The sequence below is a fragment of the Buttiauxella gaviniae ATCC 51604 genome (genome assembly GCF_001654835.1).
Classification (GTDB): Bacteria; Pseudomonadota; Gammaproteobacteria; order Enterobacterales; family Enterobacteriaceae; genus Buttiauxella; species Buttiauxella gaviniae.
In genome coordinates this window covers 1-83,995 of sequence record NZ_LXEP01000045.1, presented here as the reverse complement: position 1 = coordinate 83,995, position 83,995 = coordinate 1, and the positions used below count along the sequence as shown (strand labels likewise).

At 49.2% G+C, this 83,995-nt stretch carries 88 protein-coding genes and 2 pseudogenes; 67 read left to right on the top strand and 23 right to left on the bottom strand.

The genetic code is table 11. The features are described from left to right. A pseudogene (locus M977_RS25560) lies at positions 1–205 on the top strand (hypothetical protein); the annotation flags it as partial. A gap of 944 nt (positions 206–1,149) precedes the next feature. On the opposite strand, the gene M977_RS22530 reads toward M977_RS25560, so the two are convergent. Further along, entirely contained in the window at positions 1,150–1,581 is a 432-nt protein-coding gene (locus tag M977_RS22530) for a type II toxin-antitoxin system HicB family antitoxin (RefSeq protein WP_064519037.1), read from the bottom strand. Positions 1,582–1,858: 277 nt separating this feature from the next. Between M977_RS22530 and M977_RS24690 the strand changes: the two genes are divergently transcribed. The 3 genes from M977_RS24690 (at position 1,859) to M977_RS22515 (ending at position 4,646) form a co-directional block, all read left to right on the top strand. After that, positions 1,859–2,563, top strand: coding sequence for an alpha/beta hydrolase (locus tag M977_RS24690; RefSeq protein WP_074392096.1), 705 nt, complete (start codon positions 1,859–1,861; stop codon positions 2,561–2,563). Between the two features lie 137 nt (positions 2,564–2,700). Beyond that, positions 2,701–4,113: an aminotransferase-like domain-containing protein gene (locus M977_RS22520; protein ID WP_064519033.1), complete on the top strand. Its 1,413-nt coding sequence runs from the start codon at positions 2,701–2,703 to the stop codon at positions 4,111–4,113. Positions 4,114–4,115: 2 nt separating this feature from the next. Continuing rightward, a complete protein-coding gene (locus M977_RS22515; protein WP_064519031.1) occupies positions 4,116–4,646 on the top strand; it encodes a GNAT family N-acetyltransferase in 531 nt (176 codons plus the stop codon). Here the strand turns inward: M977_RS22515 and M977_RS22510 are convergent. After that, positions 4,638–5,429, bottom strand: coding sequence for an IclR family transcriptional regulator domain-containing protein (locus M977_RS22510; RefSeq protein ID WP_064519054.1), 792 nt, complete (start codon positions 5,427–5,429; stop codon positions 4,638–4,640). The genes M977_RS22515 and M977_RS22510 overlap by 9 nt on opposite strands. Before the next feature lie 313 nt (positions 5,430–5,742). Here M977_RS22510 and M977_RS22505 point away from each other — a divergent pair, with 313 nt between their 5' ends. The 7 genes from M977_RS22505 to benD all read left to right on the top strand — a co-directional run bounded on the left by M977_RS22505 (position 5,743) and on the right by benD (position 11,951). Further along, on the top strand, positions 5,743–6,861 hold the full coding sequence (locus M977_RS22505) for a muconate cycloisomerase family protein (RefSeq protein ID WP_064519029.1): 1,119 nt from the start codon (positions 5,743–5,745) through the stop codon (positions 6,859–6,861). 10 nt (positions 6,862–6,871) lie between these two features. Further along, a complete protein-coding gene (gene catC, locus M977_RS22500; protein WP_064519027.1) occupies positions 6,872–7,162 on the top strand; it encodes a muconolactone Delta-isomerase in 291 nt (96 codons plus the stop codon). A 77-nt stretch (positions 7,163–7,239) separates the two neighbouring features. After that, positions 7,240–8,166 (top strand): catechol 1,2-dioxygenase, encoded by a 927-nt coding sequence (gene catA, locus M977_RS22495; protein WP_064519025.1) that lies wholly within the window; start codon positions 7,240–7,242, stop codon positions 8,164–8,166. An 88-nt stretch (positions 8,167–8,254) separates the two neighbouring features. After that, on the top strand, positions 8,255–9,640 hold the full coding sequence (locus M977_RS22490; RefSeq protein ID WP_064519023.1) for a Rieske 2Fe-2S domain-containing protein: 1,386 nt from the start codon (positions 8,255–8,257) through the stop codon (positions 9,638–9,640). Further along, positions 9,637–10,125: a benzoate 1,2-dioxygenase small subunit gene (gene benB, locus M977_RS22485; protein WP_064519021.1), complete on the top strand. Its 489-nt coding sequence runs from the start codon at positions 9,637–9,639 to the stop codon at positions 10,123–10,125. Before M977_RS22490 ends, benB begins: the two co-directional genes overlap by 4 nt. A gap of 14 nt (positions 10,126–10,139) precedes the next feature. Then, positions 10,140–11,168 carry a benzoate 1,2-dioxygenase electron transfer component BenC gene (benC, locus tag M977_RS22480; protein ID WP_064519019.1) on the top strand — a complete coding sequence of 343 codons (1,029 nt, stop codon included), beginning with the start codon at positions 10,140–10,142 and terminating at the stop codon, positions 11,166–11,168. A gap of 9 nt (positions 11,169–11,177) precedes the next feature. Continuing rightward, positions 11,178–11,951 carry a benzoate diol dehydrogenase BenD gene (benD, locus tag M977_RS22475; RefSeq protein ID WP_064519017.1) on the top strand — a complete coding sequence of 258 codons (774 nt, stop codon included), beginning with the start codon at positions 11,178–11,180 and terminating at the stop codon, positions 11,949–11,951. A 38-nt stretch (positions 11,952–11,989) separates the two neighbouring features. Here benD and M977_RS22470 read toward each other — a convergent pair whose 3' ends face one another. Continuing rightward, positions 11,990–12,442, bottom strand: coding sequence for a TOBE domain-containing protein (locus M977_RS22470; RefSeq protein WP_064519015.1), 453 nt, complete (start codon positions 12,440–12,442; stop codon positions 11,990–11,992). A 435-nt stretch (positions 12,443–12,877) separates the two neighbouring features. Between M977_RS22470 and ydcS the strand changes: the two genes are divergently transcribed. Genes ydcS through patD form a run of 5 tightly spaced genes read left to right on the top strand, consistent with a single transcriptional unit; the run spans position 12,878 to position 18,248 of the window. Next, the gene (gene ydcS / locus M977_RS22465) at positions 12,878–14,023 is read left to right on the top strand and encodes a putative ABC transporter substrate-binding protein YdcS (protein ID WP_064519013.1); all 1,146 of its coding nucleotides are present in this window, start codon (positions 12,878–12,880) and stop codon (positions 14,021–14,023) included. A 13-nt stretch (positions 14,024–14,036) separates the two neighbouring features. Next, entirely contained in the window at positions 14,037–15,062 is a 1,026-nt protein-coding gene (locus M977_RS22460) for an ABC transporter ATP-binding protein (protein ID WP_064519011.1), read from the top strand. A gap of 7 nt (positions 15,063–15,069) precedes the next feature. Beyond that, on the top strand, positions 15,070–16,008 hold the full coding sequence (locus tag M977_RS22455; protein WP_422568534.1) for an ABC transporter permease: 939 nt from the start codon (positions 15,070–15,072) through the stop codon (positions 16,006–16,008). After that, positions 15,998–16,804 carry an ABC transporter permease gene (locus tag M977_RS22450; protein WP_064519008.1) on the top strand — a complete coding sequence of 269 codons (807 nt, stop codon included), beginning with the start codon at positions 15,998–16,000 and terminating at the stop codon, positions 16,802–16,804. The genes M977_RS22455 and M977_RS22450 overlap by 11 nt, the downstream gene beginning before the upstream one ends. A 19-nt stretch (positions 16,805–16,823) precedes the next feature. Then, on the top strand, positions 16,824–18,248 hold the full coding sequence (gene patD, locus M977_RS22445; RefSeq protein ID WP_064519006.1) for an aminobutyraldehyde dehydrogenase: 1,425 nt from the start codon (positions 16,824–16,826) through the stop codon (positions 18,246–18,248). A gap of 44 nt (positions 18,249–18,292) precedes the next feature. Here patD and M977_RS22440 read toward each other — a convergent pair whose 3' ends face one another. The 3 genes from M977_RS22440 to M977_RS22430 form a co-directional block, all read right to left on the bottom strand. Further along, positions 18,293–19,429: an HlyD family secretion protein gene (locus tag M977_RS22440; protein ID WP_064519004.1), complete on the bottom strand. Its 1,137-nt coding sequence runs from the start codon at positions 19,427–19,429 to the stop codon at positions 18,293–18,295. A 4-nt stretch (positions 19,430–19,433) separates the two neighbouring features. Beyond that, on the bottom strand, positions 19,434–19,760 hold the full coding sequence (locus tag M977_RS22435) for a DUF3302 domain-containing protein (RefSeq protein WP_064519002.1): 327 nt from the start codon (positions 19,758–19,760) through the stop codon (positions 19,434–19,436). A 188-nt stretch (positions 19,761–19,948) separates the two neighbouring features. Further along, positions 19,949–20,137, bottom strand: a complete 189-nt coding sequence (locus tag M977_RS22430; protein WP_064519000.1) for a YegP family protein — start codon at positions 20,135–20,137, stop codon at positions 19,949–19,951. A gap of 166 nt (positions 20,138–20,303) precedes the next feature. Between M977_RS22430 and M977_RS22425 the strand changes: the two genes are divergently transcribed. Both M977_RS22425 and yqfB read left to right on the top strand, forming a co-directional pair. After that, entirely contained in the window at positions 20,304–20,477 is a 174-nt protein-coding gene (locus tag M977_RS22425) for a GhoT/OrtT family toxin (protein ID WP_064518998.1), read from the top strand. A 68-nt stretch (positions 20,478–20,545) separates the two neighbouring features. Next, positions 20,546–20,860, top strand: coding sequence for a N(4)-acetylcytidine aminohydrolase (gene yqfB, locus M977_RS22420; RefSeq protein WP_064518996.1), 315 nt, complete (start codon positions 20,546–20,548; stop codon positions 20,858–20,860). 222 nt (positions 20,861–21,082) lie between these two features. On the opposite strand, the gene M977_RS22415 is transcribed toward yqfB, so the two are convergent. Then, a complete protein-coding gene (locus M977_RS22415) occupies positions 21,083–21,298 on the bottom strand; it encodes an HP1242/YdcH family protein (protein ID WP_064518993.1) in 216 nt (71 codons plus the stop codon). 303 nt (positions 21,299–21,601) lie between these two features. On the opposite strand from M977_RS22415, the gene M977_RS22410 reads away from it, so the two are divergent. The 3 genes from M977_RS22410 to tsr all read left to right on the top strand — a co-directional run bounded on the left by M977_RS22410 (position 21,602) and on the right by tsr (position 24,712). Then, positions 21,602–22,363 (top strand): siderophore-interacting protein, encoded by a 762-nt coding sequence (locus M977_RS22410; RefSeq protein ID WP_074392095.1) that lies wholly within the window; start codon positions 21,602–21,604, stop codon positions 22,361–22,363. 10 nt (positions 22,364–22,373) lie between these two features. Beyond that, positions 22,374–22,961 (top strand): PadR family transcriptional regulator, encoded by a 588-nt coding sequence (locus M977_RS22405; protein WP_083962993.1) that lies wholly within the window; start codon positions 22,374–22,376, stop codon positions 22,959–22,961. Between the two features lie 86 nt (positions 22,962–23,047). Further along, positions 23,048–24,712 (top strand): methyl-accepting chemotaxis protein, encoded by a 1,665-nt coding sequence (gene tsr / locus M977_RS22400; RefSeq protein WP_064518991.1) that lies wholly within the window; start codon positions 23,048–23,050, stop codon positions 24,710–24,712. Between the two features lie 86 nt (positions 24,713–24,798). Here the strand turns inward: tsr and M977_RS22395 are convergent, their stop codons facing one another. The 4 genes from M977_RS22395 to M977_RS22380 form a co-directional block, all read right to left on the bottom strand. Further along, complete coding sequence (locus M977_RS22395) at positions 24,799–26,406, bottom strand: carboxylesterase/lipase family protein (protein WP_083962992.1); 1,608 nt, start codon at positions 26,404–26,406, stop codon at positions 24,799–24,801. Positions 26,407–26,577: 171 nt separating this feature from the next. Next, entirely contained in the window at positions 26,578–27,615 is a 1,038-nt protein-coding gene (locus tag M977_RS22390) for a type II toxin-antitoxin system HipA family toxin (protein WP_064518989.1), read from the bottom strand. A 2-nt stretch (positions 27,616–27,617) separates the two neighbouring features. Then, complete coding sequence (locus M977_RS22385; protein WP_064518987.1) at positions 27,618–27,932, bottom strand: HipA N-terminal domain-containing protein; 315 nt, start codon at positions 27,930–27,932, stop codon at positions 27,618–27,620. Beyond that, complete coding sequence (locus tag M977_RS22380; protein WP_064518985.1) at positions 27,917–28,240, bottom strand: helix-turn-helix domain-containing protein; 324 nt, start codon at positions 28,238–28,240, stop codon at positions 27,917–27,919. Before M977_RS22380 ends, M977_RS22385 begins: the two co-directional genes overlap by 16 nt. A gap of 310 nt (positions 28,241–28,550) precedes the next feature. Here M977_RS22380 and M977_RS22375 point away from each other — a divergent pair, with 310 nt between their 5' ends. From M977_RS22375 to M977_RS22340, 7 genes and pseudogenes are all read left to right on the top strand, one after another. Further along, a complete protein-coding gene (locus tag M977_RS22375) occupies positions 28,551–29,585 on the top strand; it encodes an LLM class flavin-dependent oxidoreductase (protein ID WP_083962991.1) in 1,035 nt (344 codons plus the stop codon). A 10-nt stretch (positions 29,586–29,595) separates the two neighbouring features. Further along, positions 29,596–30,732, top strand: a complete 1,137-nt coding sequence (locus tag M977_RS22370) for an amidohydrolase (protein ID WP_064518983.1) — start codon at positions 29,596–29,598, stop codon at positions 30,730–30,732. 63 nt (positions 30,733–30,795) lie between these two features. Then, a pseudogene (locus M977_RS25910) lies at positions 30,796–33,068 on the top strand (NtaA/DmoA family FMN-dependent monooxygenase). Positions 33,069–33,078: 10 nt separating this feature from the next. Beyond that, positions 33,079–33,582: a GNAT family N-acetyltransferase gene (locus M977_RS22355; protein ID WP_064518977.1), complete on the top strand. Its 504-nt coding sequence runs from the start codon at positions 33,079–33,081 to the stop codon at positions 33,580–33,582. Between the two features lie 9 nt (positions 33,583–33,591). Then, positions 33,592–34,518 (top strand): amino acid ABC transporter permease, encoded by a 927-nt coding sequence (locus M977_RS22350; protein WP_064518975.1) that lies wholly within the window; start codon positions 33,592–33,594, stop codon positions 34,516–34,518. After that, positions 34,502–35,281, top strand: coding sequence for an amino acid ABC transporter ATP-binding protein (locus tag M977_RS22345; protein ID WP_064518973.1), 780 nt, complete (start codon positions 34,502–34,504; stop codon positions 35,279–35,281). Before M977_RS22350 ends, M977_RS22345 begins: the two co-directional genes overlap by 17 nt. A gap of 9 nt (positions 35,282–35,290) precedes the next feature. Then, positions 35,291–36,187: a transporter substrate-binding domain-containing protein gene (locus M977_RS22340; protein ID WP_064518971.1), complete on the top strand. Its 897-nt coding sequence runs from the start codon at positions 35,291–35,293 to the stop codon at positions 36,185–36,187. Here M977_RS22340 and M977_RS22335 read toward each other — a convergent pair. Further along, positions 36,174–36,758, bottom strand: coding sequence for a TetR/AcrR family transcriptional regulator (locus M977_RS22335; RefSeq protein WP_064519046.1), 585 nt, complete (start codon positions 36,756–36,758; stop codon positions 36,174–36,176). The two genes, M977_RS22340 and M977_RS22335, sit on opposite strands and share 14 nt — an antisense overlap. 94 nt (positions 36,759–36,852) lie before the next feature. Between M977_RS22335 and M977_RS22330 the strand changes: the two genes are divergently transcribed. After that, positions 36,853–37,743, top strand: coding sequence for an ABC transporter six-transmembrane domain-containing protein (locus M977_RS22330; RefSeq protein ID WP_064518969.1), 891 nt, complete (start codon positions 36,853–36,855; stop codon positions 37,741–37,743). On the opposite strand, the gene tyrP is transcribed toward M977_RS22330, so the two are convergent. Continuing rightward, complete coding sequence (gene tyrP, locus M977_RS22325) at positions 37,744–38,955, bottom strand: tyrosine transporter TyrP (RefSeq protein ID WP_064518967.1); 1,212 nt, start codon at positions 38,953–38,955, stop codon at positions 37,744–37,746. It lies immediately after the preceding gene. 387 nt (positions 38,956–39,342) lie between these two features. Between tyrP and M977_RS22320 the strand changes: the two genes are divergently transcribed. Beyond that, a complete protein-coding gene (locus M977_RS22320) occupies positions 39,343–39,816 on the top strand; it encodes a DUF2846 domain-containing protein (RefSeq protein ID WP_064518965.1) in 474 nt (157 codons plus the stop codon). Between the two features lie 128 nt (positions 39,817–39,944). On the opposite strand, the gene M977_RS22315 is transcribed toward M977_RS22320, so the two are convergent. Then, complete coding sequence (locus tag M977_RS22315) at positions 39,945–40,865, bottom strand: DMT family transporter (protein ID WP_064518963.1); 921 nt, start codon at positions 40,863–40,865, stop codon at positions 39,945–39,947. A gap of 204 nt (positions 40,866–41,069) precedes the next feature. On the opposite strand from M977_RS22315, the gene M977_RS22310 reads away from it, so the two are divergent. Further along, positions 41,070–41,984, top strand: coding sequence for a LysR substrate-binding domain-containing protein (locus M977_RS22310; protein ID WP_064518961.1), 915 nt, complete (start codon positions 41,070–41,072; stop codon positions 41,982–41,984). A 174-nt stretch (positions 41,985–42,158) separates the two neighbouring features. After that, a complete protein-coding gene (locus M977_RS22305; RefSeq protein WP_064518959.1) occupies positions 42,159–42,794 on the top strand; it encodes a carbonic anhydrase in 636 nt (211 codons plus the stop codon). 62 nt (positions 42,795–42,856) lie between these two features. On the opposite strand, the gene paaZ is transcribed toward M977_RS22305, so the two are convergent. Then, positions 42,857–44,887, bottom strand: coding sequence for a phenylacetic acid degradation bifunctional protein PaaZ (paaZ, locus tag M977_RS22300; protein WP_064518957.1), 2,031 nt, complete (start codon positions 44,885–44,887; stop codon positions 42,857–42,859). 285 nt (positions 44,888–45,172) lie between these two features. Between paaZ and paaA the strand changes: the two genes are divergently transcribed. The 13 genes from paaA to paaY all read left to right on the top strand — a co-directional run bounded on the left by paaA (position 45,173) and on the right by paaY (position 56,485). Then, positions 45,173–46,090 carry a 1,2-phenylacetyl-CoA epoxidase subunit PaaA gene (paaA, locus tag M977_RS22295; RefSeq protein ID WP_064518955.1) on the top strand — a complete coding sequence of 306 codons (918 nt, stop codon included), beginning with the start codon at positions 45,173–45,175 and terminating at the stop codon, positions 46,088–46,090. A 55-nt stretch (positions 46,091–46,145) separates the two neighbouring features. Continuing rightward, complete coding sequence (paaB, locus tag M977_RS22290) at positions 46,146–46,433, top strand: 1,2-phenylacetyl-CoA epoxidase subunit PaaB (protein WP_064518953.1); 288 nt, start codon at positions 46,146–46,148, stop codon at positions 46,431–46,433. A gap of 8 nt (positions 46,434–46,441) precedes the next feature. Further along, positions 46,442–47,197, top strand: a complete 756-nt coding sequence (paaC, locus tag M977_RS22285; protein ID WP_064518951.1) for a 1,2-phenylacetyl-CoA epoxidase subunit PaaC — start codon at positions 46,442–46,444, stop codon at positions 47,195–47,197. 10 nt (positions 47,198–47,207) lie between these two features. Next, positions 47,208–47,708, top strand: coding sequence for a 1,2-phenylacetyl-CoA epoxidase subunit PaaD (gene paaD / locus M977_RS22280; RefSeq protein ID WP_064518949.1), 501 nt, complete (start codon positions 47,208–47,210; stop codon positions 47,706–47,708). Positions 47,709–47,715: 7 nt separating this feature from the next. Then, positions 47,716–48,783 (top strand): 1,2-phenylacetyl-CoA epoxidase subunit PaaE, encoded by a 1,068-nt coding sequence (gene paaE, locus M977_RS22275; RefSeq protein WP_064518947.1) that lies wholly within the window; start codon positions 47,716–47,718, stop codon positions 48,781–48,783. Next, entirely contained in the window at positions 48,783–49,550 is a 768-nt protein-coding gene (paaF, locus tag M977_RS22270; RefSeq protein ID WP_064518945.1) for a 2,3-dehydroadipyl-CoA hydratase PaaF, read from the top strand. The genes paaE and paaF overlap by 1 nt, the downstream gene beginning before the upstream one ends. 2 nt (positions 49,551–49,552) lie before the next feature. After that, the gene (gene paaG / locus M977_RS22265; RefSeq protein WP_064518943.1) at positions 49,553–50,338 is read left to right on the top strand and encodes a 2-(1,2-epoxy-1,2-dihydrophenyl)acetyl-CoA isomerase PaaG; all 786 of its coding nucleotides are present in this window, start codon (positions 49,553–49,555) and stop codon (positions 50,336–50,338) included. Positions 50,339–50,340: 2 nt separating this feature from the next. After that, complete coding sequence (paaH, locus tag M977_RS22260; RefSeq protein WP_425339055.1) at positions 50,341–51,822, top strand: 3-hydroxyacyl-CoA dehydrogenase PaaH; 1,482 nt, start codon at positions 50,341–50,343, stop codon at positions 51,820–51,822. Further along, positions 51,812–52,237, top strand: coding sequence for a hydroxyphenylacetyl-CoA thioesterase PaaI (gene paaI / locus M977_RS22255; RefSeq protein ID WP_064518938.1), 426 nt, complete (start codon positions 51,812–51,814; stop codon positions 52,235–52,237). The genes paaH and paaI overlap by 11 nt, the downstream gene beginning before the upstream one ends. Next, entirely contained in the window at positions 52,234–53,442 is a 1,209-nt protein-coding gene (pcaF, locus tag M977_RS22250; RefSeq protein WP_064518936.1) for a 3-oxoadipyl-CoA thiolase, read from the top strand. Before paaI ends, pcaF begins: the two co-directional genes overlap by 4 nt. Positions 53,443–53,464: 22 nt before the next feature. Further along, a complete protein-coding gene (gene paaK, locus M977_RS22245; RefSeq protein WP_157092114.1) occupies positions 53,465–54,781 on the top strand; it encodes a phenylacetate--CoA ligase PaaK in 1,317 nt (438 codons plus the stop codon). A gap of 168 nt (positions 54,782–54,949) precedes the next feature. After that, positions 54,950–55,882: a phenylacetic acid degradation operon negative regulatory protein PaaX gene (gene paaX, locus M977_RS22240; protein ID WP_064519042.1), complete on the top strand. Its 933-nt coding sequence runs from the start codon at positions 54,950–54,952 to the stop codon at positions 55,880–55,882. Positions 55,883–55,891: 9 nt separating this feature from the next. Next, on the top strand, positions 55,892–56,485 hold the full coding sequence (paaY, locus tag M977_RS22235) for a phenylacetic acid degradation protein PaaY (protein ID WP_064518933.1): 594 nt from the start codon (positions 55,892–55,894) through the stop codon (positions 56,483–56,485). 592 nt (positions 56,486–57,077) lie between these two features. Here the strand turns inward: paaY and M977_RS22230 are convergent. The 7 genes from M977_RS22230 to ycgZ form a co-directional block, all read right to left on the bottom strand. Continuing rightward, entirely contained in the window at positions 57,078–58,376 is a 1,299-nt protein-coding gene (locus tag M977_RS22230) for a glycoside hydrolase family 10-like protein (RefSeq protein ID WP_064518931.1), read from the bottom strand. A 189-nt stretch (positions 58,377–58,565) separates the two neighbouring features. After that, positions 58,566–59,900 carry an HlyD family type I secretion periplasmic adaptor subunit gene (locus M977_RS22225; protein WP_064518928.1) on the bottom strand — a complete coding sequence of 445 codons (1,335 nt, stop codon included), beginning with the start codon at positions 59,898–59,900 and terminating at the stop codon, positions 58,566–58,568. A 2-nt stretch (positions 59,901–59,902) separates the two neighbouring features. Continuing rightward, complete coding sequence (locus M977_RS22220) at positions 59,903–61,642, bottom strand: type I secretion system permease/ATPase (RefSeq protein ID WP_064518927.1); 1,740 nt, start codon at positions 61,640–61,642, stop codon at positions 59,903–59,905. A 10-nt stretch (positions 61,643–61,652) separates the two neighbouring features. Further along, positions 61,653–66,977, bottom strand: a complete 5,325-nt coding sequence (locus M977_RS22215; protein WP_064518924.1) for a peroxidase family protein — start codon at positions 66,975–66,977, stop codon at positions 61,653–61,655. 1,078 nt (positions 66,978–68,055) lie between these two features. Further along, positions 68,056–68,334, bottom strand: coding sequence for a biofilm development regulator YmgB/AriR family protein (locus M977_RS22210; RefSeq protein WP_034455564.1), 279 nt, complete (start codon positions 68,332–68,334; stop codon positions 68,056–68,058). Positions 68,335–68,371: 37 nt separating this feature from the next. Further along, positions 68,372–68,695: a hypothetical protein gene (locus M977_RS22205; protein ID WP_064518923.1), complete on the bottom strand. Its 324-nt coding sequence runs from the start codon at positions 68,693–68,695 to the stop codon at positions 68,372–68,374. Positions 68,696–68,864: 169 nt separating this feature from the next. Beyond that, positions 68,865–69,104: a regulatory protein YcgZ gene (gene ycgZ / locus M977_RS22200; RefSeq protein WP_064518920.1), complete on the bottom strand. Its 240-nt coding sequence runs from the start codon at positions 69,102–69,104 to the stop codon at positions 68,865–68,867. 345 nt (positions 69,105–69,449) lie between these two features. On the opposite strand from ycgZ, the gene M977_RS22195 reads away from it, so the two are divergent. From M977_RS22195 to M977_RS22085, 22 genes are all read left to right on the top strand, one after another. Then, positions 69,450–70,670: a diguanylate phosphodiesterase gene (locus M977_RS22195; RefSeq protein ID WP_064519041.1), complete on the top strand. Its 1,221-nt coding sequence runs from the start codon at positions 69,450–69,452 to the stop codon at positions 70,668–70,670. Between the two features lie 89 nt (positions 70,671–70,759). Then, on the top strand, positions 70,760–71,500 hold the full coding sequence (locus tag M977_RS22190) for a MerR family transcriptional regulator (protein WP_064518919.1): 741 nt from the start codon (positions 70,760–70,762) through the stop codon (positions 71,498–71,500). Between the two features lie 91 nt (positions 71,501–71,591). Next, positions 71,592–71,819 (top strand): hypothetical protein, encoded by a 228-nt coding sequence (locus M977_RS22185; protein ID WP_064518918.1) that lies wholly within the window; start codon positions 71,592–71,594, stop codon positions 71,817–71,819. A gap of 523 nt (positions 71,820–72,342) precedes the next feature. Continuing rightward, complete coding sequence (locus M977_RS22175) at positions 72,343–72,864, top strand: hypothetical protein (RefSeq protein WP_064518916.1); 522 nt, start codon at positions 72,343–72,345, stop codon at positions 72,862–72,864. Positions 72,865–72,871: 7 nt separating this feature from the next. Next, positions 72,872–73,594 carry a polysaccharide deacetylase family protein gene (locus M977_RS22170; RefSeq protein WP_064518915.1) on the top strand — a complete coding sequence of 241 codons (723 nt, stop codon included), beginning with the start codon at positions 72,872–72,874 and terminating at the stop codon, positions 73,592–73,594. A gap of 11 nt (positions 73,595–73,605) precedes the next feature. After that, on the top strand, positions 73,606–73,863 hold the full coding sequence (locus M977_RS22165) for a helix-turn-helix domain-containing protein (RefSeq protein WP_064518914.1): 258 nt from the start codon (positions 73,606–73,608) through the stop codon (positions 73,861–73,863). Positions 73,864–73,930: 67 nt separating this feature from the next. After that, positions 73,931–74,194: a hypothetical protein gene (locus M977_RS22160; RefSeq protein ID WP_064518913.1), complete on the top strand. Its 264-nt coding sequence runs from the start codon at positions 73,931–73,933 to the stop codon at positions 74,192–74,194. After that, positions 74,181–74,540 carry a hypothetical protein gene (locus tag M977_RS22155; protein ID WP_064518912.1) on the top strand — a complete coding sequence of 120 codons (360 nt, stop codon included), beginning with the start codon at positions 74,181–74,183 and terminating at the stop codon, positions 74,538–74,540. Before M977_RS22160 ends, M977_RS22155 begins: the two co-directional genes overlap by 14 nt. A gap of 133 nt (positions 74,541–74,673) precedes the next feature. After that, positions 74,674–75,339 (top strand): hypothetical protein, encoded by a 666-nt coding sequence (locus tag M977_RS22150; RefSeq protein WP_157092112.1) that lies wholly within the window; start codon positions 74,674–74,676, stop codon positions 75,337–75,339. Continuing rightward, positions 75,329–76,204, top strand: coding sequence for a site-specific integrase (locus tag M977_RS22145; protein WP_064518910.1), 876 nt, complete (start codon positions 75,329–75,331; stop codon positions 76,202–76,204). The genes M977_RS22150 and M977_RS22145 overlap by 11 nt, the downstream gene beginning before the upstream one ends. After that, entirely contained in the window at positions 76,204–76,461 is a 258-nt protein-coding gene (locus M977_RS22140; RefSeq protein WP_064518909.1) for a hypothetical protein, read from the top strand. Before M977_RS22145 ends, M977_RS22140 begins: the two co-directional genes overlap by 1 nt. Positions 76,462–77,538: 1,077 nt before the next feature. Then, the gene (locus M977_RS22135; protein ID WP_064518908.1) at positions 77,539–78,492 is read left to right on the top strand and encodes a hypothetical protein; all 954 of its coding nucleotides are present in this window, start codon (positions 77,539–77,541) and stop codon (positions 78,490–78,492) included. Next, positions 78,489–79,199: a hypothetical protein gene (locus M977_RS22130; protein ID WP_064518907.1), complete on the top strand. Its 711-nt coding sequence runs from the start codon at positions 78,489–78,491 to the stop codon at positions 79,197–79,199. Before M977_RS22135 ends, M977_RS22130 begins: the two co-directional genes overlap by 4 nt. A gap of 10 nt (positions 79,200–79,209) precedes the next feature. Then, a complete protein-coding gene (locus tag M977_RS22125) occupies positions 79,210–79,587 on the top strand; it encodes a hypothetical protein (RefSeq protein WP_064518906.1) in 378 nt (125 codons plus the stop codon). Next, complete coding sequence (locus M977_RS22120) at positions 79,584–79,802, top strand: hypothetical protein (RefSeq protein WP_064518905.1); 219 nt, start codon at positions 79,584–79,586, stop codon at positions 79,800–79,802. Before M977_RS22125 ends, M977_RS22120 begins: the two co-directional genes overlap by 4 nt. Further along, positions 79,802–80,149: a contractile injection system sheath initiator gene (locus M977_RS22115; protein ID WP_064518904.1), complete on the top strand. Its 348-nt coding sequence runs from the start codon at positions 79,802–79,804 to the stop codon at positions 80,147–80,149. Before M977_RS22120 ends, M977_RS22115 begins: the two co-directional genes overlap by 1 nt. Further along, complete coding sequence (locus tag M977_RS22110) at positions 80,136–81,545, top strand: baseplate J/gp47 family protein (RefSeq protein WP_064518903.1); 1,410 nt, start codon at positions 80,136–80,138, stop codon at positions 81,543–81,545. The genes M977_RS22115 and M977_RS22110 overlap by 14 nt, the downstream gene beginning before the upstream one ends. Continuing rightward, positions 81,542–82,300 (top strand): hypothetical protein, encoded by a 759-nt coding sequence (locus M977_RS22105; RefSeq protein WP_245163532.1) that lies wholly within the window; start codon positions 81,542–81,544, stop codon positions 82,298–82,300. The genes M977_RS22110 and M977_RS22105 overlap by 4 nt, the downstream gene beginning before the upstream one ends. Continuing rightward, on the top strand, positions 82,293–82,526 hold the full coding sequence (locus M977_RS22100) for a hypothetical protein (RefSeq protein WP_064518901.1): 234 nt from the start codon (positions 82,293–82,295) through the stop codon (positions 82,524–82,526). The genes M977_RS22105 and M977_RS22100 overlap by 8 nt, the downstream gene beginning before the upstream one ends. Continuing rightward, the gene (locus tag M977_RS22095) at positions 82,523–82,759 is read left to right on the top strand and encodes a hypothetical protein (protein WP_064518900.1); all 237 of its coding nucleotides are present in this window, start codon (positions 82,523–82,525) and stop codon (positions 82,757–82,759) included. The genes M977_RS22100 and M977_RS22095 overlap by 4 nt, the downstream gene beginning before the upstream one ends. Further along, on the top strand, positions 82,759–83,391 hold the full coding sequence (locus M977_RS22090; RefSeq protein ID WP_064518899.1) for a hypothetical protein: 633 nt from the start codon (positions 82,759–82,761) through the stop codon (positions 83,389–83,391). Before M977_RS22095 ends, M977_RS22090 begins: the two co-directional genes overlap by 1 nt. An 84-nt stretch (positions 83,392–83,475) precedes the next feature. Continuing rightward, on the top strand, positions 83,476–83,745 hold the full coding sequence (locus tag M977_RS22085; protein ID WP_064518898.1) for a hypothetical protein: 270 nt from the start codon (positions 83,476–83,478) through the stop codon (positions 83,743–83,745). Between the two features lie 48 nt (positions 83,746–83,793). On the opposite strand, the gene M977_RS22080 is transcribed toward M977_RS22085, so the two are convergent. Beyond that, the coding region (locus M977_RS22080; RefSeq protein ID WP_167351115.1) for a tail fiber assembly protein at positions 83,794–83,995 on the bottom strand (202 nt) is incomplete at its 5' end.

Here is an 83,995-nt window from a genome sequence, read left to right as displayed (position 1 = left end):
AACTGTGATGAATGGTGCGCCTATTGATATCCCTGCTGACCAGTTCGTCTCTGTGCGTGTCGAAATGCCCGAAGGAAGTATTTATAACCAGAAGAGGAGTGCAGCTGAAAAAGAGAGGAAGGAGGTCGAGCGACTTGCTGCGGAAGAAGCAGCCCGCAAAGCGACGGAGGAAGCACAAACTTACCCGGTCCAACCTCATATCTGAAAATTTACACAACGCGTAATCCCTTCATCCTTAAAGCCCTTTAATCCCGTTAGTTCAAAACTCAACGAGCCCGCATTGCTGGGGCGGGTGACAATTCACATCAATCAATCAATCGAGCGAGCGAGGATGACGCTCCTGTTATCTGGCTCGCCCTTGGCTATCAATTGATTGGATTTGAGTAAAGCGGCCGCACATGGTCACCTCCAGTAAAACTGAAAATATAGACGCACGTGGAAATGGAATTGTAAATAACTCTGGTCTCTGGGGAAAAGGTTTCCCCAAAACTATTTCTATCTGATTGAGAAATAAAGAAATAATTCATACTACACAGAAGCGTGATTTAACAGTTGCTCATAAGGTAAGGTATTGAAAAATATTAATTAACTTGCCTTGCGTTACTTCTGAATTCTTGCCAGATGAAAAGCGTCTAAACCGAACATGCAGTACTCCGCATAAAAATTGATTCGATTCGATTGTAAGGCGCGTCACATTTTGGTTGTAGAAACAGACTTTCAGCATAAAGCTATAACAGTTTTCCTTCTTAGGCCTTTTCAGCAGAATTCCTTCCAAACTGTATACCAATCACACCGTAATAAATGCCCATCCTTCATCGTGCGGTCTAAAAGATTAACGATAAAAAAATCCCGGCCATGCGACTCCGCAATTACCGGGATGAATTCAAACACAGCAATATATATCTTTTTTATGTACACACCATTTATGTGTAATTCAGAAACTGAAAATCCACAATTGAATACACCTTAATTGTTAAGTTTATTTAATATTTATGCGCGCAGTAACACTGTTCAATTGGCTTGTAAATAATAAGGGTATTGGTGAGAGGTTAATCATGCAAGGACACTGCTAATGGCCCATAAGAATATGATTTGAAATTGAAACATTAGCCACAAACAAATTGTAGCGGCTAATGGTTTCTATTTCTTTTATGCGACTTTTGAGACAGACACTGAAACTTCATACCCTATTAGATATAAGGCCTGTTCCAGAGTTTCTACTTTCGATGCGTGGCTGACATCCAAAAGCCTGTCAATCTGCGGGCCTTTCTGATTAAGTTTTCTTGCAAGGTCAGCCTTTCTTGTACCGGTATTAATCATCGCGTTGTGAAGAGTTGCCTTCAGGCATGTAAGCACAGGAAGGTGAATGACTAATTCGCCTTCCATCGTTGCGGATGGCGTTGGCACCGGTATGCGTGAATCAATTAACTCGCCAATCATCATGGTGATAGCATCTCTGGCCTCCAGCTCAATATCATCCTCACTAAAAGCGACTGAGTGCAAACTATCAAAGTCACGAGAACGTATTTCGTACTCATCAGTATCTTCATTTAAAGCTGCTGTTACCGAAAATTTAAACATTTACCTGGCCTTGTTTCTGGTGATGCATGCACAGTAACATATAAGATTTTAAACATAACAAAAATGTTGTCTTTTATTTTTTCAAAACAACGATAATCCAGAACGACCTCTTTATGTATCGATGTTTTTTGTCATCACTCGAAGATTTTCGTTACCAATAATACTTGAATTGATCCTATATAGCTCGGAGCTATATATGGTTGATTGTTTTGTTGAATAAACCACTGCATCACAGTAAAAATGAATAACTGACCTTATATAACAATATGGTAACGCAATGACCGACGGAGCTTTGAACGACTCTTTCCATGTGCCATTTCACGGTAAAACAATAATCGCTGAGACGACACCAGGTTGTAACGGGCATATTTTAATGCTTCATGGAGGAGGTAAAGATCGTAAGGTCTTCTCTAAATATCGCCTTCTTTTACAAGAGTTAGGCTATGGAACGACTGTTTTTGACTTCATCGGTCACGGAGAGACTGGAGGGGATTTATATGAATCTTCTCTTTTCAGTCGTACCAGACAAGCAGAAGCTGTCATTGCCCATCTGAATCATCCTTTGTCAGGATGTATGGGTGTAAGCATGGGGGCCTATAATGCACTGCATTTGAGCACTGTTGTTCAACTGCGATCCTTGATTCTCATGGTTCCAGGTGTTTACGCAAAGTCCGCTTACAAGGTCAAATTTGGTCCTGATTTTTCACAAATCATTCGCAAACATCGAAGCTGGGAAGCCACAGATGCATGGGATATTGCAGCTGGATTCACGGGTAACTTGCTTGTTGTTGCGGCACAGAATGACGCGATCATTCCTTCTGAAATACCCCAAAAGCTGGCGGATTCAGCATCGAATGCTGCCAAAAAAGATCTTCTGATTATTCCGGGGGCAGGTCATAACAGCATATGGGACAGCTTAATGCTTTCACCTGATTTATATGAAAAAACCCGTTCTGCTTTTGAAACCTGTTTATCTAAATAAATATAAAAAGCTGCCAGTCAAAAAATGACAATCCGTTGCTCATGAACCGTTGCAGATGAAAAGCTTTATTTGACTATAACAGTTGTTTAAATTGGCGTATTTTTAGTTAACTGATATAGAAACGGTACTGCCAAAAAATGAAAAAATACCAGCAACTTGCGCAGCAGATTATCGATCAAATTGCTCTTGGTGCATGGTTACCAGGGGATAAGTTGCCGTCGCTGCGCGAGCAAGTCGCACTAAGCGGCATGAGTTTTATGACAGTTAGCCATGCCTATCAGACGCTTGAAAGTCAGGGGGTAATTGTCGCTCGGCCGCAATCTGGCTATTACGTGGCCTCTCGCCCGGCAACACGGAGTGCGATAGCTCCTGTAAAAGTGACGCGTGATGAAGCGGTAGATATTAATACCTACATTTTTGATGTGTTGCAGGCCAGTGGCGACTCAACCATAGTGCCATTCGGATCCGCGTTCCCCGACCCACGTTTATTCCCGCTGCAACAACTTAACCGCTCGCTTGCTACCGTCAGTAAAACGGCAACAGCGATGAGCGTTATTGAAAATCTGCCCCCGGGTAACGAAGCGCTGCGCCACGCAATTGCGCGACGTTATGCCCAACAGGGAATGCAGGTTTCGCCGGATGAAATTGTCATCACCGCTGGCGCGCTAGAAGCGCTAAATCTCAGCCTGCAAGCGGTGACCGAACCGGGCGATTGGGTGATTGTGGAAAACCCCTGTTTTTACGGTGCGCTACAGGCGCTGGAACGCTTGCGTTTAAAGGCACTGTCTGTGGCGACCGATCCGCAAAACGGTATCGATCTAGTGGCACTGAAACAGGCGCTCAACGATTATCCAGTAAAAGCCTGTTGGTTAATGACCAACGCCCAGAACCCACTTGGCGTGACGTTGTCACCAAAAAAGAAGCAGCAACTAATTGAATTGTTGCAACAACACAATGTGACGCTCATCGAAGATGACGTATATAGCGAGCTCTATTACGGACGCGAACGTCCATTACCGGCACGTGCATACGATGCGCAGGGTATTACGCTGCATTGTTCGTCATTTTCAAAATGCCTGGTGGCGGGTTTTCGTATTGGTTGGGTGGCGGCAGGAAAACATGCGCGTCGTATTCAGCAACTTCAGTTAATGAGCACACTTTCTACAAGCTCGCCGATGCAGTTGGCTCTGGTCGATTATCTGGCGACCAAGCGTTACGACACGCACTTACGAAAGCTGCGGCGCGTTCTGGCTGAGCGTAAACAGCAAACCTTGCAGGCGCTACATCAGCTTTTCCCGGCGGAAATAAAAATCCATCACACTGAAAGTGGCTATTTCGTCTGGGTTGAGCTGCCGGAATACATGGATGCCAGCGTGCTCAGTGAGCAGGCAATTGCCCATAAAATCAGTATCGCACCGGGCAAAATGTTTACCACCGGGGGCGCGTGGCATAACTATTTTCGCCTGAATGCTTCATGGGCTTTAGGTGAGCGCGAACAACACGCAGTGCAGACATTAGCGAATCTCATCAAAAATCAAATTAAGGAGTAGCCATGGAATACCACACCGAACGCCTGATTCTACGGCAATGGAAACAGAGCGACCGCGAGCCGTTTGCCGCGTTAAACGCTAATCCTGAAGTGATGCGCCACTTTCCGAAGACGCTTACGCGTGAAGAAAGTGACAATATGGCCAAGACTATCGAACAACGAATGGCGGAGAACGTCTGGGGTTTTTGGGCTGTAGAGGAGAAAAGTAGCGGGGTATTTATAGGTTTTGTGGGGCTAAATGTTCCCGGCTATGAGCTGCCTTTTTCACCGGTTATTGAAATTGGCTGGCGGCTTGATAACGCGTTCTGGGGCAAGGGATATGCACCAGAAGCGGCGCGTAAAGCATTGGAAATCGGCTTTGAGCAGTATGGGATGAAAGAAATTGTGGCATTTACCGCGCTGGATAATATCCCTTCGCAGCGCGTGATGGAAAAGATCGGTATGCAGCGCGGTGAGGAGTTTGATCATCCTCTTCTGGATGAAGGACATCCCTTACGGCGACATGTTGTTTACCGGATTGCCAACCTAAAGTGACATCGATAACTCTGCTGCAGCACGACGTAACGGCGGCAATATTTGCGCACGAAGATCGGCCACTGTAAGTTCTGCAGCAGGAACACCTACATTCATCGCCGCCACGACTTTCCCACCGAGTGCCAGCATGGGTACCGCCACAGACCGCAGGCCAATTTCAAGTTGTTGGTCGTTAATGGCGTACCCCTGGCGGCGCACTAACGCAATTTCTTCGCGTAATTGTGCAATTGTCGTAATCGAGTATTGGGTATAGCGGATAAGCTTTGCCCGTCCCAGCCATGCTTCAAGTTCAGCCTCCGGCAATGCGCTTAACAGTACGCGGCCCATTGATGTGGCCCATGCAGGCAGGCGACTTCCTCGGCCAATATCGATGCTAACCAGGTTATTGACTGCCGTGCGTGCGATATACAGCACGTCATCCCCATCAAGTGTGGCGACCGAGCAAGATTGGCTCAGACTTTTACTCAGATTATCCAGCGATATTTGCGCAGCTTTTGCCAGCGGCGTACCCGCCAGATAAGCATGCCCAACGGTCAGTACTCGCGGCAGTAATTCATAGCTGCGCCCATCAGGGCTATGCACCATACCCAGTGTCGCAAGGGTATACAGGCAACGGCGTACAGCAGCGCGTGAAATATGGGTTTTCTGACTCAGTTGCGAAATAGTCAAACGCTGGCGCTGGGGGGTAAAAGCGTTAAGCACTTCCAGGCCACGAGCCAGAGAGAGCATAAAATTAGGGTCGCGTTTTGCAACAGATTGAATTTCTTCATTTTCGCTCGCCATAACTTCAATGTTATCAGGATTGCTGCCTGCCATTTAAATGTCCCACGGTCGCGTCAGAATGTTCTTCAGAATGCGCTAACTGCTGCTTAGCGACAATCGTGAATCAATCAATATGAAGAATATTCCACTGGGATCACAAATTAACGGTGAATAACCGAAACGCGTCGATAATCGCACATAAATTCGATTACCGCCGTTGACGCCAGGTCGAGTGAACTCCTATTGTCAGAAAACACCGTTAAGTTTGCAGGGGCTATTCAACCGCAACCGATGGGTGATAACTATCTGATTAAAAGTGCCCAAGGGAAGAGATATGAGCGCCACTATCGAACAACTCGACACCGTGATTGTTGACCTGCCGACCATCCGGCCACACAAACTCTCCATGACCACCATGGGATGCCAGACTTTGGTTATCCTTCGTCTGACTCGCTCAGACGGTATTGTCGGTATTGGCGAAGCGACAACCATTGGTGGCCTGAGTTACGGCGTAGAAAGCCCGGAAGCTATTAAATCGGCAATTGATACCTACCTTGCGCCACTGATCATCGGGCAGGCAGCAGATAATGTGAATGCCCTTGTGGCGCTGATGAACAAGTGCGTACGTGGCAATACCTTCGCTAAATCAGCTATTGAAACCGCACTGCTGGATGCGCAGGGAAAAGCGCTTGGTCTGCCGGTAAGTTCGCTGTTGGGTGGCGCACTCACCACGAAACTTCCGGTGTTATGGACGCTGGCCAGTGGCGACACCAGCAAAGACATTGCTGAAGGTGAAAAACTGCTGGAAGAAGGGCGGCATAACGCCTTCAAACTTAAAATTGGTGCACGAGATTTTCGCACTGATATGCAACACACCCGCGCCATTGTGGTCGCACTTGGCGATCGTGCCAGCATTCGTGTTGATGTGAACCAGGCGTGGGATACCAGCACCGCCGTGCGCGGTTGCGCTGAGCTTGATGCAATGGGCATTGATCTGATTGAACAGCCGGTGGCTGCACAAAACCGTGAAGCACTGGTGCATCTTAGCCAGCATTGCCGGGCTGCTATCCTTGCCGACGAAGCGGTTGCCAGCCGCGAGGACGGTTTTGATATTGCTCGTCGTGGTTTTATTGGCGCGTACGCGTTGAAAATTGCTAAATCAGGTGGCCCGGCAAGTGTTTTGCAACTGGCCCATGTGGCTCAGGCTGCTGGAATCGGTTTGTACGGCGGGACGATGCTGGAAGGTACTATCGGAACAGTTGCCTCCTTACATGCCTGGTCAACGCTGCCATTGCAGTGGGGGACTGAAATGTTCGGCCCATTATTACTGAAAGATGACATCGTTGAGAACCCGCTGCATTTTGCCAATAGTTCCGTCGAATTGCCTCAGACTCCAGGGCTTGGTGTGACAATTGATGAAGATAAGCTCAACTATTATCGCCGCAAGGATTGAGGAGAATGACATGTTATTTAAAGTTGAAATGACGGTAAATATTCCGCTAGATATGCCGGTAGCAACAGCTACAGAAATTAAAGCTAAAGAAAAGGCCTATTCACAAGCCTTACAGCAAGAAGGTAAGTGGCGACATATTTGGCGCGTTGCCGGGCTGTATTCAAATATCAGTATTTTTGATGTCAAAGATGCTGATGAACTGCATGAAATATTAATGGGGTTACCGCTATACCCTTACATGGATATTCAAGTAGACGCTTTGTGTCGCCATCCATCATCAATTCGTAACGACGATAAGTAAACAACAATAATAATCTATCTTAGCCATGCTCTTTTTCAGGGTATGGCTCCCTACAAATAAGCAATGAGACAATTATTATGACAAAGAACTTCATTAACCAACCAGAAGTACAAGCATTATTAAGAGAGAGCGCCGGTTTAAATAGTACGGAGGGCGATGAGCGTTTTAAGAATATTATTCATCGCATGTTAGAAAATATTTGTGCATTGATTGATGATTTTAATGTCACCGAAGAAGAGTTCTGGCACGCAGTTAATTACCTGCACGAACTGGGTGGCAGCAAAGAGGCGGCATTATTAGCCGCAGGCCTTGGCATTGAGCACTACCTGGATTTACGCCAGGATGCTCTGGATGCAGCAGCCGAGATTGAAACCGGCACACCACGTACTATTGAAGGCCCGCTGTATGTTGCTAATGCGCCACTTTCTCAGGGCCATGATCGCATGGATGACGGGAAGGACGATGGTAAAACCATGTGGCTTTTCGGAACTGTGCGAGACACGAAAGGCAACCCGGTGGCAAATGCCGTTGTTGATATCTGGCACGCCAATACGCTGGGTAACTACTCCTTCTTCGACTCAAGTCAGAGCGAATACAACCTGCGCCGCCGCATTAAAACCGATAGTGATGGGCGTTACAGCGTGCAAAGTATTGTGCCGTCAGGCTACGGTTGCCCACCGAACGGCCCGACACAACATCTATTGAATGGGTTAGGTCGTCACGGAAATCGCCCAGCGCATATTCATTTCTTTGTTTCCGCGCCAGGCCATAAACATCTCACCAGCCAGATTAATCTCAGTGGTGATAAATATCTGTGGGACGATTTTGCCTTTGCAACCCGTGACGGATTAATTGCCGATCCGGTAGAAGTGACCGATGCGCAGACCATTAAAACGCGTGGCTTAAATGGCCCGCATACCGAAGTGAATTTTGATTTCACACTTTGCGTTTCTCATTCACCGGAAGAAGAGTCCCGTATCGCTCGCCTGCGCGCCAAAGAATAATAAGAGTGCCAGCGCAAGCTGGCACCGCTTTCACCTCAGGCCATACATTACATCGCGAAATAAAAGATCCCCAACGGGAGATTAAGCTATGCAAAATAAACTGAATTTATTAAAGAAAAAGATCGGTAACGCGTTAATTGTTGATCGTGAAAATGACATTTATCGCTACAACAGAAATATCTTTATTGACGAGCAGCTATTTGAACTCGAAATGAAGCATATATTTGAAGGGAGTTGGGTCTATCTGGCACACGAAAGCCAAATTCCTGAGCCAGGCGATTATTTCACGTTAACCCTTGGTAGACAGCCAATAATTATTACACGTGATAAAAAGAATGAATTGCACGGTTTAATTAATAGCTGTGCTCATCGTGGTGCCATGTTATGCCGCCGTAAAGCGGGTAATAAAAGCTCGTTCACCTGCCCATTCCACGGCTGGACGTTTAGCAATAACGGTAAATTACTAAAAGCTAAAGACGAAAGTGTGGGCGGCTACCCAGAAAACTTTAAGCAACACGGCTCCCACGATCTTAAAAAGTTACCGCGCTTTGAGTCATATCGCGGCTTCCTGTTTGGCAGCCTTTCAGACGATGTGATGCCGCTTAATGATTATCTCGGTGAAACTCTAAAAATCATCGATCTGATAGTGGATCAAGCACCTGATGGCCTCGAAGTTCTACAAGGTGCATCGAGTTACATTTACGAGGGTAATTGGAAACTGGGTGCTGAGAATGGGGCCGATGGCTATCACGTCAGTGTCGTCCACTGGAATTACGCCTCGACCATGTCGCGCCGTAATTATGAAGAAGAGGGGACTCAGGCGGTGGACGCCAATGGCTGGTCGAAAAGCATTGGTGGTGGCTATGGTTTTGAACATGGGCACATGCTGCTCTGGACGCGCGCACTTAACCCGCAGGTACGCCCGGTATTTGCCGAGCGTGAACGTTTGACTGCCCAGTTCGGTGAGTTGCGAGCCGATCAAATGGTGAATGAAACGCGCAATCTATGCCTGTACCCGAATGTTTATCTGATGGATCAGTTCTCCACTCAAATCCGTGTAATCCGCCCTCTGGCGGTGGATAAAACCGAAGTCACAATCTATTGCTTCGCACCTAAAGGCGAAGCCCCTGAAACACGAGCCACACGCATTCGCCAGTACGAAGATTTCTTCAATGTCAGCGGTATGGGCACGCCGGATGATTTGGAAGAGTTCCGTGCCTGCCAGAATGGATATTTGGGGCAAAATCTTGAATGGAGCGACCTGAGCCGTGGAGCACAGCATTGGGTTTATGGGCCAGATGAACATGCCCAAAAAGCAGGGTTTGTACCGCAAATGAGTGGCGTACGTTCCGAAGACGAAGCGTTGTACATCGCGCACCACCATCACTGGCAGCAAACCATGCTGGCGGCGATTGAAAAAGAGCAGCGCAGTTACGATGCCTCCATTACCCAACGTGTGGAGGTGACGCCATGAGTCTGGATATCAACGCTATCAGCCAGTTTCTCTATTATGAAGCGAGTCTGTTAGACGATCGTCAATGGGATGAATGGATCAGTTGCTACAGCCCGAAAGTGGTGTACTGGATGCCAGCCTGGGGTGATGACGATCAACTCACCACCGATCCCTATAGCCAAATTTCACTGATTTTTTACCCAAACCGCCAGGGTCTGGAAGACCGCGTATATCGCATTAAAACGGAGCGTTCCGGTGCCAGTACACCCGAGCCACGGACGACGCATATGCTGTCAAATATCGCTGTTGTCGGCCAAAGCGGTAACAGCGTTGATGTGCGCTACAACTGGGTGACCCATAGCCACCGCTATCAGCAGAGTGGTTATTTCTTTGGCACCACATATTGCACCCTGGATTTGAGCGAAAGTCGCCCGCAAATCACCCGCAAAACTATTCATCTGAATAACGATTACATCCGTCAAGTGATCGACATCTATCACGTCTGAGAAGAGGTAATGCCATGAGCTTTAACATCGCCCTCAACTTTGAAGATGGGGTCACACGTTTTATTTCCTGCAATGTGGGTGAAAAGGTGCTGGATGCGGCCTATCGCCAGAAAGTGAATTTACCGATGGATTGCTCTGATGGCGTATGCGGCACCTGTAAGTGCCACTGTGCGAGCGGAGAGTACAACCTCGGTGAAGATTTTCTTGAGGACGCGCTCAGTGAAGATGAAGCACAACAACGCCTGGTACTAACTTGCCAGATGGTGCCCGACTCTGATTGTGTGATTGATGTGCCTGTCCCCGCGGCGGCCTGCAAAACAGGCATCGGCAGTTTCGAAGGCACGGTAATGCGCAGTGAGGCACTGACGCCCAGCGCTATAGAATTGGTCATTGCCCTGGACAAGGGAGTCGACTTCCTGCCTGGGCAGTACGTCAATATCCAGATCCCTGGTGGGACGCAGGTACGCGCCTATTCGTTTAGTTCGCTACCTGGTGATACGCAGGCAAGCTTTCTGATTCGCAATGTTCCCGGCGGCATGATGAGCACCTGGCTTGGGCAGCATGCGAAAGCAGGGGATGTATTAACGCTAACGGGCCCTATGGGTAGTTTTTATCTGCGCCCGGTGTTACGTCCGATTTTGATGTTGGCCGGTGGTACGGGGCTAGCACCGTTTCTTGCGATGCTCAGGCAGTTGTCGAAAACTCCAGCCGAACAGCCGATTACGCTGCTTTATGGTGTGACGAAAGATACCGATCTGGTGATGGTCGAGGTACTTAACGAACTGGCGGCTCGCTTGCCAAATTTGACCTGGCTGCCGGTAGTTACCGATGAGGCATCCGCCTGCCCACAAAAAGGCTATGTCACCGATCACTTCAGTGAAGAGTTGCTTAACCAGGGTGAGGTGGATGTGTATCTGTGCGGGCCACCACCGATGGTTGATGCGGTTTTACGCAGTTTCCGCGAGCGCCAAATAACCCCGGCGAATTTTCATTACGAAAAATTCACTCCCAGCCAGAATGCAACGGACAGCGCGGCTGCCTAAGGAGCCATAATGCGATTTCATAACAAAGTAATGGTGATTACCGGGGCGGCCCAGGGCATTGGTCGCCAGGTTGCTGAACAAGCCGCTAAAGAGGGCGCGCGACTGGTTTTGATTGACCGTGCTCGCTACGTTCACGAACTTGCGCAAAACTTGCGTCAACAAGGTCGCGAAGTGCAGGCCATTGAGGCTGACCTTGAACAATGGCAGAGCACTGAAAAGGCTATGAGTGAAGCGCATCTGCACTTCGGCGTAATTGACGTGCTGGTTAATAACGTTGGCGGGACTATTTGGGCTCGCCCTTTTGCTGAGTATCAGGCTGAGCAAATTGAAGCTGAAATCCGACGCTCGTTATTTCCTACGCTGTGGGGATGTCGCGCCGTCTTACCTTTCATGCTCACCCAACAACGCGGTGCGATTGTGAATGTTTCTTCTGTGGCAACCCGTGGAGTTAACCGCGTGCCATATTCCGCCGCCAAAGGTGGGGTCAATGCGTTAACGCAATCGTTGGCGATGGAATATTCCGGAAGCGGCATCCGTATTAATGCCACGGCACCAGGTGGTACAGAGGCTCCCGCGCGCCTGACTCCACGTAACCAGGAGCAGCCAAGTCTACAGGAGCAAGAATGGTATCAGCAGGTAGTAGACCAAACCAAAGAGAGCAGCCTTATGCATCGTTATGGTTCGCTTGCTGAGCAGGCCAATGCAATTTTATTTCTGGCAAGTGACGAGGCAAGCTACATCACGGGAACTATCTTGCCAGTCGGCGGTGGTGATTTAGGTTAGCGTTTAAAAGAAAAGAGGCCGGTTAGCCGGCCCTGGTTTTATTTCTTCACGGCCAATAGCACGGAAGAGGCTTTGATCAGCGCAATTAAACGGCTGCCATTTTTCAGCGCCATTTCATCTGCGGCTTCGTTGGTTACCACCGCTGTTAACTCTGTACCACCATCGGTTGCAATATTTACCGTGGTATTTACTGCGCCACGCAGCAGGGAAAGTACAGAACCTGGGAACTGATTACGCGCAGAAAACTGGAAACCGCAGTCTTCTGTAGCCAACATCACCCATGGTGCTTTGATCAGTGCTACGGCCTCTTTACCTGGATTTAATCCTAATGCTTCCCGGCTGGTGCGAGTCACAACTGCCACCAGCTTGCCACCGCTATTTAGCGTAAGTTCTACTTCGTCATTAATCGCGCCATCCGCGATATGGCTAACCGTGCCATCCGCGATATGGCTAACCGTGCCAGTGAGTTGGTTACGTGCGGAAATAGTCATTTTATCTCCTTTTAATGATTAACAGTTATTCTAAGCGTAGAGCATTAGGAAGTTATCGCAATCAGCTGGATATTCAGGGTTGCAATTACAGTCTTGTAAATCCGTCACCAGCCCATCGAGCGTCGTGAACCTGAGCAACCTGCATTTTTCACCGCCATCCATATGAAATTTCAATAATTGCGAAAATTGATAGCGCAGATTAGTAGCCTCGCTTACACCTTATCTACACTTTAAAAATCATCCAGTTATCTTACCGCAGGAAAAATTTCAGGTACGCGCTTTACTGCGCTGTCTATCACATCCTGGTGAAATTTCCTTGCCGCCCTGTGCTTGCCATATTTACGCAGACTATTGTTTTTGTACGGGGATTTTTTTGGACTTCGGCACTGATTGTTTGAGCGTGCCGCCTTTACCTTTCAGACAGGAGTAGCAGCAATGCGTACAAAACAGGCTATATGGTCTCTTTCCACCCTCTGTTTGACCGTGCTTTCTGCACAGGCGGCGGGGCTTCCAGACAAAATAGGTGCCGGTGAAGGGCAGCTCGATATTATCGCCTGGCCGGGTTATATCGAACGCGGTGATACCGACAAAGCGTACAACTGGGTTACTGATTTTGAAAAAGAGACCGGTTGTAAGGTGAATGTGAAAACCGCCGCGACCTCTGACGAAATGGTCAGTTTAATGGCGAAAGGTGGTTATGACCTCGTCACCGCTTCGGGCGATGCATCCTTGCGCCTGATTATGGGCAAGCGCGTGCAGCCAATTAACACTGCGCTGATCCCAAACTGGAAAAACGTCGATCCACGGCTGGTGAAAGGCTCCTGGTTTAACGTGGGCGATAAAGTTTACGGCACGCCGTATCAGTGGGGGCCGAACCTGCTGATGTACAACACTAAAACTTTCCCAACACCGCCTGACAGCTGGAGCGTGGTGTTCGTCAAACAAGATTTGCCGGATGGTAAAACTAACCAGGGCCGTGTGCAGGCCTACGATGGGCCAATTTACATCGCCGATGCCGCGTTATTTGTGAAAGCCACACAGCCACAACTGGGCATTACCGACCCGTACCAGCTCACCGAAGAACAATATGCCGCAGTGCTAAAAGTGCTGCGTGACCAACACGGTCTGATTCACCGTTACTGGCATGACACTACCGTTCAGATGAGCGACTTCAAAAATGAAGGCGTGGTCGCTTCCAGCGCCTGGCCATATCAGGCGAATGCCCTAAAAGGCGAAGGCCAGCCGATTGCCACCGTATTCCCGAAAGAGGGCGTCACCGGTTGGGCAGATACCACCATGCTGCATGCTGATGCGAAACATATGAACTGCGCCTACAAATGGATGGACCACTCGCTAAAAGCGAAAGTCCAGGGGGACGTGGCTGCGTGGTTTGGCTCACTGCCAGCGGTAGCGGAAGGCTGTAAAGCCAGTACGCTTCTGGGTGACAAAGGCTGTGAAACCAATGGCTACAACTACTTCGATAAGATTGTGTTCTGGAAAACTCCGGTCGCCGAAGGCGGTAAATTCGTGCCGTACAGTCGCTGGACCCAGGATTATATCGCCATTATGGGTGGCCGCTAAGCCTGGAGGAGTTATGTCGTACGCTGTGCAGTTCAGAAACGTCTCGCGCCTTTATGGTGATGTTCGCGCCGTAGATAACGTTTCAATTGATATTGATGACGGGGAGTTTTTCTCCATGCTCGGGCCTTCTGGCTCGGGCAAAACCACCTGTTTAAGGCTGATTGCCGGTTTTGAACAGGTGACTTCCGGCGAGATAGCTATTTTTGGCAAACCGGCACAAGACGTGCCGCCTTATCAACGTGATGTGAATACCGTCTTCCAGGATTACGCCTTATTCCCCCATATGACCGTGCTGGAAAACGTCGCATATGGCTTGATGGTAAAGGGGATTGATAAAAAAACACGGCTAGCCAAAGCGCAGGAAGCGCTCGAGCGAGTCGCCCTGGGTTTTGTTCACGCCCGTAAACCTTCGCAACTTTCCGGCGGCCAGCGCCAGCGTGTGGCACTGGCTCGCGCGCTGGTGAATCGCCCACGTGTGTTGTTACTGGATGAGCCGCTGGGGGCACTGGATCTTAAACTGCGCGAGCAGATGCAGGGCGAGCTGAAAAAACTCCAGCGCGAGCTGGGCATCACCTTTATTTTCGTCACCCACGACCAAAGTGAGGCGCTGTCGATGTCTGACCGCGTTGCGGTGTTCAATAACGGGCGTATCGAGCAAGTGGATACGCCGCGCCAGTTATATATGCAGCCACGTACCGCATTTGTGGCCAGTTTTGTCGGTACTTCAAACGTGTTACAACCGGCTCTTGCCGGGAAAGTGTGCGGTGAGGAGGGGCTATTTTCTCTACGCCCTGAGCATATTGTTCTCAACGATCATTCTGGCCAAAGCGGCGGAATCAGTGTTAGCGGCATGATTCAGGAGATCCATTATCAAGGGGCGGCGACACGACTTGAACTGCGCCTTGCCGACGGCGAAAAACTACTGGTCAGTGAAGCGAACCCGCAGCGTATTATCAGCGAAGAGCGCTATCAAATTGGCCAGCAGGTCACCGCAGTCTGGCCTCGCGCGGCGATGGTTCCGCTGTTGGGGGAAGGATGAAATGGATATGAGCCTCCCCACATCGCATCCTGACAACCGCCTGATGCGGCGCATTGCCACATTTTTGTGGCAGCGCCCTGGATTCTGGTTGGCCTTATTGCTCCTGCCACCGCTGTTATGGTTCGGTGTTGTCTATCTTGGTTCGTTACTCACGCTACTGTGGCAGGGGTTTTACACCTTCGATGATTTCACCATGTCGGTCACGCCTGACCTGACATTTGCCAATATTGCGGCCCTGTTTAACCCGGCTAACTACGACATTATTCTGCGCACCCTGACGATGGCAATTGCGGTGACGCTCGGCAGCGCAGTGCTGGCGTTTCCGATGGCGTACTTTATGGCGCGCTACACCACCGGCAAGTTGAAGGCGTTTTTCTATATCGCTGTGATGCTGCCAATGTGGGCCAGTTACATCGTTAAGGCTTACGCCTGGACGCTGTTACTTTCCCGTGATGGCGTAGCGCAATGGTTCCTTAACCATATGGGGCTGGAACCGCTATTAAACCTGATGCTCACCATTCCAGCGGTGGGTGGCAATACGCTCTCCACATCCGGTTTTGGGCGCTTCCTGGTGTTTCTCTACATCTGGCTGCCGTTCATGATTTTGCCGATTCAGGCGGCACTTGAGCGCCTGCCTCCGTCGTTATTACAGGCATCTGCTGATTTGGGCGCGCGCCCATCGCAAACCTTCCGCCATGTGATTTTGCCTCTGGCCATTCCTGGTGTAGCGGCGGGATCGGTGTTCACGTTTTCGCTTACGCTGGGTGATTTTATTGTGCCGCAGTTGGTGGGGCCGCCGGGGTATTTCATCGGCAATATGGTCTATTCCCAGCAAGGCGCGATAGGCAATATGCCGATGGCGGCTGCGTTTACCCTGGTGCCGATTGTACTGATCGCCATTTATCTTTCACTGGTGAAACGACTGGGGGCCTTCGATGCACTCTGAACGCGCACCATTACTGCTAAAAATTGCCGCCTGGGGTGGGGTCATCTTCCTGCATTTCCCGCTGCTGATAATCGCTCTTTACGCGTTTAACACCGAAGAGGCGGCATTTAGCTTCCCGCCAAAAGGGCTGACGCTGCACTGGTTCAGCGTGGCGGCATCGCGCAGTGACATTCTGGATGCTGTGACGTTGTCACTTAAAGTTGCCTCACTGGCAACTATACTTGCTTTGATCCTTGGCACACTGGCGGCTGCAGCACTGTGGCGGAGGGAATTCTTCGGCAAAAATGCCATCTCGTTATTGCTGCTGTTACCGATTGCTTTGCCGGGAATTATCACGGGCCTTGCGCTGTTAACCGCCTTCAAAATGATGAATTTTGAACCGGGCTTTTTCACCATTGTGGTGGGGCATGCAACGTTTTGCGTCGTTATTGTGTTTAACAACGTCATCGCTCGTTTTCGTCGCACCTCTTACAGCTTGATTGAGGCGTCGATGGATCTTGGCGCCGACGGCTGGCAGACCTTCCGCTATGTGATTTTGCCTAATTTGGGGTCTGCATTACTCGCCGGAGGCATGTTGGCGTTTGCGCTGTCGTTTGATGAAATTATCGTCACAACCTTTACCGCCGGACATGAACGCACATTACCGCTGTGGCTGCTCAATCAATTAGGGCGCCCACGCGAAGTTCCGGTCACGAATGTGGTGGCACTAATGGTGATGTTGATGACAACCATTCCGATTTTAGGGGCGTACTGGCTGAGCCGTGGTGGAGATGAAGTCGCGGGCAGCGGTAAATAATGTTGAAAAGGGTATCACTATGCAAAGCCAGCTATTAATAAACGGCCAGTTAGTGCAAGGCCTTGGGGAAAAGTTGCCGGTGTATAACCCGGCAACCGGTGAGGTTCTGCTGGAGGTAGCGGAAGCCACTGCGGATCAGGTAAACGATGCGGTACTGGCTGCAGATATTGCTTTTGCTACCTGGGGGCAAACCACGCCAAAAGAGCGCGCGGAACATCTCTTAAAACTGGCAGAGGTTATCGAGCAAAATGGCGAAGTGTTTGCCCGTCTGGAATCGCAAAACTGCGGCAAACCTTATCACTGTGTGTTGAATGATGAGATCCCGGCGGTGGTGGATGTGTTCCGCTTCTTTGCCGGTGCAAGCCGCTGTTTGAATGGTTTGGCGGCGGGGGAATATCTCAGCGGCCATACATCGATGATTCGCCGTGACCCTGTGGGCGTGGTGGCATCTATCGCACCGTGGAATTACCCGTTAATGATGGCGGCCTGGAAACTCGGCCCGGCACTCGCCGCGGGTAACTGCGTGGTGATCAAACCATCCGAAATCACACCGCTTACCGCTTTTAAACTCGCTGAATTGGCAAAAGATATTTTCCCGGCTGGCGTATTGAATGTGCTGTTCGGACGCGGGCAAACGGTGGGTGATGTGCTGACCGGTCACCCGAAAGTACGCATGGTTTCCTTAACCGGCTCAATTGCCACTGGCGAACACATCATCAGCCACACCGCACCTTCAATTAAGCGCACCCATATGGAACTGGGCGGCAAAGCGCCGGTAATTGTCTTTGATGATGCGGATTTAGACGCTGTGGTTGAAGGTGTGCGTACCTTCGGCTATTACAACGCCGGGCAAGACTGTACGGCCGCGTGCCGTATTTACGCCCAGAAGGGCATTTACGACAAACTGGTGGAAAAACTGGGGGAAGCGGTCAGCAGCCTGAAATATGGTGCGCCAGACGATGAATCCACCGAGCTTGGGCCGCTAAGTTCTGCCGCTCATCTCGAGCGCGTAAGTCTTGCGGTGAATGCCGCCAAAGCGCTGGCACACGTAAAAGTGGTGACGGGCGGCGCGAAAGTAGAAGGGCCGGGATATTACTTCCAGCCAACGCTACTTGCTGGTGCGAAGCAGGAAGATGATATCGTGCAAAAAGAGGTGTTCGGCCCGGTGGTCAGCATCACGAGCTTTGATGATGAGGAGCAGGTGCTTGGCTGGGCGAACGATTCGAGCTACGGGCTGGCGTCTTCAGTCTGGACAAAAGATGTCGGTCGCGCACATCGCCTGAGTGCTCGTTTACAGTACGGTTGTACCTGGGTGAACACTCATTTCATGCTGGTTAGCGAAATGCCACACGGTGGGCAAAAACTTTCGGGTTACGGCAAGGATATGTCGTTATTCGGGCTTGAGGATTACACCGTTATTCGGCATGTAATGATTAAGCACTAGCGTTATCTCACCACCTCAGGGAGAGGTGGTGATTATTTTGCAACTTAATGATCCAGATACAAATAGTGCATCCAACTGGTCATACGCAGCAAAACCTTACGCATAACAGACACATGGGTAAAGTGGTCGGAATAGACGGCAACTTGTGCAAAAATACCGTCGGGTAAGGCATCCACTTGTGCATCAGGCGCGAGCTCAATCACCGCCAGTACGCCGTCACTCCCCGGGGTTAACGTCAGAGACTGCAAAGTCCCCTGAGCCTGATAAGAACCCCCAGGAACCACGGGCAAAACCGTTGTCAGCTTACCCTGGAAAACCTGCCCCGGTAGCGCATTGAACACCACTTCGGCTTCATCACCCGCTTCCAGACGTAACAGAGAGTTCTGCCTGAACTGGGCAATAATCTGGCGTTTTTGTTGCGGGATAAACACCATCACCGGACGTAACGGCAGGGCGGCTGCATAGGTTCCTGGACGAATCAGAACTTGCGTGACATAACCATCGCTGGGGGCACGAATAACGGTTTGGTTGAGGTTATATTTGGCTTCGGCAAGTTGGGCGCGCAGGCTGACAATTTGTGATTGTTCGCCATTCACCATGCTGTCTAACTGGCTTCTGATTTGTGACTGTTCAGCAACTGAGCCTTTTACCAGCGCATCTTGTGCGAGGTAGTTTTGCCGCGCGTTATCAATATCGCTTTCAGAGAAGGGATTCACACGGGCTTTACTGCCCTGAAGATAACGTTGGTAGTCCTTATATAGTCTGTCGCGTTCGGCGGTGACACGGGTCGTGTTGGCCACGGCGGCGTCAAGTTGTGATTTGAGTGACTGAGTACTGTGAATTGCCGTCATTAAATCAGCTTGCAACCTGTCGACTCGAGCTTGATAGCGCGTAGGGTCTATTTTAAATAGCACTTCACCTTTTTTAATCATCATGTTTTGTTTATCGGTCACTTCACTGACAATTCCCGTTACTTGTGGAGTAAGTGGAATAGAAATAACCGCTTTTTGCGCTAAGTAAGTATATGGATGGTTGTAGTTCATTAATAAAATAAGTGCGCCAATTAAAAACACCCCACCTAAGGCAGCGGTTGGCACGGTCCATTTATTTACCGGTATTTTAAAAATCTTAAATACGGCCCACGCAAATGCCACATACGTCAGGATAATGAGCAGATCCATGATATTACTCCGATGGAGTTATTTTGTTGTTATCCAGTTTCTGTTCCAGTTCGCTTACGCGTTGCTGTAACGAAGCCAGTGTTGCGTCGGCATCTTGTTGCATGCCCCAGCCCCGTTCAGGGCGGTAGAGCGTTGCCCAAATCCATAAGAATGGCCATATAACATGAAGGGTAAATAAACTGACCCACCCAGCGACGTGAATCGCATCGGCGTGAGGGTGGTTACGGGCTTTGGCTATCAGGTAAGGAATGTCGTGAAGAATAATAATCCCATAAAAAATAATGAGAAAGACAACGATCAGAACACCCAGCGCGAAATAGTTGAGGAACATAGTGACCTCGTTTGAGAAACGGCCGTTTTTACTAAAGATAGTCGTTATCTAACTCAGGGTTTATGAATCAATAAAAATTTACCCGGAATAATTAATTACCACCCTAATGAGCAGGATAACGCCGGCATTTTCTTTCCTGAAAAAGTCGTAATAATGAAACCAGACGTTATCCTTTTTTCTTTTGTTAATTACTCTGTCTCGTCACGTATATCCGTCGATGAGGCATTTTTTTGAACGGATTCAATCCCTTTATGGGCTGCTGCTTTTGATGAGTACATTTCGCTTTGTGCAATAACTTGCCCGTTTGACGCTTTTAGCACGAAATAAAATGGCTCAGCTGTCGCTTTCGTTGATTTCTTTAAAACATAGTGCCCCATAGAAAATCTCCGCAGATACCCAAGACCCAATGCCTGTGGGATAACTTAAATATAGTGCAATCAACAAGCGAGACGGTCAGGGGAGTTTAATGGGGGCAAAAACTTGATCTGAGTCATAAAAAAGAGCATATTTTGCGGGAAATTTTTTAAACTACCCATTATAAAAATGACTTTTTATCAATATATGCTGGTTTTTTACGCTGCAATGTCGTTAATCGCTGCTTTTGTCACCTGGTTTTTGGCTCGCGATACCAAACGAATTAAACTATTAAGCTCTGTGTTGGTGGGAGCAACCTGGCCGATGAGCTTTCCGGTGGCTTTGATGTTTTCTTTGTTCTAAAACCCGTCATAATTCAAACCGAATCACTACAACTCGAATGATGTTGGGTTTAGCCAAATAGGTATTCCATGAATGACATAACTTTTTTCCAGCGTTTCGAGAACGATATCGTCGCCGGGCGCAAAACAATTACATTGCGTGATGCCTCTGAATCGCACTTCACCGCAGGCCAACAACTGCGCGTTGGTCGTTATGAAGATGATGTTTATTTTTGCACTATTGAAGTGGTCAGTGTGACGCCAGTGGCTCTTGACCAACTGACCGATGAGCATGCAAGGCAGGAAAATATGACGCTGCCTGAGCTCAAGGAAGTGATTGCTGAAATTTATCCGGGCCTGAATGAGCTTTACGCGATTGTATTTAGCTTGGTATACCCTAAATAATTCGAGTTGCAGGAAGGCGGCGACGCAGTGAGTTCCCAGGAGCTTACTTGAGTAAGTGACTGGGGTGAGCGAGGACAAATCTGCCTGGAGCAGATTTGAACGCAGCTTGCTGCGGCCCCAGAGGGGCGAGGCCCATGGATGGGCCGAGTATTGCCAACGCACATGCAACTTGAAGTATGACGGGTATAAAGGAAGGGGAGCGCCCCCTTCCTGACAACGAACCTAATGACTGGCTTTCTTCAACATCTGATACAACTCATCTTTTAGCCGCAGCTTCTCTTTTTTCATCTGCACGACCTTTTCGTTGTATCCCGTCCCTTTTGGTCCCCCCTGGCGTAAAATCTCATCGTCGAGTTGATTGTGCTTGTCAAACAAGCTGAGGAAACGTGGGTTAGCGGATTTTAGTTCGTTGATCAATTCACGGTACTCAGGAAACATTGCGAACCTCCTGGACTGTTCTACCCGTCATGCTTCAATTGCGAATTATTTGGGTAGAGGGTGGGTGAATGGAATTTGCTGGCAGTCACTGCCAACCCCAGTGTATGCACCACTTAAAGCAAATTGAAAGCGCCGCTTGGTAAGGGTTTGTCAATTTGCGACCCGTGAGACGAGTCAGTTAAATTGATTAAACTTTCAGCGGAATGCAGCTTGTATAATCGCAAAAATTGATAACGACAATCTCATGTTCATGTGCTAAAACATATCTATGATATATCTTACACAATGAATAATGAGAAACCGATGACCATACAAACCAAACCTAAACTTCCTATGCGCGTAAAAAACGAGCTCAAATTCCGTGAATTAACCGTTAAAAGCAAACAAACGGTCGCCGGCTGCTTCCACCGTATTGTTTTTACCAGCCCCGACCTGGTTGGCTTTTCTTCACAGGGTTTTGATGACCATGTAAAAGTCTTTTTCCCACCTGAAAACGGCGACTTTGCGCGCCCATCAGTTACCGACGATGGCATTGTCTGGGGCGAAGGGCTGCGACCAATTTCACGCGATTACACGCCTTTGTCTTTTGATGCCGCACGTAACGAATTGACGTTGGATTTCTATATTCACGACGGCGGTGTGGCGAGTTCGTGGGCTGATAACGCCGCAGTGGGCGATACATTGCTTATCGGCGGGCCAAGAGGGTCGCTCGTGATCCCAACCGATTACGCATTCCAACTCTATATTTGCGATGAAAGTGGTTTACCCGCAGTCCGTCGCCGCTTGCTCTCCTTACCCGAACACATTTCACCTGTCGTGCTGGTCAATAGTCACCATGCACAAACTCACGAATATCTCAGCGAGTTTGAACATGCGCGCGTTGAGTGGCTTGATACCCCATCCATCGCAAGCAACCTCCGTACCCTTGAATTCCCGGAGACTGACTATTTCGTCTGGATTACCGGCGAAGGGCACGATGTGAAACAACTGAGCGATGAACTGCTGGAAAACCGCGGGCTGGACGGAGATTACGTCCGCGCTGTCGCTTACTGGCATAACAAATAAGGAAACGAACATGAGAATCCAACATATTCATCATCGTTTTTGCGCCAAACATGAACGCCATGAACAGCATGGTTTACACGGTGGCCATCATGGTCATCACGAACACGGGGGAATGGAAGGTAAAGCGCGGATGCGCCGTGAACGCTTGTTTGATGCCAACGACATCCGTCTGCTGATCCTGCACTTCCTCTCAGCCAACACAGCCCACGGTTATGAGCTGATTAAATCCATCGAGGCCACGGCAAAAGGTGAATATGTGCCAAGCCCTGGCATTATTTACCCGAACCTCTCATTGCTTGAGGAGATGGGGTTTATCAGTGCAGTGCAGAGCGAAAGTAACAAAAAAGCGTGGATGCTAACCGAAGAGGGACATGCCGAACTTGCTCAGCAACATGAGCACCTCGGCCATATTATCTCGAGGCTTGAATCGTTAGGAGTATTAGGCGATAACCGCCGGCTTCCTGAAATACAGCGTGCCATCCATAACTTCAAAATGGCGCTCAATACCAAACTTGGCCAGAGCGATTTGCCGAAAGAGACGCTGTATAAAATCATCGATACCCTTGATCAGGCCGCGAAGGATATCGAACGCAGTTAATTTCGCCAGTTCTCGACAATGAAGCATAAAGATTCGCCCAAATCTGCCGAAACTATATGCTTCTGTTGCCATGAGAACAAATTAGCATGTTAAATCGCATAAAAGTTGTAACCAGCCTTCTGTTTGTGCTGGGTTTATTCGGCATTTTACAAATGACGTCTGGCGGGTTGTTCTTCAACGCGCTGAAAAACGACAAAGAAAACTTCACCGTGCTGCAAACTATTCGCCAGCAGCAGTCCACACTCAACGGCAGCTGGGTTGCGTTATTGCAGACTCGTAACACGCTAAACCGTGCCGGTATCCGCCATATGATGGATACCAACAATATCGGTAGCGGTGCGACGGTAAATGAGCTGATGCTGATTGCCAGCCAGTCGTTAAAGCAGGCCGAAAAAGAGTGGGCGGCATATGAATCCTTGCCACGCGACCCGCGTCAGAGCGAAGAGTCAATCAATGAAATCAAACGCAACTATGTGATTTACCACGGTGCGTTGGCCGAGCTCATTCAACTGCTTGGCGCAGGCAAAATTAATGAGTTCTTCGACCAGCCAACCCAGAAATATCAGGATGGTTTTGAGCAGCAGTACGTCACCTACCTGCAACAAAATGACCGCCTGTATCAACAAGCGGTAGACGATAATAACCAGTCTTACTCGCAGGCCATCTGGATCCTGGTTGTAATTCTGGCGCTGGTTGTTGCGGCGATTATTACCGTTTGGCTGGGTATCAAGAAAACCCTTATCGAACCTTTGCATCGCTTGATTGATAACATCCGTCATATTGCGGACGGTGACCTGATGCATTCTATTGATGTGCAAGGGACCAATGAAATGGGCCAACTGGCAGCAAGCCTGCGTCATATGCAGTCGGAGCTGGTGAGCACAGTGAACGAAGTTCGTAATGGCGCACATGCGATTTATAGCGGTGCCAGCGAAATTTCTATCGGTAATAACGACCTTTCTTCCCGTACTGAACAACAAGCCGCTTCGCTTGAAGAGACTGCTGCCAGCATGGAACAGTTAACCGCGACCGTGAAACAGAATGCGGAAAACGCCCGTCAGGCAAGCCAGCTGGCCTTAAGCGCATCAGAAACCGCGCAGAGGGGCGGCAAAGTGGTGGATAACGTGGTGCGTACCATGAATGACATCGCCGGTAGCTCGAAGAAAATTGCTGACATCACCAGCGTGATTGACGGTATCGCTTTCCAGACCAATATTCTGGCGCTGAACGCCGCCGTTGAAGCTGCGCGTGCCGGTGAGCAAGGACGTGGTTTTGCGGTTGTTGCCGGTGAAGTGCGTAACCTGGCGCAGCGTAGTGCACAGGCGGCGAAAGAGATTAAAGGGCTGATTGAAGATTCCGTCAATAAAGTGGATACCGGTTCAACCCTGGTTGAAAGTGCGGGTGAAACCATGGGCGAAATCGTCAATGCGGTCACGCGTGTGACGGATATTATGGGTGAGATTGCCTCGGCGTCTGATGAGCAAAGCCGTGGTATCGACCAGGTCGGGCTGGCGGTTTCTGAAATGGACCGTGTAACGCAGCAAAACGCCGCTTTGGTTGAGGAATCTGCCGCTGCTGCTTCGGCTCTTGAAGATCAGGCAAGCCGTCTGACTCAGGCTGTAGCCGTGTTCCGTATTGGCCAGGAAACCAAAAAAGAACCCCGTAGCGTTGAGCCGAAGCTGACTCTCACTCCTGTACAAAATCGCAAAGCCCCGGTGAGCGATTCAAACGAGAATTGGGAAACGTTCTGATTTTCGTGATGTGAGTCTTGAATACGGGCAACAACATAAATGCTGTTGCCCGATATTTTGACTTCGCGAACTGTTGCGGATAGCCGTTATTGCACGTCTGTGCGCCAGCGCATCGGGAATACCCCATCGACCCGGAAACTTGAAAGAAAACGGAAACGCTCAAGTTGAGCAACGCCTTTAGGTTCTGTCGTTTTACCCAAAACCTGGATCAAACCCTTTTCATCATAAACCGGCCAGTGCGGTAATCCTGGGCCATTCGGATCCGATTTCTTCGCAAAATTGGTCCAGTAATTCATTAAAAGGTCAGAGAATGCATAATCGGGTGCTGCCGCAGGAACCCTGCTTCCGATAACGTGTTGAGGTGTTAGGGTGCCGAACACAAACGGGACATCGGTTATATGAGAGGCGATGGCGACATAAGGTGAGGTGTAAGTAAATTCGTAGCCATACACCGGCTCACCAGACTTGCTCTGCAACTCAAGCCACTGCCAGGTTTGCTCGCTGATGGTAAAGTCAGAGGTCAGGTTCTCTGCCGACGTATTGGCCTCGGCATCTGTTGACGCCGGGTAGAGTTTAAGAAACTCGGCAAGTCGTTCCTTCCCGAACATACGCTGCGCTGCATCTCTGAACTCCTGGGCATTGGCATGGGGCAAAGAAAATGCCTTGAAAGGATAATATTCAGCTTCCTGCCATCCGGCCAGAAGAGGGATTTTCATCTGTTCGCCACGGGCGAATACCGCTGCTGGAAACTCTGGTACGACAAAATGATCGACGTTCGGCGAGAATGCCGTGACGATCGGATTCTTGTCAAAATTCCATAGCGCGGCATTATTTAACGCATCCGCAGGCATGGATCTGAGCTCAGAAATAGATTTCGCGCCCATTTTTTGCATATACGCCTGGCCCCTTAAGCGAGATTCCTCAAAGCTCTCCAGCGGGCCATATTTACCGTCCCAGAATGCGCCACTCTGGCCGATAGCTTTATGAAACAGTCCCTTCGCAGGCGGCGACATCATCAATATCCCCACGGACATTGCACCAGCCGACTCACCAAATAACGTGACGTTGTCGGGGTCACCACCAAACGATGCAATATTATCTTTCACCCAGCGTAACGCAGCGATTTGATCCTGCAGGCCGTAATTACCTGATGCGCCTTCGGCATCCAGTTCAGGATGGGCCATAAAGCCCAATACCCCAAGGCGATAATTTAAGGTGACCAGCACGACACCTTTTTCCGCCAGTTTGGTTCCATCGATGGTTGGGTCGCTGCCTGAACCGAACTGAAAACCACCGCCGTGCAACCAGACCATGACGGGCTGTTTATCAGACGTTTTTTTACTGGTGGTCCAGATGTTTAATGTCAGACAGTCTTCATTTCGGGGGGCACCGGGGACCGGATCTTTTTCCAGTGCCGACAAACAACGGTTTCCTGGCAGATGCGCATCCCGCACACCATCCCATGCTTTATGCGGCACAGGCGCATGCCAGCGAAGCTCACCTACTGGGGGTTCTGCATAGGGAACACCTTTAAAAGCCAGCACGCCATGTTCATCACGATCGACACCCCGGATGACACCTGAGCGAGTGCGCACTTCTTCGCGTACTTCTTCAGTATCCGTATCCGCAGTGGCAAAGCGAACCGGTACAAAGGCGGCGCAGGCAATTAACCCAGACAATAGTAAAAGTTTCATAAAATTCCTTTTTAATCTAACCGTTAGAGATTTAGCTCTCAGTGACTCGATGCAGTCTGATGGCAAAAGAAGATAATATGAAATAGATAATTTTGACCAATCAATCATTTTTAATGATTGATTGGTGATTGAGATAGTGATTGATGGAATTACGCCGCCTGTCTGTGCGTTCTACAACTCGACCTCATTCAGCCGCATTAAACGATCTAACCGCTGATGATAACAACGCAGCGTGGCATCAATCGCCTCGGCTGGCATAAATGAATCACGATATACGGACTCAACAACCCGGCTCTCTTTTTGCAAATCGTTAAGCAGTTTCACAATCAGCTTCTCGGTTAAGCCCATGCCTAACCCAAGCTCCCGGAAATCCATTCCCAGATATTCTCCATATGCCGTTTTAAAACCTGGGGCCAACTCTCGGTCGCCTTCTTCACAGATAAGCAGGGGCAGCGCCATAAATCCGGAACTAAAAATAGCCGGATAGGGTGCAACAGAGACAAAGTCATAAACTGGGGATAGCGTGGGTTCGCCGACTCTCGGGTGCATCAACCCGAAATTGCGCAGATGCATATCGTTATTACCCAGCAAATACGCATAGGCGATACGGCGGAACAAGTCGATTTTAAAGGCGAGGTTGCTGTTTACATGCTGGGTCAGGAACGCAGCCAGTTGCTGATAACTGACATATTGTTTTCCGTCACTGCCGATTTTGCCGTACTTTTCACCGACATTCATCGCCGCATCAAGTTGTTCCTGGTGAATAGCCACCCCGTTTATCATATCCCGGTCAAAGCGGCGGATAACAAAGGCCAACTCACGCTCGGTATCATTTCCTTCGGGCGCAAAACTCACTAATCCATGCGGCGGTACGTCAAACCCCAGTCGCGCCATGAGTGTCATTGTGGCGTGTTCGTTTTCCGCCAGATGAGGAAATTCGGCCGGAGAGGGTTTGAGTATGTATTCACCCTGATGCTCTACCACCGCAAATTCGCCATCGCGTACCACCATTTGCAGTTTCGGCTGATACCCGGAAATACTCATTCCGCGCTGGGCTTTTGGCAATTCGTGAATAAATTCACTGCGCGTAAAACTCAGCTGCGGGTTGACCTTACCGGAGCTGGTCAGATGCTTGAGGCCTTTGTTCGAATAACCTGACTCGCGCTCTTTGGTCTGCACCAGCGGAGTCAAAAGAATGTGGCAGCGCATTGTTAATCCTCCTGAATGTTGACCAGTTGTACTGCGCCAATCAGGTTTTTGCCGTTATCAATCAGCATACCGAGTAGATCCTGCTCATCGCGTTGTTGTAGTTGGCTGTAACGCATTTTCAACCAACCTTCAGGTGCTAATGATGCAAAAAAGGGCGGTAGTGTTCGGCTGTGAAAATGACCGACACGCACCGGTAAACTTAAGGAGAGCGGCGGCCCGATATAGTCGGCATGGTAACTAAACGCAAAACCGTCATCGTCCTGGCGCAATTCACCCACGGATTCACCGTATAACCACACTCCTACACGGCGGCGCACAGTTTTACTCCTAATGCGTCAGCAACTCGCAATACGGTACCAAATTTGACCTGGTCGGGATCTTTAAACAGGCGTTTCAACGTTGATGCCGACACACCTGTTTGCAGTTCAAGGGTTGCCAAATCTATCTCTAATTCTTTGCGCCGTTGGTTGAGTTGTTGCCCCAACTGCTCAGACTCAGTAATGATCTGCTCGGTTAGCGCCAGGTCCGATTCTTGTGCTCGCAACGCCACCGCTTTTTTAACGTCTCTCAATAATTCGCTCATGGTATGCAGTTTGGCTTCGAGCGTTGCATTGTCATAGTTCATATATGACCCTTAGATTGATATTTTTATAAAAATAGGTTTTTTATGAGCCACCTTTCATCAAAAGTGTCATAAATGGTCTTTTTACTAAATTAATAATAAAAATGGGTCATTTATGGACCAATGTCAATCAAAGGTGTCATAAAAGGTCTTTTTATGATTAAAAAAAACCAATAGAGACCAAATGTGAGCCATTCAAATGCAGCGGAGGGGCTTATCCAGTTTTTGGCTAACTAAATGTAAATTAATTGTTTCACTCGTGTAGGTGAAAACCTTATTAATTAAGGCATGTTAAACAATACGAGTTTGTCGCATGTCTTATCGAATCAGCCTGCTGGATAAAAGTCCGGTCGCAAAGGATGGCACTCCTGGCGACGCTCTGAAGCACACATTACATCTGGCTCAACAAGCCGAAGACTGGGGTTATCACCGTTTCTGGATTGCCGAGCACCACAACACTTCCCGTCTGGCAAGTCCGTCTCCTGAGTTGCTTATTGCCTGGATTGTTGGGCAAACCAGCCGCATTCGTGTCGGCTCCGGTGGGGTGATGTTGCAACATTACAGTCCTTATAAAGTAGCGGAAAACTTCAATTTATTAGCAAGCCTTGCTCCGGGCCGTGTGGATCTCGGTGTAGGTAAAGCGCCGGGGGGGTTGCCGCTTTCCACGCAAGCATTGCAACGTGCCGGGCAAGATAAAGAGTCGTTCGCGGAAAAACTCACTCAGCTTGATAACTGGCTCTCACTACCAGCAGCGCAGGATGACGAGGAAACCTTACGCGCAACACCGGTTCCTGCAAAAAGCGCTGAGCGCTTCTTACTGGGCGCAAGCCTTGAGAGCGCAGAGCTTGCCGCAAATCTTAACTGGAATTTCGTCTACGCCGCCCATCTGAATGGCGATAAAACCCTAATGCGCGATGTTCTTAACACCTGGCGCAGCAAAAGCCAGCGCGACACGCAAGTGGCGGTGCAGGTGATTGTGGCCGCTGATGCGGATACCGCCGATGAACTGGCAAGCCTGGTTGAAATCTGGAGCGTTGAGCTTGAAAACAACCAACGTGTTAGTGTCGCCAGTGAAGCGCAGGCTCACGCATTTGCTCGCCAGGCAGGCAGCGCCATCAAAAAAATCGAACGCCGAGAACCTTCGCTGCTTAAAGGCACCGCCGAGGTCGTTCAAGCCGGGCTTGCGGCATTAAGCCAGCAGTTTGGCATCGACGAATTTATTATTGATACCCCAATTGCCGACCCGGTTGCACGTTTGCAGTCGCTACGTTTGTTGGCAGGTAAAACGACCGAGAAACCCGAGTCTGATTTTGCCACCTCCTTTACTGCACAGCATGAAGCCTGGTAAGGGGATGACAATGACATTCGCCACACAGACATTCGAACAACAGCTTATCGACTGGCGACGTGAGCTCCACCAGAACCCTGAACTGTCCGGTCAGGAAGTGGCGACTACCGCTCGCATACGTCACTGGCTGGAGTCCGCAGGGCTGCGTCTGTTGCCGTACACACTGGCCACTGGTGTGGTGGCTGAAGTAGGGCACGGCGATAAGGTGATTGCGCTGCGTGCTGATATTGATGCACTGCCTATTCATGAAACCAGCGGTGTCTCTTTTAGCTCACAACATGAAGGCGTGATGCATGCCTGCGGGCATGATGTTCACAGCAGCGTCATCCTCGGCGCAGCCTTGTTACTTAAGGAGCGTGAAGACCAATTGGCGGGTCGAGTTCGCTTGCTGTTTCAACCGGCGGAAGAAAATTTTACCGGCGCAAAGGCACTGATTAAGGCTGGGGCTCTGGAAAATGTCTCAGCTATTTTTGGGATGCATAACGAACCCGGTTTACCGGTCGGCACCTTTGCCACCAGAGGCGGCGCATTTTATGCCAATGTCGATCGTTTTGTTTTGCGGGTGAAAGGGAAAGGTGCGCATGCCGCTCGCCCACATGAAGGCCACGACCCGATTGTGTTGGCAAGTCAGCTGGTTATCGCGCTGCAAACTATCGCCAGCCGCGATATCGATACGCTGGATTCAGTGGTCGTGAGTGTGACACGCATACAAGGGGGGAATACCTGGAATGTGCTGCCTGAAAACGTCGAGCTTGAAGGAACGGTGCGCACTCATCGTGGCGATATTCAGAAACAGGTCGAGAAACGTATCCGCGAAATTGCTTCCGGCTTAGCCAGTGCATTTGGCGCACAGATTGAAGTGGAGTGGTTTAACGGGCCGGTGACGTTAATCAACGATGAGAAATGGGCGGCGTTTTCTATGCAGGTCGCAGAAAATGTGGGTTACAAGACACAAACCTCCGAATTGCATATGGGGGGCGAAGACTTTGCTGTTTATCTGCAAACCATTCCCGGTGCGTTTGTCAGTATTGGAAGCGCCAGCCCTTATGGTTTACATCATTCGGCGTTTAATCCGGATGAGGCATTAATTGAGAATGCGGCGCGATATTTCGCGACACTTGCTGAACAGGCATTACTAAAAAATTAACTATTGCTCATTTGCAGGGGTATCACTCCCCGGGATGCGTGCAGCCTAAATAAAGGGGTACATATGTCAAATAATCGACAACTGCGTCTTGGAACAATCTTACATGGCGCATCAGGAAATATGTCGGCATGGCGTCACCCGGCAGCTATTGCTGATGCCAGCATTAGTTTTGAATTTGTGAAAGAGACAGCGTTAAAAGCAGAAGCGGGCAAGCTGGATTTTTTATTTGTCGCAGACGGTTTATATATTAACGAAAAATCGATCCCTCACTTCCTCAATAGATTTGAGCCATTAACGGTGCTGTCAGCATTAGCCAGCGTCACTAAGAATCTAGGGTTGGTTGGCACACTTTCTACCTCCTATAGCGAACCCTTTACCGTCGCTCGCCAGTTTGCAAGCCTTGACCATTTGAGTAAAGGACGTGCGGGCTGGAACGTGGTGACATCGCCACTGGAAGGCTCGGCGAAGAACTTCTCCCGGGAAAAACATCCGGAACATGCGCTGCGTTACCGCATTGCTGATGAATATCTGGATGTGGTGAAAGGGCTGTGGGATTCCTGGGAAGAAGATGCATTTATCCGTGATAAAGCCAGTGGGCAATTCTTTGACCCCAATAAATTACATACGCTGGATCATCGCGGAGATTTCTTCCAGGTAGCAGGGCCATTAAATATTTCCCGCACACCGCAAGGGCGTCCGATTGTATTCCAGGCTGGCGCATCGGACGACGGCAAGAAATTAGCCGCCCGCCATGCAGATGCTATTTTCACCCATCATGAAACCCTTGAAGAAGCGCAATATTTCTATCGGGATGTTAAACAACAGCTGGAAACTCATGGCCGCCGTCATGAAGACCTGCACATATTCCAGGGTGTGAGCGTGATTGTTGGCAAAGATGCTGACGATGTGGAGAACCAATATCAAACGACCGCCTCACTGGTCTCAATTAACGATGCTCTGAATAACCTCGGCCGCTACTTTGAGCACCACGATTTTGGCCAGTATCCGCTTGATGAACCGTTCCCTGATATCGGTGATCTGGGGCAGAACAGCTTCCGCAGCACTACAGATGAAATCAAACGTAATGCTCACGCTCGCAATCTGACACTGCGCCAGGTCGCGCTTGAAGCCGCATCACCGCGCCCACGTTTTTCCGGAACGGCACAGCAGGTAGCAGATGGGTTGCAGCAATGGTTTGAAAGCTATGCTGCTGACGGTTTCATTATTCAGGGCGGTACACCCGATACCTTCCCACGCTTTGTCGATGAAGTGGTCCCGGTACTGCAATCCCGAGGTTTATTCCGCGAGGAATATCCCGGTACTACGCTGCGCGAAAGTTTGGGCCTGGCAGAACCCGTGAATCAGTTTTCGTAACATCACAATAAAAAAGAGAACCTGCTATGCAAAAAATATCGCTAATCCTTGCTATCGCTCTGGCGCTTTCTTCGGCACAAACTTTGGCGCAAGAAGTCACCATTAACGGCACTGGCGTCAGCCTCGAAGCCAATAAAACACCAATTAACACGGCCGTGAATCCATCGGCAGTAGCACTGCTGCCAAAAGATCATCATTTTGCGGTTCCCGGTAAATTCACCGTGGCAGTTGCAGCTCTTAACTCACCACCACTGACCGTGTTTGCTGAAGACAACAAAACGTTGCTCGGCAGCGAAGTCGATATTGCACGTCTGGTGGCTGACAGCTTAGGACTTGAGCTCAACGTCGTACCCACATCCTGGGAGGACTGGCCATTGGGTGTGGCATCAGGGAAATACGATGCAGCAATCAGCAATATTACCGTGACCAAAGAGCGCAAACAGAAATTTGACTTCGCCACCTACCGTAAAGACTCGCTCGGGTTCTACGTGAAAGCCAACAGCCCAATCAAGAAGATTGAGAAAGCAGAGGACATTGCAGGGCTACGCATTATCGTCGGCTCGGGAACCAACCAGGAATCTATTTTGCTGGCGTGGAATGAAGAGAACCTGAAGAAAGGGCTTAAACCTTTCACCCCGGTTTATACCAAAGACGATGCGGCACAAACGCTGGCATTGCAGTCCGGTCGCGCCGATGCGTTCTTTGGCCCTAATGTAACGGGAGCCTGGAAGGCAGCACTCACGCAGAAAACCCAATTAGTTGGTGTGGTTGATGGCGGCTGGCCGAAAGCTGCGCATATTGCCGTAACGTTGAAGAAAGGCAGTGGACTCGTGGAACCGGTACAAACCGCGCTTAATGGCGTCATCAAAAATGGTGATTACCACAAAGTACTGAACCGCTGGGGAGAAGGTGTAGAGCAAATCCCTTCATCTGAAGTTAACCCAGCCGGTCTTGGCGATTAAGGAGCAAAACATGCGTGAACAATTTCGTGATGTTTCACCCGAGGCGCCAGAACTGCAGCCGATTATTGCTGGGCTATTTAGCGAATATGAAGCGCGCTATGGGGACTATTTTTCCCGTGATGCGGAAGTCGAACTTACCGAATGGTATTTGGCCCCACAGGGCCTGTTTATTGTTCTGGAGCGTGACGGCGAGATTATTGCCACCGGCGCTTATAAGCCATTCGACGAACAGACAGCCGAAGTTAAACGTATCTGGACGCATCCTGCACTACGCCAACAAGGGCTTGCTCAGCGAGTGATGCGTGAACTGGAAAGTCGGGCGCAGGTTGCAGGTTATCGCCATATCTATCTGACTACCGGTTTTCGCCAGCCAGAAGCGGTGAAGCTTTATCTGAGTCTTGGCTACCAACCGCAGTTTGATATTCACCGTAACCGGGAAGAATACAGTGTGGCTCCGTTCGACGGCCGCTTACGTTTTACCAAAGAGTTGGCTCGTCTGAGCAAAACGGCCTGAGGAATACTTATGCATACCCCATCAACGATTAAAGTGGTTCCTGCGCGCTATCCACTCAGAACACTCGGTGCAATTATCGCTCTGTTTGTGCTGGCTGTGGTTATCCAGTCGGTTGCATTTAACCCCCGCTGGGAGTGGAGCGTATTTGCCCGCTGGTTCTTCGACCCGGTAATTCTTGAAGGACTGGCGCAAACTTTACTGCTGACGCTAATAGGGACTGTGCTGAGTGTAGTGATTGGCGGAATGTTGGCGCTGGCACGGCTTTCATCTTCGTGGCTGCTAAATAGTCTTGCGTGGAGTTATATCTGGCTGTTTCGTTCACTGCCACTGATCGTGGTGCTGATTATTCTCTATAACTTCTCCTATCTGTACGACACGCTCTCGATAGGTATTCCGTTTACCCAAATTCAGTGGGGAAGTTACCAAACGATAAACGTGCTGGGGCAGTTTTCTACCGCTGTGGTTGGGCTGACGTTAGTGCAAAGTGCCTATACAGCCGAGATTATTCGCGGTGGTTTCCTTGGCGTGGATCACGGCCAATATGAAGCGGCAGCGGCATTAGGGTTACCCGCATGGCGACGTACGCTGCGTATTATTCTACCGCAGGCGCTGCGCACCATCTTGCCTTCAGGTTTTAATGAAATTATCAGTCTCGCTAAAGGCACAGCGATGGTTTACGTGCTGGCGATGCCTGAGCTGTTCTACACCATTCAGATGATCTACAACCGCACCCAGGAAGTGATCCCACTGCTAATGGTGGGGGCGGTCTGGTATCTGGTTATCACCAGCGTACTGTCGCTGATTCAACATCTGGTCGAACGTTGGCTGGCACGTAGTGAGCGCCGCTCGGCGATTAATCAACAAACTCCCGCTCGTAATCCATCACATCAACCGGTGCTGCAGACTCAGGAGACCGCCCATGTACCAATCCCATAACCAGACCGGCCAAATTTCGATTACCGGTGTGAGTAAATATTTTGGCCGCCATAAAGCGCTGGATAACGTCTCACTGGAACTGGAGCCTGGTTCGGTCACGGTGATTCTTGGGCCGTCAGGCTCCGGTAAATCTACCTTGTTGCGTGCGATTAACCATCTTGAACGTGTAGATGAGGGTTTCATCCAGATAGATGGTGATTACATTGGCTATCGTCAGGCCGGCGACAAGCTGTATGAACTGAAAGAAAAAGAGATCCTGCGTCAGCGCATTAACGTCGGTTATGTGTTTCAAAACTTCAATTTGTTCCCGCATCTCACGGTGCTGGAAAACCTGATTGAAGCGCCGATTGCCCATAAACAGCTGAGCCGAAAAGCGGCGATTGAACAGGCCTATCAACTGCTCGATGTGGTAGGGCTGCGTAATAAAGCGGATGCCTGGTCGCGCCATCTTTCCGGTGGGCAGCAACAACGTATCGCCATTGCCCGTGCGCTGGCACTGCGTCCACGCGTGATGCTGTTTGATGAACCTACGTCCGCACTCGATCCGGAGCTGGTGGGCGAAGTGCTGGATGTGATTAAAAAACTGGCCCGCTCTGGCACAACGCTTGTGGTCGTCACCCATGAGATAGGATTTGCCCGTGAAGTGGCGGATAACGTGGTGTTTATGGTCGACGGAAAAATTGTTGAGCAAGGCAGCAGCGACGAAGTACTTAACCATCCACAACATTCGCGAACGCGTCAGTTTTTATCAAAAGTCCTCTAAGGAGCAGTTATGAAATTTGTCCCACTGGCGCTGTTGATAGTGAGTTCGGCGAGCTTTGCACAGGGAAGTCTCGATCTTAAAGCTAATGAAGTGCCGATACATACGGCTAAAGACCCGGTGGCTATCAGTAAAATTCCTCAGGGCTATAAATTTGTTGAGCCGGGTACGCTTACAGTCGCCATTTCAGCACTAAACTCGCCACCGCTTGCCATGCTTGCGAGTGATAACCGCACAAGGATCGGCAGTGATCCTGATATTGCACGTTTGCTGGCCGATAGCTTAGGACTGAAGCTCAAACTGGTGCCAACCGCCTGGGAAGACTGGCCGCTTGGCATTACATCCGGTCGCTACGATGTGGCTCTGGTCAATATAGCGGTAACCGAGCAGCGTAAGACTAAGTTTGATTTTGCGACCTATCGCGTAGATTCGCTGGCATTCTCGGTGAAATCAGACAGCCCGATTCAAAAAATTGAAGGGCCTGCAGATGTTAGCGGGTTACGGATTATTTTAGGTTCCGGTACTAATCAGGAAAAAATCCTGTTGGGCTGGAATGAGCAAAATGAACAAGAAGGGCGCAAACCGGCTCAACCGATTTATTTAACGGATGATGCTTCCGGTAACCTTTATATTCAGGCCGGACGTGCTGATGCGACCTTCGGCCCGCAGAGTGTGGCGGCCTATAAAGCCGCGTTAACCGGGAAAACGCGTGTTGTTGGGCTTGGGCCAAAAAAAGCCTATGTTGCTACCACTACCAAAAAAGGGAACGAGCTGGTTTATGCATTACAGGCAGCCCTCGACGGTGCAGCGAAACGTGGTGAATATCAGCAAGTTCTCGACAGATGGGGAGAAAAGGGCGAAGAAGTTGCTTCGTCTGAAGTGAATCCTCCAGGGATCACTTACCCATAATTAAAATCTGACTGATAAAAGCCTGGATATCTTCTAAGGCCTGATCGCGGGCAAGTGGCGCGCTGTCGATAATCAGTTGATCCGAATACCCGTTAAGCAATGCACCAAGCTGACGGGTTACTCGCAAGACATCGGTCTGACGGAAAACGCCGCTTTCAATACCCGCCTCAATAATACTCGCCAACAAAGCATCCCATTTTTCGGTCAACGTTAATGCCAGTTCCGCATAAACCTTGTTATGCACCGCGAGGCGCCATAACGATCCGTACAACTCCCACACGGCATCAGCGCGGTCGGGTAAATAATCTTCCACAAAAATATTCAAACCCTGTTCGGGCGGCAAGGCGCGCGTTTTTTGGCTAAAAGCTGCCAACTCGGCGTACATAAAGCGCGAAAATGCTTCAATGCATAACGTCTGCCAGTCTGGGAAGTAGTGGTAAATGTGGCTACGGGCTATCCCAACCTGTTCTGTTAGTTCGCGAGTGGTGACCTTTTCCACTCCTTTTTCAGTAAACAGGGCGATCGCTGCATCAAGAATATTCTCTTTCAGAACAGACGCTTTCTCTTTCATCACGGCACCTTCGTTGACTTTGAGCAAGTGCTCAAATAGACTTCCTTTACTCTTGAGCAACCGCTCAAGAATAACAATTTAAGAATATAAAGTCATGCATACGACCCAAACCGCGGAGCTTAAACCATCACGCGGCGCAATGAATACATTAAAAAAACTCGCAAAACTCCACAGTAAAAAATTAGTGATTACGCTGATGCTGGTGGTCGCTGAAAACATCATCTATTTGCTCTATCCATTAATGGCCGGATTTGCCATCAACGCCATCATTAAAGGGCAACCGCTACATGCATTGCTGTATGCGCTGGTGGTCTTTGTGATGTGGGCGATAGGCGCTGCACGCCGCAGCATGGATACCCGGACATTTGCCAGAATCTATGCCGGTCTTGCCGTGCCGGTGATCCTTGCACAGCGTGAGGACGACCATAGTCATTCGACCATTGCCGCCCGCGTGACGTTGTCACGTGAATTTGTCAATTTCTTCGAAACACACCTGCCGCTACTGATTACCTCTGTCGCTTCGATTATCGGCGCAGTGATTATGTTGCTGACTATTGAGTTCTGGGCGGGTGTCGCTTGTTTTGGCGTGTTGATTTTCTTCGCCATGTTCCTTCCGAGCTATACGCGTAAAAACGAAATGTTGTATGAGAAACTCAACGACAGGCTGGAAAAAGAGGTGGGTTTTGTCGGCACAGCCAGTGAAAACACACTGAACAAGCATTACAACTTTTTGGCGCGTGTGCGTATTCGTTTGTCCGACCGGGAGGCATACGGCTATTTATCTATTGGTATTGCCGCAGCGTTCCTGTTCGCGATGACCATTTGGCTTATGACCGTGAAAGGTGTCGGGAACGCCGGGCATATTTACTCTGTCATGACCTACATGTGGATGTTTGCCATGAGCCTTGATGACGGCCCATCTCTGCTTGAGAAGTACTCGCAGCTTAAAGAGATAGGCAAACGCGTCAACACAGGTCTTGTCTAATTAACCCACTTCCGGCAAAGCGCCGGACGCAATCATCGCCTGAATCACAATCACGGCGATACCGCAGGCAAACACCAGAATCAGCAGCGGTTTGCCACCAGCAACACGGTAGCCAGGCTCTTTTTGAGTCTGGCGACTTTTCCAGACCAAAAGTGACGGGATGATGAGTGCCAGTATTGCCAGCGCAACACCGGCATAACCCAGCGCCATCACAAATCCTTGCGGGTAAAACAGGGCGAAAACCAACGGCGGTACAAACGTCATCAACCCTGTTTGCGCACGGCCCGATGCATTACGTTTACGGTTGAACAGGTCGCTCAGGTAATCAAACAACCCTAACGACACTCCCAGGAATGAAGTTGCCAGCGCCAGATCCGCAAATAGATGCACCGCCAATTCGACGTGCGGCGAGGCCACCACTTCACGAACCGCCTGCAACAAACCATTCAGACCCGAATGATTGGCTAACAGCCCGCTAAACACACCCGAATCAATCGCACCCAGCGTAGCAACTTGCCAGAAGATATAAGCAACTAACGGGATTGCGCTGCCGATGATAAACACCCAACGCAGTTTGCGCAGGTTGCCATCAAGGTAACTGACAATACTCGGCACGCTGCCGTGGAAGCCAAACGAAGTGAAGATCACCGGAATGGCTGAAAGCGCGAGGCCTTTCTCCAGCGGCAACGTCAGTAAATTAGTGTGATGGATGTGCGGCATCATCAGCCCCAGCATCACCACCAACATAATCACCTTGGCGCTAAACAGCACGCGGTTGAACATATCCACCATATGGGTACCGATGCAAACAATGCCACCGGCAACAATCGTGAACAGCAAAACCCCACTTGTAACGGAGATGGAGGACGCAAACCATTGGTTCAAACTTGCGGCCAGCAGTTCACCGGCACCACTGATGTACGCCGCCGTCAGCGCATACATCAGGAACAACATGCTAAAACCGGTAAGCCATTGCCCTGGTTTTCCAAGATAGCGGCGGGCAAGGGTGCCAAGGCCGGTGTCGGCGGAAACGTGTTGATAAACTTCGACCAGAAGCAGTGCGGTGTAACACATCAACCCCCACAGGCCGATGAGCAACAGGAAAGTCACCCCAAATCCAACACCTGCTGAAGCCAGCGGCATTGCCAACATTCCTGCGCCAATAGTGGTACCGGCGACGATAAAGATACTGCCAAGAGTGCGATTCTTCACGCTTCCCTCTGAATTTACGCTTGTAATAACGAGATTATGCCGCGCAGGGTAAGGGATTGTTATGACTCCGTCAAATGAGGGTTACATGAGGTGTAATTTTATGTTTACGTTTTTTTGTTGGTGTTCATATTATTCAGACTGGTAGTGAATACGAGTCTTTATTTATTGCACCAGGAAGATTCTTAGGGAAATTGTAGTTAAGGAACGGTGAAATACATACCCTACCATTATTGGTATTTATCCTATTGATTGCTTGATCTTTTATTCATCATTAGTGACATTACTCCGTCTTAAATTCTCAAGCGTAAATAAGTGTCTTTCAGATGCTTGTGGCTTTTTGCGTGCAAAAAATAAAAATACACAGCTTATATAAAAGGATTTGTGCAAATGAAAATTAAAAATTTATTTCTCTCTGCCTCTGTTTTAGCCGCACTACTTCTCAGTGGTTGTGCAAGTGTCCCTTTGGCTCCAGAGCAAGAATCTATTAATGCCAAAACATTCCCTGCTCCAGAGCAAGATAAAGCTGGGCTATATATTTATCGCGATAGCTTTGCGGGTAAATCACTTAAAAAAGATGTGTATGTCGATGGCAAATGTGTGGGTGAAACTGCGGACAGAACGTTCTTCTATACGCAAGTAACAGGTAACCAGACGCACAAAATTTCTACTGAGTCCGAATTCTCTCCAAACGACCTGTCGTTATTCATGCAAGCTGGGAAAAACTACTTCATCAGACAATATATCAAGATGGGGGCTTTTGTCGGCGGTGCAGGTTTGAGCGAATCTTCTGAAACCGAAGGTAAGCGGGTAGTTTCCAAACCGGAAGTGAAACTGGCCCAGCAAGGCCACTGCGATAACTAAATAGAAAGGTCCCTTTGATTGCGTGAATTTTGCCGTACTGAATGATTGTCTCAGTCTTCAGAATTCACGCATCACCTTTAGTTTTATGCTGCGAAAAGACCAGGTACTGACTCCGGCTTACGAATATTTTATCGACTGCATGGGTCAGGAGCTAAAACCTTCTGCTTTGTAGCCATCGAGCAAAGTGCAATTCCCAGCGTGATAAGCAGTGCGCTGACGAGATGAAAACCGTGTAACGGTACATTGAGGAACAGCACGCTAAACACGCCACCGCTAAGCGGAATAAGGTGCGAATAAACTTCACCGCGTGTAGCACCAATCGCCTGAATACCTTTATTCCACAGCAAATATGACAGCCATGACGGGAAGATAACCAGGTAACCCAGCCCTAATAAGAAGCCTGAATTAAAGTAGACTTTCATCTCAGATGCATAGTGGGCCGCCGAATAGAGTGATAACACCGGCAGCAGCACTATTGCTCCAATTGCGGCACTTACCGCAACAAATGCATTCCCACCAACCTGTTTTGGTTTGAGGCGCAAGAACGCGCAGTACAATGCCCAACTGACAGCCGAACCCATGGTCCACACATCACCCCGGTTTAGGTTTTTAAGCGTATCCATATGTAGAAGGTCGCCTTGCATCACCAGATAGATCACGCCCAAAGAGCTAAGCACCACACCATAAATATTGCGCCGTGAAATAGCCTCTTTGAAAATAAACTTATTAATCAGCAACACTAATGCGGGCGTGGTGGATAAATATATCGCCGCATTTAATGATGAGGTGTATTGCAGGCCGATATATAGCGTCACCGGGAATAACACTTGCCCGCATAAAGCGAGGAAAAACACTGTGTATTTTGCCTCGACCATCGCCTGCCATTGCGCCTTTATCTGCCGGAAATAGAGGCTGATGAGCAACAGGGCGGTGAGCATCCAGCGGGCCTCGGACAGCACAATAGGGTCAACCTGCGCGACCAGTTCGTGGCCCACAACGTAGTTTCCACCCCAGAAGCAGGCGGCAAGGCTTAACAGTAAATACGGCATAATTTGAGTTCCAGAAAACGGTTTAATACACTCAGGTATAGATTCAATGCATATAAGCAATTTCATGCAGCTGATAAAGACTGCGTGGATCTAGCGGTGGACACCAGCGAGTTATCGAATCATCGGTTCACTGAGGACTATGGTAGGGTTGCGAGGCAACCAAATCTAATTCATCTTTTTCATGGCGAGGTATAGTTTAAAACTATGAGGTTCACACTGCGGCAGCTGGAGTTTTTCATCGCGCTTGCGCAAACACAGCAGATTTCCAAAGCGGCATCGCGCTGTAATATCTCGCAGTCGTCTATGACGGTCGCCATGCGTAACCTTGAATCCTCGTTAAACAACCAGCTGTTTTTGCGCCAGCCAAAAGGTATTGAACTCACCGCCGCAGGAGAGCGCTTCCTGCATTACGCTCGTAAGATTATTAATGACAGCCAGCTTGCCATCGACGATTTGCTACACCAACCGCAACTGGAACAAGGCACAGTGAATATTGGCATCGCCAAAACGCTTTCCGCCTATTTGCTTCCGGCGATTATTATTGAAGTTGAACAGCACTTCCCATTAATGACGATTAATTTCATTGAGGAGAATCCACAGGAATTAACCGAATCATTAAAACGTAAGAATATTGATTTCTCGCTGCTATTAACCTCAAATATTGCTCACGACAACACCCTGGAAACAGAAATCTTTATTCGCTCACCGCGCCGACTTTGGGCCGCACAAGGCCACCCGCTATTGAACCAGTCCGTTATTCATCTGGCAGATATCGAAAACCAGCCATTCTTGCTGCTGGATACTGACGAATATCCTGACGTGATTAAAGAGCACTGGCGCACACGTGGTGGCAGCCCAAATATCTTTTTCACCACCACATCGTTCGAAACGGTGCGCAGTCTGGTCGCAAAAGGAAAGGGCGTGACGATATTGTCGGATCTGGTTTACCGCCCTTGGTCGCTCGAAGGGTTACGCGTGATGCGCCGCAGCATTGCTGACAGCACCACCTACATGGATGTTGGCGCGGTAACGCTTGCTGAATCCTCGTTGAGCGAAACGGCAACGGCAGTGCTGACTTATTTGCGCAGGGTGATAACGCGGTTGGGTGAGGAGGCGTGATAGTGACCAGAAACCAATGCGGATTATTCGAACCAAGAGGATATAAAGCAACATTAAAAATAGGGTGAAATATAATAACAATAAATATGTGGATATATATATCGCATGACAGTTTATTGATCTGCCATTATCAGCGTGGCATCATGTTGGCACAAAAGATATATAGGGCTTACGATGAAAGACGTTATTGACGGTTTTTTGAGGTTTCAGAAAGAAGCATTTCCGCAACGTTCCAAACTCTTCAAAAAACTTGCATCAAATCAAAATCCTAAAACACTTTTTATTTCCTGTTCTGACAGCCGACTCGTTCCTGAATTAGTGACACAGCGTGAACCGGGTGAACTGTTTGTCATTCGAAACGCAGGTAATATTGTGCCACCGTTCGGGCCTGAGCCTGGTGGTGTTTCAGCTTCGGTAGAATATGCGGTGATGGCGCTTGGCGTTCGTGACATCGTGGTTTGCGGGCACTCGGACTGTGGAGCAATGACAGCTGTCGCCAACTGCCAGTGTCTTGATCATATGCCAGCCGTTGCCCACTGGTTACGTTATGCAGATGCCGCAAAAGCCATTAACGAAGCTGAAGAGCATAGCTCAACCCAATCTCGCGTGGACGGCATGGTGCATCAAAATGTTATCGCTCAACTGGGGAATTTACGTACTCACCCTTGTGTTGCGTTAGCGCTTGCGAAGGGCAATATCACGCTTCACGGCTGGGTTTATGATATTGAATCGGGATGTATTGAAGCTTTTGATAGCAAATGCGGGAAATTCATCTCGTTATCAGACAATCCTGGAGTAACGGCGTCTTAATCAGCCATTTATGAAAACTTCCGCCACGGACAATAACCAGGCAGAAGTTTTCAGTTGGTCCGTTAAACCCTTCGCGCAACCAGTGTCAGAATGGAATAGAGTGCCACGGACTGTTTATCCTGGTTCAGCACTTCAACTGCCCACTCCACCACGCCAACCGGTTTGTCTTCCGTGCTCTTTTGCGGTTTGGCAGTTTTGCGCTTGCACGACAGGCGCACTTGCAGAGTGTCGCCAATTTTCACCGGTTCGATAAAGCGCAGGTTTTCCATGCCATAGTTGGCGATAACAGGCCCAACCCCCGGATCAACAAACAACCCCGCGGCAGCTGATACCACAAAGTAGCCGTGAGCTACGCGCTCGCCAAAGAACGATTCGGCCGCACCAATTTTATCGACATGAGCGTAGAAGTGGTCGCCACTCAGATTGGCGAAGTTGACGATATCGGCTTCGGTGATGGTCCGGCGTGCTGTAAGTAAACTCTCGCCAATTTCCAGTTCGTCAAAATGCTTACGGAAAGGGTGAACCGGGCTTTCCTGCACCGCCGCGCCGTAGCTCCACTGTTTGCTTACCGCCGCCAGCATTGATGGACTGCCCTGAATCGCCGTGCGCTGCATGTAATGTTTCACTGCTCGCAGGCCACCAAGCTCTTCGCCACCACCGGCGCGTCCTGGGCCGCCATGAACCAGCATCGGCAGCGGCGAGCCGTGGCCTGTGGACTCGACAGATGACTCCTGGTTTAGCACCTGAATGCGCCCGTGAGCACGGGCGGCACCCAGAACAAACTGGCGTGCAATATCGCCACTCGCAGTGACCAGCGTTCCCGCAAGGCTACCCTGGCCTGCACGTGCCAGCGCCATCGCGTGTTCTGAATCGTGATAAGGCATTACGGTAGCAACTGGGCCGAACGCTTCCAGTTCATGTACCGCAGGTGTTTCATCTGGCTGCTGGCACAGCAATAACGTTGGCGGGAAGAAGGCACCGGGATGAGAGCCATCCGCTTTGCCACCTATCACAATCTGGCAGCCAACGGCAACCAACTGATTCACTTTGCTTTGCACATCGTCACGCTGCTCAAGACTAACCAGTGCACCCATTTTCACGCCTTCCTGAGCAGGGTCACCGGGTTGGATCTTCTCAAGTTTGGCTTTCAGCGCCTGAATCACATTTTCCAACTGATCCTGCGGGACGATGACACGGCGGATTGCGGTACATTTTTGCCCAGCTTTGGCGGTCATCTCACGCACCACCTCACGAATAAACAACGTAAATTCAGGCTTTTCCGCTGCCACATCTTCACCCAGCACGCAGCAGTTAAGTGAGTCAGCTTCCATTGTGAATGGGACTGAACGGGCAACAATATTTGAGTGACAACGTAACTTCTGCCCAGTACTGGCTGAGCCGGTAAAGGTCACCACATCTTGTTCATCCAGCAGATCAAACAGGTTACCTACGCCACCGCAGATAAGGCTGATTGCGCCCTCTGGCACCAGCCCGGAATCGACGATGGATTTCACCATCACTTGTGTGAGCTGCGCGCTGGCGGTGCCGGGTTTTATAATGGCTGGCATTCCAGCAAGCCAGGTTGGGGCCAGTTTTTCTAACATTCCCCAACAAGGGAAGTTAAATGCATTGATGTGCAGCGCCACGCCAGATTTTGACGTCAGCACATGGCGGGCGGCGAACCCGCCTTGTTTAGAAAGCGGGATCATTTCATCTTCTGGCCACAGTACATCGTCAGGCAGTTCACGGTTTCCCATACCGGCATAGGCGAAAAGGGTGCCGATACCACCTTCGATATCAACCCAGCTGTCTGCGCGGGTCGCACCGGTCTGTGCGGAAATTTCATAAAACGTTTCTTTGTTTGCCAATAGGTGTTTTGCCACCGCTTTCAACATGGCTGCACGTTGCACGAAGGTCAGAGCGCGTAATGCCGCACCACCTGATTCAATAGCAAAATGACGTGCCTGCGCCATATCCAGCCCTTCGCTGGTAACCTGATACAGCGCCTCACCGCTAATTGCATGATTTATAGTGCGTTCTTTGCCACGTCCCATCACCCATTGGCCTGCCAGATAACTAGTTAACTGCTGCATCAAACACCTCGTTAAGAATTACATTTAATGACACTAATGTTTAATTTGTGAATCATAAAAAGCAAGATGTAATTTAATAATTTATTAACAACGTGATTGCATGCCTTTTTGGTTTATTTCGTAACTTAATGAATAATTTAGTTTATTTAAAATTTATCGTGATAATGCTCACAAACCATACGTGTTAATTTTGCCGTTTTAGTTAACTTATCTGTAACTTTAAATCATTAAGTGATTCACAATGTCGCATTTAGTGAATCTAAACCGAATCATAAAGGTGATGCCGTGACCGAATTACACCGTTTTGATGAGCGAATTGCGCAGGAAATTGCGATTGAACCGCAGGACTGGATGCCGGATGAATACCGTAAGACATTGATTCGCCAGATAGGGCAGCACGCCCATTCTGAAATTGTTGGCATGTTACCGGAAGGCAACTGGCTGACTCGCGCACCGAGCCTGAAACGCAAAGCGATTTTGCTGGCGAAAGTGCAGGACGAAGCTGGACATGGACTTTATCTCTACAGCGCGGCGGAAACCCTGGGCTGTGCGCGAGAAGACATCTACCAGAAGATGCTCGACGGCAAGATGAAATACTCCTCGATCTTTAACTATCCGACGCTGAACTGGGCCGATATTGGCGTGATCGGCTGGTTGGTTGATGGCGCGGCGATTGTGAACCAGGTGGCGCTGTGCCGCACTTCCTACGGCCCATATGCCCGGGCGATGGTGAAGATCTGCAAAGAAGAGAGCTTCCATCAACGCCAGGGTTTTGAAGCCTGCATGGTGCTGGCGCAGGGCAGTAAAGAACAACGCCAGATGTTGCAGGACGCGATCAACCGTTTCTGGTGGCCTGCGTTGATGATGTTTGGCCCAAACGACGACAACTCCCCAAATAGCGCCCAAAGCCTTACATGGAAAATCAAACGTTTTGGTAACGACGAACTGCGCCAACGTTTTGTCGACAACACCGTACCGCAGGTGGAAATGCTCGGCATGACGGTGCCGGATAGCGATCTCACTTTTAACGAAGCAACAAGGCATTACGAATTCGGCGAAATTGACTGGCATGAATTTAACGAAGTGATTGCCGGGCGCGGGTTGTGCAACGAAGAGCGTTTGAGCGCCAAACGTAAAGCGTGGGAAGAGGGTGCATGGGTGCGTGAAGCGGCGCTGGCGTACGCAGAAAAACAGAATTTGTAGGGTGGATAAGCACTAGCGTCATCCACCATTTACATCGGATATGAAGGATTGATTTATGAGCAATGTTCACTGGCCGTTATACGAAGTGTTTATTCGCAGCAAACAAGGGTTATCGCACCGCCACGTTGGCAGCCTGCACGCTGCAGACCAACAAATGGCGCTGGAAAACGCCCGCGATGCTTACACCCGCCGCAGTGAAGGCTGCTCAATCTGGGTGGTAAAGGCGAGCGAAATTATCGCTTCCCAGCCTGAAGAACGCGGTGCCTTCTTTGACCCGGCGGAAACAAAGATTTATCGCCACCCAACGTTCTACACCATCCCTGATGGCATCGAGCACATGTGAGGCGTGAAATGACTTATTCCCCGTTAACCACTTACACCCTGCGCCTTGGCGACACCAGCCTGGTACTGGCCCAGCGCCTGAGTGCCTGGTGTGGGCATGCACCAGAACTAGAGATCGATCTCGCGCTGGCGAACATCGGCCTGGACTTACTCGGCCAGGCACGCAATTTCCTGACCTACGCAGCAGAACTTCAGGGTGACCAGCTTGATGAAGACAAACTGGCGTATGGGCGCGACGAACGTGAGTTCCACAATTTACTACTGGCAGAACAGCCGAACGGTGATTTTGCCGACACCCTCATGCGCCAGTATCTGCTGGATGCCTGGCATGTTGAACTGTTTAGCCAGTTGGCGCAAAGCCGCGACCGCCAACTGGCGGCAATTGCCGCAAAAGCCATCAAAGAGGTGCGTTACCACCTGCGCTTTAGCCGTGGTTGGTTAGTGCGTCTGGGCAACGGCACTGAGGTTTCTCAGCAAAAAATGCAGCAGGCACTCAATAAACTGTGGCGCTTTAGCGGCGAGATGTTCCATGCAGATGAACTGGAAATCAGCCTTGCTGAGCAAGGGATTGGCGTTGACCCGCGCACCTTGCGTGCCGCCTGGGAAAAAGAAACGTTTAACGGCCTGATTGAGGCCTCACTGGTTAAACCACAAGAAGCGCAATACCGCATGGGCGGCAAACAAGGGCTACATACCGAACATCTAGGCCCGCTGTTGGCAGAAATGCAATATCTGCAACGCGCTTACCCCAATCAGCAATGGTAGTGAGGTAAAAATGCAAATTTTCGATGTGGTGGAACCGGCTAGAGTCCGCGATGTATGGCGCATTCTCGGGCAGATCAGCGACCCGGAAATCCCGGTACTGACTATCACCGATCTGGGCATGGTGCGCAGCGTTCACCACCGTGAAGACGGTTGGCATATCGGTTTCACGCCAACGTATTCCGGCTGCCCGGCGACCGACTTTTTGCTGACGGCAATTCGTGAAGCGATGGCAGACGCGCAATTGCAACCGGTGCATATCGAACAAATGCTGCACCCGGCGTGGACAACCGACTGGATGTCGCCCGCGGCCAAAACGCGGCTGCGTGAATACGGCATCAGCCCACCGCAAGGCCACGCTTGCCACGCCATATCAGTCAGCGGCGATGTGGAATGCCCACGCTGCGGCAGTTTGCATACCTCGCTTATCAGCGAATTCGGTTCCACGGCCTGTAAAGCGTTATACCGCTGCGACAGCTGCCGCGAACCCTTTGATTACTTTAAATGTATTTGAGGTAGCCATGACGACGTTTCATTCGCTAAAGGTGGCGCGCATTGAGCAGGAAACTCCTGACGCGGTGGCCATCACTTTTGAAGTGCCAGGAGAATTACAGACGCATTTTGCTTTCAAACCTGGCCAGCATTTGACTCTAAAAACTCGCCTCGGTGGTGAGGAGTTACGCCGCTGTTACTCCATTTGTCGCGCCGAACAACCCGGCGAAATCTGTGTGGCGGTAAAAGCCATCGACGGTGGGCGCTTTTCGCAATATGCGGTGAGCGATTTGGTGGCGGGTATGGCGATGGACGTGATGATCCCGCAGGGAACATTCGGCTACCAACCGCAGCCTGAAACTGAGGGTAATTATTTGGCGCTGGCAGTCGGCTCCGGCATTACGCCAATGTTGGCGATTGTCGCAGCAACGCTTGCCACCGAATCCAATAGCCGAGTAACGCTGGTTTATGGCAACCGCAGCAGCCGCAGCATGATGTTCCGCCAGGCGCTGGCCGACTTAAAAGACCGCTACCCACAACGCCTGCAACTTATCTATCTGTTCAGCCAGGAAGTGCAGGAAAGCGAATTGCTGAGCGGAAGACTCGACGGCGCGAAACTCAAAGCGCTGGGCGATAACTTGCTCGATATAAAAGGCTTTAACCGCACGTTCATCTGCGGCCCACAAAGCATGATGCATGAAACCGAAGCCGCACTGCTGGAAATGGGCGTGGCGGCGGACAATATTTTTATCGAACACTTCAACACGCCCGGCACTGCACCGAGCTTGCGCCGCCGCGAACAGGCGGCAGGCAAAACGGTAACGATTCGCCAGGACGGACGCGACCGCAAAATTACCCTCGATTCGCATGACGAAAGCATTCTCGACGCGGCGTTGCGCCAGGGTGCGGATTTACCTTACGCATGCAAAGGCGGGGTGTGCGCCACCTGCCGCTGCAAAGTGGTGAGCGGTGAAGTGGGGATGGGCGTCAATTACAGCCTTGAACCAGACCAACTGGCGGCGGGTTACATCCTCAGTTGCCAGGCGCTGCCGAAAGGTGACGACGTAGTGCTCGACTTTGATGCGCAGGGGCTGTGATGAGCGAATTATTGGTTAGCCAAAACGGGCGCGTACTGACCCTGACTTTAAACCGCCCCGAAGCGCGAAACGCTTTAAATAACGCGCTGCTTGATCAGATCGCCTTAGCGCTGGAAGCCGCGCAGCAAAACGAAAGCACAGGGGCAGTCGTTATTACGGGCAACGATCGATTTTTCGCCGCTGGGGCTGATCTTAAAGAGATGGCGAGCCTTGATATGCCCGCCACGCTTAACGATCCACGCCCACAGCTTTGGGCTCGTATCGAACGTTTTAACAAACCGCTGCTGGCTGCAGTAAACGGTTATGCGTTGGGTGCCGGGTGCGAACTGGCGATGCTATGCGACATCGTAATGGCGGGTGACAACGCACGCTTTGGCCTGCCTGAAATAACTCTCGGCATTATGCCCGGCGCGGGTGGTACACAACGTTTGATTCGCAGTGTTGGCAAAGCGATGGCATACAAAATGGTGTTGACGGGCAAGGCGATAACCGCACAACAGGCGCAGCAGGCAGGCCTGGTTGCAGAGATGTGCCCTGCGGCGTTAACGCTGGAATACAGCGAAAAGCTGGCGGCGCGCATCGCGCAACATGCGCCGCTGGCATTGCAGGCTGCGAAAACCGCACTGCGCCAGGCACATGAACTGTCTCTCAGTCAGGGCTTAGCCCACGAACGGCAGCTTTTCACGCTGCTTGCCGCCACCGAAGACCGGCAGGAAGGCATTGCCGCATTTCTCGAAAAACGACCCGCTGCGTTTAAAGGACGATAGCCATGACATTCATTCTTAGTGATGTGCAAAACGGCGTGATGACGCTGACGTTAAATCGCCCGGAGCGCCTGAATAGTTTTAATGACGAAATGCATCGCCAGCTTGCTGATGTGCTGACGCAAGTCGAACGTGACGACACCATTCGCTGCCTGCTGATAACGGGCGCGGGCCGTGCGTTTTGTGCCGGACAAGATCTCAATGACCGCAATGTTGACCCAAGTGGAGCTGCTCCAGACTTAGGCGCCTCGGTTGAGAACTTCTATAACCCGCTGATTAAGCGCCTGGCCGCATTGCCAAAACCAGTTATTGCGGCGGTTAACGGTGTCGCCGCCGGTGCCGGGGCAACGCTTGCCCTGGGCTGCGATATGGTGATTGCGGCGCGTTCAGCAAACTTCATTATGTCTTTTAGCAAATTAGGCCTCGTTCCTGATTGCGGAGGTACCTGGTATTTGCCGCGCCTTGCCGGGCGTGCTCGTGCGATGGGGCTGGCGTTGCTGGGCGATAAACTGAGTGCGGAGCAAGCCCATCAATGGGGCATGATCTGGCAAGTGGTGGATGATGAAGCACTCAACGATACCGCTCGCCAGCTCGCCGTGCATTTTGCCAGCCAGCCAACCTTTGGCCTGGGACTGGTGAAGAAGGCACTGAACGCTTCCGAAACAAACACCCTTGAAGAACAGCTCGATCTTGAGCGCGATTACCAGCGCATGGCCGGGCGTAGCGAAGATTACCGCGAAGGGGTGTCGGCATTTCTGGCTAAACGCACACCGGTGTTTAAGGGGAAATGATGATGCTGACACCACAATCAATTATTGCCGTGATTGGCGGCGGCACCATGGGGGCTGGCATTGCGCAGGTTGCCGCACAAGCCGGGCACCGGGTCAGAATTTACGATATCCATCCCGGTGCTGCGGCGCGTGCCATTGATGCAATTGCCACAGCGCTGAGTGCCCGCGTGGCAAAGGGTAAAATGACGGCGTCCGAAAAGCATGACGTTGAAAGCCGTTTAAACACTGCACAGAGCATCAGCGAACTGGCGGATGCGGCACTGGTCATTGAGGCCGCAGCCGAACAAATCGACATCAAGCAGGCAATCTTCCGTGAACTGGCAGCGGTCTGTTCCGCGGAGGCGATTTTCGCCAGCAACACATCGTCGATTTCCATTACCGCGATTGCCAGCGGCGTTGAACAACCACAGCGTGTGGCAGGGCTGCATTTCTTTAACCCAGCACCGGTGATGAAACTGGTGGAAGTGGTGAGCGGGCTGGAAACTTCCCCTGCGGTTCTCGAAAGCCTGACCGGCTTGGCGATGCGTTGGGGCAAACAACCGGTGCATTGCCACTCGACACCGGGCTTTATCGTTAACCGCGTGGCGCGCCCATTTTATGCTGAAGCCTGGCGCGCGCTCGAAGAGCAAGTAGCACCAGCGGGCGTGATTGATGCGGCATTGCGCGACTGCGGTGGGTTTCCGATGGGGCCGCTGGCGTTGACCGACCTTATCGGCCAGGACGTGAACTTTGCCGTGACCTGTTCCGTATTCAATGGTTTCTGGCAGGAACGCCGCTTTCTGCCTTCGCTTATCCAGCAGGAACTGGTGTTTGGTAAACGCCTTGGCAAAAAAACCGGGCAGGGCGTATACCGCTGGCCACTCAATGAATCATTGCCTTATCTGCCCGCCGAGCCTGGCGAATCAGATGCGCAAGAAATTCAGCACCATGGTTTTGCCGCATGGCTGAATAATCACGATTCAGGTGACGGCGTCACGTATTCGTATCTTGAACTGGACGATGTTCTGGTGCAGATGACGCAAGGCGAAACAGCGACTCAACTGGCTAAACGTCTGCAACGCCCGGTCGTGCTGCTTGATCTGGTCAACGACTGGCAAAGCTCACCGCTGGTCGTGCTGGCGGCTGCGGCAAGTAACACGGTTGTGCAGACTGCCAAAGCGATTCGTTTCTTCCAGCAGCAGGGTAAACAGGTGCTGATGATCAGCGACTACCCTGGAATGCTGGTCTGGCGCACGGTCGCTATGCTCGCGAACGAAGCGACCGATGCTGCGCAAAAAGGTGTCGCCAGTGAAGAGGATATCGACACCGCGATGCGCCTTGGCGTGAATTACCCTCATGGCCCGCTGGCGTGGGGCGCGGAACTCGGCTGGCAGCAGGTACTGCGCATGATGGAGAACCTGCAACAACATTACGGCGAGGAGCGCTATCGCCCAACGTCAATCCTGCGTCAACGCTCGCTTCTGGAGACACAACATGAGCATTAATGCATGGGCGAATGCCCGGGAAATGTATGCTCGCGACAACTGTGCGCAGCAGATGGGCATCGAGATTCAGGACATGGGGGATGGATTTGCACGCCTGACCATGACCATCACCGACGTCATGCTCAACGGCCATCAAACCTGCCACGGCGGGCAACTGTTTACGCTGGCTGACACCGCATTTGCCTACGCCTGCAACAGCCAGGGGCTGGCGGCAGTGGCTTCCGGTTGCAGTATCGATTTCGTCCGACCTGGAAAAGCCGGTGATGTGCTGACAGCCATTGCTCAGGTACGCACTCAAGGCCGGCAGACCGGGGTATATGACATTGAAATCATTAACCAGGATGAGAAAACCATCGCTCTGTTTCGTGGGCGTTCGCACCGTATTGGAACCACAGTTTCAGGAGCCAGACTATGAACGACGCATTTATCTGTGACGGTGTCCGCACGCCCATTGGCCGCTACGGTGGAGCACTCTCTTCAGTTCGTGCCGATGATCTTGCCGCGATCCCGCTAAAAGAGCTGATGGCTCGCTACCCGAACCTTGACTGGAACGCAGTAGACGATGTGATTCTCGGCTGTGCCAACCAGGCAGGGGAAGATAACCGTAACGTGGCGCGTATGGCGACGTTACTTGCCGGGTTACCGCAGACAATTTCTGGCACCACAATTAACCGCTTGTGCGGGTCGGGCCTTGATGCGTTAGGTATGGCCGCGCGGGCAATCAAAGCCGGTGATGCCGAACTGATGATTGCCGGAGGCGTAGAGTCGATGTCCCGCGCACCTTTTGTGATGGGCAAAGCCAGCACGCCTTTTCAGCGCCAGGCGGAGATGTTTGATACCACGATCGGCTGGCGTTTTGTGAACCCGCTCATGGCTGAACAATTTGGTACTGACAGCATGCCAGAAACGGCAGAGAATGTAGCGGAGTTGTTAAATATCAGCCGTGCCGATCAAGATGCCTTTGCCTGGCGCAGCCAGCAACGTGCGCAGCTGGCACGTGAGAATGGCGTTCTGGCCGAGGAAATTGTGCCGGTGCAGTTGAAAGGAAAAAAAGGCGCGGTGACTGAGATTCGCGAAGACGAACATCCGCGACCGGAAACCACTTTGCAGCAGCTCAACGGACTAAAAGCACCGTTTCGTACCAACGGTGTGATTACTGCCGGAAATGCATCAGGTGTGAACGACGGTGCGGCGGCGCTCATCATCGCCAGCGCGTCGGCAGCTCAGCGCCACGGTTTAACGCCAACAACGCGCATTGTCGCGATGGCAACTGCCGGTGTTGAACCGCGCCTGATGGGGCTTGGGCCAGTGCCTGCCACCCGTAAGGTGCTGGAGCTGGCAGGGCTTTCCATCAACGACATGGATGTTATCGAACTGAACGAAGCCTTTGCCGCGCAAGCGCTGGGGGTTTTACGACAGTTGGGGCTGCCTGACGACGCCCCACATGTTAACCCCAACGGCGGTGCGATTGCGTTAGGTCATCCGTTAGGTATGAGTGGAGCCCGACTGGCGCTTGCCGCCAGCCACGAACTTCATCGCCGCAACGGGCGTTATGCCCTGTGTACGATGTGTATCGGTGTTGGCCAGGGCATTGCCCTGATCCTTGAGCGTGTGAGCTAATCAACCCTGCGAGTACCCTATAATGATAACCTCTACTACAAAGCTGGAACCGATTGAAACCGCATCAGTTGATGAGCTGCAGGCACTCCAAACGCAGCGTATGAAATGGACGCTGAATCACGCTTATAACAACGTGCCGATGTACAAACGCAAGTTTGATGCGGTGGGCGTGCACCCTGATGATTTTAAAGAGCTGAAGGACATTCGGCTTTTCCCCTGCACCACTAAACAAGATTTGCGCGACAACTATCCGTTCGATACTTTTGCGGTGCCGATGGAACAGGTTGTGCGTATTCATGCCTCATCTGGCACAACGGGCAAACCTACGGTAGTCGGCTACACGCAAAAAGATATTGATACCTGGGCTGATATTGTCGCCCGTTCGCTTCGTGCCGCAGGCGGTACGCCAAAAGATAAAATTCACGTCGCTTATGGTTACGGGCTGTTTACAGGCGGACTGGGTGCGCATTATGGCGCTGAGCGCCTCGGGGCGACCGTTATTCCGATGTCCGGTGGGCAAACTGAGAAGCAGGCGCAACTGATCCGCGATTTCCGCCCGGACATGATTATGGTGACTCCGTCCTGGTGCCTGAACTTGATTGAAGAACTGGAACGTCAGATGGGTGGCGATGCGCGAGATTGTTCGCTGCGTGTCGGAGTATTTGGTGCTGAGCCCTGGACTCATGCGATGCGCCGTGAAATTGAACGCCGCCTCGGCATTACCGCGCTGGATATTTACGGCCTGTCAGAAGTGATGGGACCGGGCGTGGCGATGGAGTGCCTGGAAACCACAGACGGGCCAACTATCTGGGAAGATCATTTTTACCCGGAAATTGTTAACCCGATAAGCGGTGCCGCGCTGGATGATGGCGAGCAGGGTGAGTTGCTGTTCACGACGCTGACCAAAGAAGCGCTGCCGGTGATTCGTTACCGTACCCGCGACCTGACGCGCTTACTGCCAGGCACCGCCCGTACTATGCGCCGTATGGACCGCATCACCGGGCGCTCAGACGACATGCTTATCATCCGTGGTGTGAATGTGTTCCCATCACAACTGGAAGAAGAGATCGTAAAATTTGAACACCTGGCACCGCATTATCAGCTGGAAGTACATCGCGATGGCCATCTCGACACGCTGGCGGTGAAAGTTGAGCTCAAAGAGAGCAGTCTGCATTTGAGCCATGAACAGCGTTGTTCCGTTTGCCACCAGTTGCGTCATCAGATTAAGTCAATGGTGGGGATTTCAACCGATATCAGCATTGTTAACTGCGGCAGTTTGCCTCGTTCGGAAGGGAAAGCGATTCGCGTTTGTGATTTGCGCCAGGCCACGAATCAGTAATCACAACCACTATTGGGTCGGTTATATCAGACGCTGCAGCGTTTATCCGACCCGGAAAATCTGTATTTCTAGAAATTGTGAATCGCATTGTTAATGACCTGATTTTTATTGTCTTTGTTGTGCTATGTTTTGGCTAATGTGCGTTAAAAACGGAATTTCTGGCAGATGATGAACAGCAAACTGGAACAGTTTATTGAGCAGGCGGTCAGCGCCGTTCCCATTAGCGGAACGTCGCTGATTGTTTCTTTATATGGAGATGCACTGGCGCATCGCGGCGGTGAAATTTGGCTCGGTAGCCTTGCGACCATGCTGGAGTCATTGGGCTTTGGTGAGCGTTTTGTTCGCACTTCACTGTTCAGGCTTAATAAAGAGGGCTGGCTTGATGTGGAGCGCGTCGGGCGACGGAGTTTTTATCGCCTGACAGAAATGGGCCAGCGCATGACGCGCCGGGCAGAAGCGAAAATCTACCGAGCCGGGCAGCCTGAATGGGACGGCAAGTGGTTGCTTTTGCTCTCCGAAGGGCTTGAAAAAAGCACACTTCAACAAGTGAAAAATCAGCTTATCTGGCAAGGGTTTGGCACACTTGCCCCCAGCCTGATGGCGTCGCCATCGCAAAATCTCGCCGATGTACAAAACCTGCTGCATGAAGCCGGCGTGGCGGATAACGTGATCTGTTTTGAAGCCAGTTCACCGCTTCAGACATCAAAAACTGCACTCAAAGCCCGCGTCGAAGAGTGCTGGCTACTCACTGATAAAAATGAGCGCTACGGTGAGTTTATCAACTCGTTTCGACCGTTGTTGCCGCTGTTGCGTGAGGCAGATGCCAGCGAACTGACGCCGTTGCGTTGTTTCCAGATTCAACTTTTGCTCATACATTTCTACCGCCGCGTAGTGCTGAAAGATCCGCTGCTTCCTGATGAATTACTGCCGCCACACTGGCAAGGGCAAAGCGCCCGCCAGCTGTGTATCAACATCTATCAGCGTGTCGCACCGGGCGCACTGGCTTTTGTCAGCGAACATGGTGAAACCTCAGTGGGTGACTTGCCACAACCGGGAAGCGGCTACTATCAGCGCTTTGGTGGGATCAATACCAAGCCGTAAGGAGTTATTATGCCCGTATATCAAATTGATGGACTCACACCCGTAGTGCCGGAAGACAGCTATGTGCATCCCACGGCCGTGCTGATTGGCGATGTGATTCTTGGCCACCGTGTGTATATCGGGCCGAATGCCAGCTTACGCGGTGACTTTGGGCGCATCATCGTCAAAGATGGCGCTAACGTGCAGGATAACTGTGTGATGCATGGTTTCCCGGAGCAGGACACAGTTGTTGAAGAAGACGGGCATATTGGCCACGGTGCGATTCTGCACGGCTGCTTAATTGGTAAAAATGCACTGATCGGTATGAATGCGGTGATCCTTGACGGAGCACAGATTGGCGAAAACAGTATTGTTGGCGCAACGGCGTTTGTTAAAGCCCGTGCGGAATTTGGACCCAACCAGATGATCCTGGGCAGCCCAGCGAAAGTGGTGCGCGAGTTACGCCCGGATGAACTTGCGTGGAAAAAGCAGGGGACACGCGAATACCAGGATTTGGTGATCCGCTGTCAGCAAACGATGCACCAGGTTGAACCACTGCGCGAAGTGGAGCCGAACCGTAATGAAAAAATGGTGGATGCCGGTTACAATGTGAAACCCCAGTAATAAAGAGTACCAGGGAAGTTTGGTCACTTCCCTGATGGACAAATAAATAGCCTCGGATTATTCCGGGGTTTATTTTTAGTTAGCGATAATGGTGATGATGCCAGCCGTGGTGATGGCCACCATCCCTGTAAATACAGCCAGACAGGCTCATGATAATTACTATGCTACTGATAATTAGTATAAATTTCTTCATGGTTGATACCGTTTCTCACTATTAACATTACCAGTGATTATCGGTGGATATAAAACTGGAACAACCAGATAAAACTCAATTTCATTCCCTTCACATTATCCTCAATATTGCTCAATTAATACTCACCCCATAATTCAATATAAAAAATAATTAATGTGGCGGAATTGATATGCCAATCGCTGAACAAAATAAGACTATTTCGATTGGTTTTTTTGAATCATAGCGAGGATACAAAAAGAGATGGGCAACGCTGTTTCATGTTAGGAATAAATGAAGCCTAATTTTTAGATGCATTTACGTGAATTCTGCTGCACCGATGTACTGCCAAAACAGCAGAATTCACGTAGCGACGTCATTTTAAAACAAATTCATTATATTCAATATGTTATGTAGTGGGTGTTAACTGCCCCAGCGGTTTTTAAGGTAGCTAACGGCTTCTCTGGTCTGTGGCTGGTTGAGATTGTTCTCTCTGAACAAAATGGTGCCGCTGATTTGTGGCAAAGATTCGTTCAGATCGAGCTGTTTTTTCAACTCGGGTACACCACCGTTTACAGTCCAGTCTGGCTCTTTCCTGGACGGTTCACCGACTTTGTAGAGCGCAACGCCAATATAGAGCCGCGTATTTGTGGGTTTCACCACATCAGCCCACCATTTTGCGAGCACATCATAACGGGCAGCATCTCGCGCGAAAGGCCAGTACAACTGCGGGGCAATGTAATCCAATAGGCCCTGTTGCACCCACTTTCGTGTATCAGCAAAAGATTCATCGTATGCCGCAGCACCTCTGGTATCGGAGCCTGCCGGATCAAATGAACGGTTACGCCATACGCCAGCAGGGCTCACACCAAATTCGACACCTGGCTTTAACTGTTTGATAGTTCGAGAAACTTGTTCAATTAATTGCTGCGTATTGTGCCGACGCCAGTCCGCTTTTGAATCAAATCCCTGGCCATATTTTTGGAATGTCGGGTTGTCGTTGATGAAGGAACCAGGGGACTCTGTATAGAAGTAGTCATCAAACTGCACGCCATCAACGTCATAACGCGATACCACTTCAGCAACGACACTGGTAATCCAGTCACGAACTTCTGGAATGCCGGGATCTAATACATAACGATCGCCTGATGTACGAATCCAGTCGCGATGCAGCACAAACACGCTCGGTGGTTGGTCCGACAAAGTGTTGTTGAGTTCTGCAACGGTCGACGGTTTGGTATTTGTGGAAACACGGTAAGGGTTAAGCCAGGCGTGAACTTTTATGCCGCGCTTGTGTGCTTCATCGAGCATAAATTGCAGCGGATCGTAACCTGGGTCTTCGCCAATTTTGCCCGTCAGTACATCTGACCATGGCAAAATTTTTGATTGCCAAAGCGCTGTGGCGTCAGGTTTGATCTGGAAAAATACGGTATTAATTCCAAGACTTTTCAGGTTATCTAATTTGTTTTTTAGCGCCTGCTGTTGCTGGCTAACGCGAGTGGAAGCGTTATTGGGATTCACTGATGCAACAGGGGGCCAATCAAGACGAGACACCGTCGCGAGCCATACGCCTCGTACTGGTTCTTGATTTTGCGAACGCGATGCCGGATGCGTCTGTTTAGTCACCGGGGTCACGAGTGAGACCGGTGGTTTTGAAGAGCAGCTGGCAAGTAACATAGCGGCGATAACAAAGGCGCCTGACGTTTTCACTTTTCTTGTCATAAGCGGAAAGTTACGAGAGCGGCTGATGGTAGACTCCAATTTTGCGGCACATAGTCAGGAACGAATATTCTCTTCTGATTCGCATTTAAGTCAATGATGTAGATTATGTTAATTGGCATCGGGAAGACTATATAGAAGAAAAAATAGTAGCGAGTGGCACTATGGCCACTCGCCTTAAATAGGATGGCATCAGTACTCCTTAAACGCCAGTTCCAGACGCGCGATTAATGGCTTGAACAGATAGCTCAAGAATGTGCGCTCTCCGGTTTTAATCGTCACACTTGCCGGCATGCCCGCTTTAATTTTGTAGTCGCCCAGCAAACGCACGCCTTCTGTAGAGACCTGAACTTCTGCCAGGTAATAGGGCTGCTGCGTGGCTTCATCGATTAAGCGGTCAGCAGAAATAGTTAACACGCGCGCAGGAACTGATGGCAATAAAGCGTGGTTAAGGGCAGGGAACAGCACATCAACCATCAACCCGGGAACCAGTTTATCAATGGCATGTACCGGTATTTTTGCATCTATTTGCAGAGGTTGCCCGGCAGCAACAATATCCATTAAATGTTCTCCTGGCTGAATAATACCGCCCACAGTACTGACTTTTACATCCAGAACTATGCCATCAATAGGTGAACGAATTTCCGTATTATCCAGTTCATGCCGAGTCGAAACTAACTCATCTTCAAGCACAGAGACTTCTTTTTGTTTTTCCGTAAGTTCGGATTCCACTTCTCGCAAATATTGATGACGCACTTGATACGCTTTGATTTTCAGTTCATTTTGCTGTGATTTTAGCTTAGCGATATTCAGAATATCCTCTGATACGCTGCCGGATATTTCAGCAGCTTCGCGTTCAAGCACCAGCAATTGTGCTTTAGGGTAATAGTTTTTTTCGCTCAGCGCTCTTATGGCACCTAACTCCCGATTGATTAGATTAGACTGATGATCCCGAAAACTTTTTATTTTATTTAAATTATCGGTTTGTTCTACAAGGCCATCGAGCGTCTCCTGAATCATTGATAATTCATCCTGGATATTTTTTCTGCGTGTTTCGAATAACTTTTCTTGAAGATTCCTGACCTCAATCAGCCGTTTATTCTCAGCAAATTGTTGTGTCAATGTATTATCAAAAGCAATGGTTTCCAGGCCGCCTCGTTCTGCCAGCAAACGGTCTTCAATACTTTTTGCTGACATATATTGTGCATTTAACGTGCTGTAACGCATGCCAAGTTGCATTCTATCCAGCCGCACTAACACCTGATTTTTTTTAACTAAATCGCCTTCTTTAATAAAAATATCGGTGACTCGCCCACCACTTAAATGCTGGATAGTTTTACGGTGGCTTGAAACCGTCACCGTCCCGTCAGCCACCACACCGGCATCTAAAGGAGCTTGCACAGCCCATAATAAAAAACCGCCAACACCAAGCGTTATAACGATGATCCCACGTAGTATTGGAGGCCAGATATTGGTATCAACTCTGCCAGAACCGGGGGTTTGCGCGTCTTTGTTATTCTTTTTCATCCTCAGGCCTCTCGTTGCTGTTCAGTACTCGATGAAGAGGAGGTCGCTACCGGTTTTAATATATTGGCCTGCCTTAGATTGGCAAAAACTTGGTCGCGGGTGCCGAACTCTTGCATGGCTCCGTCATTGAGTAATAAGACTTTATTGACTACACCGAGCAGCGTCGGGCGGTGCGAGATAATGACAGTGGTTTGGCCTTGCGTACGCAAGGTATTAATCGCTTTAACGAGAGCAAACTCACCCGCATCATCCAGATTAGCGTTTGGCTCATCCAGCACGATGAATGCAGGATTGTTATAGACCGCGCGTGCCAGCCCAACACGTTGCCTTTGCCCTCCGGACAATTGGTGTCCGCCTGCACCCAGAGGCGTGTCGTAGCCTTGGGGAAGACGTAAGATCATGTCGTGCACGCCAGCCAAAGTTGCGGCAGCAACGATAAGTTCGCTGTCGTTTTCGGCAAAGCGGGCGATATTTTGCGCGATGCTGCCGTCGAATAATTCAACATCTTGCGGGAGATAACCGATGGATGGGCCAAGCAACTCTTTATCCCACTGGCAAATATCTGCACCATCAAGGCGAACCTTACCGGATAGAGGTTTCCAGACGCCGACCAGCAGCTTCGCAAGTGAGGTTTTCCCTGATGCCGAAGGGCCAATAATACCCAGCACTTCACCTTTCTCGAGTTGAAATGAGATATTACGTAGCAGTGGAGCATGTTGGCCTGGTGCTGCGGCAAAAATACTTTCAACACTGATATTTCCTTTCGGACGCGGCAGGGTCAGAACCTCTTTTGGTGCCGGGTACTCCTTCAGCAGTGTTGATATCTGATGCCATGCACTACGAAATTGCACAAACTGCTTCCAGCTTCCGATGATTTGTTCTACCGGATTAAGCACGCGCCCAAGAATGATAGAAGCGGCAATCATCAGCCCTGGGGTAATTTGGCCTCCGATCACCAGTAAGGCCCCGGCACCCAGCGCAACAGATTGCAGCAGCACACGCACAAAGCGGCTTAAACTGTTTAATCCGGCCGTTTTATCGGCAATCTGAGTTTGTAATACCAGCACTTTGTCATGCTGCTCCCCCCAGTGGAGTTTTAGGGTGGAAAGCATTCCCATCGCTTCTATTGTGTCGGAGTTTTGTAATTGCTTATTGAGTTTGCTGGCGTTATTGATAGTTAACGCATGTGCTTGCTGAATAGGGCGTTTGGTCGAAAATTCAGAAACCAGGGTCAGGATAAATAATATTGTTATTCCTGCCAAAGAGAGGTACCCCAACAGCGGGTGGACAAGAAAGGCAATAAATAAATATATCGGTGTCCAGGGGATATCCAGCAGCGCAAATAAACTACTGCCGGAAAGAAACTGCCGAATTTGATCCAGTTCGGCTAACGCCTGAGCAGGGTTACTATCGCCTGTAGCAACTTTTCGTTTAAATGCAGCATTAAAGACTAACTTATTCATTTTGACATCGAGCCGGTTGCCAAGCCTAATCATGACGCTTGAACGGGCCGATTCAATCATCGCAATAACGATGTATATGCCGACAATAAGTAACGTCAACATCAATAAAGTCGTCGTGTTTTTACTGACCAAAACACGGTCATAGACCTGTAGCATATATATTGCCGGCGCCAGCATAAGCATGTTAATTACACAACTAAAAAACAACAGCATTATAAAGGTCGGTTTAGTACCCTTTAATGCACTCTTCAGTTCTGTTGGCGTATGCTGGCGCGACATAGTCTTCTCCTTACGCAATCAGTGAGTTATTGCCATTATTAGCGGCAAAGGTTGATGGTAATTCGAGAATGAAATCACCAATATTAACGGTGGTTGAGTTCACGCCGACTAAAGTAATGACATCAGCACCAACAGTAACGACGGTATTACCGTTGTTTCCCGTAATTGCGACATTGCTGTTAAAACTACCCGAAGTAATACCTAACAAACTTAAATCGAGGTAGTCCTGCCCGCCAACGGCGTTACTATCAAAACCAGTGATGCGGTCTTGCCCAAAGCTTGCGCTGAAAGCGAAGATGTCATTACCGGTGCCGCCGTCCATTGCATCATTACCCGTTTGTCCGTTGAGGATATCGTTGCCTATGCTGCCAGAAAGAACATCAGCACCTGCTCCACCAATCATCACGTCGTTGCCAATCCCACCCTGGAGGTTATCGGCACCATCGCCACCATCAAGGAAGTCATTCCCCAGCCCACCGGTTAATTGGTCATTGCCTCCCATTCCAAACAAAAAGTCATTCCCGTTGCCGCCAGTAATGGTGTTGGCAATAGCATTCCCGGTACCGATGAAGCTGCCCTGGCCGGTAAACACCAGTTCTTCAATGTTATCGGTCAAGTCGTAGCTTGCGAGGCTGGTTCGGACAATATCTGTCCCGGCATTGAGACCTTCGATAACGATGTCGCCAGCGTTATCAACGATATAGGTATCATTTCCGGCACCGCCGGCCATGCTATCTGCTCCCAGACCACCATCGAGATCATCGTTGCCAGCATCCCCTTGCAAGATATCTTGTCCCGCTTCACCTAACAGGCTGTCATTGCCTGCACCACCAACCAACAAATCGTCACCCGCACGTCCAAGCAGGGTATCGTTGCCGCCTTCACCACGAAGGATGTCACTCCATGCGGTGCCGATGAGAGTGTTACCAGCGTTAGATCCAATAATAAGATCGCCAACAGGCTGGGTAGTGGCAGATGTGAGGACAACAGGGGCGTTTCCTTCATCATCTGTGACTGTCACCACCACTTGTAGAGTCCTGCCAACCATCGCCTGAGCCGGAGTGAAGGTGGCCGCTGTGGCACCAACAATATTCACAAACCCGGTCGCAGTGCTCATTCTCCATTGATAATTAAAGTTACCGCCGCTCAACCCGTCCGCATCAGCAATACCCGAGACAACAGCAGTAAGTGTCACACTTTCGGTAGGTGTCAGGTCATTAATCACCGGGGCACCCGTAGTCGGCTGGTCGCGCACCATAACGGCCTGGGTTTGAGCCGAAACCAGGGTTTCAGCATCTCCCATACGGTCATTGAAACTGGCAACCACACGAAGTGGAGCACCCAAAATAGCGCCAGGTACTCTGAACTCCTCACCGACGGTCTGATCACGCCATTGACCATTGGTAAATGCCTGCCATGTCAGCGTGATAGCGGCGTTAGCCGCAATACCGTTGCCATCCTGCAGATTCGCCAGGTTGACTCGCAGGAGGTCGCCAACTTCTGGTGTTGGGTTATCAATGGTGAGATTGCCTGTAGCCTGTTGTGCCGTTACCCACAACTGTTCACCGTTACCAAACTCCACTTTTTCGATGTTCAGCAGGCGGTCAACACCATCATCAAAATTCAATGCGGCGTCGGGGGTAGCATGGTCAACCCGGAGGCTGCCATCTGGCATACGGGTAAAGGCATAGTTGCTACTGACATCGCGGTACACCGCAACGTCGGTTTCAGAGCCATTACCCTCACGCAAGATCTCACGCACTATCGAGAGTTGATCCGGTTTTAAGGTGCCTGCCAGCATGTAAGATTTCAGTTCGTTCATGCTGTCGGCACTGGTGATGCCCGGCATTCCGCTGACCGCAATTCGCACGTTCAGCCACGCGTCGCCATCAATAATGTCGTTGCCCGCTTTACCGGTTATGCGGTCGCTGCCACCGCCACCGAGTAAAATATCGCTGCCATCATCGGGGTTAAGCAACACTGCATTAGGGTCTGCGGAGTGTGCAACACCGAGAATGGCCTGCAGACCGCTAATCCTGTCAGCACCTTCCTGGGTAAGATTATTGGAGAGCGGGGTGCCCAGTACCGGCGCGGTCCCGAGAGGTTGTTCGGTGCCCACTAATATGTCGTTGTGTTTCCAGCCCGATAGCCCCTCAACCAGATCGAAGCGATCCCGCAGGATAAACTCTTGCTGGTTAACGAAAATCGGAATGCCGAGGTCAGAGTTAGCACCATGCGGGTCGCCTTTATGGATTGCCCAGTCGAAACCGGCCATGCCATTGTTGCGCTGAATCCCCGGGCCCTGAACCATGATGTCGTCGCCAGCTTCGCCATCGTAGTCCGTGTCGTTACCCTGGCCGTTGAGCACATCGTGGCCAACGATCGTACTGTTGAAGAACAGCTCGGAGTTTTCACCTGTCAGTGAGTCAAACCCGTCACCGCCTTCCAGCCAATCATCGCCTTCGTTACCAAGCAGGGCGTCAGCGCCGGAGCCACCCAGAACAAAGTCATTGTCCCGCCCAGCAAACACTTCCTGGGCATCTTCGCCAACAACTACAAAATCACTGCCGCTGCCACCGAATACCAGATCGTTACCGTTACCGGAGAAGATGACATCATGACCTGCGTCGCCGTGCAGGAAGTCAGCATCGCCAACTGGTGTGCCGGTGTCGGTAATAATGTCATTACCATCACCACCGTGAACCACATCCGCCTCGTCACCACCATCAAGGCGGTCATCGCCACCATCGCCCCATAGACTGTCGATACCTTTACCGCCGATTAACGTATCGTTACCAGCAGAACCACCGAGTACCACATGCCCATCGCCGGTGTATTTAAGGTAAGCGCCGTCAGCCGCACCATCGCCGTTTACATCCTGAGTGGCAGCGCGCCGTGTCAGCAAAGGCGTTAACAAATCTTTAAGCGGGTTACCCCATTTCGGGTCTATTTCCGTTTGCAGCGCCCGGTTCACTTCGAAAATATGGTCTGGAGTCTGGAACAGGTTAGCGGGCAGGTGAGATGAGCCATTTTCCCCGAGGTCGCTGTTACGCATAACCAGCGCGGAGAATGAGTTGGCTTCCAGCTCATTGAGCATGTTTAGCCCCTGAACTCGACTTAGATAGTAGAAACGGTCGCCGTCTTGTAGCATTTCCATTTGCGTTTCAAAGACAAAGTTGAAGGTAGAACCCAGCATCCCTCCAAACTCGTTCTTACGCTCGGCAAGCCCGCCAATCCAGAAGTCGACCATATTCAGGCCGGACTCTTTAGTGGCCCATGCACCGGTACTGTTGAAGAAATCCATTGCATCGGCAGGCGGTTGGGAAGTGCCATCGCCAAACAGCAAGAAGTTCACCGCATCGCGTTTGCCTTCAATGGTTGTAGCGCCAAGAATCAACTCATGTTGGCCATAGGCAGCCATAAAGTTGATGATGGAAGCCGGGTTTTTCAGGTAAGTCGTGAAGTCGGCCCAACTGGTATAAGGGCGCAGCTCACTGTTGCCGCTGAGTTCAAAGAACTGCTCACGGGCCTGGTTTAGTGTTGGCATTGCCGTATCACGGCCACGAGCAATGTTAAGAGCGCCTAAATCAAGCGGTAACCCGATAAGGTTGTTGCGCAGCGCATCGGTAATAAATTCATCAATTTCGTTACCGACTTGCCTTGTCATACCGCGAACAATCGCGCCAATTGCCTGTTCATCGGAAACCGTGCCACCGTTAATTTCATTAAAGGCGACCGGGTTCAGGAACGCTTCAATCAAGCCAATGTCACCGTTTTGCATATCGATATCGGTACGCGCTACGGTTTCTGTCAGCATCGAGTGGCCAAAGCGGTAAACCACGTGTGCGAACTCAGCAAAGATCAGCGGGTTAATATCTGCCGTGTTGGAGAAGACAAACGGGTCGACAGCAGGCTGTACGGTGCGGGCGAACTCTTCGAAGACCAGGTGCTGATACTGCATCTCTGTGGTGAAACGGCCTGCCTGGAATAAATACTCACCGTTCCAGACCAGGGTGCTTGTATCAGCTGGTAGCTCAGTTATTTGGTGTGCTGGCAACAGCCATTGGTTGATAAGATCGATATCACCCGTTGCCAGCAAGGTAGTTTTATACTCTTCCACCAGACGGTTATGCTCACTGTGGAAGACGGCATGCACCGCGGTTAAACCGATGTTTTCATTGCCGCGCCCATCACCAGTAATGAAGTGGCGGTCGAGAAGCTCGTCATCATAGGTTCCGGCTGCCTGAACACCACCAATCACATCATCATCATCGGCCAACAGCCCGGCTTTTGGCGCCGCGGTGTGGGCAATGTCGTCCAGGAAAGAATGCCCGGTGCGCAGCGTTCCTGGGGGTAGGAAATCACCATTCGCTTCAACCAGCCCGGAAGTGGTAACAATCTGCACTTTGCCGTTTTCACTTAAGATCAAGTTGCCGTAACGGTCAGTAGCCAGCAGCGGAACATTAAACACGTCCTGATCGGTGAGTTTAATACCGAGCATGGTTCCAGCCTGGTTTTTGACATCAGCCCAGGTTGCCAGCCCGCCGTTCGCGCCACCTAATAAATTGCCAGTAGGTTCGGGCTTGCCATCAATCATGACGTATTCGCGAATGAATATCTGATGTGAAGGGTGGGAGGTATAGGTTTGGTTTTGATCGATGAAGGGGGTGGTGAGGTTGACAGTTTCATGGTTAGCATCAACCTTTGCCCTGGTTAATACCATGAAGTTAGTGGACGACCCTTCTACATATAAGGGGTCATCAGGTTGCAGCGGAATAAATACAATACCGTTTCCCTCCTTTGGAATTAGATCCAGACCGTGGTCAAAGAACTGCCCGAATAGTGTCATCCAGCCATTGAAAGCAGGGGACAAACCCACATCCGGAGACAGGTTAGGAATCGACAAGCTACCATTTGCCGATGTGGTTCCTCCTCCTGGGGCATCTTGTAAGCCATTATGCGCTTCGACTGCTGCCGGGTTTGACGCGGTTTGGTCCGATATCAAGTTACTGATAATACGCGGGTCTGCATCAATGACCGTTCCACCGAGTTGGGTATAACTGGTCATGGCATCCGCATCTTGCCAGTTCAACTCGGTTAGTCTTGGCATATTTTGATCGGCGGAACCGTATAGTTCCTGACCCGGAAGAAGGTTATTCCACGAGCCATCTACGGTACGGATACCGTAGGGTAACAACGGGCTGGAAACTAACTCTCGAAGTGCATCGCCGTTAACACTTCCATCTGGGTTTGTCGCTGCTTCAGATATCTTTATCTGCTTGAGAATAAAAGCAAGATCGTGCAGCGTGACAGTAAAGTCATATTGTGAGGCCATAAATAATTACCCCTATCTTTACCTTGAACTAGCTATCATCACTCATACCTGTCGTTATCAAAAAAAGGCAGGAGAATGTACCGTGTGTGTTGAAATGAGTTATCGGGTTGCAATGACGCAACCAAGGTCCATTTTTATATAATTTAAAGTATTGGATACCTTATAAGAGTTATTCTCCCTGCGAAAATAGTTAGCTGAATAAGTTTATTTCCTCGTTCGTAAAAATAAATTTAAGTAAGTTACAGGCAGCCTCGGTCTCTTGAATTTGCAGGTGCATTCAAGGCGGAGGGTTTTAAATATCAATGACTCATATGTATGGTTGAGGTTTTTACCCTATATGACACTTTTGTTATATTTATAACTATGGTTTTTTCTTTGTGTTACTTCTCTCATACTTTTTAATGAGAAAAATAAAATTTGAAACAATTCTGTCGGGCAGTAATCACAATACGTGACTTTCTTAATGAGAGAGTGGTGGTTATCAAGCTTTTCCTTGTTGAGCCAGGTACGAAATACCAACTTACTAAATTGATAAATATCATTATTAAATTACACACCCATGCCTTAGACGTTTAGCGTTTTTCCCAGAATAGCCAAATGATAAAAATTCGCATCATTTATCATGGTAGGAGATATTTTCATTTCTTTACGTTCTGGTTTTATGTCGACAAGGTATTTACGCTGTCTTTTTCATAAATTAACAACGAGGTTAAAATAGCGTGCTAATTAAATATATTATTTATTCGAATCAAAACCAACAACACCTATAGCATTAACGTTGTGTCGGAAAAATAACAATAGCAAGAGGGCTGATACCAACCTATCACACATTTCTGGTGATTTATCAAATTGACTTTATTACGTATTGATTAAAAGAGGGGGTTAATTTTAGAGTCAGCGGTGTGTTAACACTGTGGTGTTGACTGGAGATTCTGCAGTAAATCGATTCCCCGAGCGGAAAATCTTATCCGAATACCGCAAGATTTGCTGTCATCCCGGGGCAGGGATGACAGCATACTTTTCTATTTTCTGAAGCCGATCATTCAAGAGATGTAAAATTGATACTACGGCTTCACGATCAAATATCATCAAAAGTATGGTCAACGACAATCTCAAGGGTTTTACGCACGATGTCGATGGTGACGACATCATCAGTGGATTCGATAGCCTCTATCAAACGTTGAATTATGGCTTTATTAGTTAAATGTCCATCAGTAGCAAGAATGCTGCGTATTACCGCTCCGAGTAATACGGCCTCATCAGCCAGCATGTCGCCAGCGTTACGAAAATATGCGGTCAAAGCTGTGTTTGGCAGGGTGGCATAAATTTCTGATTTATGAAGCGTCATCTGGGTCATTTACTTTCACCATGAGTAAGTTAAGTGTGTAGAGCAGTCAGTGTTTTTTACTGCTGCCAGGATCAGGGCTATCGTCGAATAACGGATATGCCTTGTTTTTTTGTTTTATCGGGCTCTCCATGTCCCACTGCTGTTGACTCGGAAGCGAATTACGTCGCGAAATGCCCAGGCGTTGGTGACTGATATCGGTAATCACATCCGCTATCAGATTTCGCCTCTGTGCATCTCTTTCTGACGCTTCCATTGTTTGCAGTCTCTCAATCAGCGACCGGGTACTGATTGGCCCGTTATCGTAAAGGATTGATAAAACTGCTTCTCCAATCAGTTGATCGATCAGTTGCTCTCTTTTACTTCTGCTCATAACTGCGTCTCTTCTTGCCACCTTGTTTCGTTACCGAAATGTGGCTTGAAATCAGCCCTCACTCAGGAGGTCAGCTGAAGGTTGCCAGGCTTTCTATATTGCCCGAAATAATGCTCCCACAAGTGTTGATCTAAAAAGCCAGTAATTTGCGCTATAAGGCCGTTTGAACTTAACGGTCAAAAAGCAGGCCAATCAAAGTGTGGTAGTGACTCTCTTCTTCAGGACCTGATGCTTCTTCAACCCGACGTAACAATTTTGTACAGATTGCTTTGCGGTTCAAACTGCGTCCGTCGCTCAGGATCTCCACTACGATTTGTCCCAGAGTTTCCTGCTGGGAAGGCAGGGCTGCTTTGGAGAAATATCGGGTGATAGCGTTAGCTGTATCGGGTACGTAGTTGTTCTGTTGCATCAGTCACTCCTGTAAATATGCAGTATCAAATAAATGTACAAATAAAGTTATACAATGATTAAAAAGTTGTACATAGAAAAGTGTAAGGATTTTTCTTAAAAGCTTAAGCATTAAATGCTATACATTTAATATCAATTAGTTAGCGTGATAAGTAGTTTAAACCTGCAACGCTTGATGTATAGGTTCAGCATTTCATGGCTTCAGGCATGGCCAAAACCTGCGAATTTAAGCGTACATATGTTCGTTTATTGTTAATAAGTTATTAATTTTAATGTATTTTAAATGGGTGGTTTGGCAGGTCATCTGCTACTGTAAATGCCTAAACAGCTTTCTATTGGACACAGCATGCTTACTACCATCATTTACCGCAGCCATATCTGTAAAAACGTACCGTTTCACTCGGTTACGGATATGGTTGCTGCTGCAAATGTTAAAAATGACCAGGCCGACGTGACTGGCATACTGCTGTTCAACGGCACGCATTTCTTTCAGATGATTGAAGGCCCGGAAGAGACCGTTTTAAGTATTTACCAACATATTTGCCAGGATAAGCGCCACTACAATATTGTTGAGTTGCTTTGTGATTACGCTCCCGCGCGGCGGTTTGGAAAGACGGGGATGGAACTCTTTGATTTAAGAGAGTACGACAGGGATGAAGTGCTACAAGCTGTGCTGGATAAAGGGACCTCGAAGTACCAGCTATTTTACAACGACCGTGCGCTTAAGTTTTTGCGGACATTTATTGAAGCCACTGAAAAAGAAAACTATTTTGAAATTCCGCCTGCAGATTCTTGGGTGTTTATACCCGATAAAAAAGGGGCTCATATCGAATCGGTTGTTGCTGATAACACGGCAGATTGCAGTTTTGCTTTCCAGCCTATGGTTGACCCGTTTGCTCAGAAAATCTTGTCCACTGAAGCTTTGCTGCGCACACCAGGCGGAGATTCTACAGCCACCTATTTTGCTGGCTTAAGCGGTAAGGCACTCTACGAAGCGGACCTTAATAGCAAGAAAGTCGCCTTTGCGATGGCGAGTTCGCTCAAGCTTGGCGAGCAGTCTATTTCCGTTAATTTGTTACCCATGACGCTTGTGATGATTCCTGATGCGGTTGATTTCTTGTTAAGAGAGATTCAGACAAATGGACTTGTTCCGGAGCAGGTAACCGTAGAGTTTACTGAGAGCGAGGTGATATCGCGCATCGAGGAGTTCACCGATGGAATCAGGCAACTGAAAGCGGCAGGGATAAGTGTTGCGATAGACCACTTTGGCGCCGGATTTGGTGGGCTTTTGTTGCTGTCACAGTTTCAGCCAGACAGAATTAAAATTAACCGAGCGCTGATTAATGATGTTCATAAAAGCGGCCCGCGGCAGGCAATCATCCAGGCCATTATCAAATGCTGCGCATCGCTTGAGATATCCATTTCGGCGGTTGGAGTGGAGAAGGCAGAGGAGTGGATGTGGCTGGAGTCAGCCGGAATCTCGCATTTTCAGGGCAACTTGTTTGCCCGTGCCCAACTAAGTGGCATATCCGCCGTCGCCTGGCCTGAAAGGAAAGCAGATCTCTAATTCAGGTTGTACAATGTAAAAAAGGTTGTACAACCAGCACGGAGTCGTTAGTTTCGACATGGACGTATTAAGCTCACAACGAGGGATTAATGACCTTATACAGTATCGGTGAAGTTGCCGAACGATGCGCAATCAACCCTGTCACGCTGCGTGCGTGGCAACGCCGTTATGGATTATTCAAGCCGCAACGCAGTGAAGGCGGGCATCGGCAGTTTGATGACGAAGATATCCTGCGCATTGAAGAGATTAAACGCCTGATAAAAAGTGGCGTGTCCGTAGGGAAGGTTAAAGCATTGCTGGAAGCGAGTCAGACGACGACTCTTGACCATGAAGCATGGCGGTCGCAGCAGGATGAAGTGATGACTGTACTGCGCCTTGTACAACCCGCAAAACTCCGCACAAAAATTGCAGATTTAGGTCAAGTATTTGCTGTTGATACCCTCATAGACCATGTTTTTATCCCGGTACGTCAGTGTCTTGGCCTGGATAAAAATACCGCAAGGGCAATGATTAGCCTTCTTGATGGGTTGCTGATTGAGTATGTAATCCAGCGCCTCGCTGACTCTCGAAACAAAGAAGGTAAAGACACATTACTGATTGGCTGGGAAAGCGAGGATAGAATCCGTCTTTGGCTCGAGGCCTGGCGTCTTTCACAACATGGCTGGCGTCCTGATGTGCTGGCTGATCCTCTTGAGTCACCTCGACCGGAGTTATTTCCAGGCCAGCATATTTTTGTCTGGACAGGGAAGGTACTAACTATGCGTCAACAGGAACAACTGGAACACTGGCAGAAACAAGGGTTTGCCATTAAGTTTCATTCAGGTCAGTAACCAAATCGTGAGCTATGACCCTGTATAAAAACGCGGAACGTGGTTAATAGATAGCTTCGCCCGAGTTTAGGCTTAGCTAACAGGATGCAATATGGAAAATTACGCGAACAAAAGCGGCGATTCACAAGTTGTCAGTTTCCAGATTGATACCAACTCGATCAAAGTCCGTTTTAAAAATAATCACGTGTATCTCTACGATCTTCGCCATCCAGGACCTGAACACCTGGAAAAGATGAAAGAGTTAGCTCGAGCTGGATGGGGCCTGAATACTTATATAGAAAGCGAAGTAAAATCCGATTACTCATCAAAAGTGTTTTAGCACGCAATACGGAACTGTGGATGGCTGCCAGTCAGCTACTTCAGTTCCGTTTTGTTTCCAGGCTGTCCACCATGGGCGATGGCATGCGAATCTGGTAAAAGGCGAGGAGAGTTAGCGTGGTGAGTTCTGAGATGGTATCGAGTTTGTATCCTGATATTCAATTTAACATAATATACATTCTCCCAGGTCATGACGAAGTAGCCATATAGAATTTGGTGAATGTCATGGCCTTTTTTGGCGTTAAGTTAAGCAGCGCGAGCACTGTAAGAAGCGTTGTTAATGCGTTAAATCTAATTTGTTGCCGCATGGGTGAGGGGGATAACATCGCTCACCTTTACGGCGACGAAGTCTCTGAGATAAGTCCCCGTCAAAATGTTCAGGATTTACCTGAGCGCACTGCAAAAATCCTCTCTGAAATATCACGGAAAGGGCTATTTTTTCACGTAGCCCCGCGTGGTCATATCCATGGCATTTTCATTGTTTCCCACCCAAAAATTCTCAATAAAAGCGCGTGAGGTGATTTATGCGGAATCTTTCTCTGGTTTTTACTCAGGCTTGGAAATCAGCCAAAAGCGGTGCAAAGGTTTTTGGTGGGAAAATTAGTGAGTATCTGCCCGAAGCATTGCGCATGGCCCATGCCGCCAATCGTCGAAATGTAACGGCTAAAGATTTAGTGAAGATTATGCTAGGGCGTGAACTTACCATTAAAAAAATTAAAGAAGAGGTTAATGCTAAGTTCAAAGAACAGACGGATAAGAACATCGCTCGGCGAATCTGGAATATGTTTAGATCGCCTTATGCCCACATCGAAAAAATAAAATGCCCGACGACGCGGAGATGTTCTTACATTTTGAAACGCGTAGATAAAAACTTTTACACAACAAGCTCAATTCTTCGCGCTTTAAAGATGGAGTCAAAGGCAGCCCCAAAATGGGTTAAGCCGCCATTGCCGATGTCAGCAGAAGAAATTAATACTTGCCGTCTGGCTAATGCATTCCATAGAGCATTAACGACAGGTGTATTTGTCGCACCACAATTAGCATGAGATAAAAATGAGTAAAAAAATGCAGGTTGTCCAGTTCCGTGCAGATGCAGGTGTTTACCGCCGCGCACAGGAGCGCTCTGATGAATGTGGTGTTAAATTCAATGATGCCATGAGAGCGGCGCTATACGCGGTTGCTGAGGGTGATGTGTCGCAACTCTCAGGTCTTATTTGTAGTTCGGATAGCGGCGAAGGTGAGGTAAATCGCGAGTGGTTGTATCGCCGCTGTCATGATTTATTTGAATATAAAGACGGTAAATTAATTAGAAAATATGGAAGTGGTAGGCCTAGCGCTGAAGGGCTGGTTGCTACGAGAAATCGAGGTGGTGAAGATTGTATTTTAATGCACGGAAAGCATTATCCGATTAAAGATATTATTTGGTTAATGCATTACGGCATTATTAGCGGTGAGGTTGCATATAAAAACCCAACCAGAATTAATGATAAACACACAATAGAAAACCTCTATCTCATACCTATTGAGAAAAAGGAAATTTTCATTAAAGAAAAATTAAAACGATCTGACAAGATCGCATTTGTAGCTGGAAAACTACGGGCTTTATTTATTAATGCTTGTGGTGATGCTGACACTATAAAAGCAATTGACCAATTAATTAACAATGGTGAAACGATACCAATCATTTTGGAGGGTGAGGATAACTGGGCTGCATACAGAACGGCAATCCATGCCTCAAAGATAAATGATGGTCAATACGTTATTAGCATGAGTTGAAGGAGGGTAATGTGTCTAAAGAAAAATTGAAGCAAGTCATTGCTGAAAAAAGACGTATGACCATTGGTCAAATTACTGACCTGCTTATCAGTGGTGATTTGCGCCGTGAGTTAGGAATGGATAAGACGGAATTTGCAGAGCTTGTTTCGGCAATGCGTGCCACGATAAGAAGAATAGAGGGTTTTGAGTCAACACCTCGAATGGGTTTAATTTTTAAAACTGCCTCCACATTGCGTATAAGCATTCAATTCCCTGAATGCGGTAATTGAATAGCAAGAGAATACTCACCAATTAAAACTATTAACCGCCGTAATTAATTAAAAGCGCGGGGGATTTATGCGCCGATACATCATCACAGATAGCGATATTTATACGGCATTTCAGCGTTGGGCTGTGCCGGGATTAAAAGAACAAAAAATGCAAACCAGTTTCATTCGTGAGGCGTTATGTCGACTGCATCCAGACAAAGCGATTTTGCAATATGACGTGAGGGTAAAACTTAAAAATATGGCAAAGCGTGGGTTGATTAAGGAAATCCGCTTAACACCAAACTCAACTATCTGGATGCTAATAAAGGGAGATCCAAATGGGCGAAATTAAGACCAAACGAGAATCACGCAGACTTTCAAGCACCTTGATTGATACCGGGCTGGAGTTGGTGGCTAAAAGAAGTGAAATCGAAGGAGTAAGTAAGGACACAGCAAAGCGCCACGCTGCCGCTATACGTGGCGTGGTGCATGCGCTTGGTGGTACTCGCTCTAGGGTAATTAAACCCGGCTCATGGGTTGCTCTTTATGCTCGTAGTGATTCCACATCAACGGTAATCAGCAATATGAAGTTTGCCGCCGTCATTTTTGAGTGGGCTGGCTGTCAGCAGTATGAAGATTCGAAATTTTACTCGGATATCGCCATTGCGATCCGCACAGCTTTAGCTGTCAGGGGATAACTTAAATGTACGATTTGCCAGGCACTGGAACGTTTCTTGTTTTAGCCGTTATTTGCGGTGTGGTTGGCTGGGGAGTGATTGAGTTCATTCTTTGGTTGTTTTCATTTGTGCATATCAGCTTTGGGGCATGAACATGACTAAAAATACTTTCGACCCACCATCAAGGGATGCAATGGATAAGGGAATAGAAGCGCTGATTGCTCGATTGAATGAGCGTTACGGCCCTACAGAAGTGCCAAAATGCCGTTTATGCGCAGGGCAGTTATCTCTGCAACGCTCCGGGCGTGAAGGCAATGTGTGGGCTTGTTCTGGTCAAATTGATGATGAACACGGCTGGCACTATGCGCCCGGCCGAGATATTGCCGATACGCATTACCAAGAATCGCAGTGGTATGACTACAGCGGCGGCGGTGACTCTGACGTAATGGAACTGATAGCGGAGCTGGAGCAGGCGCAGAAGGATCGAGAAAACTGGCGTATGAGCTTTGATAACGAACGACTCCGCGCAGATAAGTTGGCGTCAGAGCAGGCTAAGACTTATGAGCGCATCGCGTACCTGGAAAAGACTCTGCGTAGTACAGAAGAAACACTGATAGCAGCAGGTGACCAAATCTCAGAACTCGAAGCTGCACCGCCAGCACCGATAGTCGCTGAAAATTTTGATGCCTGGTTCAGAATGGTGATGCGGCCTGCTATGGAGTTCAGCGGAATTAAAGATGCTGAGCAGAAGATGGTTTATAGCTCAACACAATTAGCGTGGAATGCCGCAGTGCTGAATGGTGGTAGTGATGCTAAGTGATTTACTGGTAATGGTAGACCGCCGCGCACAAGCGGTAAATTTGCGAGAAAAGACCATCATCAATGAGCGTCATGCCGTGCGAATGCTTGAGCCGGTTTTGTCGTTGGGGGTTCGCGCTGCCAGCGTTTCGGATATTTGGGTGCGATATGCAGACAGATGCATTGATGATGGGTTGGCGGCTTCCACTGTTCGCCAGCGCATAGATTGTGTTGCTGCCGTTGTTGCCTGGGTGATTCATGCTGATATTAAATTTAAACCTGCCGCGCCGGGTTCGCTGGGTAGAATGCTGGATGCCATGCGTACCGCTGCCAGAGCGATTGGGAAACGAATCAAGCGCTACAAAGCGTTGAGCAAACCAGCGCGCGTAAGTGTGGATGAGTATGCCGCCGTGGTACATGAAATTGAGTCACTGCGAGAGCCTTACCGTAGTACGGTTCGGATGATGCTGTGCTTTGGCCTGAGAGCCTCTGAAACATTGTCGCTGTCGTCTAAATCATTAATATCCAGCGGTAGATTATTTATCCCAGACCGTGTGACAAAAAACCACTCTGATTTGTTATTGCCCATACCAATTAAATACATCCCACTAATTGAGCAGTGGCTGAGCGTGATAGGTGAGTCGGAAATTAAATACAACACGCTTGTAACTACCATCTCACGCGCTGGGATTAAATGGCGCTGCCACGATATGCGTAAATTATTTAGAACGTGCGCCGCTATACGTGGTGAGGATTATCTTGCAACAGAATTAATACTCAACCATGCAGTTAAAGATGTTCCGAGTGTTTATTTGCAAACACCACCTTATTCAGCAATGAGAAAAGCTTTAACAAACTCAATAGAAGAATATTTACAGGTGAAATAATGGCAGAGTCAGTAATAAAAGATAACGCGGTAATGCATCAAAAGAAGTACCCGAAGGGATGTTTATTTAAATCACTACAGCTACGAACCAGCATGAGAGATATGCCGTTTATTTACCGTGTAGAGATGATTAGTAAAACAAATGACAGCGTCACAATGGGTTTCAGGAAGTCACCAGGCGAAGCGGAAAGGCTTTATAATGATATAGCCTCATTAAGTCCGTCAGAGATTGAGTCTGCATTTGGAAGCATGGCGTAGCAAACCAGTAAAAGAACCAACCCGGCAAATGCCGGGTTTTTTTATACCTGAAATCTGGCCCGACTCAAACCATGTAAAAAAATGGTTAAAATTCAATTAACATAACGGCAACAGGAAGTAGGTTAAAAATGTTAAAAGATTAGTTAAATTACTGTTTGTGGATAATTATTTGAGGAACATAAATAAATATGGTTGTGTGTGACAAATGTCAAATTACCAACAAATAATGCTGATATTTATTTAATCCAATAAAATCATATGGTTAATTATTTTGGTTAATTTGTAATCATAAGTTGGTCGTTTTTTAACGTCAATACCTTGCGTTTTGCCGTCATGAGAAATTAAAAAAATAAGAGGGTGGATTTATCCAACGAACTCAATGGGATGCGTAAGTGAGGCAAACGGATATATAAGGTTGGACACGTAAAAAAAATAGACCAGAATAGGGTGAGGTTAGACCATTAAATGCCATTTTATGAATTTATGTTTCAGACGGAAACAAAGCCGGACAAAGCCATCATCTAAATAATCAAGAGAAATCAAATGGATGTGCTTGATTGCGGTGATAGCAGCCTTCCTTTTTACCGGAAATGTTTCTATACACTCATCTGACCAGTATTTGCAACGTATTGACACGCCATATTTTTAAATAGCGGTGGAAGTGAAAGCTAACGTAAGAGATCGGGGGCTGAGAGTTTTAATTTAGCCGGGGTTGTTTCATGCCGCAGTCGGTAAGGGGTAATCATTATTTTGCTTAAAAATTAAATGGTCAAATATTTGACCATTCGTCTAACGTGTCTCTGTTACATTTGAAATTGCGATATGCAGCCCGCAACAAATATCACAAAGAAGATACATTTCTATTGGCACGATAATTGTTATCCACATTAGTTATCAGTCTCGATGCGGCTTAGAGGTGATATTGACCACTAACCAAAATCATGCAGGTAGGTTATTAGCGCTACTTTATCCACAGATTTAACCTTGCACTAAATAGTGACACGTTACCGCTTGCAGCATTTCTGTAAATAGAATGACCGATGCCTTTAAATCACCTTTATAACGGGAGGTGAATTTATGGCTTATGGTCGCCAGTTTGAGATAACCATTAACTGCACAGATGGAGAGACGATCCACATAACAGACGTGGACGTTGATTTTTCGTCTGTTCGAGACGATGAAAAAGAACCCAATGAAGCAGACCTGACGCTTTGGGGTTTGACGGCGCAGACGCAAAACGCCATTGCACAGGCAGGCTCAACGGTCAGTGTAGCGGCTGGCTATATAGATGAAGGAATGTTTACCCTGTTTCAGGGTGAGCTAATAAGCGCTGTGACCATCAAGCCCAATGAAGTTTATGGGCTAAAGCTAAAGCTATACGAGGCGTTGATTCCTTTCCGCGCCAGTGTCACATCTCGCACGTTCAAAAAAGGGCAGTCATTAAAAGAAGCTGCCGCGCTAGTTGCCTCCGATATGGGATTGGGTTGTCAGGTATCAAAAGCCGCTGCCGGATTAACGCTTACGAAAAACATCAGCGCAGCGGCATTGTCGCGTGACGTTCTCACAAGCCTGTGTCGCCCGGTTGATGCTAACTGGTCACTTCAATATCAATCAGTGCTTGTTACTGCTGGTGACTCCATTGTTTCTGGTGCAGCGATGTTTTCGCCTACCTCCGGTTTGCTGGGTGCTCCTTTACTGAAAATCCACTCACCAAAGCGCACGAAGAAAAAGAACCCTTCCGAAAAAGAGAAAATCCAGAAGAAGCACGAAAAGAGCATTACTACATACCAATGGCCCCCAAAGGGATCGCAAGTTGATTATTCAAAAGGCGCACGCCGCCAAATGGGGGTTATTGAAGCAATCACTTGGGATTCGTTATTGCGTGGTGGTGTGGATATTGGCGAACAAGTAGAGCTTTCATCCCCGTCAATGGGCGAAGGATGGATGATTATCGTTAAAAAGATATCCCACAAATTCAGCACGCGTGACCGCCAGACATGGACAACTTCATGGGAAGGGGTGATTGCATGAGGGCGGGCAGTCAGATTGCAGCCATTGTTGAGCAATCGCTTAATTCGGCGCTGTTCGCACTCGAGGCAAAGATTGTCTCTGTTAAGGCTGGTCGCGCCACAGTTCAGCCACTTCCGAAGCGCACCTTTGGTGATAACCCAGAACCAATCGAATACCCACTTGTTGAGGGCGTTCGTCTTGTTTCTTTGGTCTGGGATGAAGGTAAATCAGGTATTAGCGGTCGTGTTAAGCCCGGAGATGAATGCCTGTTGGTTGCGCTTTCGCACGGTGATGGGGATGAACCAGACCATAAAACCATATCAGGCGGTGTTGCATTCTGCGGATTTTCAGACAAGGCAATTCATCAGATGCCTGATGGTGCTGGACTTCGCGTATTCAGTGGTAGCGCCTTTATTGAATGGGATGACAACCACATCAAGGCCGCAACGGGCGGCGGTGCCGTGCTGAAAATGGAAGGTGATAAGGCTTCTTTGATTGCCCCCGGTGGCGTAGATGTGACCGCGCCAATGACCACGATAAATGGAGATTTAACGCTAACTGGCGCCATCACACAAGGCGCTGGCGGTGGTGGTAATGCCTCATTCGGAGGCAATGTTTCTGTAACAGGAACCAGCGAAGCGGCTGACCACATCAGTGCCGGAAAATCCGGTAAATCACACACACATATAGAACAGGGCGACGGTAAACCAACGGGCCCGCCACAGTAGGAAATAAACCATGAAATTAAATGACCAGGCGGCACAAATTGCGCTTATGAACGGTGGCTTTCTGATGGCTGGTGATTACACCACCAGCATAAGCCAAGGTGAAGTCATTAACGTCACCGAGCGTACAGGATTGGTTGTAGACAAGGTTGAATGCATCGCTTTGATTAACGCACCGTTATCTATGGTGCTTGCCACTTGCAGAGAGAGCAAAGACCAATACCTGCCGTTTTACAATGAGTTGGCTTTTGAATTGCCGCATCAGGCTGCTATGGCGCAAATGCTCAATGATGCTGGTGAGGGTTTTGACCTTGATGATTTACTGGATATTGAATCACTGGATGCTGCGGTGACTGTTGTTCACGTCGAAAGATGGTTACACAGCGAATGAATATCTCAACCAAGCAGTATCTGGATGGGCTAACGGGCAAATTTATGTCCAGAGAGATTCCAAAGCCCGGCGATAAATTAACCCTTGTCATGCCCACTTGCCGTGGGCGTCGTCACTTGCCAGTTGGTGAGGTTGAAAGCGTGATGAAAATTGGCTCAGGGCAATGTCTAGTGATGGTTAAAGAGTTGGCGAAGGTCGAGGGGATGAATTACTGATGCTGGACATAATGCAGGATGATGACGGCGTGCTTATGCGCAATGGTGATTTTGTGCTGGATGGTGGTCTGGATGGTATTGCGCAGCAAGCTGAAATCCGCGTTTCCACCAATCGCGGTGAATGGTGGCTTGATGAAACGCAGGGTTTGCCGTGGCTGTCTGGCATTCTTGCGTCAAAACTCCCAGCATCAATCGTTTCCAACATGATTAACGCCGAGGCGCGACGAACTGTAGGCGTAACTGATGCCAAAACAACCAATATCAATGACGTTAAGGGTGATTACGCGATCCTCTTTACCATTTACGTTGGCCCAGAAAGCGCGGAGGTAACTAGTGGAATTAGTTAATTCAAGTGGATGGCATGGTGCCAGATTGCCGGAGTTGCGCGGTGATAAATATGAAAAATTAAAGGGTGCCCTAGGTGATGTTAGCCCGGATGGTGACTCGTTAATAGGGCAGACTATCGCCATTGTCGCGGAAGATGATTTGAACATCATTGAGGCTATAGGGTGGGTGTTTGCCGGATTCTTTATCTCAATGGGCGCGGGTGCGCAACTCGACGGGATGGGTGAGCGTTTCAATTTACCTCGTCACGGATTAACGCGATCTTCTGCTTACGTCATTTACCTTTTGCAGCCACATCAAACGATAAGTTCAGGTGATACGTTCACCATAACGGGCAGTGGTGGCGATTGGTCGCCGAATAACGACATTAAGGAGAATGGCAAAACAGCGGCAGGGTATGTGCTTAAGGTAAAGCCAGCAGCCATTACATCAGGCAATACTTTTACCATCACGATATCTGGCAAGCCCTATTCAACGCAGTATCAGACTGGGGATACGTCCGATTCCATAATCACGCGTCTACATGCCGACATAACGACGCGAGAATCATCGCTGACAACCTACAGCACTGCCTACGGCCCTATGCTCTATGTTGCAGACGGTCGCTCTCAGGCACAGTTCTCTTTTGCTGATGATGTATTTGAGATAGTGCGTGCTGGTATACCTGCAACAGCCTGGTATCAAAGTGATACTGAGTTTCCGTCTGTCCTGTTTGGCTATGTCGCTACTGATGACATTCTGGTGTTATCAAATGGCCTGAAAGGTTTTCTGATTGAAGATGACGAGCCATACCGTGAACGAATTCAAGCAGCAGCGGCAGCGGGGCGTGTAAATATCAGTTCGTCGCGTCCAGGTGTCAGGAATGCGGTGCTGGCTGTTAGCGGTGTAACTTACGCTTCCGTTGAAGTGAATAGAGGGTTCGCAACTAACGCAGCAGGTATACCAGGAAAATCCATACAGGTGTTTGTGGCAGGTGGTTCGGACAATGCCATAGCTCAGGCTATTTATGATGCTGCATCGGCTGAATGTGGTTTTTACGGTGATATTTCTGGTACTGCCACGGATGGAGCGATAACCGAAACTGTTCACTTTAGCCGTCAAAGTTTCCAGCTTGTATATGTATCCGTTTCGGGGGCTGCATGGGATGCAGAAACCACAGGTCAGCCAGCGGATTTTGTAAGCGTGGCAAAAAACACCATCGCTGCATATTTTTCGCAATTGGAAGTGGGGCGTGATGTTTTTTCCGGGCAAATATACGCTCGTTTGCTAACCGCATTTTCAACGCTGACAGATGTTTCCGTAAAAGTAGGCACGGCAGCGTCACCAACGGGTAATAAAGTATCTGTTGGTAGTGGGATTATTGCTGTGACAGACGCAAACTCTGTAGAGGTGTCATGATGGATCCGGTAATCAAAAGCCCTGAAACGTTGGCTAAGGAAAGATTCACATCAAAAGTGCGCAAACAGCGCAATATTGACCTTGTTGCCGGGCTGAAATCCAGCAATGCGGATATGGTATCTGCAATAAATTTCCTCAAAACGGGCTATTCGCTCTCTGATTCAAAAGGTGTGTTGCTCGATGCATGGGGCGAGCAGTTCAGTGTTAAGCGTGATGGTCGTGACGATGATAGTTACAGGAGCGCATTGCAGCAGGAAATGGGCAATCAGTCTGTTTCAGCGCAATCTCGCCCAAGTATTGGCGCTTTTATGCGGCAGGTTTACAGCCTCACCTGGTTAACGCTGGATAAAGTCGGGCTGACCACTGGCGCAGTGGGGGCGGCGTTTAACCGTGTTCCATTTCGTACCATATTTGTGCAATGTGGGGCTATAGCTCCTGATATCGAATTACCAGAATCACTGGTTTCATCTGCATTCGCTGGTGATATTTACAGTGCAGCCACTTCACCAAATACCACGTTAACCCATCATGCCCCCATGTTTCCCGGTAATGCTTTCCCTTGCGTCTGGGGCGGTATTAAGTATGAAAGAACCCAAAAAACAGTTATGGCAACAGCAACAAAGGGGATTCGTGTCACGGGGAATCAATCCCTACTAACGCGCATTACTGGAACCAAAACCCAGCAAGGTATTGAGATGATTGAGCCTTTTAATACGCTCGTAACTGTTAAGCAAATGAAGGTGATAAATGGATAGTTGGGCCAATACTGACAAAACATACAACGGGCAAGGTGGGGCTGATGTCCCAAATAAGCAGGAGCCTTCACAAGAATTACAGGCTACTGGCTTTGCGCCCACCTATTTTGATGCTCAGGGTAATCTGGCGTTCGGCGATGGCATCAGTGCGCAGGTGATGAATTTCATTCTTAATGACTTGTACAAAAAATATCAGGACTTGCTAACCAGGGCGAATAAGCCATGAATAGCTTTGCGCATATCGACAGCACTTACCCTGTTAGTGGTACTGCATATGCCAGTAAAAAACAGCCATCGACCACCACGCAAACAAATGGATTTAAACCAACTTATATTGATGGTGCTGGCGTGCTGGTGCGTGGCGATCCGGTAGAGGTGGCAGAGCTAAATTATATCTTCAATGACCTGTATGAACAGGCAGCTAACATTGACCGTATTTTGACGGCTAAGGGTAAGTAATGGCATTAACACAGGACGAACTGGTTGCTATATCCGACCTTGATAAAGCAGTGATTAATGACGCAGCGGTGGTGCCAGATTGGGTGTTGCCAGCAGAGGTTAGGGGGAGTGCTGCACCGATTAACGGTATTCCATACCCACAGCACACCATAGACATGTTTGGAGGGTTGTTGGCGGGGCAATGGTCGCTTAAGTTTCAGAACCCCTTACAGCGTGTTGTGTGCGATTTAGAGATATTTCACGGTGAGAATGCGCCAAGCCTAACACCGCCTGATTTATTGGCATTACAGCTTACTGTTACTGGTTTCGATAAAGCTGTTATTTTTTGTCCGGCAAAAACAGCCACGGATACAGCGCCAGCAAGCTTCTTTGGGTTGACAGTATCCGGGGTGACGCCCGTATATAAATTGGGTGGCAAGCGTCGCTTTCTGGAGCATTCCGGGCTGGTGGTGATTCCGCTGACTATTATCCTGCTTTCAACGCAGCCATTAACGAGTCAGGAGACAAGCCGCGCATTATCAGTGACGCTTAAGCGCAAAAATGAAACGCAGATGAATACCGCGCCGATTATCAGCGGCATGGTGTACAGCAACCCGTTGCCGTCAGCGCGTGATATCGCACAGGCAACTTGACCGCTCAAAATTAAAAAAGTCATTCCGTTAATTTGTGCAAACATATCCCCGCTTTGTTACTAACATTTCGGGGATTTGTCTTTTATGAAAATGACAACACGCAAAAAGCCCATGTTCAAAGAGTTCTACGCGAATGGAATTTTCACAAGAGTGGTGGCTGTAAGGGGGGATTCAGGTCGATGGAGTTTATTCGGTGTTCACCGCTCTGCTGATGCTGCAATATTTGTTGAAGCTGCGAGAGGCGGGATTCGTGAGTGGTCAGGACTCAATCATCTGGGTGAATTTTGCGATTCAATCGGAATAACGCTGTGGGAAGTGCATCATAAAGGTGCAAAGAAGGAAATTGCAGCATGAAAAAACGGCCTCACACTTGAGGCCGTAAAGAGATTCTATCAAAGGTTCCTATTCTGGTTTTTCAGGCCACTCTGGTTTTGATGTATCAACTCGCATCAGCATGACGCGGTATTTTTTCCATGCGGCCAAATCTGCTTTTTCCACATCAGAGGCAATATCAGCATCAACAGCATCCTGACGCCAGGTAATTTCTGTATCTGCCACGGCCTTGAGCATTGCTCTTTTATTTTTAACCTGTTGTTCCAGCTCT

Excerpts from the sequence above, each read along its gene's own strand:
- M977_RS22530 (WP_064519037.1), bottom strand. The coding sequence starts at position 1,581 with ATGTTTAAATTTTCGGTAACAGCAGCTTTAAATGAAGATACTGATGAG.
- M977_RS24690 (WP_074392096.1), top strand. The coding sequence starts at position 1,859 with ATGACCGACGGAGCTTTGAACGACTCTTTCCATGTGCCATTTCACGGT.
- M977_RS22520 (WP_064519033.1), top strand. The coding sequence starts at position 2,701 with ATGAAAAAATACCAGCAACTTGCGCAGCAGATTATCGATCAAATTGCT.
- M977_RS22515 (WP_064519031.1), top strand. The coding sequence starts at position 4,116 with ATGGAATACCACACCGAACGCCTGATTCTACGGCAATGGAAACAGAGC.
- M977_RS22510 (WP_064519054.1), bottom strand. The coding sequence starts at position 5,429 with ATGGCGAGCGAAAATGAAGAAATTCAATCTGTTGCAAAACGCGACCCT.
- M977_RS22505 (WP_064519029.1), top strand. The coding sequence starts at position 5,743 with ATGAGCGCCACTATCGAACAACTCGACACCGTGATTGTTGACCTGCCG.
- catC (WP_064519027.1), top strand. The coding sequence starts at position 6,872 with ATGTTATTTAAAGTTGAAATGACGGTAAATATTCCGCTAGATATGCCG.
- catA (WP_064519025.1), top strand. The coding sequence starts at position 7,240 with ATGACAAAGAACTTCATTAACCAACCAGAAGTACAAGCATTATTAAGA.
- M977_RS22490 (WP_064519023.1), top strand. The coding sequence starts at position 8,255 with ATGCAAAATAAACTGAATTTATTAAAGAAAAAGATCGGTAACGCGTTA.
- benB (WP_064519021.1), top strand. The coding sequence starts at position 9,637 with ATGAGTCTGGATATCAACGCTATCAGCCAGTTTCTCTATTATGAAGCG.
- benC (WP_064519019.1), top strand. The coding sequence starts at position 10,140 with ATGAGCTTTAACATCGCCCTCAACTTTGAAGATGGGGTCACACGTTTT.
- benD (WP_064519017.1), top strand. The coding sequence starts at position 11,178 with ATGCGATTTCATAACAAAGTAATGGTGATTACCGGGGCGGCCCAGGGC.
- M977_RS22470 (WP_064519015.1), bottom strand. The coding sequence starts at position 12,442 with ATGACTATTTCCGCACGTAACCAACTCACTGGCACGGTTAGCCATATC.
- ydcS (WP_064519013.1), top strand. The coding sequence starts at position 12,878 with ATGCGTACAAAACAGGCTATATGGTCTCTTTCCACCCTCTGTTTGACC.
- M977_RS22460 (WP_064519011.1), top strand. The coding sequence starts at position 14,037 with ATGTCGTACGCTGTGCAGTTCAGAAACGTCTCGCGCCTTTATGGTGAT.
- M977_RS22455 (WP_422568534.1), top strand. The coding sequence starts at position 15,070 with ATGAGCCTCCCCACATCGCATCCTGACAACCGCCTGATGCGGCGCATT.
- M977_RS22450 (WP_064519008.1), top strand. The coding sequence starts at position 15,998 with ATGCACTCTGAACGCGCACCATTACTGCTAAAAATTGCCGCCTGGGGT.
- patD (WP_064519006.1), top strand. The coding sequence starts at position 16,824 with ATGCAAAGCCAGCTATTAATAAACGGCCAGTTAGTGCAAGGCCTTGGG.
- M977_RS22440 (WP_064519004.1), bottom strand. The coding sequence starts at position 19,429 with ATGGATCTGCTCATTATCCTGACGTATGTGGCATTTGCGTGGGCCGTA.
- M977_RS22435 (WP_064519002.1), bottom strand. The coding sequence starts at position 19,760 with ATGTTCCTCAACTATTTCGCGCTGGGTGTTCTGATCGTTGTCTTTCTC.
- M977_RS22430 (WP_064519000.1), bottom strand. The coding sequence starts at position 20,137 with ATGGGGCACTATGTTTTAAAGAAATCAACGAAAGCGACAGCTGAGCCA.
- M977_RS22425 (WP_064518998.1), top strand. The coding sequence starts at position 20,304 with ATGACTTTTTATCAATATATGCTGGTTTTTTACGCTGCAATGTCGTTA.
- yqfB (WP_064518996.1), top strand. The coding sequence starts at position 20,546 with ATGAATGACATAACTTTTTTCCAGCGTTTCGAGAACGATATCGTCGCC.
- M977_RS22415 (WP_064518993.1), bottom strand. The coding sequence starts at position 21,298 with ATGTTTCCTGAGTACCGTGAATTGATCAACGAACTAAAATCCGCTAAC.
- M977_RS22410 (WP_074392095.1), top strand. The coding sequence starts at position 21,602 with ATGACCATACAAACCAAACCTAAACTTCCTATGCGCGTAAAAAACGAG.
- M977_RS22405 (WP_083962993.1), top strand. The coding sequence starts at position 22,374 with ATGAGAATCCAACATATTCATCATCGTTTTTGCGCCAAACATGAACGC.
- tsr (WP_064518991.1), top strand. The coding sequence starts at position 23,048 with ATGTTAAATCGCATAAAAGTTGTAACCAGCCTTCTGTTTGTGCTGGGT.
- M977_RS22395 (WP_083962992.1), bottom strand. The coding sequence starts at position 26,406 with ATGAAACTTTTACTATTGTCTGGGTTAATTGCCTGCGCCGCCTTTGTA.
- M977_RS22390 (WP_064518989.1), bottom strand. The coding sequence starts at position 27,615 with ATGCGCTGCCACATTCTTTTGACTCCGCTGGTGCAGACCAAAGAGCGC.
- M977_RS22380 (WP_064518985.1), bottom strand. The coding sequence starts at position 28,240 with ATGAACTATGACAATGCAACGCTCGAAGCCAAACTGCATACCATGAGC.
- M977_RS22375 (WP_083962991.1), top strand. The coding sequence starts at position 28,551 with ATGTCTTATCGAATCAGCCTGCTGGATAAAAGTCCGGTCGCAAAGGAT.
- M977_RS22370 (WP_064518983.1), top strand. The coding sequence starts at position 29,596 with ATGACATTCGCCACACAGACATTCGAACAACAGCTTATCGACTGGCGA.
- M977_RS22355 (WP_064518977.1), top strand. The coding sequence starts at position 33,079 with ATGCGTGAACAATTTCGTGATGTTTCACCCGAGGCGCCAGAACTGCAG.
- M977_RS22350 (WP_064518975.1), top strand. The coding sequence starts at position 33,592 with ATGCATACCCCATCAACGATTAAAGTGGTTCCTGCGCGCTATCCACTC.
- M977_RS22345 (WP_064518973.1), top strand. The coding sequence starts at position 34,502 with ATGTACCAATCCCATAACCAGACCGGCCAAATTTCGATTACCGGTGTG.
- M977_RS22340 (WP_064518971.1), top strand. The coding sequence starts at position 35,291 with ATGAAATTTGTCCCACTGGCGCTGTTGATAGTGAGTTCGGCGAGCTTT.
- M977_RS22335 (WP_064519046.1), bottom strand. The coding sequence starts at position 36,758 with ATGAAAGAGAAAGCGTCTGTTCTGAAAGAGAATATTCTTGATGCAGCG.
- M977_RS22330 (WP_064518969.1), top strand. The coding sequence starts at position 36,853 with ATGCATACGACCCAAACCGCGGAGCTTAAACCATCACGCGGCGCAATG.
- M977_RS22320 (WP_064518965.1), top strand. The coding sequence starts at position 39,343 with ATGAAAATTAAAAATTTATTTCTCTCTGCCTCTGTTTTAGCCGCACTA.
- M977_RS22315 (WP_064518963.1), bottom strand. The coding sequence starts at position 40,865 with ATGCCGTATTTACTGTTAAGCCTTGCCGCCTGCTTCTGGGGTGGAAAC.
- M977_RS22310 (WP_064518961.1), top strand. The coding sequence starts at position 41,070 with ATGAGGTTCACACTGCGGCAGCTGGAGTTTTTCATCGCGCTTGCGCAA.
- M977_RS22305 (WP_064518959.1), top strand. The coding sequence starts at position 42,159 with ATGAAAGACGTTATTGACGGTTTTTTGAGGTTTCAGAAAGAAGCATTT.
- paaZ (WP_064518957.1), bottom strand. The coding sequence starts at position 44,887 with ATGCAGCAGTTAACTAGTTATCTGGCAGGCCAATGGGTGATGGGACGT.
- paaB (WP_064518953.1), top strand. The coding sequence starts at position 46,146 with ATGAGCAATGTTCACTGGCCGTTATACGAAGTGTTTATTCGCAGCAAA.
- paaC (WP_064518951.1), top strand. The coding sequence starts at position 46,442 with ATGACTTATTCCCCGTTAACCACTTACACCCTGCGCCTTGGCGACACC.
- paaD (WP_064518949.1), top strand. The coding sequence starts at position 47,208 with ATGCAAATTTTCGATGTGGTGGAACCGGCTAGAGTCCGCGATGTATGG.
- paaE (WP_064518947.1), top strand. The coding sequence starts at position 47,716 with ATGACGACGTTTCATTCGCTAAAGGTGGCGCGCATTGAGCAGGAAACT.
- paaF (WP_064518945.1), top strand. The coding sequence starts at position 48,783 with ATGAGCGAATTATTGGTTAGCCAAAACGGGCGCGTACTGACCCTGACT.
- paaG (WP_064518943.1), top strand. The coding sequence starts at position 49,553 with ATGACATTCATTCTTAGTGATGTGCAAAACGGCGTGATGACGCTGACG.
- paaH (WP_425339055.1), top strand. The coding sequence starts at position 50,341 with ATGCTGACACCACAATCAATTATTGCCGTGATTGGCGGCGGCACCATG.
- paaI (WP_064518938.1), top strand. The coding sequence starts at position 51,812 with ATGAGCATTAATGCATGGGCGAATGCCCGGGAAATGTATGCTCGCGAC.
- pcaF (WP_064518936.1), top strand. The coding sequence starts at position 52,234 with ATGAACGACGCATTTATCTGTGACGGTGTCCGCACGCCCATTGGCCGC.
- paaK (WP_157092114.1), top strand. The coding sequence starts at position 53,465 with ATGATAACCTCTACTACAAAGCTGGAACCGATTGAAACCGCATCAGTT.
- paaX (WP_064519042.1), top strand. The coding sequence starts at position 54,950 with ATGAACAGCAAACTGGAACAGTTTATTGAGCAGGCGGTCAGCGCCGTT.
- paaY (WP_064518933.1), top strand. The coding sequence starts at position 55,892 with ATGCCCGTATATCAAATTGATGGACTCACACCCGTAGTGCCGGAAGAC.
- M977_RS22230 (WP_064518931.1), bottom strand. The coding sequence starts at position 58,376 with ATGACAAGAAAAGTGAAAACGTCAGGCGCCTTTGTTATCGCCGCTATG.
- M977_RS22225 (WP_064518928.1), bottom strand. The coding sequence starts at position 59,900 with ATGAAAAAGAATAACAAAGACGCGCAAACCCCCGGTTCTGGCAGAGTT.
- M977_RS22220 (WP_064518927.1), bottom strand. The coding sequence starts at position 61,642 with ATGTCGCGCCAGCATACGCCAACAGAACTGAAGAGTGCATTAAAGGGT.
- M977_RS22215 (WP_064518924.1), bottom strand. The coding sequence starts at position 66,977 with ATGGCCTCACAATATGACTTTACTGTCACGCTGCACGATCTTGCTTTT.
- M977_RS22210 (WP_034455564.1), bottom strand. The coding sequence starts at position 68,334 with ATGACCCAGATGACGCTTCATAAATCAGAAATTTATGCCACCCTGCCA.
- M977_RS22205 (WP_064518923.1), bottom strand. The coding sequence starts at position 68,695 with ATGAGCAGAAGTAAAAGAGAGCAACTGATCGATCAACTGATTGGAGAA.
- ycgZ (WP_064518920.1), bottom strand. The coding sequence starts at position 69,104 with ATGCAACAGAACAACTACGTACCCGATACAGCTAACGCTATCACCCGA.
- M977_RS22195 (WP_064519041.1), top strand. The coding sequence starts at position 69,450 with ATGCTTACTACCATCATTTACCGCAGCCATATCTGTAAAAACGTACCG.
- M977_RS22190 (WP_064518919.1), top strand. The coding sequence starts at position 70,760 with ATGACCTTATACAGTATCGGTGAAGTTGCCGAACGATGCGCAATCAAC.
- M977_RS22185 (WP_064518918.1), top strand. The coding sequence starts at position 71,592 with ATGGAAAATTACGCGAACAAAAGCGGCGATTCACAAGTTGTCAGTTTC.
- M977_RS22175 (WP_064518916.1), top strand. The coding sequence starts at position 72,343 with ATGCGGAATCTTTCTCTGGTTTTTACTCAGGCTTGGAAATCAGCCAAA.
- M977_RS22170 (WP_064518915.1), top strand. The coding sequence starts at position 72,872 with ATGAGTAAAAAAATGCAGGTTGTCCAGTTCCGTGCAGATGCAGGTGTT.
- M977_RS22160 (WP_064518913.1), top strand. The coding sequence starts at position 73,931 with ATGCGCCGATACATCATCACAGATAGCGATATTTATACGGCATTTCAG.
- M977_RS22155 (WP_064518912.1), top strand. The coding sequence starts at position 74,181 with ATGGGCGAAATTAAGACCAAACGAGAATCACGCAGACTTTCAAGCACC.
- M977_RS22150 (WP_157092112.1), top strand. The coding sequence starts at position 74,674 with ATGACTAAAAATACTTTCGACCCACCATCAAGGGATGCAATGGATAAG.
- M977_RS22145 (WP_064518910.1), top strand. The coding sequence starts at position 75,329 with ATGCTAAGTGATTTACTGGTAATGGTAGACCGCCGCGCACAAGCGGTA.
- M977_RS22140 (WP_064518909.1), top strand. The coding sequence starts at position 76,204 with ATGGCAGAGTCAGTAATAAAAGATAACGCGGTAATGCATCAAAAGAAG.
- M977_RS22135 (WP_064518908.1), top strand. The coding sequence starts at position 77,539 with ATGGCTTATGGTCGCCAGTTTGAGATAACCATTAACTGCACAGATGGA.
- M977_RS22130 (WP_064518907.1), top strand. The coding sequence starts at position 78,489 with ATGAGGGCGGGCAGTCAGATTGCAGCCATTGTTGAGCAATCGCTTAAT.
- M977_RS22125 (WP_064518906.1), top strand. The coding sequence starts at position 79,210 with ATGAAATTAAATGACCAGGCGGCACAAATTGCGCTTATGAACGGTGGC.
- M977_RS22120 (WP_064518905.1), top strand. The coding sequence starts at position 79,584 with ATGAATATCTCAACCAAGCAGTATCTGGATGGGCTAACGGGCAAATTT.
- M977_RS22115 (WP_064518904.1), top strand. The coding sequence starts at position 79,802 with ATGCTGGACATAATGCAGGATGATGACGGCGTGCTTATGCGCAATGGT.
- M977_RS22105 (WP_245163532.1), top strand. The coding sequence starts at position 81,542 with ATGATGGATCCGGTAATCAAAAGCCCTGAAACGTTGGCTAAGGAAAGA.
- M977_RS22100 (WP_064518901.1), top strand. The coding sequence starts at position 82,293 with ATGGATAGTTGGGCCAATACTGACAAAACATACAACGGGCAAGGTGGG.
- M977_RS22095 (WP_064518900.1), top strand. The coding sequence starts at position 82,523 with ATGAATAGCTTTGCGCATATCGACAGCACTTACCCTGTTAGTGGTACT.
- M977_RS22090 (WP_064518899.1), top strand. The coding sequence starts at position 82,759 with ATGGCATTAACACAGGACGAACTGGTTGCTATATCCGACCTTGATAAA.
- M977_RS22085 (WP_064518898.1), top strand. The coding sequence starts at position 83,476 with ATGAAAATGACAACACGCAAAAAGCCCATGTTCAAAGAGTTCTACGCG.